This is a genomic window from Nocardioides pymetrozini (assembly GCF_046058985.1).
Classification (GTDB): Bacteria; Actinomycetota; Actinomycetes; order Propionibacteriales; family Nocardioidaceae; genus Nocardioides.
In genome coordinates this window covers 2,908,475-3,019,224 of the sequence record NZ_CP175556.1, presented here as the reverse complement: position 1 = coordinate 3,019,224, position 110,750 = coordinate 2,908,475, and the positions used below count along the sequence as shown (strand labels likewise).

Annotated in this window: 110 protein-coding genes and 1 pseudogene (2 of these 111 running past the window's edge); 78 read left to right on the top strand and 33 right to left on the bottom strand. The window is 72.8% G+C overall.

Going from position 1 to position 110,750, the window contains the following annotated elements:
* A protein-coding gene (locus ACJ5H2_RS14825) for a hypothetical protein (protein ID WP_408896179.1) crosses the window boundary here: on the bottom strand, positions 1-367 show its 5' portion. 101 nt of this gene lie to the left of the window's left edge; 367 of the gene's 468 nt are visible here — the first part of the coding sequence; its start codon is at positions 365-367; the stop codon falls past the left edge of the window.
* Between the two features lie 91 nt (positions 368-458).
* Here ACJ5H2_RS14825 and ACJ5H2_RS14820 point away from each other — a divergent pair, with 91 nt between their 5' ends.
* The gene (locus ACJ5H2_RS14820) at positions 459-1,955 is read left to right on the top strand and encodes a DNA-3-methyladenine glycosylase 2 family protein (protein WP_408896178.1); all 1,497 of its coding nucleotides are present in this window, start codon (positions 459-461) and stop codon (positions 1,953-1,955) included.
* Between the two features lie 7 nt (positions 1,956-1,962).
* A complete protein-coding gene (locus ACJ5H2_RS14815; RefSeq protein WP_408896177.1) occupies positions 1,963-2,442 on the top strand; it encodes a methylated-DNA--[protein]-cysteine S-methyltransferase in 480 nt (159 codons plus the stop codon).
* Positions 2,443-2,579: 137 nt separating this feature from the next.
* Here ACJ5H2_RS14815 and ACJ5H2_RS14810 read toward each other — a convergent pair whose 3' ends face one another.
* Positions 2,580-3,302, bottom strand: a complete 723-nt coding sequence (locus ACJ5H2_RS14810; RefSeq protein ID WP_139622247.1) for an IclR family transcriptional regulator — start codon at positions 3,300-3,302, stop codon at positions 2,580-2,582.
* Positions 3,303-3,404: 102 nt separating this feature from the next.
* Here ACJ5H2_RS14810 and leuC point away from each other — a divergent pair, with 102 nt between their 5' ends.
* From leuC to ACJ5H2_RS14795, 3 genes are all read left to right on the top strand, one after another.
* Positions 3,405-4,817 (top strand): 3-isopropylmalate dehydratase large subunit, encoded by a 1,413-nt coding sequence (leuC, locus tag ACJ5H2_RS14805; protein ID WP_408896176.1) that lies wholly within the window; start codon positions 3,405-3,407, stop codon positions 4,815-4,817.
* Between the two features lie 15 nt (positions 4,818-4,832).
* The gene (leuD, locus tag ACJ5H2_RS14800; RefSeq protein ID WP_408896175.1) at positions 4,833-5,426 is read left to right on the top strand and encodes a 3-isopropylmalate dehydratase small subunit; all 594 of its coding nucleotides are present in this window, start codon (positions 4,833-4,835) and stop codon (positions 5,424-5,426) included.
* A 277-nt stretch (positions 5,427-5,703) separates the two neighbouring features.
* On the top strand, positions 5,704-6,336 hold the full coding sequence (locus ACJ5H2_RS14795) for an HU family DNA-binding protein (RefSeq protein WP_408896174.1): 633 nt from the start codon (positions 5,704-5,706) through the stop codon (positions 6,334-6,336).
* Positions 6,337-6,391: 55 nt separating this feature from the next.
* On the opposite strand, the gene cofC is transcribed toward ACJ5H2_RS14795, so the two are convergent.
* On the bottom strand, positions 6,392-7,036 hold the full coding sequence (cofC, locus tag ACJ5H2_RS14790; RefSeq protein WP_408896173.1) for a 2-phospho-L-lactate guanylyltransferase: 645 nt from the start codon (positions 7,034-7,036) through the stop codon (positions 6,392-6,394).
* Positions 7,037-7,118: 82 nt separating this feature from the next.
* On the opposite strand from cofC, the gene ACJ5H2_RS14785 reads away from it, so the two are divergent.
* Both ACJ5H2_RS14785 and ACJ5H2_RS14780 read left to right on the top strand, forming a co-directional pair.
* Complete coding sequence (locus tag ACJ5H2_RS14785) at positions 7,119-7,865, top strand: lysophospholipid acyltransferase family protein (RefSeq protein WP_408896172.1); 747 nt, start codon at positions 7,119-7,121, stop codon at positions 7,863-7,865.
* Positions 7,865-8,869, top strand: coding sequence for an NAD(P)H-dependent glycerol-3-phosphate dehydrogenase (locus ACJ5H2_RS14780; RefSeq protein ID WP_408896171.1), 1,005 nt, complete (start codon positions 7,865-7,867; stop codon positions 8,867-8,869). The genes ACJ5H2_RS14785 and ACJ5H2_RS14780 overlap by 1 nt, the downstream gene beginning before the upstream one ends.
* An 18-nt stretch (positions 8,870-8,887) precedes the next feature.
* On the opposite strand, the gene ACJ5H2_RS14775 is transcribed toward ACJ5H2_RS14780, so the two are convergent.
* A complete protein-coding gene (locus ACJ5H2_RS14775; protein WP_408896170.1) occupies positions 8,888-9,994 on the bottom strand; it encodes a trans-sulfuration enzyme family protein in 1,107 nt (368 codons plus the stop codon).
* 24 nt (positions 9,995-10,018) lie between these two features.
* Between ACJ5H2_RS14775 and ACJ5H2_RS14770 the strand changes: the two genes are divergently transcribed.
* Positions 10,019-11,143, top strand: a complete 1,125-nt coding sequence (locus ACJ5H2_RS14770; RefSeq protein WP_408896169.1) for a D-alanine--D-alanine ligase family protein — start codon at positions 10,019-10,021, stop codon at positions 11,141-11,143.
* A gap of 63 nt (positions 11,144-11,206) precedes the next feature.
* Here ACJ5H2_RS14770 and ACJ5H2_RS14765 read toward each other — a convergent pair whose 3' ends face one another.
* Both ACJ5H2_RS14765 and ACJ5H2_RS14760 read right to left on the bottom strand, forming a co-directional pair.
* On the bottom strand, positions 11,207-11,701 hold the full coding sequence (locus ACJ5H2_RS14765; RefSeq protein ID WP_408896168.1) for a DUF3515 family protein: 495 nt from the start codon (positions 11,699-11,701) through the stop codon (positions 11,207-11,209).
* Between the two features lie 2 nt (positions 11,702-11,703).
* Positions 11,704-11,937, bottom strand: coding sequence for an Lrp/AsnC family transcriptional regulator (locus ACJ5H2_RS14760; protein ID WP_205013941.1), 234 nt, complete (start codon positions 11,935-11,937; stop codon positions 11,704-11,706).
* 118 nt (positions 11,938-12,055) lie between these two features.
* On the opposite strand from ACJ5H2_RS14760, the gene ACJ5H2_RS14755 reads away from it, so the two are divergent.
* The gene (locus ACJ5H2_RS14755) at positions 12,056-13,027 is read left to right on the top strand and encodes a thiamine-phosphate kinase (protein ID WP_408896167.1); all 972 of its coding nucleotides are present in this window, start codon (positions 12,056-12,058) and stop codon (positions 13,025-13,027) included.
* Between the two features lie 182 nt (positions 13,028-13,209).
* Here the strand turns inward: ACJ5H2_RS14755 and rpmB are convergent, their stop codons facing one another.
* On the bottom strand, positions 13,210-13,395 hold the full coding sequence (rpmB, locus tag ACJ5H2_RS14750; RefSeq protein WP_179724818.1) for a 50S ribosomal protein L28: 186 nt from the start codon (positions 13,393-13,395) through the stop codon (positions 13,210-13,212).
* Between the two features lie 208 nt (positions 13,396-13,603).
* Here rpmB and ACJ5H2_RS14745 point away from each other — a divergent pair, with 208 nt between their 5' ends.
* From ACJ5H2_RS14745 to mutM, 8 genes are all read left to right on the top strand, one after another.
* Entirely contained in the window at positions 13,604-15,328 is a 1,725-nt protein-coding gene (locus ACJ5H2_RS14745; RefSeq protein WP_408896166.1) for a DAK2 domain-containing protein, read from the top strand.
* Positions 15,329-15,338: 10 nt separating this feature from the next.
* Positions 15,339-17,612, top strand: a complete 2,274-nt coding sequence (locus tag ACJ5H2_RS14740) for an ATP-dependent DNA helicase RecG (RefSeq protein WP_408896165.1) — start codon at positions 15,339-15,341, stop codon at positions 17,610-17,612.
* An 11-nt stretch (positions 17,613-17,623) separates the two neighbouring features.
* Positions 17,624-18,217, top strand: a complete 594-nt coding sequence (rsmD, locus tag ACJ5H2_RS14735) for a 16S rRNA (guanine(966)-N(2))-methyltransferase RsmD (RefSeq protein WP_408896164.1) — start codon at positions 17,624-17,626, stop codon at positions 18,215-18,217.
* Positions 18,214-18,699 carry a pantetheine-phosphate adenylyltransferase gene (coaD, locus tag ACJ5H2_RS14730; RefSeq protein WP_408896163.1) on the top strand — a complete coding sequence of 162 codons (486 nt, stop codon included), beginning with the start codon at positions 18,214-18,216 and terminating at the stop codon, positions 18,697-18,699. Before rsmD ends, coaD begins: the two co-directional genes overlap by 4 nt.
* A gap of 158 nt (positions 18,700-18,857) precedes the next feature.
* The gene (locus ACJ5H2_RS14725; RefSeq protein WP_408896162.1) at positions 18,858-19,322 is read left to right on the top strand and encodes a YceD family protein; all 465 of its coding nucleotides are present in this window, start codon (positions 18,858-18,860) and stop codon (positions 19,320-19,322) included.
* A gap of 41 nt (positions 19,323-19,363) precedes the next feature.
* Positions 19,364-19,549, top strand: a complete 186-nt coding sequence (gene rpmF, locus ACJ5H2_RS14720) for a 50S ribosomal protein L32 (RefSeq protein ID WP_408896161.1) — start codon at positions 19,364-19,366, stop codon at positions 19,547-19,549.
* Positions 19,504-20,316 (top strand): ribonuclease III, encoded by an 813-nt coding sequence (gene rnc, locus ACJ5H2_RS14715; RefSeq protein WP_408896160.1) that lies wholly within the window; start codon positions 19,504-19,506, stop codon positions 20,314-20,316. Before rpmF ends, rnc begins: the two co-directional genes overlap by 46 nt.
* 16 nt (positions 20,317-20,332) lie before the next feature.
* A complete protein-coding gene (gene mutM, locus ACJ5H2_RS14710) occupies positions 20,333-21,232 on the top strand; it encodes a bifunctional DNA-formamidopyrimidine glycosylase/DNA-(apurinic or apyrimidinic site) lyase (protein WP_408896159.1) in 900 nt (299 codons plus the stop codon).
* On the opposite strand, the gene ACJ5H2_RS14705 is transcribed toward mutM, so the two are convergent.
* The gene (locus ACJ5H2_RS14705; RefSeq protein WP_408896158.1) at positions 21,162-22,460 is read right to left on the bottom strand and encodes a hypothetical protein; all 1,299 of its coding nucleotides are present in this window, start codon (positions 22,458-22,460) and stop codon (positions 21,162-21,164) included. The genes mutM and ACJ5H2_RS14705 overlap by 71 nt on opposite strands.
* Before the next feature lies 1 nt (position 22,461).
* The gene (locus tag ACJ5H2_RS14700; protein WP_408896157.1) at positions 22,462-23,103 is read right to left on the bottom strand and encodes an RNA polymerase sigma factor; all 642 of its coding nucleotides are present in this window, start codon (positions 23,101-23,103) and stop codon (positions 22,462-22,464) included.
* Positions 23,104-23,277: 174 nt separating this feature from the next.
* Between ACJ5H2_RS14700 and ACJ5H2_RS14695 the strand changes: the two genes are divergently transcribed.
* The 10 genes from ACJ5H2_RS14695 (at position 23,278) to ACJ5H2_RS14650 (ending at position 36,178) form a co-directional block, all read left to right on the top strand.
* A complete protein-coding gene (locus ACJ5H2_RS14695) occupies positions 23,278-24,204 on the top strand; it encodes a calcium-binding protein (RefSeq protein WP_408896156.1) in 927 nt (308 codons plus the stop codon).
* Between the two features lie 260 nt (positions 24,205-24,464).
* On the top strand, positions 24,465-24,659 hold the full coding sequence (locus tag ACJ5H2_RS14690; protein ID WP_141006760.1) for a hypothetical protein: 195 nt from the start codon (positions 24,465-24,467) through the stop codon (positions 24,657-24,659).
* 217 nt (positions 24,660-24,876) lie between these two features.
* Positions 24,877-28,434 (top strand): chromosome segregation protein SMC, encoded by a 3,558-nt coding sequence (gene smc, locus ACJ5H2_RS14685; protein WP_408896155.1) that lies wholly within the window; start codon positions 24,877-24,879, stop codon positions 28,432-28,434.
* A gap of 28 nt (positions 28,435-28,462) precedes the next feature.
* A complete protein-coding gene (locus ACJ5H2_RS14680) occupies positions 28,463-28,942 on the top strand; it encodes an acyl-CoA thioesterase (protein ID WP_408896154.1) in 480 nt (159 codons plus the stop codon).
* A gap of 136 nt (positions 28,943-29,078) precedes the next feature.
* Positions 29,079-29,267 (top strand): hypothetical protein, encoded by a 189-nt coding sequence (locus ACJ5H2_RS14675; protein ID WP_408896152.1) that lies wholly within the window; start codon positions 29,079-29,081, stop codon positions 29,265-29,267.
* A gap of 57 nt (positions 29,268-29,324) precedes the next feature.
* Positions 29,325-30,500 carry a signal recognition particle-docking protein FtsY gene (gene ftsY / locus ACJ5H2_RS14670; protein ID WP_408896151.1) on the top strand — a complete coding sequence of 392 codons (1,176 nt, stop codon included), beginning with the start codon at positions 29,325-29,327 and terminating at the stop codon, positions 30,498-30,500.
* A gap of 180 nt (positions 30,501-30,680) precedes the next feature.
* The gene (locus ACJ5H2_RS14665) at positions 30,681-32,021 is read left to right on the top strand and encodes an ammonium transporter (protein ID WP_408896150.1); all 1,341 of its coding nucleotides are present in this window, start codon (positions 30,681-30,683) and stop codon (positions 32,019-32,021) included.
* Positions 32,018-32,356 carry a P-II family nitrogen regulator gene (locus ACJ5H2_RS14660; RefSeq protein WP_408896149.1) on the top strand — a complete coding sequence of 113 codons (339 nt, stop codon included), beginning with the start codon at positions 32,018-32,020 and terminating at the stop codon, positions 32,354-32,356. The genes ACJ5H2_RS14665 and ACJ5H2_RS14660 overlap by 4 nt, the downstream gene beginning before the upstream one ends.
* Before the next feature lie 283 nt (positions 32,357-32,639).
* Positions 32,640-33,956, top strand: a complete 1,317-nt coding sequence (locus ACJ5H2_RS14655; RefSeq protein WP_408896148.1) for an ammonium transporter — start codon at positions 32,640-32,642, stop codon at positions 33,954-33,956.
* Positions 33,953-36,178 carry a [protein-PII] uridylyltransferase gene (locus ACJ5H2_RS14650; RefSeq protein ID WP_408896147.1) on the top strand — a complete coding sequence of 742 codons (2,226 nt, stop codon included), beginning with the start codon at positions 33,953-33,955 and terminating at the stop codon, positions 36,176-36,178. Before ACJ5H2_RS14655 ends, ACJ5H2_RS14650 begins: the two co-directional genes overlap by 4 nt.
* Here ACJ5H2_RS14650 and ACJ5H2_RS14645 read toward each other — a convergent pair whose 3' ends face one another.
* From ACJ5H2_RS14645 to ACJ5H2_RS14635, 3 genes are all read right to left on the bottom strand, one after another.
* A complete protein-coding gene (locus ACJ5H2_RS14645; protein WP_408896146.1) occupies positions 36,179-36,973 on the bottom strand; it encodes a histidine phosphatase family protein in 795 nt (264 codons plus the stop codon).
* Positions 36,974-37,228: 255 nt separating this feature from the next.
* Positions 37,229-37,444 carry a YbdD/YjiX family protein gene (locus tag ACJ5H2_RS14640; RefSeq protein ID WP_408896145.1) on the bottom strand — a complete coding sequence of 72 codons (216 nt, stop codon included), beginning with the start codon at positions 37,442-37,444 and terminating at the stop codon, positions 37,229-37,231.
* Positions 37,441-39,624 carry a carbon starvation CstA family protein gene (locus tag ACJ5H2_RS14635; protein WP_408896144.1) on the bottom strand — a complete coding sequence of 728 codons (2,184 nt, stop codon included), beginning with the start codon at positions 39,622-39,624 and terminating at the stop codon, positions 37,441-37,443. Before ACJ5H2_RS14635 ends, ACJ5H2_RS14640 begins: the two co-directional genes overlap by 4 nt.
* A gap of 186 nt (positions 39,625-39,810) precedes the next feature.
* Between ACJ5H2_RS14635 and ffh the strand changes: the two genes are divergently transcribed.
* From ffh to ACJ5H2_RS14580, 11 genes and pseudogenes are all read left to right on the top strand, one after another.
* The gene (gene ffh / locus ACJ5H2_RS14630) at positions 39,811-41,388 is read left to right on the top strand and encodes a signal recognition particle protein (protein ID WP_408896143.1); all 1,578 of its coding nucleotides are present in this window, start codon (positions 39,811-39,813) and stop codon (positions 41,386-41,388) included.
* 84 nt (positions 41,389-41,472) lie between these two features.
* Positions 41,473-41,841: an NYN domain-containing protein gene (locus tag ACJ5H2_RS14625; RefSeq protein ID WP_408896142.1), complete on the top strand. Its 369-nt coding sequence runs from the start codon at positions 41,473-41,475 to the stop codon at positions 41,839-41,841.
* Positions 41,842-41,914: 73 nt separating this feature from the next.
* Positions 41,915-42,988, top strand: a complete 1,074-nt coding sequence (locus ACJ5H2_RS14620) for an amidohydrolase family protein (protein WP_408896141.1) — start codon at positions 41,915-41,917, stop codon at positions 42,986-42,988.
* A 176-nt stretch (positions 42,989-43,164) separates the two neighbouring features.
* Positions 43,165-43,674, top strand: coding sequence for a 30S ribosomal protein S16 (gene rpsP / locus ACJ5H2_RS14615; protein ID WP_408896140.1), 510 nt, complete (start codon positions 43,165-43,167; stop codon positions 43,672-43,674).
* A 4-nt stretch (positions 43,675-43,678) separates the two neighbouring features.
* Positions 43,679-44,012: pseudogene (locus ACJ5H2_RS14610) on the top strand (RNA-binding protein).
* Between the two features lie 10 nt (positions 44,013-44,022).
* Complete coding sequence (gene rimM / locus ACJ5H2_RS14605) at positions 44,023-44,616, top strand: ribosome maturation factor RimM (RefSeq protein WP_408896139.1); 594 nt, start codon at positions 44,023-44,025, stop codon at positions 44,614-44,616.
* Positions 44,613-45,809: a tRNA (guanosine(37)-N1)-methyltransferase TrmD gene (gene trmD, locus ACJ5H2_RS14600; protein ID WP_408896138.1), complete on the top strand. Its 1,197-nt coding sequence runs from the start codon at positions 44,613-44,615 to the stop codon at positions 45,807-45,809. The genes rimM and trmD overlap by 4 nt, the downstream gene beginning before the upstream one ends.
* Before the next feature lie 141 nt (positions 45,810-45,950).
* Positions 45,951-46,313: a 50S ribosomal protein L19 gene (rplS, locus tag ACJ5H2_RS14595; protein ID WP_408896137.1), complete on the top strand. Its 363-nt coding sequence runs from the start codon at positions 45,951-45,953 to the stop codon at positions 46,311-46,313.
* Between the two features lie 86 nt (positions 46,314-46,399).
* Positions 46,400-47,272 (top strand): signal peptidase I, encoded by an 873-nt coding sequence (lepB, locus tag ACJ5H2_RS14590; protein WP_408896136.1) that lies wholly within the window; start codon positions 46,400-46,402, stop codon positions 47,270-47,272.
* A gap of 19 nt (positions 47,273-47,291) precedes the next feature.
* The gene (locus tag ACJ5H2_RS14585) at positions 47,292-47,966 is read left to right on the top strand and encodes a ribonuclease HII (RefSeq protein WP_408896135.1); all 675 of its coding nucleotides are present in this window, start codon (positions 47,292-47,294) and stop codon (positions 47,964-47,966) included.
* A 22-nt stretch (positions 47,967-47,988) separates the two neighbouring features.
* Complete coding sequence (locus ACJ5H2_RS14580; protein ID WP_408896134.1) at positions 47,989-48,297, top strand: DUF2469 domain-containing protein; 309 nt, start codon at positions 47,989-47,991, stop codon at positions 48,295-48,297.
* A 10-nt stretch (positions 48,298-48,307) separates the two neighbouring features.
* Here ACJ5H2_RS14580 and ACJ5H2_RS14575 read toward each other — a convergent pair whose 3' ends face one another.
* Complete coding sequence (locus tag ACJ5H2_RS14575; RefSeq protein WP_408896133.1) at positions 48,308-49,570, bottom strand: pilus assembly protein TadG-related protein; 1,263 nt, start codon at positions 49,568-49,570, stop codon at positions 48,308-48,310.
* Positions 49,558-50,067, bottom strand: a complete 510-nt coding sequence (locus tag ACJ5H2_RS14570) for a TadE/TadG family type IV pilus assembly protein (protein WP_408896132.1) — start codon at positions 50,065-50,067, stop codon at positions 49,558-49,560. Before ACJ5H2_RS14570 ends, ACJ5H2_RS14575 begins: the two co-directional genes overlap by 13 nt.
* A 331-nt stretch (positions 50,068-50,398) precedes the next feature.
* Here ACJ5H2_RS14570 and ACJ5H2_RS14565 point away from each other — a divergent pair, with 331 nt between their 5' ends.
* The 6 genes from ACJ5H2_RS14565 to ACJ5H2_RS14540 all read left to right on the top strand — a co-directional run bounded on the left by ACJ5H2_RS14565 (position 50,399) and on the right by ACJ5H2_RS14540 (position 56,834).
* Complete coding sequence (locus ACJ5H2_RS14565; protein ID WP_408896131.1) at positions 50,399-50,830, top strand: TadE/TadG family type IV pilus assembly protein; 432 nt, start codon at positions 50,399-50,401, stop codon at positions 50,828-50,830.
* A gap of 1 nt (position 50,831) precedes the next feature.
* Positions 50,832-52,646: a hypothetical protein gene (locus ACJ5H2_RS14560; RefSeq protein ID WP_408896130.1), complete on the top strand. Its 1,815-nt coding sequence runs from the start codon at positions 50,832-50,834 to the stop codon at positions 52,644-52,646.
* 129 nt (positions 52,647-52,775) lie between these two features.
* The gene (locus ACJ5H2_RS14555; RefSeq protein WP_408896129.1) at positions 52,776-53,144 is read left to right on the top strand and encodes a YraN family protein; all 369 of its coding nucleotides are present in this window, start codon (positions 52,776-52,778) and stop codon (positions 53,142-53,144) included.
* Entirely contained in the window at positions 53,144-54,760 is a 1,617-nt protein-coding gene (locus ACJ5H2_RS14550) for a YifB family Mg chelatase-like AAA ATPase (RefSeq protein WP_408896128.1), read from the top strand. Before ACJ5H2_RS14555 ends, ACJ5H2_RS14550 begins: the two co-directional genes overlap by 1 nt.
* Positions 54,757-55,902, top strand: a complete 1,146-nt coding sequence (dprA, locus tag ACJ5H2_RS14545; RefSeq protein ID WP_408896127.1) for a DNA-processing protein DprA — start codon at positions 54,757-54,759, stop codon at positions 55,900-55,902. Before ACJ5H2_RS14550 ends, dprA begins: the two co-directional genes overlap by 4 nt.
* Positions 55,899-56,834, top strand: coding sequence for a tyrosine recombinase XerC (locus ACJ5H2_RS14540; RefSeq protein WP_408896126.1), 936 nt, complete (start codon positions 55,899-55,901; stop codon positions 56,832-56,834). Before dprA ends, ACJ5H2_RS14540 begins: the two co-directional genes overlap by 4 nt.
* On the opposite strand, the gene ACJ5H2_RS14535 is transcribed toward ACJ5H2_RS14540, so the two are convergent.
* The gene (locus ACJ5H2_RS14535; protein ID WP_408896125.1) at positions 56,782-57,426 is read right to left on the bottom strand and encodes a peptidoglycan DD-metalloendopeptidase family protein; all 645 of its coding nucleotides are present in this window, start codon (positions 57,424-57,426) and stop codon (positions 56,782-56,784) included. The genes ACJ5H2_RS14540 and ACJ5H2_RS14535 overlap by 53 nt on opposite strands.
* Before the next feature lie 313 nt (positions 57,427-57,739).
* On the opposite strand from ACJ5H2_RS14535, the gene rpsB reads away from it, so the two are divergent.
* From rpsB to ACJ5H2_RS14495, 8 genes are all read left to right on the top strand, one after another.
* A complete protein-coding gene (gene rpsB, locus ACJ5H2_RS14530; RefSeq protein WP_408896124.1) occupies positions 57,740-58,645 on the top strand; it encodes a 30S ribosomal protein S2 in 906 nt (301 codons plus the stop codon).
* Between the two features lie 42 nt (positions 58,646-58,687).
* The gene (tsf, locus tag ACJ5H2_RS14525; protein WP_408896123.1) at positions 58,688-59,497 is read left to right on the top strand and encodes a translation elongation factor Ts; all 810 of its coding nucleotides are present in this window, start codon (positions 58,688-58,690) and stop codon (positions 59,495-59,497) included.
* Positions 59,498-59,690: 193 nt separating this feature from the next.
* Positions 59,691-60,893 carry an SHOCT domain-containing protein gene (locus ACJ5H2_RS14520; RefSeq protein WP_408896122.1) on the top strand — a complete coding sequence of 401 codons (1,203 nt, stop codon included), beginning with the start codon at positions 59,691-59,693 and terminating at the stop codon, positions 60,891-60,893.
* A gap of 1 nt (position 60,894) precedes the next feature.
* Positions 60,895-62,151, top strand: coding sequence for a TFIIB-type zinc ribbon-containing protein (locus tag ACJ5H2_RS14515; RefSeq protein WP_408896121.1), 1,257 nt, complete (start codon positions 60,895-60,897; stop codon positions 62,149-62,151).
* Complete coding sequence (locus ACJ5H2_RS14510) at positions 62,148-62,441, top strand: hypothetical protein (protein WP_408896120.1); 294 nt, start codon at positions 62,148-62,150, stop codon at positions 62,439-62,441. The genes ACJ5H2_RS14515 and ACJ5H2_RS14510 overlap by 4 nt, the downstream gene beginning before the upstream one ends.
* A 57-nt stretch (positions 62,442-62,498) precedes the next feature.
* Positions 62,499-63,212 carry a UMP kinase gene (gene pyrH / locus ACJ5H2_RS14505; protein WP_408896118.1) on the top strand — a complete coding sequence of 238 codons (714 nt, stop codon included), beginning with the start codon at positions 62,499-62,501 and terminating at the stop codon, positions 63,210-63,212.
* Positions 63,213-63,288: 76 nt separating this feature from the next.
* The gene (gene frr / locus ACJ5H2_RS14500; protein WP_408899639.1) at positions 63,289-63,843 is read left to right on the top strand and encodes a ribosome recycling factor; all 555 of its coding nucleotides are present in this window, start codon (positions 63,289-63,291) and stop codon (positions 63,841-63,843) included.
* A 22-nt stretch (positions 63,844-63,865) separates the two neighbouring features.
* Positions 63,866-64,744 carry a phosphatidate cytidylyltransferase gene (locus ACJ5H2_RS14495; RefSeq protein ID WP_408896117.1) on the top strand — a complete coding sequence of 293 codons (879 nt, stop codon included), beginning with the start codon at positions 63,866-63,868 and terminating at the stop codon, positions 64,742-64,744.
* Here the strand turns inward: ACJ5H2_RS14495 and ACJ5H2_RS14490 are convergent.
* Both ACJ5H2_RS14490 and ACJ5H2_RS14485 read right to left on the bottom strand, forming a co-directional pair.
* On the bottom strand, positions 64,737-65,897 hold the full coding sequence (locus ACJ5H2_RS14490) for a hypothetical protein (RefSeq protein ID WP_408896116.1): 1,161 nt from the start codon (positions 65,895-65,897) through the stop codon (positions 64,737-64,739). The genes ACJ5H2_RS14495 and ACJ5H2_RS14490 overlap by 8 nt on opposite strands.
* A 7-nt stretch (positions 65,898-65,904) precedes the next feature.
* A complete protein-coding gene (locus ACJ5H2_RS14485; RefSeq protein WP_408896115.1) occupies positions 65,905-66,744 on the bottom strand; it encodes a tryptophan 2,3-dioxygenase in 840 nt (279 codons plus the stop codon).
* A 132-nt stretch (positions 66,745-66,876) separates the two neighbouring features.
* Between ACJ5H2_RS14485 and ACJ5H2_RS14480 the strand changes: the two genes are divergently transcribed.
* Both ACJ5H2_RS14480 and rlmN read left to right on the top strand, forming a co-directional pair.
* Complete coding sequence (locus ACJ5H2_RS14480; RefSeq protein ID WP_408896114.1) at positions 66,877-67,245, top strand: hypothetical protein; 369 nt, start codon at positions 66,877-66,879, stop codon at positions 67,243-67,245.
* 67 nt (positions 67,246-67,312) lie between these two features.
* Positions 67,313-68,461: a 23S rRNA (adenine(2503)-C(2))-methyltransferase RlmN gene (rlmN, locus tag ACJ5H2_RS14475; RefSeq protein WP_408896113.1), complete on the top strand. Its 1,149-nt coding sequence runs from the start codon at positions 67,313-67,315 to the stop codon at positions 68,459-68,461.
* Between the two features lie 35 nt (positions 68,462-68,496).
* On the opposite strand, the gene ACJ5H2_RS14470 is transcribed toward rlmN, so the two are convergent.
* A complete protein-coding gene (locus ACJ5H2_RS14470; protein WP_408896112.1) occupies positions 68,497-70,224 on the bottom strand; it encodes a TIGR03767 family metallophosphoesterase in 1,728 nt (575 codons plus the stop codon).
* Positions 70,225-70,355: 131 nt separating this feature from the next.
* Between ACJ5H2_RS14470 and ACJ5H2_RS14465 the strand changes: the two genes are divergently transcribed.
* Positions 70,356-71,486, top strand: coding sequence for a glycosyltransferase family 4 protein (locus ACJ5H2_RS14465; protein ID WP_408896111.1), 1,131 nt, complete (start codon positions 70,356-70,358; stop codon positions 71,484-71,486).
* On the opposite strand, the gene ACJ5H2_RS14460 is transcribed toward ACJ5H2_RS14465, so the two are convergent.
* Positions 71,467-72,417: an LOG family protein gene (locus ACJ5H2_RS14460; protein ID WP_408896110.1), complete on the bottom strand. Its 951-nt coding sequence runs from the start codon at positions 72,415-72,417 to the stop codon at positions 71,467-71,469. The genes ACJ5H2_RS14465 and ACJ5H2_RS14460 overlap by 20 nt on opposite strands.
* Before the next feature lie 104 nt (positions 72,418-72,521).
* On the opposite strand from ACJ5H2_RS14460, the gene ACJ5H2_RS14455 reads away from it, so the two are divergent.
* On the top strand, positions 72,522-73,808 hold the full coding sequence (locus ACJ5H2_RS14455) for an O-acetylhomoserine aminocarboxypropyltransferase/cysteine synthase family protein (protein ID WP_408896109.1): 1,287 nt from the start codon (positions 72,522-72,524) through the stop codon (positions 73,806-73,808).
* Positions 73,805-74,920 (top strand): homoserine O-acetyltransferase, encoded by a 1,116-nt coding sequence (locus ACJ5H2_RS14450; RefSeq protein ID WP_408896108.1) that lies wholly within the window; start codon positions 73,805-73,807, stop codon positions 74,918-74,920. The genes ACJ5H2_RS14455 and ACJ5H2_RS14450 overlap by 4 nt, the downstream gene beginning before the upstream one ends.
* Before the next feature lie 16 nt (positions 74,921-74,936).
* Here the strand turns inward: ACJ5H2_RS14450 and ACJ5H2_RS14445 are convergent, their stop codons facing one another.
* Entirely contained in the window at positions 74,937-75,818 is an 882-nt protein-coding gene (locus tag ACJ5H2_RS14445) for a serine protein kinase RIO (RefSeq protein ID WP_408896107.1), read from the bottom strand.
* A 167-nt stretch (positions 75,819-75,985) separates the two neighbouring features.
* On the opposite strand from ACJ5H2_RS14445, the gene ACJ5H2_RS14440 reads away from it, so the two are divergent.
* From ACJ5H2_RS14440 to ACJ5H2_RS14415, 6 genes are all read left to right on the top strand, one after another.
* Positions 75,986-77,422: a M1 family metallopeptidase gene (locus tag ACJ5H2_RS14440; RefSeq protein WP_408896106.1), complete on the top strand. Its 1,437-nt coding sequence runs from the start codon at positions 75,986-75,988 to the stop codon at positions 77,420-77,422.
* A 100-nt stretch (positions 77,423-77,522) separates the two neighbouring features.
* Positions 77,523-77,693 (top strand): hypothetical protein, encoded by a 171-nt coding sequence (locus tag ACJ5H2_RS14435; protein WP_408896105.1) that lies wholly within the window; start codon positions 77,523-77,525, stop codon positions 77,691-77,693.
* A gap of 22 nt (positions 77,694-77,715) precedes the next feature.
* Positions 77,716-78,252 carry a PH domain-containing protein gene (locus ACJ5H2_RS14430; RefSeq protein ID WP_408896104.1) on the top strand — a complete coding sequence of 179 codons (537 nt, stop codon included), beginning with the start codon at positions 77,716-77,718 and terminating at the stop codon, positions 78,250-78,252.
* Between the two features lie 34 nt (positions 78,253-78,286).
* On the top strand, positions 78,287-79,258 hold the full coding sequence (locus ACJ5H2_RS14425; RefSeq protein ID WP_408896103.1) for a co-chaperone YbbN: 972 nt from the start codon (positions 78,287-78,289) through the stop codon (positions 79,256-79,258).
* A 26-nt stretch (positions 79,259-79,284) separates the two neighbouring features.
* Positions 79,285-80,016 (top strand): EI24 domain-containing protein, encoded by a 732-nt coding sequence (locus ACJ5H2_RS14420; RefSeq protein WP_408896102.1) that lies wholly within the window; start codon positions 79,285-79,287, stop codon positions 80,014-80,016.
* Between the two features lie 125 nt (positions 80,017-80,141).
* Entirely contained in the window at positions 80,142-80,903 is a 762-nt protein-coding gene (locus tag ACJ5H2_RS14415; protein WP_408896101.1) for an SDR family NAD(P)-dependent oxidoreductase, read from the top strand.
* A gap of 18 nt (positions 80,904-80,921) precedes the next feature.
* On the opposite strand, the gene ACJ5H2_RS14410 is transcribed toward ACJ5H2_RS14415, so the two are convergent.
* Positions 80,922-81,809, bottom strand: a complete 888-nt coding sequence (locus ACJ5H2_RS14410) for a LysR family transcriptional regulator (protein WP_408896100.1) — start codon at positions 81,807-81,809, stop codon at positions 80,922-80,924.
* Between ACJ5H2_RS14410 and ACJ5H2_RS14405 the strand changes: the two genes are divergently transcribed.
* Positions 81,808-82,824 (top strand): EamA family transporter, encoded by a 1,017-nt coding sequence (locus ACJ5H2_RS14405; protein ID WP_408896099.1) that lies wholly within the window; start codon positions 81,808-81,810, stop codon positions 82,822-82,824. The two genes, ACJ5H2_RS14410 and ACJ5H2_RS14405, sit on opposite strands and share 2 nt — an antisense overlap.
* On the opposite strand, the gene ACJ5H2_RS14400 is transcribed toward ACJ5H2_RS14405, so the two are convergent.
* Both ACJ5H2_RS14400 and glgB read right to left on the bottom strand, forming a co-directional pair.
* Entirely contained in the window at positions 82,748-83,521 is a 774-nt protein-coding gene (locus tag ACJ5H2_RS14400) for an NUDIX domain-containing protein (protein ID WP_408896098.1), read from the bottom strand. The two genes, ACJ5H2_RS14405 and ACJ5H2_RS14400, sit on opposite strands and share 77 nt — an antisense overlap.
* 9 nt (positions 83,522-83,530) lie before the next feature.
* Entirely contained in the window at positions 83,531-85,489 is a 1,959-nt protein-coding gene (gene glgB, locus ACJ5H2_RS14395) for a 1,4-alpha-glucan branching protein GlgB (RefSeq protein ID WP_408896097.1), read from the bottom strand.
* A 35-nt stretch (positions 85,490-85,524) separates the two neighbouring features.
* Between glgB and ACJ5H2_RS14390 the strand changes: the two genes are divergently transcribed.
* On the top strand, positions 85,525-86,772 hold the full coding sequence (locus tag ACJ5H2_RS14390; protein WP_408896096.1) for a multidrug effflux MFS transporter: 1,248 nt from the start codon (positions 85,525-85,527) through the stop codon (positions 86,770-86,772).
* Positions 86,773-86,797: 25 nt separating this feature from the next.
* On the opposite strand, the gene ACJ5H2_RS14385 is transcribed toward ACJ5H2_RS14390, so the two are convergent.
* From ACJ5H2_RS14385 to glp, 8 genes are all read right to left on the bottom strand, one after another.
* Positions 86,798-87,310, bottom strand: a complete 513-nt coding sequence (locus ACJ5H2_RS14385; RefSeq protein WP_408896095.1) for a pyridoxamine 5'-phosphate oxidase family protein — start codon at positions 87,308-87,310, stop codon at positions 86,798-86,800.
* Positions 87,311-87,375: 65 nt separating this feature from the next.
* Complete coding sequence (locus ACJ5H2_RS14380) at positions 87,376-88,461, bottom strand: hypothetical protein (protein ID WP_408896094.1); 1,086 nt, start codon at positions 88,459-88,461, stop codon at positions 87,376-87,378.
* On the bottom strand, positions 88,458-89,015 hold the full coding sequence (locus ACJ5H2_RS14375) for a SigE family RNA polymerase sigma factor (protein ID WP_408896093.1): 558 nt from the start codon (positions 89,013-89,015) through the stop codon (positions 88,458-88,460). Before ACJ5H2_RS14375 ends, ACJ5H2_RS14380 begins: the two co-directional genes overlap by 4 nt.
* A gap of 65 nt (positions 89,016-89,080) precedes the next feature.
* A complete protein-coding gene (locus ACJ5H2_RS14370) occupies positions 89,081-89,443 on the bottom strand; it encodes a hypothetical protein (RefSeq protein ID WP_408896092.1) in 363 nt (120 codons plus the stop codon).
* 77 nt (positions 89,444-89,520) lie between these two features.
* Complete coding sequence (locus ACJ5H2_RS14365; protein WP_408896091.1) at positions 89,521-90,855, bottom strand: maltokinase N-terminal cap-like domain-containing protein; 1,335 nt, start codon at positions 90,853-90,855, stop codon at positions 89,521-89,523.
* A complete protein-coding gene (gene treS, locus ACJ5H2_RS14360) occupies positions 90,852-92,612 on the bottom strand; it encodes a maltose alpha-D-glucosyltransferase (RefSeq protein WP_408896090.1) in 1,761 nt (586 codons plus the stop codon). Before treS ends, ACJ5H2_RS14365 begins: the two co-directional genes overlap by 4 nt.
* Positions 92,609-94,645, bottom strand: coding sequence for an alpha-1,4-glucan--maltose-1-phosphate maltosyltransferase (locus tag ACJ5H2_RS14355; protein ID WP_408896089.1), 2,037 nt, complete (start codon positions 94,643-94,645; stop codon positions 92,609-92,611). Before ACJ5H2_RS14355 ends, treS begins: the two co-directional genes overlap by 4 nt.
* Before the next feature lie 20 nt (positions 94,646-94,665).
* A complete protein-coding gene (glp, locus tag ACJ5H2_RS14350) occupies positions 94,666-95,904 on the bottom strand; it encodes a gephyrin-like molybdotransferase Glp (protein WP_408896088.1) in 1,239 nt (412 codons plus the stop codon).
* Positions 95,905-96,093: 189 nt separating this feature from the next.
* On the opposite strand from glp, the gene glgP reads away from it, so the two are divergent.
* A complete protein-coding gene (glgP, locus tag ACJ5H2_RS14345) occupies positions 96,094-98,679 on the top strand; it encodes an alpha-glucan family phosphorylase (RefSeq protein ID WP_408896087.1) in 2,586 nt (861 codons plus the stop codon).
* A 228-nt stretch (positions 98,680-98,907) separates the two neighbouring features.
* On the opposite strand, the gene glgX is transcribed toward glgP, so the two are convergent.
* Positions 98,908-101,007 carry a glycogen debranching protein GlgX gene (gene glgX / locus ACJ5H2_RS14340; protein ID WP_408896086.1) on the bottom strand — a complete coding sequence of 700 codons (2,100 nt, stop codon included), beginning with the start codon at positions 101,005-101,007 and terminating at the stop codon, positions 98,908-98,910.
* 151 nt (positions 101,008-101,158) lie between these two features.
* On the opposite strand from glgX, the gene ACJ5H2_RS14335 reads away from it, so the two are divergent.
* From ACJ5H2_RS14335 to ACJ5H2_RS14320, 4 genes are all read left to right on the top strand, one after another.
* Positions 101,159-101,944: an enoyl-CoA hydratase/isomerase family protein gene (locus tag ACJ5H2_RS14335; RefSeq protein WP_408896085.1), complete on the top strand. Its 786-nt coding sequence runs from the start codon at positions 101,159-101,161 to the stop codon at positions 101,942-101,944.
* A 2-nt stretch (positions 101,945-101,946) separates the two neighbouring features.
* Positions 101,947-102,366, top strand: a complete 420-nt coding sequence (locus ACJ5H2_RS14330) for a hypothetical protein (RefSeq protein ID WP_408896083.1) — start codon at positions 101,947-101,949, stop codon at positions 102,364-102,366.
* 77 nt (positions 102,367-102,443) lie between these two features.
* A complete protein-coding gene (locus ACJ5H2_RS14325; protein ID WP_408899638.1) occupies positions 102,444-103,172 on the top strand; it encodes an electron transfer flavoprotein subunit beta/FixA family protein in 729 nt (242 codons plus the stop codon).
* A gap of 13 nt (positions 103,173-103,185) precedes the next feature.
* A complete protein-coding gene (locus ACJ5H2_RS14320) occupies positions 103,186-104,148 on the top strand; it encodes an electron transfer flavoprotein subunit alpha/FixB family protein (protein WP_408896082.1) in 963 nt (320 codons plus the stop codon).
* 105 nt (positions 104,149-104,253) lie between these two features.
* On the opposite strand, the gene ACJ5H2_RS14315 is transcribed toward ACJ5H2_RS14320, so the two are convergent.
* Positions 104,254-104,850 carry a TetR/AcrR family transcriptional regulator gene (locus tag ACJ5H2_RS14315; RefSeq protein WP_408896081.1) on the bottom strand — a complete coding sequence of 199 codons (597 nt, stop codon included), beginning with the start codon at positions 104,848-104,850 and terminating at the stop codon, positions 104,254-104,256.
* 57 nt (positions 104,851-104,907) lie between these two features.
* On the opposite strand from ACJ5H2_RS14315, the gene ACJ5H2_RS14310 reads away from it, so the two are divergent.
* The 8 genes from ACJ5H2_RS14310 to rsfS form a co-directional block, all read left to right on the top strand.
* A complete protein-coding gene (locus ACJ5H2_RS14310) occupies positions 104,908-105,360 on the top strand; it encodes a PaaI family thioesterase (RefSeq protein ID WP_408896080.1) in 453 nt (150 codons plus the stop codon).
* Between the two features lie 24 nt (positions 105,361-105,384).
* Positions 105,385-106,332: a hypothetical protein gene (locus tag ACJ5H2_RS14305; protein WP_408896079.1), complete on the top strand. Its 948-nt coding sequence runs from the start codon at positions 105,385-105,387 to the stop codon at positions 106,330-106,332.
* Positions 106,333-106,358: 26 nt separating this feature from the next.
* Positions 106,359-107,609 carry a glutamate-5-semialdehyde dehydrogenase gene (locus ACJ5H2_RS14300; protein ID WP_408896078.1) on the top strand — a complete coding sequence of 417 codons (1,251 nt, stop codon included), beginning with the start codon at positions 106,359-106,361 and terminating at the stop codon, positions 107,607-107,609.
* Between the two features lie 870 nt (positions 107,610-108,479).
* Positions 108,480-109,142 carry a CDP-alcohol phosphatidyltransferase family protein gene (locus ACJ5H2_RS14295; RefSeq protein WP_408896077.1) on the top strand — a complete coding sequence of 221 codons (663 nt, stop codon included), beginning with the start codon at positions 108,480-108,482 and terminating at the stop codon, positions 109,140-109,142.
* Positions 109,139-109,600 (top strand): hypothetical protein, encoded by a 462-nt coding sequence (locus tag ACJ5H2_RS14290; RefSeq protein WP_408896076.1) that lies wholly within the window; start codon positions 109,139-109,141, stop codon positions 109,598-109,600. Before ACJ5H2_RS14295 ends, ACJ5H2_RS14290 begins: the two co-directional genes overlap by 4 nt.
* Before the next feature lie 85 nt (positions 109,601-109,685).
* Positions 109,686-109,850, top strand: a complete 165-nt coding sequence (locus ACJ5H2_RS14285; protein WP_408896075.1) for a hypothetical protein — start codon at positions 109,686-109,688, stop codon at positions 109,848-109,850.
* A 24-nt stretch (positions 109,851-109,874) separates the two neighbouring features.
* A complete protein-coding gene (gene nadD / locus ACJ5H2_RS14280; RefSeq protein ID WP_408896074.1) occupies positions 109,875-110,522 on the top strand; it encodes a nicotinate-nucleotide adenylyltransferase in 648 nt (215 codons plus the stop codon).
* A protein-coding gene (gene rsfS / locus ACJ5H2_RS14275; protein ID WP_408896073.1) for a ribosome silencing factor crosses the window boundary here: on the top strand, positions 110,519-110,750 show its 5' portion. 155 nt of this gene lie beyond the right edge of the window; the window shows 232 of its 387 coding nt (coding positions 1-232); it begins with the start codon at positions 110,519-110,521; its stop codon lies off the right edge, out of view. Before nadD ends, rsfS begins: the two co-directional genes overlap by 4 nt.

Below are 110,750 nucleotides of genomic sequence, written 5' to 3'. Positions count from 1 at the left end.
ACACCGGAGCGGTCACCCTCTCCAGGGCCGCCACGGCGTCGGCATGACGCTCGGCGAGGGTCGCGACGACGGCGGCCAGCTCGGCCTGCGCCTCCGCGAGCGTGTGGACCGTGTCGGCGAGCTCGCGCTGGCGCACGATGAAGTCCTGGAGCGGCTGGGCCGTCGCGCCGGCGAGGCCGGAGACCGCCCCCGCCATGCCCGCCACCGCGCCGGCGAGCTCGCCCACCTGCTTGGCGAGCTCCTCGGGCTGGGTGACCCCGGCGACCGCCGTGTCCCGTACGCCGCGCAGGACGTCCGTCGTGAGCTTGAGCGCGACCTGCTGGGACCGGGCGAGCAGGTCGAGGGGGTTGATCGGTGCGTCGGCCATGGGCACAGCGTCGCAGAAGCCCGCCCGAGCGGGGCACCGTGATGTCCGTTTTCCGCGAGAGACTGTCGGTGGCGCGAGGCAGGATGGGGACATGGACAGCACGGTGACGACGACCGCGGCGGCGGGGCAGCTCGACTTCGAGCACTGCTACACAGCCGTCCAGTCGCGCGACCGCCGCTTCGACGGCGTCTTCTACACGGCCGTCCGCTCGACCGGCATCTACTGCCGCCCGTCCTGCCCGGCCCGGACCCCCGCCTCGCGCAACGTCTCCTTCCACCGCACGGCCGCGGCCGCCCAGGCGGCGGGCTACCGCGCCTGCAAGCGCTGCCTGCCCGACGCGACGCCCGGCAGCCCGGACTGGAACGTCGCCGCGACCGTGGCCGGCCGCGCGATGCGGCTGATCGCCGACGGCGTCGTCGACCGGGAAGGCGTGGAGGGTCTGGCGGCGCGGCTCGGCTACACCTCGCGCCATCTCTCGCGGCTGCTGACCAGCGAGCTCGGTGCCGGACCGCTCGCGCTCGCCCGCACCCAGCGCGCCCAGACCGCCCGCGCCCTCGTCGAGAGCACGACGCTGTCGCTGGCCGACGTGGCGTTCGCCTCGGGCTTCTCGAGCGTGCGGCAGTTCAACGACACGATGCTGGAGGTGTACGACGCGACGCCGAGCCAGCTGCGCGGGCGCAGGGCGCGACCCGGCGGCCAGGTCGCGGGCGCGATCGACCTGCGGATCGCCGTACGCACGCCCTTCCGTGGCTCCTCGCTCCTGCGCTTCCTCGCGGACCGGGCGGTGCCCGGCATCGAGGTGGCCGAGGTCCGCCCCGACGGCAGCGGGACCTACGCCCGCACCCTCGACCTTCCGCACGGGCCTGGCGTCGCGCGGGTCGAGCTCGCCGACGTCGACGGCGTCGGATCGTCCTTCGTCCCGCTGCGGCTGGCGCTCGACGACCTCCGCGACACCACGGCGGCCCTGGCGCGGATGCGCGCGCTGCTCGACGCCGACGCCGACCCGGTCGCCGTCGACGGCCACCTGGCGGCCGACCCGGCGCTCGCGCCGCTGGTCGGGGCGCGGCCGGGGCTGCGGGTGCCGGGACACGTCGACGGCGCGGAGGTCGCAGTCCGCGCGGTCCTCGGCCAGCAGGTCACCGTCGTCGCCGCCCGCACCGCCGCCGCCCGGCTCGTGGCCGCGCACGGCCGTCCGGTGCGCACCTCGTTCGACGGTCTGACCCACCTGTTCCCGGATGCGGCGACGGTGGCGGCACTCGACCCCGAGGAGTTCCGGATGCCCCGCGCGCGCGGCCGTGCGCTCGTCGGGCTGTGCGCCGCGATCGCGTCGGGCGAGATCGTCCTGGACCGCGGCCCCGACCGCTCCGAGCTGCGGCGAGCGCTGCTGGCTCTCCCGGGCATCGGGCCGTGGACCGCCGACTACATCGCGCTCCGCGCGCTCGGCCACCCCGACATCTGGCTCCCCACCGACGTCGGCGTCCGCAACGCCCTGGCGCCGCGCGGCGCCGTCGACCCCGAGCGCTGGGCGCCGTGGCGCTCCTACGCCCTGCTGCACCTGTGGACCTCGCTGTCCGAACCGGAAGGATGAACAGACCATGTGGACCGTCATCGAGTCGCCCGTCGGGCCGCTGCGGATCATCGAGCAGGGCGGCGCGATCACCGCGATCGAGTTCTCGCCGTTCCGTGACGACACCGGCCGCCCCCGCGGCGACCGGGCCGACGACGCGCCCCTCCTGGTGGAGGCCGCGCGCCAGCTCCGCGAGTACTTCGACCGCGGGCGCACCACCTTCGACCTCCCGCTCGCGCCCGCCGGCAGCGCCTGGCAGCGCTCCGTGTGGGCACAGCTGGTCGCGATCGGGTACGGCGAGACCGCGTCGTACGGCCAGATCGCGCTGCGCCTGGGCAAGACCAACGCCGCCTCGCGCGCCGTCGGGCTGGCCAACGGCGCGAACCCGATCCCGATCGTGATCCCGTGTCATCGGGTGATCGGCGCCAACGGCACGCTCACCGGGTACGCCGGCGGGCTGGACCGCAAGCAGCTGCTGCTGTCGCTGGAGCAGCCGGCGCTGTTCTGAGGGTGCCGGGGTCGGATTCACCACGGGATGTAGGCGAGTCCGCGCTTCTGTAGTGGAACTCCGCTACAGAACTGCCTGTTCGCCTACATCCCGTGGTGAATCCGCCCCCCGCGGAGAGTGCGAGAGGGAGCCCCCGCCTACTCCGCCGCCGCCCGGCGCAGCGACTCCGAGAGCCGCTCGGCGGCCGCGAGGACGGCCGGCGCGTGCATGCGGCCGGGCTGGCGGGAGAGGCGCTCGAGGGGACCGGAGACCGAGACCGCGGCGATGACCTTGCCGCCGGGGGAGCGGACGGGGGCCGACACCGAGGCGACGCCCTGCTCGCGCTCGCCGACCGACTGGGCCCAGCCCCGGCGGCGGATGGCAGAGAGCTCGGCCGCGGAGAACGCGGAGTTCTGCAGTCCGCGGTGGATCCGCTCGGGGTCGTCCCAGGCCAGCAGCACCTGGGCGGCCGAGCCGGCGCGCATGGTGAGCTGCGAGCCGATCGGGATGGTGTCGCGCAGCCCGGAGGGGCGCTCGGCAGCGGCGACGCACACGCGGTGGTCGCCCTGGCGGCGCCACAGCTGGGCGGACTCGCCGGTGATGTCGCGCAGTCGCGCGAGGACGGGGCCGGCGGTCGCGAGGAGGCGGTCCTCGCCGGCCGCGGCGGAGAGCTCCGCCAACCGGGGGCCGAGGACGAACCTGCCCTGCATGTCGCGGGCGACGAGGCGGTGGTGCTCCAGGGCGACCGCCAACCGGTGCGCCGTCGGCCGGGCCAGGCCGGTGCCGGCCACCAGGCCGGCCAGGGTGGCCGGTCCGGACTCCAGTGCCGTCAGCACCAGGGCCGCCTTGTCGAGAACTCCGACGCCGCTCGAGTTGTCCATATGGCAATACTGCCGTCTCGGATCCTGGGATGCAAGAGTAGGCTCCATCACGGTCGACGGCAGTGGGTGCCGCCGACGACGACGAACGAGGAGGAGCCAGTCATGGGCAAGACCCTGGCGGAGAAGGTGTGGGACGAGCACGTCGTCCGGTCGACCCCGGGGGAGCCGGACCTCCTCTACATCGACCTCCACCTCATCCACGAGGTCACCAGCCCGCAGGCCTTCGACGGCCTGCGCCTGGCCGGTCGCACGGTGCGCCGCCCCGATCTCACCCTCGCGACCGAGGACCACAACGTCCCCACGCTCGACTGGGACAAGCCGATCGCCGACCCCGTGAGCAAGACGCAGGTCGACACCCTGCGCAAGAACGCCGAGGAGTTCGGGGTCCGCCTCCACCCGCTCGGCGACGTCGAGCAGGGCATCGTCCACGTGGTCGGCCCGCAGCTCGGCCTGACCCAGCCCGGCATGACCATCGTGTGCGGCGACTCCCACACCAGCACGCACGGCGCCTTCGGCGCGATCGCCTTCGGCATCGGTACGTCGGAGGTCGAGCACGTGCTCGCCACCCAGACCCTGCCGCAGGCCAAGCCGAAGACCATGGCCGTCACCGTCAACGGCAGCCTCCCCGAGGGGGTCACCGCGAAGGATCTCGTTCTCACGCTGATCGCCCACACCGGCACCGGCGGCGGCCAGGGCTACATCGTCGAGTACCGCGGCCAGGCCATCGAGGAGCTCTCGATGGAGGGCCGGATGACCGTGTGCAACATGTCGATCGAGTGGGGCGCCAAGGCCGGCATGATCGCCCCGGACGAGACGACCTTCGCCTACATCAAGGACAAGCCCGAGGCGCCGAAGGGCGCGGAGTGGGACGCCGCGGTCGCGCACTGGCGCACCCTGGTCACCGACGCCGACGCGACCTTCGACAAGGAGATCGTGCTCGACGCCTCGGAGATGACGCCGTTCGTCACGTGGGGGACCAACCCGGGCCAGGGCGTCGCGCTCGGTGCGAACGTCCCGAGTCCCGAAGACTTCGCCGACCCGAGCGACAGGCTGGCGACGGAGAAGGCCCTGGAGTACATGGGCCTCGAGGCCGGTACGCCGATGCGCGAGATCAAGGTCGACACGGTGTTCGTCGGCTCCTGCACCAACGGCCGCATCGAGGACCTGCGCCTGGCTGCGGAGATCCTCGAGGGCCACCGCGTGGCGGAGGGCACCCGCCTGCTCGTCGTACCGGGCTCGGTGCGGGTGCGGATGCAGGCCGAGCAGGAGGGTCTCCACGAGATCTTCATCGCCGCCGGCGCGGAGTGGCGCGGCGCGGGCTGCTCGATGTGCCTCGGCATGAACCCCGACCAGCTCACGCCCGGGGAGCGCAGCGCCTCCACCTCCAACCGCAACTTCGAGGGCCGTCAGGGCAAGGGCGGCCGCACGCATCTGGTGTCCGTGCCCGTCGCGGCCGCGACCGCGGTGCGCGGCACGCTGTCCTCGCCCGCCGATCTCGTGCCCGCCACGGTCTGAAAGGGAGCACCGACCATGGAGAAGTTCACCACCCACACCGGCGTCGGCGTGCCGCTGCGACGCAGCAACGTCGACACCGACCAGATCATCCCGGCCGTCTACCTCAAGCGCGTCACGCGCACCGGCTTCGAGGACGGGCTCTTCGCCGCATGGCGCAACGACCCCGAGTTCGTCCTCAACAAGCCCGCCTACAGCGCGGGCTCGGTGCTCGTCGCCGGACCCGACTTCGGCACCGGGTCCTCGCGTGAGCACGCCGTCTGGGCCCTGCAGAACTACGGGTTCAAGGTGGTGCTGTCCGCTCGCTTCGCTGACATCTTCCGCGGCAACTCGGGCAAGGCCGGGCTCGTCGCGGGTCAGCTGGACGAGGCGGTCGTCGAGGAGATCTGGCAGTACCTCGAGGCCAACCCCGGCGCGGAGATCACGGTCGACCTCGAAGCGCGCACCGTCCGGGCAGGAGAGATCGAGGCGAGCTTCCAGATCGACGACTACACGCGCTGGCGTCTGCTCGAGGGTCTCGACGACATCGGCATCACCCTAGGTCACGAGGCCGACATCTCGGCCTTCGAGAGTGGCCGGCCGGCGTGGAAGCCGGTCACCCAGCGCGCCTGAAAACCGCTCTACAACGGGCCGATCCGCGACATTCGCGGGTCGGCCCGTTGTGTTGCACGCATTCGCCGCGAACGCGCGTGCGGTGCCGTCGAAACCGGAATCGGGCTCGAATGGGCCGAAATAGCGCCGAAATCGGGAAAAAAGACGCACCAACTTCGGCGTGGTGATTGTGAGTGTGCCCACTAGTGCCTAGCGTTCCCATGAAAGGACGGCTGGGCGAGGGCTCGGCCGCAACAGCCCAAGGGACGCCCAGCGCGGCGTTTCGGAAGGACAGGTAGTGAACAAGTCTCAGTTGATCGACGCGCTGGCTGACCGGTTCGAGGGCAGCCGTAAGGACGCGGCTCACGCTCTCGACGCGGTTCTCGACACGATCACCCGTCAGGTCGCCAAGGGCGAGAAGGTTGCCATCACCGGCTTCGGCTCGTTCGAGAAGGCGGTCCGCAACGCTCGCTGGGTCCGCAACCCGCAGACCGGCGAGCGAGTGAAGACCAAGAAGAAGGCGGTTCCGAAGTTCAGCGCCGGCGCCGACCTCAAGAACGTCGTCTCCGGCGCGAAGAAGCTCGCGCCCCTGCCGAAGCCGGCCAAGAAGGCCGCAGCTCCGGCGAAGAAGGCCGCCGCAGCTGCTGCCGCCCCGGCCAAGAAGGCCGCCACCTCTGCTGCCAAGAAGGCTGCGGCGCCGGCGAAGAAGGCCGCTGCGACCGCCAAGAAGGCGGCTCCCGCGAAGAAGGCTCCTGCGGCGAAGAAGGCGCCGGCCAAGAAGGCTCCTGCGGCGAAGAAGGCGCCCGCGAAGAAGGCTCCTGCTGCGAAGAAGGCGCCGGCCAAGAAGGCTCCTGCGGCGAAGAAGGCTCCCGCGAAGAAGGCTCCTGCCGCGAAGAAGGCGCCGGCCAAGAAGACCGCGAAGAAGGCCTGACGCCGCCTTCGACGACACCGCACGGGCCGCACTCCTCGGGAGTGCGGCCCGTTCGTCATTGCGGGACGGGACCGATCGCACGCAGGACGTCGGACGTCGCCTCCCCCATGCCGAGGGAGATCGCGTCCGCGAGACTCCGAACGTCGTCGACGTCGCGGCGCAGCGTCGGGAGGTCTCCGACGAGCGGCTGCGCTCCCGCGGCCACGTGGGCTGCCGCAGAGTCGGCGCCGAAGCGCGGCGCGAAGTCGTCGTACGGCGCTGTGTAGAGGGTGGTTCCCGTTCCGTCGCCGTCGCGCACGAAGCATGCCCCGGGGAGGGAGGCCGCTTGGCCGAGCGCCGCGGCGAGGTCGGCGGGCACGAGGGCGGGCAGGTCGGCACACAGGGCGACCGGCCGCAGGTCGGGACGGCGGTCGCGGACGTGGGCCGCCGCATGGCGTAGGGCGGCGTTGAGGCCGGCGCCCGGGTCGTCGACGGCGTGCGCACCTCGCGCCGCGAGGGTCGCCGCGAACGCCGCGTCGTCGCTGACCACCAGCACCCCGGCCACGTCCTCGGTCCGCAGACAGGCGTCGACGACGTCCGTGGCGAACGCGGCCGCGAGCCGTGCCCGCTCGGCGTCTTGCAGGCTCGAAAGGCGCGACTTGCCGGTGCCCGGGGACTTCACCGGCACCAGCACGGCGAAGGAGCCGGGGCGCGTGAACACTCCCGCATCCTCGCAGGGCATCGCCGGCCCGATCGTCGTGCCCCCGGGGTGGACGGCGGGCGAGTCGGTAGCCTGCACTCTCGTGAGCGTTCGGAAGCTGCAGGAGAAGCGGGGCTGGGCCTTCAACATCGCCGTGCCCATCATCAAGCCGACGCTCCTGGCGACCACCCGGCGGGAGTGGATCGGGGGCGAGAACATCCCCGAGCGCGGCGGCTTCCTGATCGTCCTCAACCACATCTCCCACGTCGACCCGCTGACGGCGGCCCACCTCGTCTACGACCACGGGTACAAGCCCCGCTACCTGGCGAAGTCGGGCCTGTTCGACAACAAGGCACTCGGCTTCTTCCTGCGCAGCGCGGGCCAGATCCCCGTCAAGCGCGAGACCAAGGACGCGGTCGGCGCCTACTCGGCGGCCGTCGCCGCCGTGCGTGCCGGCCAGTGCGTCGTGGTGTACCCCGAGGCCACGATCACCCGCGACCCGGACATGTGGCCGATGAAGGGCAAGTCCGGTGCCGCGCGGATCGCACTCGAGACGGGCTGCCCGGTGATCCCCGTGGGCCAGTGGGGTGCCCACGAGATCCTGCCGCCGTACACGAAGCGTCCCCATGTCGTGCCGCGCCGCAAGGTCACCATGCGGGTCGGGCCGCCGGTGGAGCTCGACGACCTGCGTGCCCAGGAGCGCACCAGCGCCGTCGTCAACGAGGCGACGGCGCGGATCATGGCGGCGATCACCCACCAGCTCGAGCTGGTGCGCGGCGAGAAGGCACCCGGCGAGCGCTACGACATGGCCGTGCACGGCGACCGGTTCAAGAAGAAGAAGGCGGGCTGATGGGCAACAGGATCGCGGTGCTCGGCGCGGGCTCGTGGGGAACCGCGTTCTCCATCGTGCTCGCCGACGCCGGCAACGACGTCTGCATCTGGGCACGCCGCGAGGAGGTGGCCGCCTCGATCAACGAGCGTCACGAGAACGTCGACTACCTCGCGGGCATCGAGCTGCCCCGCGCCATCACGGCCACCCATGACCCCGAGCGGGCACTGGCCGGGGCCGACGTCGTCGTCCTCGCCGTGCCCTCGCAGTCGCTGCGCGACAACCTCCCGACCTTCCTGCCGTACGTCGACAAGGACGCCGTCCTCGTCTCGCTGATGAAGGGCGTCGAGCTCGGCACCCTCAAGCGGATGTCGGAGGTGATCGCAGAGGTCGGTGACATCGGCGAGCACCGCATCGCCGTCGTCAGCGGCCCCAACCTCGCGCGGGAGATCGCCCGTCGCGAGCCGGCCGCGTCGGTCGTCGCGTGCGCCGACGAGTCGGTCGCCACCATGCTCCAGGAGCGCGTCCACTCGCCCGCCTTCCGGCCGTACACGAGCGTCGACGTGCTCGGCTGCGAGTACGGCGGCGCCTACAAGAACGTCGTCGCGCTGTGCGTCGGCATGGCCGTGGGCCTGGGCTTCGGCGACAACACGACCGCCTCGCTGATCACCCGCGGCCTGGCCGAGACGGCGCGGCTGGCGATGAGCCTCGGCGCCAACCCCCTCACCCTCATGGGCCTCGCCGGCCTCGGCGACCTCGTCGCCACCTGCTCCTCGCCGCTGTCGCGCAACCGCACCTTCGGCGAGAAGCTCGGCCAGGGGATGACGGTGGAGGAGATCTACGCCTCCACCCGCCAGGTCGCCGAGGGCGCCAAGTCGTGCTCCTCGCTGCGGGCCCTCGCCGCCCGCGCCGGCATCGAGGCGCCCATCGTGGACGCCGTGGACGAGGTCGTGCAGGGCCGGCTGACCACGTCGCAGCTGATGGACGCCTTCATCTCGCGCGACACCAAGGCCGAGCTGAGCTGAGCTCGGCGGGGCGCGGGCTCAGGCGTCGATCCGGTCCAGCGCCTGCTTGAGATCGTGCCAGAGGTCCTCGACGTCCTCGATGCCGACGGACAGCCGGACGAGGCCCTCGGGGATCGTGGCGGGCTCGAGCTTCCACCGCCGCCGCCGCTCGAAGGTGGACTCCACGCCGCCGAGCGAGGTGGCGTGCACCCACAGCGAGGTCGCGCGGACCAGGAAGTCAGCGGCGTCGGCGCCACCGGCGAGGACGGGCGCGACGATGGCGCCGAAGCCCGGGTAGCGGACCTCGGCGACGGCCGGGTGGTCGGCGAGGCGGCGCGCTAGCTCGGTCGCGTTGGCCGCGGCCCGCTCCAGGCGCACGTGCAGCGTCCGCAGGCCGCGCAGCGCCAGCCACGCCTCGAACGGCCCGGGTACGGCGCCCGCGAGGTCGCGGCGGCCCTTGAGGGCGCCGTACACCTCGTCGTCCTGCACGACCAGCGCGCCCATGAGGACGTCACTGTGCCCGGCGATGTACTTGGTCGCCGAGTGCACCACGATGTCGGCGCCGAGGGCGAGCGGCTGCTGGAGCAGGGGAGTGGCGAAGGTGTTGTCGACCACCACGCGGATGCCGAGCTCGTGGGCCGCGGCGGCCAGCGCCGGGATGTCCGCGAGCTCCAAGGCCGGGTTCGTCGGCGACTCCAGCCACAGCAGCGCGCAGTCCTCGTCGGCCTCGAGCGCGGTGACCACGGCGGCCGTGTCGGTCGTGTCCACCAGGCTCGCGCGCAGCCTGCCGCGCGACTCCGCATCGGCGAGCGCCGCGACCGTGCCGTTGTAGGCGTGGTGGGGCGCGACCACGCTCCCGCCGTGGCCGACCAGGTCGAGGATCGTGGTCACCGCGGCCATCCCGGAGGCGAAGGCCAGCGCCCGTCCGCCCTCCAGGGCGCCGAGGGCCTCCTCGAACGCCGACCAGGTCGGGTTGCCGAACCGGCCGTACTCCAGCTCGCCCGTGGCGACGTACGTCGAGGTCAGCGTGACCGGCACGTTGAGCGGCTGGTCGGGCTCGCGCGGCGGGCGCCCGGCGGTCACCGCGAGGGTCGCGGGACGCAGCGCCGGGGCGCGCGAGGACGGGTCGTGCGCAGGAGCGGACATGTCCCAAAGGTAGGGTCATCGCCGATGAGCTCTCCCACCGGCCGCCGTATCCGCGTCGCTGTCGTCTTCGGCGGCCGCTCCAGCGAGCACGCCATCTCGTGCGTGACCGCGGGGAGCGTGCTGCAGGCCATCGACCGCGACAAGTACGAGGTCATCCCCATCGGCATCGCGACCGACGGCCGCTGGGTCCTGGAGGCCGACGACCCGCAGCGGCACCGCATCACCGGCCCCGGGCAGCTGCCCTCGGTCGACGGGGAGCGGGCCGCGGTCAGCCTGGCCCGCACGACCGGCGGCGCCGACCTCGTCGTCAGCGAGCCGGCCGCGACCCCCCGGGCGCTGGGCGAGGTCGACGTCGTCTTCCCGCTGCTGCACGGCCCCTGGGGGGAGGACGGCACGATCCAGGGCCTGTTCGAGATGTCGGACGTGCGCTACGTCGGCTCCGGGGTGCTCGCCTCCGCGGTCAGCATGGACAAGGCGTTCATGAAGGTCGTCCTCAAGGACGCCGGGCTGCCGGTGATGCCGAGCGAGACCGTCACCGCTCGGCAGTGGGAGGTCGACCCCCAGGGGGTCAGGGAGCGGGTCGGCGCGCTCGGCTACCCGCTGTTCGTCAAGCCCGCCCGCGGCGGCTCCAGCATCGGGATCGCCAAGGCGCACACACCGGACGAGATCGACGAGGCGATCGAGGGTGCGCTCGCGCACGACCCGAAGATCCTCGTGGAGGTCTCCGCCGAGGGCGCGCGCGAGGTCGAGTGCGGCGTCCTCGAGACGCTCGACGGGGGTGCCGAGACCAGCCTGCCCGCGGAGATCCGGATCACCGGCGAGCACGAGTTCTACGACTTCGAGGCCAAGTACCTCCCCGAGGAGCACACCGAGCTCGACGTCCCCGCCGTGCTGCCCGACGGGGTCGAGGCGCGGATGCGCGAGATGGCCGCGCAGGCCTTCCTCGCCGTCGGGTGCGAGGGTCTGGCACGCGTCGACTTCTTCCTGATGCCGGACGGCTCCCTGGTGGTCAACGAGCTCAACACGATGCCCGGGTTCACGCCGCTGTCGATGTTCCCGCGGATGTGGGCCGCCACCGGCATGGACTACGGCGCCCTGGTCGACCGGCTGCTGACCCTGGCGCTGCGGCGGGGGACCGGGCTGCGCTGACGCCGCGCTCCCGGGGAGCAGGACGGGGGCCAGGACGGGGGCCTGAGCGGGGGCCTGAGCGGGTCAGGCGCAGTCGTCGACGAGCGTCAGGTGCCGCTTGACGAGCGGGGCGAGCGCCGCCATCGCGGCGGGACCGGCGTTGGGCCGGTAGCGCGCCGGGATGCTGACCTCCACCCGCGGACGGTACCCGGCGGCAGTCAGCGTGAGGTCGAGCCCCTGGTCGTCGTACTGCTCGTCGGGGATGTAGTAGCCGACGCCGTCCGCGGACTCGCAGGCCGCCGTCAGGTCGAAGCCCTCCGGCCTCGCGACGCCGCAGCGGACCACGATCGCGGGATCGCCGTACGCCGCCGCGGGGGCGTCGGCCGGCTCGATGTCGACGCGCTCCTCGTCGGCGAGGGTGTCCGGCAGGTCGGCCGCGAAGGCGGCACAGGCCGCCCGGTCGGCGTCCGGGAGCTCGGGCACGTCCACCTCGACCGGGCCGGTGCAGCCCGCCAGCGCCAGCGGCAGGGCGAGGAGCGCCGCGAGCGGCCAGAGCCGCGAGCGGCCGTGACGAGGCACCGTCAGATGTGGACGACGGGGCAGGTCAGGGTGCGGGTGATGCCCTCGAGGTTCTGGACCTTCGAGACGACGAGCTTCCCGAGCTCGTCGACGTTGCGAGCCTCGGCGCGCACGATGACGTCGTAGGGACCGGTGACGTCCTCCGCCAGCGTGACGCCGGCGATCGCGCCCACCTCGCGGGCGACCTCGGCCGCCTTGCCGACGTCGGTCTGGATGAGGATGTAGGCCTGCACCACCATGGTCACGCTCCCGTCGGACGGTTTGTGGAACGCCTCAACCTACCGCGCCGTCGGCCCGCAGCAGAACTCGTGAGCCGCTCGCCCTACTCACGGGTACGTCTGGTGGGATGGGCCCATGGCTGACGCGATCGACCGGGACACGACGGTGGCGGACCTCGGCGAGTTCGGGCTGATCGGGAGGATCGCCGAGGTGGTCGCCACGACGGCGCCCGGTCAGGACGTCCTGGTCGGCCCGGGTGACGACGCCGCCGTGCTGCGGGTCCGCAAGGGGCACGTGGTCGTGTCGACCGACGTGATGGTCGAGGGCCGGCACTTCCGGCGCGACTGGGCCGAGGCGGTCGACGTCGGCCACCGCGCCGCCGCGCAGAACCTCTCCGACGTCAACGCCATGGGCGGACGCGCGCAGTGGCTCACCGTCGGTCTCGCCGCGCCGGCCGACCTGCCGGCCGAGTGGGCCCTCGACTTCACCCGCGGCTTCGCCGAGGAGTGCGCGGCCGTCGGCGCGGGCCTGGTCGGGGGCGACGTGACCCGGGCCGACCAGGTGGTCGTCTCCGTCACGGTGATCGGCGCCTGCACGGTCGCGCCCGTGCTCCGCTCCGGGGCGGCGCCGGGCGACGTGCTCGCCCTGTGCGGCCGCCAGGGCTGGGCCGCGGGCGGTCTCGCCGTCCTCGGCCGGGGCTTCCGGTCGCCCCGGGTGCTCGTCGAGGCCTACCGGCGCCCGGCCCCGCCCTACGACGCCGGGCCCGCGGCCGCCGAGGCCGGCGCGAGCGCGATGGTCGACGTCTCCGACGGGCTGCTCGCCGAGGCGCGGCACCTCGCCGAGGACTCGGGTGTGAGCATCGACGTGGAGACGAGCGCGTTCGAGGTCCCCGAGCCCCTGCTCGCCGTGGGCCAGGCCACCGGCGCCGACCCGCTGCAGTTCATCCTCGGCGGGGGAGACGACCACGCGCTCCTGGCGACCTTCCCGCCCGGCGTCGCCCTGCCGCAGGGATGGACCCGGATCGGCACGGTCGGCCCCGCCGGCGAGCTGTCCGTCACCGTCGACGGCGGCGCCTACGACGGCCCCACCGGCTGGACCCATTTCTGACGACCCGGCAGAAACAGGCTCCCGGGTGACGCCGACCCGGCAGGAAATGACACCGGGCGCTCGCTCCTGGCTGCATCTGGTGCCGGGTCGGTATCGATCTCGGGCCATCCTCTGCCGGGTCGGCCGAAAACGACACCGGCCCGCCGCGTCCGAGGACGGGCGGGCCGGTGGGAGAGCTCAGGTCAGCGGGAGACCTTGCCGGCCTTCAGGCAGCCGGTGCACACGTTCATGCGCTTCGGGGTGCCGTTGACGACCGCGCGGACGCGCTGGATGTTGGGGTTGAAGCGGCGCTTGGTGATCTTGCGCGACCACGGCCGGTTGTTGCCGAAGGTCGGCTTCTTGTCGCAGATGTCGCAGACGGCGGCCATGGTTGTCACTCCTGGGAGATTGCTCGGTTCTGAATCAGCACTACTAAGTTCGACACGCCCGCGCGCAGACGGCGGTTCGGGCAACCGGAAGAGAATAGCCGAACCCGCTGCGGACACCGAAATCGCCGGACGCCACGGCCCCTGCAATAGGGTGAGGCCGATGGACGAGCGGACGGCGCCCGGGGAGGGGCGGAGCAGCGTATCGCTGGTGTCCATCGTCCGGTTCGTCGACATCGCGGTCGACGCCCTGGCGGGAGCCCGCGAGGAGGTCGACGCGCTCAACGTCTACCCCGTGCCCGACGGCGACACCGGCACGAACATGTACCTCACCGTCGTCGCCGCCCGGGACGCGGTCCGCGCCGCCCTCGGCGAGCATGCCGACGCGCCCGAGCAGGTCGCGGACATCGACCTGCCCCTCGCGGCGATGGCGCGCGGCGCCCTCCTCGGCGCCCGGGGCAACTCCGGCGTGATCCTCAGCGAGATGCTCGGCGCGGTCGCCCGCCGGATCGCCGCCGCGAGCCCCGAGGAGCGCAACGCGGTCGTGATGGCCGAGGCGCTGCAGCAGGCGTCAGCGGCCAGCTACGCGGCTGTCGGGGAGCCGGTCGAGGGCACGATGCTGACCGTGATGCGTGCCGCCGCGGAGGCCGGCACCGCGGCCGCGACCCCCGCGGACGCGCGCAGCAGCGACGTCCTCACCGCCGCGGCCGCGGCCGCCCGCGAGGCGCTCGGACACACCCCCGAGCAGCTCGACGTGCTCGCCCAGGCCGGCGTCGTCGACGCCGGGGGGCGCGGGCTGTCGGTCATCCTCGACGCCGCGGAGACGGTGCTGACGGGACGCCGGCCGATCCCCGTCACCGCACCGCTGGGCAGCCACGTCATCCCGGTCCCGCACCTCGAGCCGCATGCGGACGAGCTGAGCGCCGAGGGGCCGGCGTACGAGGTGATGTACCTCCTGCGCACCGACACCGACACCGACGACGACACCGACGCCGGCGGCGTCGCCGCCGCCCTGCGCGAACGCCTCGGCCGGATCGGCGACTCCGTGGTCGTGGTCGGCCGGGACGGACTGTGGAACGTCCACGTCCACACCGACGACGTCGGCGCGGCGATCGAAGCCGGGCTGGAGGCCGGACGACCGCACCGGATCCGGGTCACCCACTTCGCCGAGCAGATCGCGGCGAAGGCCGCCCAGGCGCCCGAGCCGGGCGTCACGACCGCCGCCTCCGCTTCGCTGCCGCCGACCCAGCCCCCGCTGCCGGCCGCCGGCCGCCGGGTGGTCGCCGTGGCCGCGGGGCCCGGCCTGGCCGCGCTCTTCGAGGAGGCGGGCGCCGAGGTGGTCCTCGGCGGCCCGGGCCGCCGTCCGTCGACCGGCGAGCTGCTCGAGGCGATCACGGCCTGCGGTGCGCGTGAGGTCGTCGTGCTGCCCAACGACGAGCCGACGATCCGCGCGGCCCTGGCCGCCGCCAGCACCGCCGAGGCCGACCACGCCGGCCACGGGCTGCGGGTGGCGGTCATCCCGACCCACACCCAGGTCCAGGGCCTGGCCGCGGTCGCCGTCCACGAGCCCGGGCGGGCCTTCGACCAGGACGTGACCGAGATGACCGCGACCGCGCGGCACGTGCGCCACGGCGCGGTCACGATCGCCGCGCGCCAGGCGATGACGATGGCCGGACCCTGCGAGCCGGGGGACGCGCTGGGCGTGATCGCCGGCGACTTCGCGGTCGTCGGCGACGACCTCGGCGACGTCGCGCTCGTCGTACTCGACCGGTTGCTCGCGGCCGGCGGCGAGCTCGTCACGATCGTGAGCGGCGCGGACAGCGAGGGCCTCGCCGAGCGGGCGACCGCGTGGGTCGAGGAGGTCCACCCCCATGTCGACGTGGTGGTGTACGACGGGGGCCAGGAGCGCTACCCGCTGCTGATGTCCGTCGAATGAGAGCGAACCCGTGGCCATCACCCTCGACTCCCCGCTGACCGCCGTCCTCGGTGCCGCCCCGCCGGCCAAGCGCAAGCGGTTCACCGACGGCCTGGGCCTGCACACCGTCGGCGACCTGCTGCGCCATCTCCCGCGCCGCTATCTCGAGACGGGCTCGCTCAGCCGGGTCGACAACCTGCGCATCGGCCAGATGCTCTGCGTGGTCGGCGAGATCGCCGAGTGCGAGATCAAGTCCTACAAGGACCGGCGCACCCACCGGCCCGCCTACCGCGTCGAGGCGATCCTGCGCACGGGCGGCCCGCGGCTGAAGATGACCTTCTTCGCCAAGAACCAGGGCACTGCCGGGTGGCACGCCCGCCGGGTCGCGGTGGGCAACCGGGGCGTCTTCCTCGGCAGGGCGGACCGCTTCCGCGACCAGTGGCAGCTGGTGAACCCCGCGATGACGATCTTCGGCCTGGGCGACGCTGGCGACGACGGCGACGCGGGCGACGCGGGCGACGACGGCGTCCAGGACGTCCTCGACTTCGGCCCGCTGTACCCGATCTACCCGCTCACCAAGGGCGTCGAGACCTGGGATGTCGCACGAGCGGTGAAGTTCGCCCTCGAGGTGGTGGAGGAGATCCCCGAGCGGCTGCCCGACCGCGTCCGCCAGGAGTACGACGTCGTCGGGATCCGTCAGGCCTACGACGACGTGCATCGCCCGGAGACCCGGGACCAGGTGGCCGCCGCCCACCACCGCTTCCGCTTCGAGGAGGCGCTGGTCACCCAGCTCGTGCTCGGCCGGCGCCGACGGGCGGTCCGCGCACTCGGCGCGACCGTGCGCGACGGGGGAGCGGGTGCCCTGCTCCGCGCGTTCGACGCCCGCCTGCCGTTCGAGCTGACCGCCGGCCAGGTCGAGGTCGGCGGACAGATCGAGCAGGACCTGGCCCGGCCACATCCCATGAACCGCCTCCTGCAGGGCGAGGTCGGCTCCGGCAAGACCCTCGTCGCCCTGCGGGCGATGCTCCGGGTGGTCGACTCCGGCGGCCAGGCGGCCCTGCTGGCGCCGACCGAGGTGCTCGCCCAGCAGCACTACCGCTCCATCGTGACGATGCTCGGCGACCTCGCCCTGGGCGGCACGATCTTCGGCGCCGGCGAGGGCACCCGGGTCGAGCTGCTGACCGGGTCGATGAACAAGACCCAGCGCACCGGTCCGCTCTCGCGGATCGCGAGCGGCGAGGCCGGCATCGTCATCGGCACCCACGCCCTCCTGCAGGACCAGGTCCTCTTCGCCGACCTCGGGCTCGTCGTGGTCGACGAGCAGCATCGCTTCGGCGTCGAGCAGCGGGCCGCCCTCACCGACAAGGCCGCGGCACCACCCCATCTGCTCGTGATGACGGCGACGCCGATCCCGCGCACGGTCGCGATGACCGTCTTCGGCGACCTCGAGACCTCGACGCTGAGCGAGCTGCCCGCCGGCCGCGCGCCGATCCAGACGAACGTCGTCCCCCTCGCCGAGCAGCCGGGATGGATCGGACGCGTCTGGGAGCGGGTGCGCGAGGAGGTCGGCAAGGGCCATCAGGTGTACGTCGTGTGCCCCCGGATCTCCGGCGACGAGGCCGAGGCCGGACAGGTCGACGCCGTGGACCTGCCCGACGAGGACGAGCCGCTCGAGGTGGCCCGACCCCGCCCGCCCGCCGCGGCCGTGGAGGAGGTCGTGGGCCGCCTCGCCGAGGGACCGCTGGCCGGCCTGCGGATCGGCCGCCTGCACGGTCGCCTGCCCGCCGACGAGAAGGACGCGACCATGCGGGCCTTCGCCGACGGCGCGCTCGACGTCCTGGTGTCCACCACCGTCATCGAGGTCGGCGTCGACGTCCGCAACGCGACCGCCATGGTGATCCTCGATGCCGACCACTTCGGCGTCTCCCAGCTCCACCAGCTCCGCGGCCGGGTCGGCCGCGGAGGGCTGCCCGGCCTGTGTCTCCTGGTGAGCCACGCCGAGGCCGACACGCCCTCCCGCGAGCGGCTCGAGGCCGTCGCCTCGACCACCGACGGCTTCGTGCTGAGCAGGGTCGACCTGGAGATGCGCCGCGAGGGCGACGTCCTCGGCGCCTCGCAGGCCGGGGGCCGGTCCAGCCTGGAGAACCTGCGCGTGCTGCGCGACGAGGACACCATCGTCGCCGCCCGCGAGGCCGCCGAGAGCCTGCTGGAGGAGCGCGCCGACCTGGCGCACGCGCCCGGCCTGGCCGCCGCGGTCACGGAGCTCGAGCGGTCCCAGCAGGCCGAGTTCGTGGACAAGTCGTAGAGGATGCAGCGGTGACGAGGATCATCGCGGGCGTCGCCGGTGGCCGCCGCCTGCAGACCCCCAAGGGCGACCTGACCCGGCCCACGAGCGACCGGGTGCGGGAGGCGCTGTTCTCGGCGATCGAGGCGTGGGCGGGCTCGCTGCACGACCTGCGCTTCCTCGACCTCTACGCCGGCTCGGGCGCGATCGGGCTGGAGGCGTGGTCGCGGGGTGCGGCCGCGGTGACCCTGGTGGAGTCCGACCGCCGCACGGCCGACCTGGTCCGCGCGAACGCCCGAGCCGTCGGCTGCGAGGTCGCCGAGGTCGTCGCCCGCTCCGTCGCCGGCGTGCTCGCGGAGCCGGCCCGGGCGTCGTACGACGTGGTGTTCTCCGACCCGCCCTATCCCCTCGAGGAGGCCGGCCTGGCCGGCGACCTCGCGGCGCTGGTCGCCGGCGGGTGGCTGGCCGCGGGGGCGCTGGTGGTCGTGGAGCGCTCGCGGCGCAGCCCGGAGCCGACGTGGCCCGGCGGCCTGGAGCCGCTCGCCGGCAAGCGCCGCCTCAAGAAGTACGGCGAGACCAACCTGTGGTTCGCCGAGGCCACCGGGCCCGCTAGCCTCGCCCCATGACCCGCGCGGTGTGTCCCGGCTCCTTCGACCCGGTCACCAACGGCCACGTGGACATCTTCCGGCGGGCCTCGGCCCTCTTCGACGAGCTCGTGGTCGCCACCGGCACCAACATCTCCAAGTCGCGCCTGTTCGACCCCGAGGAGCGCCTGGAGATGCTCCGCGAGGCGTGCGCAGAGCTGCCGAACGTCACGGTGATGGGGTTCACGGGCCTGATCGTGGACTTCTGCCGGGAGATCGGCGCGGCGGCCATCGTCAAGGGCCTGCGTGGCGGCAACGACTACGAGTACGAGCTGCCGATGGCGCAGATGAACGCCCATCTCACCGGGGTGGAGACGGTGTTCGTCCCCACGACCGCGAGCCTCGGCTATGTCTCCTCCAGCCTGGTCAAGGAGGTGGCCTCCCTCGGGGGAGACGTCTCCGCGCTGGTGCCGCCGGCGGTGCAGGCGAGGCTGACCGCCAAGCTCGCCGGGCGGCAGGGCTGATTTGGTCGCCCTCCCCGCTCCCACTACGCTTGCTCTGATCTGTTGTGCCCGGACCTGGAAGTGAACCCCTGAACACCCTGGACCCGAGAGCGCCGCTCGTGCTCGACACTCGCGAGCTCGGACGCCGCCCGGGGTCCCAGCGTCAGGTGTCGCGGACAGTGCCGGCGCCAGCGGATCTGGGCATCGAAGTCCTCTCCGTCCCCGAGGGCGCGCCGGTCGAGCTCGACCTGCGCCTGGAGGCGGTCATGGAAGGCGTGCTCGTCACCGGGTCGGCCTCGGCCGACCTGGAGGGTGAGTGCGCGCGGTGCCTGGAGCCGATCCACGACACGTTCGAGGTGACGTTCCAGGAGCTGTTCGTCTACGACGACATCCGCGACGCCGAGGGAGCCGAGGAGGACGACGAGGTCAGCATGCTGCAGGACGACCTGGTCGACCTGGAGCCCCTGCTGCGGGATGCGGTGGTGCTCGCACTGCCGTTCCAGCCGCTGTGCCAGGACCACTGTCCCGGACTGTGCCCCGAGTGCGGGGTCCGGCTCGCGGACGAGCCCGACCACCGGCACGACGCAGCGATCGACCCGCGCTGGGCGGCGCTGACCGAGCTCAAGCAAGAACCCACGGACTGAAGAGGCGCCCACCCGGGCGCACCCGAACCAAGGAGAAGACAGTGGCTGTTCCGAAGCGGAAGATGTCGCGCAGCAACACGCGGCACCGTCGCTCGCAGTGGAAGGCTGTCGCCCCGGTGCTGGTCACCTGCGCCAACCCGGCGTGCGGTGCCAAGCACCTCCCGCACCGCGCGTGCGGCACGTGCGGCCAGTACGGCGCCCGCGCCGAGCGTCGCCAGGTTCTCTGAGCCGTCCGGTCGACCCCGGCCCGTCGAGTCAGGCCACCGGCATCACCAACTACGTCGAGCTGCGTCGAGCGCTCGGGGATCCCACGCTGGACCCCGAGCTGCTCGAGCGCGCGCTGACGCACCGCTCGTTCGCCTACGAGAACGGCGGGCTCCCGACCAACGAGCGGCTGGAGTTCCTCGGTGACTCCGTGCTCGGCGTGGTCGTGACCGAGACCCTCTACCTGGCCCACCCGGACCTCTCCGAGGGCCGGCTCGCCAAGCTGCGCGCCGCGGTGGTCAACGCCCGCGCGCTGGCCGGCGTCGCCCGCGCCATCGGTCTCGGCACCCACATCAAGCTGGGACGGGGCGAGGAGGCCACCGGTGGCCGGGACAAGGCGTCGATCCTGTCCGACACCGTCGAGGCGGTGATCGGCGCGATCCACCTCAGCGGTGGCATCGAGGTCTCCTCCGCCGTCGTCCACCGTCTCTTCGACCCGCTGATCGAGGCGGCGTCGGCGCTCGGGGCCGGCCTGGACTGGAAGACCTCGCTCCAGGAGCTGGCGGCCGACCAGTCGCTCGGCGTGCCGGAGTACGTCATCGAGGACGACGGTCCGGACCACATGAAGACCTTCACCGCCCAGGTCCGCGTCGGCGAGAAGCTCTACGGCAACGGCACCGGCCGCTCCAAGAAGGAGGCCGAGCAGGGCGCCGCCGAGACGGCGTACGGCGAGATCGCGAGCGCGCTCGGCCTCGACGGCGAGGGTCGCTCGTCCGTCGCCGGCGGCTGAGCGGTCCCGACGCCCGATGCCCGAGCTCCCCGAGGTCGAGGTCGTCCGTGCCGGCCTCGAGCGCCACGTCGCCGGCGCCACCATCGCCGCCGTCGAGGTGCTGCACGAGCGCCCCGTGCGCCGGCACCCGACCGGCGCCGCGGGCTTCGCGGCAGCACTGCTCGGCCGGCGGATCGAGGGCGCCCGCCGCCGCGGCAAGTACCTCTGGCTCCCACTCGACGACGGCAACGCGCTCCTCGGTCACCTCGGCATGAGCGGCCAGATGCTCGTGCAGACGCGGGACGCGCCCGCCGAGCGGCACCTGCGCGTGCGGTTCGCGCTCACCGGCACTCCGGATGGTCGAGGAGGTCGCGAAGCGACCGTCTCGAGACCCCGGGAGCTGCGCTTCGTCGACCAGCGCATGTTCGGTGGGCTCTCGGTGTCCGTCGGCGGTGCGGACCTGCCCACCGAGATCGCGCACATCGCGCGCGACCCGCTCGACCCCGAGTTCGACGACGCGGCGTTCGTGGCTCGCCTGCGCAGCCGTACCTCCGGCGTCAAGCGGCTGCTGCTCGACCAGGGCCTGATCTCGGGCGTGGGCAACATCTACGCCGACGAGGCGCTCTGGCGGAGCCGGCTGCACGGCGAGCGCCCGGGCAACCGGCTGACCCGCGCGCAGGCCGTCGAGCTCCTCGGACACGCGCGCGACGTCATGAACGAGGCGCTCGCCCAGGGCGGCACGTCCTTCGACGCGCTCTACGTCAACGTCAACGGCGAGTCGGGCTACTTCGACCGCTCGCTGCACGCCTACGGTCGCGCGGACGAGCCCTGCGACCGGTGCGGTACGCCGATCCGGCGGGTCGCGTTCATGAACCGGTCGTCGTACTACTGCCCGCGCTGCCAGACGGCTCCCCGCTCGGCGAGGTCGAGGGCGTAGGTGCCGGCGGGGGACTGGGGTCGCGGGGCACCCGGACGGTGATCCACCGCTTCACCGCGACGTGCGTCGCCGTCCGCAGGACCCGGACGAGGACCCGCACCCGGCCGGAGTACGACGACAGGTCGTGGCTCGCATGGCCCTCGGCGTCGAGCTGGCGGATCCCGATCCGCACCAGGCGTCCGTCCGCGGCCCTGCGACTGATCGTGACGGCGTCACCCGGCTCGGCGCCCACGACGCGGGCGGACACCACCGGTCCGGTCGAGCTCAGGGTCAGCACCGGCTGGACGCCGATGCGGCGGGGCCGCGACCGCAGGACGGAGCCGGCGACGTCCTCGCCGGCGGTCTCCGTGTCCTCGACGTCGACACGCACGCGGAACCAGGCGTTCTCCTCGAGTGGGCCGGTGGCGAAGGTGGCGGTGCCCTCGGCGTCGGTCGTCGCGGACGCGACCCGGCTCCAGCGCTCGCCGGCGTGCCGCCGGAGCAGCCAGACCTCCTGGCCGGGCACCGGCTCGCCGTCGCTCAGCACGACCCCGGTGACGCTGGCCTGACCGCCGCTCGTGACGCGCCGTGCCGAGGCGGTCACGGTCGCGCTCGTCGGCCGGGCCGCGGGATCTCCCGGCACGCCGCCGCTCGGGCCGCCGCCGGCACCGGGCGTAGCGGGAGCCGTCGCGCTCGGCGACGCCGCATCCGTCGCGCCCGTGGCGGCGCTCGGGGCGCCCGTCGGGAGGTCCGAGGGCGGCACGGGTCCGCTCGGGCTGGGCGTCGTGCCGGCCGGGGCGCCGCCGGCCGAGCTGCGCGCGGAGTCCGAGGCGGTCGCGTCCGAGGTGGGCGAGTCTCCGGTCGCCCGGGCGGACGCGCTCGCGTCGGGCTCGTCCCGACCCTCCGGGGCGGTCGCCGGCGGGGGAGCCGGCCGCGCGGGCGGGACCCCGACGCCGCCGAAGGCGTCGTGCGCGATGGACTGCACCGGGTGCGGCAGACGCTGCGTGTACGCCGCGGCGGCCATCCCGCCGGTCAGGGTGACGCCCGCCAGCAGCGCGACGCCGCCGACGCCGACGCGGCCGGCGATGCGCCCGGCCACGCGGCCGTGTCCGCGGGCCGACGCCGAGCGTCGGTACGCCGCGACGAAGGACGCCTCCGCGGCGAGCTCCTCCGGAGTCCCGGGGGCGCGCAGGGCGCGCACCAGCGCCGAGTCCTCGAACTCCTCCAGTCCGTCGTGCTCCATGCTCACCTCACCCCCTCGCCGCTCGTGCCCGGTGTGTCCGGGCCAGCTTCTTCAGCGCCCGGTGGACGTTGACCGCCACGGTCCCGGGCTTCTTGTCCACGATGGCGGCGACCTCGGCCACTGACAGGCCGGCCACCACCCGCAGCATGACCATCTCGGCCTGGGGTGGGGGCAGGCTGGCGACCAGGCGGACGGCGGCCTCGGTGTCCACCCGCTCGAGGGCCGCGGCCTCGGCGCTGGGCGCCGTACCGATGTCGATGACCTCGGCGGTGGGCGTGCTGGGGCGGGCCGCGCGGGCGCGTCCGGCGTCGATCGCGCGGTGCCGGCCGAGGGTGAACAGCCAGGCGCGGAACTCCGAGGGGCCGCCGGAGAAGCGGGGCAGGTCGCGGATGACGTGCAGCCAGGTCTCGGCGGCGATGTCCTCGGCCGTGTCGCGGTCGCGCACGCGGAGATAGCGCAGCAGCGGGGGGTGGAGGAGGCGCCAGACCTCGGCGAACGCGCCCTCGTCGCCCTCGAGTGCCCGTGCCAGCGGCTCGCCGAGCGGATCGGCGGTGCGGTCGGGCTCCCGCGACGTCAGGACGACTCCTCGCTCGATGGTCAGGGCACGCACGGCAGGCGGCTCCGGCACGGGGCCGCTCAGCTCGCCCACCGCGATCGATCCTGACACACCACGGTGAGCGCGCCGGGAGGCCGATCCATTACACGCCGCGAGACGCCGTCGGCGTCTGCGGACCTCCTTCCCGGGTAGGGAGCGTGTAATCCCCCGCCCTCCCCATCCGCTGTGGTGGGTGTCATGTTCGACGACAGCCAAGGAGTACGAACCATGAACCCTCAGCTTCGGCGTACGGCGGGCGCACTCGCCCTCGTGACGGGCGGTGCCCTGTGGGCCACGACCGTCGTTCCCGGGACGGCCTACGCCGCCGACCCGCCGCTGTGCAACGGCAAGGCGGCGACCATCGTCGGCACCGACGCCGACGACAAGCTCGCCGGCACGAACGGTGACGACGTCGTCTTCCTCGCGAAGGGCAACGACACCTTCGACGGCGGCAAGGGCAACGACACCATCTGCGCCGGCGACGGCAACGACACCGTCGACGGCGGCGAGGGCGACGACTGGGTGGACGCCGGCGTCGGTGACGACAAGGTGAGCGTGCTCGACGGCGTGGACACGGTCCTCGGCGGGGACGGCGACGACACCATCACCAGCAGCGTGCCCGTCGCGAACATCCGCGGGGGCGCGGGCGACGACATCGCCTACGTCAGCTTCCTGACCAGCACCCTGCGGATGAACGCGGGCGACGACACCGTCGTCTTCGACCGCACCTCCGGCGAGCTCAAGGGTGGCAAGGGCGAGGACGGCTTCGTCACCGCGGCCGCGCAGCCCGGCAACGGCCCCCAGCAGGGGCTGAACACGGCGACCACCTCGCTGGTCCGGGGCGGCTCGAGCGTCGACGCGATCAGCTTCAAGCCGCTCACCACCGCCGTGCGTCTCGACGTGTCGGCCGGTCTCGCCAGCTGGGAGGGCGGCAACACCGTCCGGCTCAAGGGCCTGCAGGCCTACTCCGGCAGCAGCGCCAACGACACCCTGCTGGGCAGCGGGAGCGCGGAGACCATCCGCGGCAAGAGCGGCGACGACGTGATCCGCGGTCGCGGCGGCAACGACACGCTGCGCGGCGGTCCCGGCACCGACGTCGTCTACGGCGGCACCGGACGGGACAACTGCACCGGCGAGGTGCAGCACTCCTGCTGACCCCGCTGGCCTGCGCACCCTGCTGACCGGGTGCGCACCCCCCGAGCGTGTCGGGAGGGCCCGGTCCGCCGGGCCTTCCCCGTTGCGGCGACCGCGGCCTTCCCGACACTCAGCTCCCGCCTCACTACCCGCCTCCCCACCCGGCGCTCTCGCCCCGCTCCGTCTCCGGCGTCGTAGGTTTGACCCCGCCGCCCCGAAGTGGGACTCTTGGAGACGGCCCCCTCGGGCCGACACCCAGTCGAACCGGAAGGCTCAACTTCATGGCCAAGGCGCTGATCGGTCACCTGAACAGCGACCTCCGCGACCCCCGTCTCGCCGTCGAGAACGCTCGGCTGCGCAACCGGGTCGCTGAGCTGGAGTCCCTCGTCCTCCGCCTCTCCGAGGAGAACGACAAGCTGATGTCGGCCCGCGCGGCCGAGATCCTGACCGGCGACGCGGAGATGCAGCCGGCCTGACGCACGACTCCGACGACGGGCTCCGTCGTCGCCCCCCAGGTGCACCACGTTCGGACCACCTCGCCGTACGGCGTCGTGGTCCGTCGTCCTTTTTCGCCCCACGCGAGCAACCGCGGCGACGCCCGGCTGCCGGGATCCGTCGCCGGGGCGGGGTAGCCTGAGGCCTGCCGAGCTTCCCCCGCGTCGGACCCACTGCCCGACCCCGAAGGGAGACTGCGTGTATCTGAAGAGCCTGACCCTGAAAGGGTTCAAGTCCTTCGCGTCCGCGACCACCCTGCAGCTCGAGCCGGGCATCACCTGCATCGTCGGTCCGAACGGCTCCGGCAAGTCCAATGTCGTCGACGCCCTCGCCTGGGTGATGGGCGAGGCCAGCGCGAAGAGCCTGCGCGGCGGCAAGATGGACGACGTCATCTTCGCCGGCACCTCCGGCCGTCCCCCGCTGGGGCGGGCCGAGGTCGTGCTGACGATCGACAACTCCGACGGCGCGCTGCCGATCGAGTACTCCGAGGTCACCATCAGCCGGACCATGTTCCGCACCGGTGGCTCGGAGTACGCCATCAACGGCACCACGTGCCGGCTGCTCGACGTCCAGGAGCTGCTCAGCGACTCCGGGATCGGCCGCGAGATGCACGTGATCGTCGGGCAGGGCCAGCTCGACCAGATCCTGCACGCGACCCCCGAGGACCGCCGCGGCTTCATCGAGGAGGCCGCCGGCGTCCTCAAGCACCGCAAGCGCAAGGAGAAGGCGCTGCGCAAGCTCGACTCCACCGAGGGCAACCTCAACCGGCTCAACGACCTGCTCAGCGAGATCCGTCGCCAGCTCAAGCCGCTCGGGCGCCAGGCCGAGGTGGCCCGGCGGGCCGCGACCGTCCAGGCCGACGTCCGCGACGCCCGGGCGCGGCTCCTCGCCGACGACCTCGTGACCGCGCGGACGGCGCTCGAGCAGGAGCTCGCGGACGAGAGCGTGCTGCTCGCCCGGCGTGCCGAGGTGGAGCGCGCGATCGCTGCCGCGCGCGAGCAGGAGGCGACGCTGGAGGCAGCCCTGCGCGAGGACCTCCCGGCGCTGTCCGCCGCGCAGGAGACCCTGTCCTCGCTGACCGCCCTGCGCGAGCGCTTCCGGGGCACCCAGAGCCTGGCCGCCGAGCGGGTCCGCAACGCCGCGGGCGTCGCCGAGACCGAGGTCGAGCAGGGCCGTGACCCCGAGGAGATCGAGGCGGAGGCGGAGCGTCTGGCCGCCCACGAGGCGCAGATCGCCGGGCAGGTCGCGCAGCAGCAGACGGCGCTCGAGGAGGCCGTCGCCGCGCGTCGTGCCGCGGAGGACGCCGCGGCCGCCGAGGAGCGCCGCGTCGCCGGGCTGCTCCGCGCGGCGGCCGACCGCCGCGAGGGCCTGGCCCGGCTGCACGGCCAGGTCAACACCCTGCGCTCGCGGGCGCACGCCGCCGAGGAGGAGATCGGCCGGCTCGAGTCCGCGCGCGCCGACGCGCTGACCCGGGCCGAGCGCGCCCAGCGGGACTTCACCGCGCTCGAGACCAAGGTCGCCGGCCTCGACGCCGGCGAGGAGGGTCTCGACGCGGAGCACGAGGCCGCGGTCGCGGCCTTCGACGACATCGAGGAGCGCCTCGCCAAGGTCCGCGCGGAGGCCCAGCAGGCCGACCGCGACAAGGCGGGGCTCAGCGCGCGCAAGGAGGCCCTCGAGCTCGGCCTGGCCCGCAAGGACGGTGCCGGGGCGCTGCTCGCCGCCTCCGACGCCATCTCCGGCCTGCTCGGCTCCGTCGCTGCCCTGGTCACGGTGCGCAGCGGCTACGAGGGCGCCGTCGCGGCCGCCCTCGGCGCCGCGGCCGACGCGGTGGCCGTCACCGACGCCGACACCGCGGTCGCCGCGATCGACCATCTCAAGGCCGACGACCTCGGCCGCGCCGGGCTGCTGCTCGGCGGGGGAGAGGCCGAGTCCGCCGCCTCCTGGCCGGCGCTGCCGCCCGGCGCGGCGTACGCCGTCGACGTCGTGGAGTGCCCGGCGCAGGTCCGCCCCGCGCTCAACCGGCTGCTGCGCAAGACCGCGGTCGTCGACGACCTCGTCGCCGCGCGGTCGCTGGTCGCCGAGCTGGCCGACGTCGTCGCGGTCACCCGCGACGGCGACCTGCTCGGCGCCCACTTCGCCTCCGGCGGCTCGCACGCCACGCAGAGCCTGCTGGAGATCCAGGCCGCCGTCGACGAGGCCACCGAGGCCCTGGCCGAGGCCGTCGCCGCCGCCGAGCGGCTCGGCTTCGACCTGGCGCGGCTCGAGACCGAGCGCGCCGAGGCCAAGCAGCGCGTCGACGTGGCCCTGGCGCGGCTGCACGAGTCCGACGCCACGCTCGCGGCGGTCGCCGAGGAGCTGGGCCAGTACGGCTCGCTCGCGCGCGCGGCGCGCGCCGAGGCGGACCGGATGACCGAGGCCATCGCGCAGGCCGAGACCTCCCGCGAGCAGGCGCTCGTAGGCCTGGCCGAGCTCGAGCAGCGCCTCGCCGCCGCCGAGGAGGACACCGAGGAGGAGCCGGACACCACCGAGCAGGAGCGCCTCGTCGAGGCGACCCGAGCGGCCCGGCAGAGCGAGATGGAGGCGCGCCTCGCGCTGCGCACCTCCGAGGAGCGCGCCCGCGCCCTCCACGGGCGTGTCGACCAGATGCGCAAGGCCGCCGCCGCCGAGCGCCAGTCCCGCGCCCGTGCCGCCGAGCGTCGCGCGCGGCTGCTCGCCGAGGGCCGTGCCGGGCAGGCGGTCGCCAGCGCGGTGACCGTCGTCCTGGCTCGCCTGGAGAGCTCGATCCAGGAGGCCGCGCAGCGGCGGCAGTCCGTCGAGGACTCCCGCCGCGGTCGCGAGCAGGAGCTGATGGCCGTGCGCCAGTCGCTGCGCGAGCTCGACCGGGAGCACCACGAGCTGGTGAGCTCGGTGCACCGCGACGAGATGGCCCGCGCCCAGCAGCGGATGCGGATCGAGCAGATCGAGACCAAGGCGCTCGAGGAGCTCGGTCTGGAGCCCGACGCGCTGGTGGCCGAGTACGGCCCGGACCAGCCGATCCCCGTGCTGGAGCCGGACGGCGGGGAGGCCGCGGCCGACGGGGACGCGCAGGGTGGAGACGGCGAGCCGCCCGCCCCCCGCACCGTGCCCTTCGTCCGCGAGGAGCAGGTCAAGCGGCTCAGGAGCGCCGAGAAGGCGCTCGGCATGCTCGGCCGGGTGAACCCGCTCGCGCTGGAGGAGTTCACCGCGATGGAGGAGCGCCACCAGTTCCTCTCCGAGCAGCTGGAGGACCTCCGGGCCACCCGCAAGGACCTCCTCGACATCGTCAAGGACGTCGACGCCAAGGTCGAGCAGGTCTTCACCGAGGCGTACGCCGACGTGACCCGCGCCTTCGACCAGACCTTCGCGCGACTCTTCCCCGGCGGCGAGGGCCGGCTGGTCCTCACCGACCCCTCCGACATGCTCACCACCGGCATCGAGGTCGAGGCCCGCCCGCCCGGCAAGAAGGTCAAGCGGCTCTCGCTGCTCTCGGGCGGCGAGCGGTCGCTGGTCGCGGTCGCCTTCCTCGTCGCGCTGTTCAAGGCCCGCCCCTCGCCCTTCTACATCCTCGACGAGGTCGAGGCGCGCTCGACGACACCAACCTGGGGCGCCTCCTGGAGATCTACGAGGAGCTGCGCGAGAACTCCCAGCTGCTCGTCATCACCCACCAGAAGCGGACCATGGAGGTCGGCGACGCGCTCTACGGCGTCACCATGCGGGGCGACGGCGTCTCCGCGGTGATCAGCCAGCGGCTGCGCGAGGAGCCCGCATGACCCAGCCCGCGAGCGGCCCCGACCGCGCCCGGCCCGACCGGTCGTCGTACCGCGCGTGGCGGAGCGCGACGACCCGCTGGTCCGACGACGACGTCTACGGTCACCTCAACAACGCGCGCTACTTCGACCTCATCGACACCGCCGTCAACGCGCACCTGCACGAGGCGACGGGCACCGACATCCGCCGTCTCCCGGCGATCGGCGTGGTCGCGGAGGTCTCCTGCCGGTACTTCGCCGAGATGGGCTACCCGCGGCCGATCGACCTCGGCCTCGTCGTCGAGCGGCTCGGCCGCTCGTCCGTGATCTACCGGGTCGGCCTCTTCCAGGGCGACCCCGAGGGGGAGGGCGGGCTCGCCCGCGCGGAGGGCCGCTTCGTCCACGTGTACGTCGACAACACCGACCCCGCACGACCCTCGACCCCCATCCCGGACCTCATCCGCACCGCGCTCGCCCCGCTCTGTCCCCCCGAGGTGTGAGCTGTGGGGGCGCGAGGTGTGCGCTGTGGGGCCCCGCAGCTCACACCTCGCGCACCCACGGCGGCGGCGATGCCGGGTCTCTTGGAGCTGCGGTGCAAGATAGGCGCAGAGCGATCCCTACTCGGAGGAGTCGAACGTGCTTGTCGTGGCGCTGGCGGTGCTGCTGAGCCTCGTCGTCTCGGCCGTCGTGGCCCTCTATGTCGCCTACCCGCACCGCGGGGAGGAGATGCCGGTGGTCCCGTGGCTCGGCGAGGCGATGACCCGGGCGGTCGAGGCCGCTCCCGTGCTCGACGACGACGAGCGCGACCTGCAGCGCCTGCGCTGAGCACCCCGGAGCCGGATCGAGCCTCCGCTTTCGACCGGGCCGGGCCGACATGATGGGATGAGCCCCATGCAGGAGTGGCTCTACCTCGTCATCGGGATCGCGGTCGTCGGCATCCTCGCGATCGTCGGCTTCGTCGGCACCCGGGTCCGCCGTACCGGCACGCTGCCGAAGGGCTCCGCGACCGACGTCATCACCGCGCCGGTCGATACCGAGGTCCCGCCCACCGAGGAGCTCCCGGTCGAGGCGCCGGTCGAGGCGCCGGTCGAGGCGCCGGTCGAGGCGCCGGCCGAGCCGGCCGCTCCGACCCTGGACAGGCCGGAGAAGCCGGCCTCGCGTCTGGTCCGCCTGCGGCAGCGGCTCGCCGGCTCCAACGCGCTCGGCCGCGGCCTGCTCGGCCTGCTCAGTCGCGACCAGCTGGACGAGGACACCTGGGAGGCGATCGAAGACCTGCTCCTCGGCGCCGACATCGGCGTCGCGCCCACCCAGGAGCTGGTGGAGCGGCTGCGCACCCGGCTGCGGGTCGAGGGAGGCCAGGCGCCCGACGTGCGCGCCGTGCTCCGCGAGGAGCTGGTCGAGCTCGTCGACCCGACGATGGACCGCGCACTCCACGTCAGCGGGGAGGGCGACGACCCGGGTGTGGTGCTGGTCGTCGGCGTCAACGGCACCGGCAAGACCACCACCGTCGGCAAGCTCGCGCGGATCCTGGTCGCCGAGGAGCGTACGACGCTGCTCGCCGCCGCCGACACCTTCCGCGCCGCTGCCACCGAACAGCTCGCCACCTGGGGTGAGCGGGTCGGCGTCGAGGTCGTCCGCGGCCCCGAGGGGGGCGACCCGGCGAGCGTCGCGTTCGACGCCGTGAAGCAGGGCGTCGAGCGGGGTGTCGACACCGTCGTGGTCGACACGGCCGGCCGGCTGCAGAACAAGCAGGGCCTGATGGACGAGCTCGGCAAGGTCAAGCGGGTCATCGAGAAGCAGGCGCCGGTCACCGAGGTGCTGCTCGTCCTCGACGCCACCACCGGCCAGAACGGCCTGATCCAGGCCAAGGTGTTCTCCGAGGTCGTCGACGTCACCGGCATCGTGCTCACCAAGCTCGACGGCTCCGCCAAGGGCGGCATCGTGGTCGCCGTCCAGCGCCAGCTCGGGGTCCCGGTGAAGCTGGTCGGCCTCGGCGAGGGGCCCGACGACCTCGCGCCCTTCGACGCCGCGGCCTTCGTCGACGCCCTGCTCGGCTGAGCCTCGCCGTCGCCCGCCCCCGGCCTGCGTGCCGGGAAGGAGGCCGGCATTTCCGGCGGGTGTGGCGCACCTCTCGTCCCCGCGGGGGTTCACCGGCACGTAACCGCCGTGAGGCACCCGTTACGAGCCGGAAACATCGCGTCGCGTGAGGCGAAACCTGCGCGCCCGAATGTTCGGGGCATGGAAAACGGCTACTACACCTGGATGCTGGTGTCGGCCTCGCTCGTCCTGTTGATGACCGCCCCTGGCCTGGCGCTCTTCTACGGCGGCATGAGCCGGACCAAGTCAGTGCTCAACATGATGATGATGTCCTTCAGCGCCCTGGGCGTGGTCGGCATCGTGTATGCCCTGTGGGGGTGGTCGATGTCGTACAGCACGACCTTCGCCACCGCCGACGGCGCGACGGGCAAGGAGATCGGCAAGCTCTTCTCCAACCCGTTCACGCAGTTCGGGCTGGAGAGCACGGATCCCGCGAACTACGTCTTCGTCGCCTTCCAGCTGACCTTCGCGGTGATCACCGCCGCGCTGATCAGCGGTGCGGTGGCGGACCGGATGAAGTTCTCCGCGTGGCTGGTGTTCCTGCCGATCTGGGTGACGCTGTCGTACTTCCCGCTGGCGCACATGGTGTGGGGCGGCGGGTTCCTCAGCGGCGTGGAGAACGGGCTCGCGGACCTGCTCTTCTCGGGTGACGGCGCGGCCGAGGTGGCGCCGATCGACTACGCCGGCGGCACGGTGGTCCACATCAACGCCGGTGTCGCGGGCCTGGTGCTGGCGCTCCTGCTCGGCAAGCGGCTCGGGTTCGGCAAGGAGCCGATGAAGCCGCACAACCTGACCCTGACCATGATCGGCGCGGGCCTGCTCTGGTTCGGCTGGTTCGGCTTCAACGTCGGCTCGATCGTCAACCTCGACGCCTACACGACCGAGACCGGCCTGGTGTGGCTCAACACCACGCTCGCCACCTGCGCGGCGATGATGGGCTGGCTGCTCGTCGAGAAGATCCGCGACGGCCACGCGACCTCCCTCGGCGCGGCGTCCGGCGTCGTCGCCGGCCTGGTCGCCATCACGCCGGCCTGCGGCAACCTGGTGCCCTGGAGCTCGATCGTGCTGGGCCTCGTCGCCGGTGGCGTCTGCGCCCTGGCGGTCGGCCTCAAGTACCGCTTCGGGTACGACGACTCGCTGGACGTCGTGGGCGTCCACCTGGTCGGCGGCCTGGTCGGCACGGTCGGCGTCGGATTCCTGGCCTCCAACGAGGGGGGCCTGCTCACCGGCGGCGGCGCCAAGCAGCTGGTCGTCCAGGTCGCGGTCGCACTCTTCGCGATGATCTGGTCCGGCATCGCCACCCTGGTCGTCGCGCTGGCGGTCAAGGCGACCCTGGGCCTGCGGATCGTGGAGGAGGACGAGGTCGACGGGATCGACTTCGCCGAGCACGGCGAGGCGGCCTACGATCTCACCACCGGCGGCGGTGCCGCTCGTCGTACCTCGGTCCTGAGCCCGTCCACTCCTTCGGAGGTAAGCGCATGAAGCTGGTCACCGCGGTCATCAAGCCGCACAAGTGGGAGGACGTCCGGGAGGCGCTCGAGGCCTTCGGCGTCACCGGGATGACGGTCAGCGAGGTCAGCGGCTACGGCCGGCAGAAGGGCCACACCGAGGTCTACCGGGGAGCGGAGTACGACATCGCGCTCGTGCCCAAGATCCGGATCGAGATCGTGGTCGACGACGCCGACACCGCCGACATCGTCGGGATCATCACCAAGACGGCCCACACCGGCCGGATCGGCGACGGCAAGGTCTGGGTGAGCCCGGTCGAGTCGGTGGTGCGGGTCCGCACCGGCGACACGGACGCCGCCGCGCTCTAGGTCTCACCAGCCCCGCCCGGAGGTTTCGAGGCTCGCAAGCTCGCACCTCAACCACCGGGCAGCCCCGCCCGGAGGTTTCGAGGCTCGCAAGCTCGCACCTCAACCACCGAGCAGCCCCGCCCGGAGGTTTCGAGGCTCGCAAGCTCGCACCTCAACCACCGGGCAGCCCCGCCCGGAGGTTTCGAGGCTCGCACCTCGACCACCGGGCGGGGCTTCACCCGCGTGTAACCGCTGTCAGGAGACGTGTTACACGCGCGAAACAAAACCCCCGCACAGTGTGCGGATGCCCGATCTGCTGCTCGTCACCGCGGCCCCCGCGACGGCCGCCGGCGACACCGCCTGGCTCCTCGCCGCGGCCGCCCTGGTCCTGCTGATGGCGCCGGGTCTCGCCTTCTTCTACGGCGGCATGGTGCGCTCCAAGAGCGTCCTCAACATGATGATGATGGTCTTCGGCGCTCTCGCCGTCGTCATGGTCGTGTGGGTGCTCGTCGGCTACTCGCTGGCCTTCGGCGACGACCTCGGCGGCGGCCTCGTCGGCGACCCGAGCCAGTACGCCGGGTTCCGGGGGATGCTCGAGCCCGACCCGGAGGCGTCGTACCCGATCCCGCTCTTCGCCGCCTTCCAGGGCCTCTTCGCGGTGATCACGGTCGGCCTGGTCGCCGGCGCGATCGCGGACCGCACCCGGTTCGGGACCTGGCTGCTGTTCGCCGCGCTGTGGACCGTGCTCGTCTACGCCCCGGTCGCGCACTGGATCTTCGACTTCAGCTCCGGGGACCACGTGGGCGGCTGGATGGCCAACGAGCTCGGCGCGCTCGACTTCGCCGGCGGGACGGCCGTCGAGATCAACTCCGGCGCCGCCGGGCTCGCCGCGGCCCTCGTGCTCGGCCGCCGGGTGGGCTTCGGCCGGGAGCCGATGAAGCCGCACAACCTGACCCTGGTGATGGTGGGGGCCGGCCTGCTGTGGTTCGGCTGGTTCGGCTTCAACGCCGGCTCCGCCCTCGCGGCCGACCACACCGCCGCCATCGTCTTCGTCAACACCCTGCTCGCCGGCTGCACCGGTCTGCTGGCGTGGCTCGCGGTGGAGCGCTTCCGCGACGGCCACGCCACCTCCTTCGGCGCCGCGTCCGGCGTCGTGGCCGGCCTGGTGGCGATCACGCCGTCGTGCGGAGCGGTCACCCCGATCGGGGCGATGCTCGTCGGCCTCGCGGCGGGCTCGGTGTGCGCGCTGGCGGTCGGCCTCAAGCACACCCTCAGGTACGACGACTCCCTCGACGTCGTGGGCGTCCACCTCGTCGGCGGCCTGGTGGGGACGATCCTCATCGGTCTCCTCGCCTCCTCCTCCGTCGGCGCCGTCGACGGCCTCCTCTACGGCGGCGGAGTCGACCAGCTCGGCAAGCAGCTGGTTGCGGCGGGCGCGACCCTCGTGTACTCGTTCACCATGACCGCCGTGCTGGCCTGGGTCCTGGACCGCACCGTCGGCTTCCGCGTCGACCCCGAGCACGAGGTCGCGGGCGTCGACCTGGTCATCCACGCCGAGACCGCCTACGACCTGCACTCCGCCACGGGCGGCGCCCGTCCCCACGTCGCCGGTCAGGGATGACCGCAGCCGAGCGGGCGGCGCGCACGGACGCCGCCGACGCCCTCTGCCTCAGCGCGTACGACGCGGCGGCGGGCCCGGAGTCGGGGGTGGCCCTGGTGGCGGTCGGGGGCTACGGCCGGGGCGAGCTCGCGCCGTACTCGGACCTCGACGTGGTGCTGGTCGCCGACGAGGGGGTGGACGAGCGCCGCTGGACCGAGCTGGCGAGCCAGGTCTGGTATCCGCTGTGGGACTCCGGTGCGAAGCTCGACCATGCGGTGCGCACGCTGCCGGAGATGCTGACGGCGGCGGAGAACGACGTCCGCGTGGCGTCGGGCCTGCTCGACGTGCGCCATGTCGCGGGTGACCACAGCGTCGCCCTGCGGCTGCGCACGACCACGCTCACGCACTGGCGCCGCCAGGCCCGGGAGCGCCTCCCCGAGCTGCGCGAGCTGGTCCGCAGCCGGCACCGGCTGGTCGGGGAGCTGGCCCACCTCTCCCTGCCCGACGTGAAGGAGGCCGAGGGCGGCCTGCGCGACGCGACCGTGCTCAAGAGCCTCACCGCCACGTGGCTGGTCGACGTCCCCGCCGCCGACCTCGAGCGCTGCCGGCAGCAGCTCCTCGACGTGCGCGACCTGCTGCACACAGCGGCCGGACGGGCGAGCGACCGGATCGCACCGGAGCACTGGGCGCCCATCGCGCAGGGGCTGGAGCTGCCCGACGAGGCCGCCGCACAGCGCTACGTGCGCGAGCTGGGCCGTCGGGTCACCCATCTGTCGCGGCTGGCGTGGCGTCGTACCGACGACGCCCTGCGGCGCACCTCGGCCGCCCGTCCCCGCCGCCCGGAGCTGGAGCGGGTCGCCCCCGGCATCGCGCTCTCCCGGGGCGAGGTCGTGCTCGAGCGCACTGCGCGGCCCGCGGCCGACCCGGTGCTGCTGCTCCGCGCGGCGGCGGAGGCAGCCACCCGCGACGTGGTGCTCGCGCCCCCGACCGCCGCACGGCTGGTGCGGGAGTGCCCGCCGCTGCCGGACCCGTGGCCCGACGAGGCCCGCCAGCAGCTGGTCCGCCTGCTCGCGGCCGGCCCGGGGCTGCTGCCGGTGTGGGAGACCCTCGACGAGACCGGCGCTCTCGACCGGATCCTGCCGGAGTGGGAGCGCATCCGGCTGCTGCCCCACGCCTCGCCGATCCATCGCTTCACCGTGGACCGGCACGTCGTGGAGACGTGCGTGGAGGCGTCGGCGCTGATCCGGGAGGTGTCGCGTCCGGACGTGCTCGTCGTGGCGGCCCTCCTGCACGACATCGGGAAGGGCGAGCTGGTCGAGCACAGCGTCGCGGGCGCGCCGATCGCCCGGGCGATCGCGAGCCGGATGGGCTTCTCGACCGCCGACGCCGAGCTCATCGGCCAGCTGGTCCGCTGGCATCTGCTGCTGGCCGACATCGCCACCACGCGCGACCCGGACGATCCCGCCACGATCGACGCCCTGATCGAGCACGTCGGCACCGTGGAGGCGCTGGCGCTGCTGACCGCGCTGTCCGAGGCCGACGCGAAGGCGGCCGCTCCGAAGGCGTGGTCGTCGTGGCGGGCCGGTCTCGTGCTGGACCTCTCCCGCCGCGCCCGCGCCGCGCTGCAGCAGGGCAGCGTGCCGCCGGCGTTCGGCGTCGAGGAGCTCCCGATCCCCGACGGCGTCGCCGACGGGGAGGTCTCGATGGTCGTCGAGCCGGCCGCGGACGGCTCGCGGGTGACCGTCGTCGCTCTCGACCGGGTCGGCCTGCTCGCCGACGTCGCGGCCGTGTTCGCCCTGCGGCGGATCGCCGTGCGGGCGGCTCGGCTCTGGTCGCAGGGGGAGTACGCCGTGTCCGTCTGGGACGTCGCCGAGGCGGGGCTCGACCCGGGCGCGCTGCGCGACCAGCTGGACGCGATCACCTCGCGCCGGATCGACCCGGCCCAGCGCCTCGCCGCGCGCCAGGCGACCGGCGAGCTCGACCCCGCCGTCGTCGTCCGGCCCGAGGCCAGCGACCACGCGACGGTGATCGAGGTGCGCGCCGCGGACCGGCTCGGTGTGGTGCACCTGGTGAGCGCGGCCCTCGCGGACCTCGAGATGACGGTGCGCTCGGCCCACATCTCCACCCTCGGGCCGCAGGCCGTGGACGTCTTCTACGTCCAGGAGGCCGCCGCCGGCGCCCTCTCGGAGACGCGGGCGGCCGAGGCCGCCCACGCCGTCCGGAGGACGATCGGGTCCAGCTGATCAGGAGAGCGGAGAGACCACCTGGGTGGATGCCCCCGTCACCGGGTCGATCTCGTAGTAGTAGTGCGGCGAGCCGTCCCGGTTGGGCATGCTCGCGGGGTCGGGGCTGACGCCGAACGCGGTGCAGACCAGGGTGCCGTTGGGGTTGAGGTGCGCCTCGATCATCTCGGTGTTGCCCGGGAACCGCTTGGAGAACGGCAGCTGCGGCTTGTTGACGCAGGTCTCGGGCAGCATCAGGCCGTAGATGCCGCCGTGGGCGACGACGACGCCGGTGCCCCGGTCGTTGCGGTGCTCGCGCGCGTACTGGGTCCACCACCGGTCCCAGCGCTCCTTGACGTCGTAGTAGTCCTCGGTCCCGCCGAAGTCGTTACCGCGGGTGGAGGGGTCCGTGACCCAGCTGGCCATGATCCCGCCGGCCACCCGCTCGTCCTTGGAGACCAGCTCGACCTCGCGGATGTCCTCGTCCGCCAGCACCGGGACGTCGTGGTCGGCGGCCACGCCGTCCGCGGTCTGGTAGGTGCGGACCATGATCGAGGAGTCGACCGACGTGATGTCGTCGTCGTGGAGGAAGTCGACCAGCTTGGCGGCCTGCTGGATGCCGAGCGGCGACAGCTCCTCCTCGGGCACGGGGTAGGTGCTGTTGGCGTGCCGGACGAACAGGATGTCGTAGCCGGGCTTCGCGTGCTTGGGCTTCGGGTCGGCGTCGGCCTGCAGCCCGACGACGGCGGGCGTCGTGGCGAGGACGGCGATCGACGCGGCCAGCGCGGCGAGTCGGGTACGGCGGGTGGGCGACATGTGGGCCTCCGATGGGAGTGGGCGGGAGGCCCGAGCATCGGAACGCGGCGCCCGCGGGCGGGCACGGATCCCGGTCAGTGAGACCTGGCTCACGTCCCCGTGGGCCGGACGAGCGGGGTTGAGTCGTCAGTAGTGACCCGTCGAGTCGTCAGTTCCTACCCGTTGAGCGGTCAGCGGGAACGCGCTCCCCGACGACTCGGCGGGTCACTACCGACGACTCGGCGGGTCACTACTGACGACTCAACGGTCACACAGTCAGCAGCACCGGGCGCGCGGGTCGTGCTCCTTGGCGTCGGCGCGGTGGCGCTCCCACGCCCGCCGTGACATCGGCGGGGTGCCCTCCCGGCCGCAGCGCTCGACGTACTCGTCCCAGCGCGCCTCGCCGGTCGCCTCCCGGACGTACCACCGCAGGCCGCGCCAGGCGCGGACGAGCGGGGTCAGGACCTGGCCCGTCGGACCCACGGCGCTCATCGCGGGCTCCCTGTCAGCCGCGACTCCTCCCAGGCCCGCACGGCGGCCTTCTCCTCGGCCGTGGCGAAGAAGTCCGCCGGCGCGACGATCTGCGAGGGCACCGCCGGCACCTCGGTCGTCGGCAGACCGCCGGCCCGCAGGGCCCGGACCCAGACGACGACCGCGTTGGCGACCACCACGATGACGAGGATCGCGAAGGTGAGCTGCAGGACCCCGTTGGTGGTGGAGTTCGTGACCACCTGGTCCATCTGTCCGATGTCCTTCGCCGGCGCGAGGACCTCGCCGGCGTCGCGGGCGTCGCGATAGCGGTCGGCCTGGGCGAAGTACCCGATCGCCGGGTTGTCCGAGAACACCTTCTGCCAGCTCGCCGTCATCGTGGTGACGAGGTCCCACACCAGCGGCACCAGCGGCACCCATACCCACCGGGCCAAGCCATGCTTGAGCATCAGCGTGACGCACACGCACAGTGCGATCGCGGCGAGCAGCTGGTTGGAGATGCCGAACAGCGGGAAGAGCTGGTTGATCCCGCCGAGCGGGTCGGTGACGCCGACGTAGAGCATGTACCCCCACGCCGCCACGACGAGGGCACTGGCCGACCAGGCCGCGGGCCGCCAGGAGGTGTCGGCGTACCGGGGCCAGAGGTTGCCGATCGTGTCCTGCAGCATGAACCGGCCGACGCGGGTCCCAGCGTCGACGGCGGTGAGGATGAACAGCGCCTCGAACATGATCGCGAAGTGGTACCAGAACGCCGCGAGTCCGCCGCCGAAGGCGTCGGTGAAGATCTGGGAGATGCCGACCGCCAGGGTCGGGGCACCGCCCGTCCGCGAGATCAGGGTCGGCTCCTGGACCGCCGCCGCCGCCTGGGTGAGCGTGTCAGGGGAGAGAGTGAACCCGAGGCCGCCGACGAACTCCGCCGCACTGGCGGCCGTCCCACCCGTCGCGCCGGCGGGGCTGTTCATCGCGAAGTAGAGGCCCTGGTCGATCACGCAGGCCGCGATCAGCGCGCTGATGGCCACGAACGACTCCATCAGCATGCCGCCGTAGCCGATCATCCGGACGTGGCTCTCCTTCGCGATCATCTTCGGGGTGGTGCCCGAGGAGATCAGTGCGTGGAAGCCGGACAGCGCGCCGCAGGCGATCGTGATGAACACGAACGGGAAGAGCTCGCCGGCGAACACCGGCCCGTCGCCGTCGAGGGCGAAGCTCGTCACGTCCTCGTTGGCCAGGGCGGGCCGGGCGAGCAGCAGCCCGACCGCGAGCAGCACGATGACGCCGATCTTCATGAACGTCGACAGGTAGTCGCGCGGCGTCAGCAGCATCCAGACGGGCAGCACCGAGGCGACGAAGCCGTACACGATCAGGCAGATCGTGAGGGTCTCGTGGGACAGCGTCAGCGTGTCGCCGAGGCCGGTGTCGTCGACCCAGCCGCCCACGACGATCGCCAGCAGCAGCAGGGTGACGCCGATGGCGGTCGTCTCCGAGACCCGCCCCGGCCGCAGGTAGCGCAGGTAGAAGCCCATGAACAGCGCGATGGGGATGGTCAGGCCGATCGAGAAGACGCCCCACGGCGACTCGGCGAGCGCGTTGACCACCACGAGCGCGAGCACGGCGAGGATGATGATCATGATCGCGAAGACCGCGACCAGCGCGGCGACGCCGCCCACCGGACCGATCTCCTCGCGCACCATCTGGCCGAGGCTCTTGCCGTCGCGGCGCATCGAGAAGAAGAGCACCATCATGTCCTGCACGGCGCCGGCCAGGATCACGCCGACGATGATCCAGATCGTCCCGGGCAGGTAGCCCATCTGCGCGGCGAGCACGGGTCCGACGAGTGGTCCGGCCCCCGCGATCGCCGCGAAGTGGTGGCCGAACAGCACCCGGCGGTCGGTCACGTCGAAGTCCTGGCCGTTCTCCAGCCGCTCCGCGGGCGTGGCGCGCGAGTCGTCGACGCCGAGCACCCGGTGCGCGATGAAGCGCGCGTAGAAGCGGTAGGCGATCGCGTACGACGCCAGCGCGGCGAACAGGATCCACAGCGCGGAGACCTCCTCGCCGCGGGAGAGGGCGAGGACCGTCCAGCAGACCGCACCCACGAGCGCGATCGCACTCCAGAGCGCGATGCCCGCCGGGGTCATCCGGCGGCGGGGGCCGTCGGGTCGTCGTACAGGTGTGGTGGTTGCCATCGTGGATCCTCCTCGACCCGGTGGGGTGCCCCCGGTGGCACTCCCGACCACCGCGACGGGTGGACGGCACCCGCGCAGTACCCTCGCCACGTCCACCGCAGACGTCGGCCCCCAGGGCGCCGGCGGCTACGATCGATGTTCGAAGACTCCACTTCTACCGACGAATCCGACGAGGACGCAACGCTCTTGTTCGCCACACTTTCCGACCGCCTCACCGCGACCTTCAAGAACCTGCGCGGCAAGGGACGGCTCTCCGAGGCCGACATCGACGCGACCGCCCGCGAGATCCGGATCGCCCTGCTCGAGGCGGACGTCGCCCTGCCGGTGGTCAAGGAGTTCGTCGCCGCCGTCAAGGAGCGCGCCCGCGGCGAGGAGGTCAGCCAGGCGCTGAACCCCGCGCAGCAGGTCGTCAAGATCGTCAACGACGAGCTCGTCGCGATCCTCGGCGGGGAGACCCGGCGGCTGCGCTACGCCAAGTCCGGCCCCACCGTGATCATGCTCGCCGGCCTCCAGGGCGCCGGCAAGACCACGCTCGCGGCCAAGCTCGCGCTCTGGCTCAAGGAGCAGGGCAAGACGCCGATGCTCGTGGCCTGCGACCTCCAGCGGCCCAACGCCGTCCAGCAGCTCCAGGTCAACGGCGAGAAGGTCGGCGTCCCCGTCTTCGCGCCGGAGCCGGGCAACGGCGTCGGCGACCCGGTCTCGGTCGCGCAGGCCTCGATCGAGGAGGCCAAGCGCAAGCTCCACGACGTCGTCATCGTCGACACCGCCGGACGCCTCGGCGTCGACGCCGAGATGATGGCGCAGGCCGCCGGGATCCGCGACGCCGTCCAGCCCGACGAGGTCCTCTTCGTCGTCGACGCGATGATCGGCCAGGACGCCCTCGTCACGGCCCAGGCCTTCCTCGACGGAGTCGGGTACGACGGCGTCGTCCTCACCAAGCTCGACGGCGACGCCCGCGGCGGTGCCGCCCTCTCGATCCGCCAGGTCACCGGCCGGCCGGTCATGTTCGCCTCCTCCGGCGAGAAGATGACCGACTTCGACGTCTTCCACCCCGACCGGATGGCCTCGCGCATCCTCGACATGGGCGACGTCCTCACCCTGATCGAGCAGGCCGAGAAGGCCTTCGACCAGGACGAGGCGCTCAAGGCGGCGGAGAAGCTCACCCAGGGCGACTTCACGCTCGACGACTTCCTGGCGCAGATGCAGCAGCTGAAGAAGCTCGGCTCGATGCAGAAGATCCTCGGGATGCTGCCTGGCATGGGCCAGATCCGCGAGCAGCTCGAGAACTTCGACGAGCGCGAGATCGACCGCATCGAGGCCGTCATCCGCTCGATGACGCCGGCAGAGCGGGCCAACCCCAAGCTCATCGACGGCTCGCGCCGCGCCCGGATCGCCAAGGGCTCGGGCCGCTCCGTCTCGGACGTCAACAGCCTCGTCGACCGCTTCTTCGAGGCACGCAAGATGATGATGCAGATGGCCCGCGGTGGCGGGATGCCCGGCATGCCGGGGATGCCGGGGATGCCCGGCATGGGCGGCCCGGGCGGGGGCAAGCGGGCCAGCGCCAAGCAGAAGGCGAAGCAGGCCAAGGGCAAGGGCGCGCGCCGCTCGGGCAACCCCGCCAAGGCGGCCAAGGAGGCCGCCGCCGCGAAGGCCAAGGCAGCCGAGGCGAAGCCGAACCCCTTCGGCATCGGCCAGGACATCGACTACGAGGCGGCGGCGCAGAATCTCGAGCTGCCGAAGGACTTCTCGAAGTTCCTCAAGTAGGACACTCATATTGCGGTTTGGGACCAAACCGCGGGTTTTCGGGGCCGGGACGTGCGGTTCGTGACCAATCGACGGGGGTGAGGGATGGGCTCGGTCCTCATCGTCGACGGCGCCAACGTGGTCGGCGCGCGCCCGGACGGCTGGTGGAGGGACCGGGCGGGCGCGGCGGCCCGGCTGCACGAGCAGCTTCTCGTCGCGGACGTCGAGTACGACGCCGTGGTGCTCGTGCTGGAGGGCCAGGCGAAGGGCGGCGTCCGTGCCGGCCGCGACGCCCACGTCCGGACCGTCCACGCCCCGAAGGACGGCGACGCCACGATCGTCGCCGAGGCGCGCAAGGCCGCCGAGAAGGGCGACCGGGTCGTCGTGGTGACGGCGGACCGGGCGCTCGACGCGCGGGTGCACGGGGCGGGGGCCACCACGCTGTCGCCGACCTGGCTGCTGTCCCGGCTCTGACTCCGGGCACCGGACCGGCCGTGCCTCGAAAGGGGGCACCGGCGTGGCCGGAGGCGTTGGTAGCGTCGTCCGGGTGAGTGCACTGCGGTTCTCCGGACCGGTCCTGCCCGACGGCGAGGTGCGGGACGTCTACGTCCTCGACGGCCGGGTGACCTACGACGCGCCGGCCGGCGCGGAGTCGGCAGGGGAGGGCTGGATCGTGCCCGGCCTGGTCGACGCGCACAACCATCTCGGCCTCGACGACGGGGGAGCGGTCGACGACGCCGAGATCGAGCGGACCGCGATCCTCGACCGCGACAACGGGGTGCTGCTGACCCGCGACTGCGGCTCGCCGGCCGACACCCGATGGGTCCAGCAGCGCGACGACCTGCCTCGGCTGGTCCGCTGCGGCCGGCACGTCGCGCGGACTCGTCGCTACCTGCGCGACTACGGCGTCGAGGTCGAGCCGGACGGGCTGGTCGACGCCGTGGCCGAGCAGGCCCGGGCGGGCGATGGCTGGGTGAAGCTGGTGGGCGACTGGATCGCCCGCCACCGGGGCGACCTGGCGCCGTCGTTCCCCGCCGACGCCGTCGCCGCGGCGATCGAGGTCGCCCACGCCCAGGGGGCCAAGGTGACCGCCCACTGCTTCGGCGAGGCCTCCCTCGGCCCCTTGCTCGACGCCGGCATCGACTGCATCGAGCACGGCACCGGGCTCACCACCGAGCTCATCGAGCGGATGGTCGCGCAGGGTGTCGCGCTCGTGCCGACGGTCCTGCAGACCGACAAGTTCCCCGAGTTCGTCGCCGCCGCGCGCGACAGGTTCCCGGCGTACAGCGCGACGATGGAGACCCTCCACTCCCGCCGCCGCGAGGTCCTGATGAGTGCCTACGACGCGGGGGTCCCTCTCTACGTCGGCAGCGACGGAGGCGGCTCGGCTCGGCACGGCGTGCTCCACGAGGAGATCCTCGCCATGGCCGCGATGGGCCTGCCCAACGAGTACGTGCTCGGCGCCGCCTCGTGGCGAGGCCGCGCCTGGCTCGGCTGGAACCCCGGCCTCGACGAGGGCGACCCGGCCGACTTCGTCGTCTACCCGCGCAACCCGGTCGAGGACCTCTCGGTGCTCGCCCAGCCGTCCCGCGTGGTGCTGCGGGGCAGGGTCGTCGCCTGACCTACGGGCTGATTAGGGCGGGGCGGACACCGTCTGGCAGACTTGGCGGCTGAGTTCTGCGCCTTCCGGACCCTCTCAACCGGTGGGTGCAGCGCCCATGGAGTCCGGGCCCCGGTGTTTCCCCACCTGGTCGCTCGCGCCTCACCCACCACGAATTCCAAGGAGACACCACAAACGTGGCCGTCAAGATCCGTCTGAAGCGCCTGGGCAAGGTCCGGGTCCCGCAGTACCGCATCGTCATCGTCGACTCGCGCAAGAAGCGCGACGGCGCCGTGATCGAGGAGATCGGCAAGTACCACCCCAAGGAGGACCCGTCGTACATCGACGTCGTCTCCGAGCGGGCGCAGTACTGGCTGGGCGTCGGCGCGCAGCCGTCCGAGGCCGTCGAGGCGATCCTCAAGGTGACCGGTGACTGGCAGAAGTTCAAGGGCATCGACGGCGCCGAGGGCACCCTGAAGGTCAAGGAGCCCAAGCGCGACAAGCTCGAGATCTTCAACGAGGCCCTCAAGGAGGCCGCCAACGAGCCCAAGGGCGCCGCGGTGACCGCCAAGAAGTCCGAGAAGAAGGCCGACAAGGCCGAGGAGAAGGCCGACAAGTCCGAGGAGAAGGTCGAGGAGGCGCCGGCCGAGGCCGCCGCCGAGGAGACCCCCGCCGAGGCTCCGGCCGACGCGAACGCCGAGGCCTGAGCCGATGCTCGCCGACGCGCTGGAGCACCTCGTCCGCGGAGTGGTCGACCACCCCGACGACGTGGTCGTGCGCGACAAGCAGCTGCGGCGCGGCTCCGTGCTCGAGGTCCGGGTCCACCCCGACGACCTCGGCAAGGTGATCGGACGGAGCGGTCGCACGGCGACCGCCTTCCGGACCGTGATCTCCGCGATCGCCGGCAACAGCAGCACCCGGGTCGACTTCGTCGACACCGACCGCCGCTGAGCGGCAGCGACACCAGCGACACCAGCGACACCGTCCGAACGGGCGTCTCCCCGAGGGGAGGCGCCCGTTCGTCGTTCCCGGCGCCACCCCCTAATCTCTGAGACGTGGAGAGCATCGAGGTCGTGGTCGGGCGCATCGGCAAGCCGCACGGCATCCGGGGCGAGGTGACCGTCGACGTCCGCAGCGACGAGCCGGAGCGTCGCTACGCCGACGGCGCCGTCCTGCTGGTCGAGGCGCCCCGCGGCTCGGCCTTCGCCGCCCGCACCCTCACGGTCGCCGGCACCCGCTGGCACCAGGGCGTGCTGCTGGCGCGCTTCGCGGAGCTGCCCGACCGCACGGCGGCGGAGTCCGCGCGCGGAGTCGTGCTGCGCGCCGTCGTACCCGCCGACGAGTCGCCCGAGGACCCCGACGAGTTCTACGACCACCAGCTGGTCGGGCTGGCGGCCTACGACGTCGACGGCGCCCACCTCGGCGAGGTGGTCGGCCTGCTGCACGGTGCCCAGGACCTGCTGCGGATCCGCACCCTGGACCGCCGGGAGGCGCTGGTGCCGTTCGTGAGCGCGCTCGTGCCCGAGGTCGACATCACCGGCGGCCGGGTCGTCATCGCCGACCGCCCCGGCCTGGTCACCCCGTTCCCCGACGACCAGGACGACCAGGACGATCAGGACGACCAGGACGACGAGGGCGCGGGCGCGTGAGGCTGGACTACGTCTCGATCTTCCCCGACTTCTTCGCGCCCCTCGCGCTCTCGCTGCCCGGGAAGGCCGCGGCGAGCGGGCTGCTGGACGTGCGGGTGCACGACCTGAGGACGTGGACGCACGACCGGCACCGCACCGTCGACGACAGCCCGTACGGCGGCGGCGCCGGGATGGTGATGAGGCCCGAGCCGTGGGGCGAGGCCTTCGACGCACTCCTGCCCGACCGGCCGGCCCCGCCGGGCGAGAGCCGTCCGACCGTCGTCTTCACGACGCCGTCGGGGGAGCGCTTCGACCAGCGTCTCGCCGAGGAGCTCGCCAGCCGCGACCACCTCGTCTTCGCCTGCGGTCGCTACGAGGGCATCGACCAGCGTGTGGTCGACCACGCCCGGGAGCGCGCCGAGGTCCGCGAGATCAGCCTCGGCGACTACGTCCTCAACGGCGGTGAGGTCGCCGCGCTGGCCATCACCGAGGCCGTGGTGCGGCTCTTGCCGGGCTTCATGGGCAATGCCGCGTCCCTGGTGGAGGAGTCGCATGCCGAGAGCGGGCTCCTGGAGTATCCCGTCTACACCAAGCCCCCGCAGTGGCGCGGCCACGAGGTCCCCGCCGTCCTGCGCTCCGGCGACCACGCCAAGATCGCGGCCTGGCGCCACGAGCAGGCCGTCCGCCGGACCGCCGAGCGCCGACCGGACCTGCTCACTCCCTCCGTGCTCGACGACGGCACGCCGATCGTGCGCGCCGCCCCGGGCGACGCGGGGGAGCTGCTCACGCTGCAGCGGGCGTGCTGGGTCCAGGAGGCGCTCGCCAACGACATGCTCGACATCCCCGCACTGCACGAGTCCCTGGACGACGTGCGCACCTGGCTGGGGGAGTGGGACACCTGGGTCGTACGCCGCGCGGGCCGCCTCGTCGGGGCGGTCCGCGGCCGCCGGGAGCCCGGCACGGACGGCGAGGACGGCGACCTGTGGGACATCGGCCGGATCATGGTGGCCCCCGACCTGCAGGGCAGCGGTCTCGGCCGGGCCCTGCTCGAGCACATCCAGGCGGTGGCGCCGGCGGGCGTGACGTCGTACGTCCTGTTCACGGGGGCGGCCAGCGTGCGCAACCAGCAGATGTACAAGAAGGCCGGCTTCCGGCTGCGTCGCGACCTTCCGGCGCCCCCGGGAGCCGTCGTCCTCACCAAGCGCCGCCGCTGATTTCACCACCGCCCCGGCGTGTGGGAAGATCGTGGGTCGGTGTCGCGGACGCTTCTGCCACAGGGGAACCGCCGACCGTGACGCCGCTTTCCGTGACCACCATCAACCGCGGCTGACCTGTGCGCACTCGCGAGGAGAACCATGAGCAACCCGAGCCCCGCCCTGGTGACCGACCTGGGCAACGCCGCCAAGCGCGACGACGTCCCGGACTTCCGCGCCGGCGACACCGTCAAGGTCCACGTCAAGGTCATCGAGGGCAGCCGCTCCCGTGTCCAGATCTTCCAGGGCGTCGTGATCCGCGTCCACGGCTCCGGCATCGGCCGGACCTTCACGGTCCGCAAGGTGTCCTTCGGCGTCGGTGTCGAGCGGACCTTCCCGCTCCACTCGCCGATCTTCGAGCAGATCGAGATCGTGACCCGCGGTGACGTCCGCCGGGCGAAGCTGTACTACCTGCGCAACCTGCGCGGCAAGGCCGCCAAGATCAAGGAGCGTCGCGAGGCCTGAGCCTCCCACGCCCGCCACGAAGGCCCGACCGCTCCGGTCGGGCCTTCGTGCGTCCCGGCTGGGCCGCACTCCTAGACTCCTACCTCGTGACGACCGACGACACCGCCCCGGACTCCGCCGCCGAGGTCCCCGACCCCGCGGCGAGCGATCGGGTGGACTCCCGGTCCGCGCCGCCGAAGCGCAAGCACCTGCCGGTCTGGCAGGAGAGCATCCTGCTGCTCGCCGTGGCGCTGGGACTTGCGGTCGTCATCAAGGCGGTGTTCGTCCAGGCCTTCTACATCCCCTCGGAGTCGATGGAGCCGGGGCTGGTCAAGAACGACCGGATCCTGGTGCAGAAGGTGTCCTACTGGTTCGGCCGTACGCCGCAGCGCGGGGACGTCGTGGTGTTCGAGGACCCGGGCGAGTGGCTGGGACCGGCCGACAGCCAGGGCCCCACCGGCTTCGCCGGCCTGCTCTCCAAGGTGGGTCTCTACCCGACCGGCGGCCACCTGGTGAAGCGCGTCATCGGGACCGAGGGCGACGTGGTCGAGTGCTGCGACGAGCAGGGCCGGATCAAGGTCAACGGCAAGCCGATCGACGAGTCCTCCTATCTCAACGCCGACCCGGGCAAGTGCAACGCCGAGATCAACGACTGGATCAGCGCCCGCGACTCCGCGCTGTCACGGCCGTGCAGCTGGACGATCGGCCCGATCCCGGAGGGCAAGCTGCTCGTGCTGGGCGACAACCGCGCCCACTCGGCGGACTCCCGGGCCCACCTGTGCAGCCCCGAGGAGGACCCCTGCACCGAGAGCCCGTGGGTGGACACCGACCTGGTCGTCGGCAAGGTGTTCACCCTGATCTGGCCCCGCGACCGCTGGCGCTGGGTGAGCCGCCCCGAGACGTTCGAGGGCGTCCCGGACAGCCCGCCGGCCGACCTGCTGGAGAAGGCGAAGAAGGCCGACGCCGTCCCCGGGACGTAGTCGGAGGGAGGCAAGGGGCATGTCCACGCTGCCCAGGGGAGCGACAGTCCGCCGGGACGCGGGCATCTACGGCTACGAGCGCGCACTGCGCCGGCACGGGTTCGAGCCGATCGCGGGCGTCGACGAGGCCGGCCGCGGCGCGTGCGCCGGTCCGCTCGTCGCCGGCGCCGCGATCCTGCCCGCCGGCAAGGCCGGCATCGTCCCCGGCCTCGCCGACTCCAAGCTGCTGACGCCGGCCGCCCGCGAGCGCTGCTACGAGCAGGTCGTGAAGCGCGCCCTGGCGTGGTCGGTCGTCGTCATCCCGCACGACGAGTGCGACCGTCTCGGCATGCACGTCGCCAACGTGGAGGCGCTGCGGCGCGCGGTCGCCAAGCTGTCCCTGCCCGCCTCCTACGTGCTCACCGACGGGTTCCCCGTCGACGGTCTCGGCGTGCCGGGCCTCGCGGTCTGGAAGGGCGACCGGGTCGCGGCCTGCGTCGCCGCGGCGTCGGTGCTCGCGAAGGTGACCCGCGACCGGATCATGACCGACTTCCACGAGCAGTGGCCGGCGTACGACTTCAAGACCCACAAGGGCTACATCACCGCCACGCACAGCGCCGCCCTCGACGAGCACGGCCCTTCCCCGATCCATCGGATGAGGTTCGTCAACGTACGCCGCGCGGCCGGGCTCGAGCCGTTGCCGGTCGATCCCTAGTGGGTGGGGCTAGGGTGGCTGCGTGAGTGCCGAGGAGCTCGAGAAGTACGAGACCGAGCAGGAGCTGAACCTCTACCGGGAGTACCGGGACGTCGTCGGCATCTTCAAGTACGTCGTGGAGACCGACCGTCGGTTCTACCTGTGCAACTCGGTGGACGTGAAGGCCCGCTCCGAGGGCGGGGACGTCTTCTTCGAGGTGACGATCGCCGACGCCTGGGTGTGGGACATGTACCGCCCGGCCCGCTTCGCCAAGAACGTCAAGGTGCTGACGTTCAAGGACGTCAACGTCGAGGAGCTCGCCTCCTCCGACCTGGAGCTGCCGAAGTCCTGACGCGCGGGCCTCACTGGGTGAGGTGCAGGCCGTCCGGCGGTCGCCGCCACTCGCGGTCCAGGCCGTTGGTCACCTTGAGATGGGACTGCTCGCCGTTCATGTACAGCCCGTCGACGACGATCGAGCCGCTGGTGACGCCGTTGCCGGAGTTGCCGTTCGCGTACAGCATCGAGCTGATGGCGTAGACGGTCCCCTCGATGTCGGTCTGGCCGTTGCCCTGCACGTGGATCGGGCTGGTGTTGTTGCGGTCGTAGACGATGGCCAGGTCGTGGAAGCCCGGGGCGCCGGCGGTCAGGGTCAGCTCGTTGCCGTTCTTGGCGTCGAACATGCCGCCCGGCTCGCCGCCCGCCGCGCAGGCGCGGGGCGCGGTGCGGGTGCCGCACACGGCGTACAGGGTCACCTGGCTGCCGCGGAAGACCGTGTTGTTGCCCATCTCCCAGGTGCCGGTGAGGACGTAGAGGCCGGGCGCGAGCACGCAGGTCTCGTTGTTGCCGAAGACGCGCGCGCCGTAGATCCCGGGGCCGTCGGTGCAGGGGTTGGTCTTCGGTGCGCCCGAGAGCGGCGGCAGGGCCAGCGTGCCCAGCGGGTCGCCCATCTTCTGGGAGACCGTCTCGGCCTTCGGCTCGTAGTTGCCGGTGGCGCTGTTCTCGACCGTGATCTGGTGGCCGATGGCCTCGACATGCCCGTTCGGGCCTGTCGACACGCTGCCGTTGAAGTGGACGCTGCTCGCGGTCACGGTGGCGTCACCGTTGCCGAGCGTGTGCGGCCCGTCGCCGAGCACGCACAGCGAGCAGCGGAACACGACACCCGGGTCGAGCGTCGCGGTCGCCGACGCGGCGACGTCGATCTCGGCGACGCCCGCGAGACCGGCGAAGGCCGTCTTCAGGGTGCGCGTGGGAACCCGGACCCGGATCCGGCTCGGCCGCTCCGCCTGGTCGAAGGAGATGCAGGGCGTGGAGGGCACATAGGCCAGGTGGCCGGGGTCCGTGCAGGTCGCCCACGCGGTCGTCGTGACGCCGAAGTTCTCGGTCGCGTACGACGTCGCGGCGGCCACCGCGGCTGCGACGTCCGGCTCCCCGGCGTCGTCGTACAGGACGTTCCCCGCGGCCAGGGCCGAGGCGTCGGCTGCGTTCTGCGCCTGGCCCCGCACGTCGCGGGCCAGGCCGAGGTCGATGACGAAGGACGCCGCGACGAGGAGGATCACGGCGAACATCGACGTCAGCACCGCGACGGCCCCGCGCTCGTCGCGCACGCGCGCCCTCAGCCGCACCATGACCAGCTCTGCCCGTGCGGGGCCGTCTCCACGGCACTCGTCCCGGTCGGCTTCACGGCGTCCTCCTCGATGGACATCCGCAGGCTGGCGCGGACGTAGCCGCCGTTCGGCAGCGGCAGCATGCCGAAGTCGCTGCGCGAGCGCACGAGCACGCACACCCGCAGCACGTTGCCCCGGGTCCAGCCGTCGGGCGCGGAGACGTTCACGTAGACGTCCGCCGGCGCCGCCCCGATCATCTTCTCCGCGGTGCAGGTGATCGTGGGCCAGCCCGCGGGCGTCGTGCAGCCCGTGGACTTCTTGCCGACGACCGCCATGCGCGCGGTCTCTCGGACGCCCTGGTGGGCGTTGAGCGAGTCGTTGAAGTACAGGCCGTACTGCAGGATGCCGAAGACGATCACGAGCAGGAGCGTGCCGACGAGGGCGAACTCCACCGCCGCAGCGCCGCGCTCCGCGTCGTACCCGGAGCCGCGACGCGCGCTCGGTCGCCGCACAGCCATCTCACCCTCCCTGCCCGGGCCACGCGGTCCGGGCATCCCCGCTCCGATTGTCGGCGCTGCACGGGCCGCTTCATAGGGGGACGGGGCGAGAACACCCGCTTCTCGGGACATCCCGCCCGACCGCCCGGGTGGGGGTGGTCGCGGCGCACCATCCGCCTGCCCCGATCGGGTGGCGGGGTGCGGGACATAGTCCCTGTAGTCCGAACGGGCTATGCCCCGAGGTTCGTCCGAGTGGAATGGTGCGGGATCGGTTCCACGGCCCTCCCGGCGCCACTACTGTGACGGCAACGCCGCTCGGGGGCGTCTGGGAGCGATCCGGGGAGGCCGGCCGATGAGCCGTTGGGTGCTGGGGAGAGGCGTGCCGTCGGCACGCCGTGAGCGGGGAGCGGCCGCGGTCGAGTTCGCCCTGATCCTGCCCGTGCTGATGGTGATCGTCGTGGGGATCATCAACTACGGCGACATGCTCAGCGTCCGCCAGTCGGTCAGCCAGGCCGCCGCGGAGGGCGCGCGGGCCGCGGCCGTGTCCGGCGGCGACGCCGCCACGAAGAAGTCCGCCGCCGACAAGGCCGTCGCCGCGGCCCTCGCCGCACAGGGCCAGTCCTGCACGTCCGCCTGCACCACCACCATCGACAAGTGCGTGGGGGACGAGTCCAACGACTGCGCCACCGTGACCGTCGTGATCTCCTACTCCGGCGTGATCCCGGGCTTCGGGCTGGTGCTGCCCGACCGCCTCAAGTACACGGCCGTGGCGAGGGTGAGCTGAGGTGCGGCGCCGCAGACCCGACCAGCGCGGCGCGAGCGCGGTCGTGGTCGCCGTACTGATGGCGGGCGTTCTCGTCGTGTCCGCTGCCTTCGCCGTCGACCTCGGACAGCAGCGGGTGGTCCGACGCGACATGCAGGCCGTCGCCGACCTCGTCGCCCTCGACCTCGCCCGGACCCTGCAGGCGAAGCCCGTGTCCGCCTACTCGTCGGCCGAGCAGGCCCAGATGGACCAGGCGTTCGCCAAGAGCGTGCGGCGCAACACCAGCGCGCTGGGCGGAGCGCTCGACCCGACCAAGCCGGGCGAGGTGGACTGGCAGTTCGTCGTCCGTGACGGCGCGGGGTGGAAGAAGATCGACAAGTGGACCAGCGCCGCCGTTCCCGACGGCGTACGGGTGGTCGCGCACTCGGACACCGCCGCCGCCTTCGGCGGCATCACCGGGACCGCGCGGATGGAGGCCTCGCGGCCCGCCGTCGCGACGATGGAGCCGCAGCTGTGCTTCTCCGTCGGGACCAACCTGGTCGACCTGGACACCTCCTCGAACGTCGTCGTCCAGGCGCTGAAGAAGTTCGTCGGGATCGACCTGGTCACCCTGTCGCTGAGTGCGGTCGGCCCGTCGGGCATCGCGGACCTCAAGTCGGCCACGGTGCCTCTCGTCGGCCTGGCCGCGGCCCTCAACGTGGGCTCGGTGAACGCGCTGCTCACGACGCCGACGCCGATCTCGGTCGGACAGCTGCTGACCGCGATGGTGACCGTCCTCGACGGCCAGCGCAACGAGGACGGGTCGAAGGACCTCGCGGCCGCCAACGTCGCCGTCCTGCTGCGCGAGCTCCTCAAGGTCGACAAGCTCACGACTCCGACGGTGAAGGTCGCGGACATCCTGGCCGTCGCTCCCGGCACGGCCTCCGCGCTCGACGCGTCGATCAGCGTCGCGGACTTCCTCAACGTCTTCGCCTACGTCGCGGGCAAGAACGCGCTCGGAGTCACGGCGCCGATCTCGCTGCCGGGCATCGGCAACGCGGTGGCCGACGTCAAGGTGATCGAGATCCCGAGGCCGGCGTGCGCCCGCCCCAGCGACAACCCCAAGACGGTCGCGACCTCGGCACAGGTCCAGGCCTCGGCCGTGGTGGACCTGGCCGCCACGACCCTCGTGACGGACCTGCTGACGGGTCTGAACAACCTGCTCACCTCGCTGCTCGGCGGCCTCCTGTCGACCCGCGAGGAGCGGATCAAGCCGGGCTCCATGGCCGCCAGCCTCGTCGTGAAGGCGAACTCCGCGCAGCCGACGGCGTCGCTGAAGGTCCCCGGTGGGATCCGGTGCACCGACGCGGCGAACCAGAGCGCGACGCTCGACGTCACGACCAGCCTCGCGAACGTGACGGTCGACCTGCGGCTGCAGTACCAGGTCGAGCGGCGGACGCGGGCGACCATCCTCAGCCCGTGGAGTGCGTGGACCACGATCACGACCGTCAACTCCAACCTGCTCACGCTCGGGGCCAACCTCGGCGACTCCGGCAGCGTCCCGGTCGAGCTGGTCTTCCCCCCGCCGCCGGACAAGACGCTCCCGTCCGCGACCAAGTCGACCGCGCTCAGCCTGTCCCTCGCGGTGACGGCGGGGCAGGAGACGGCCATCGGCGGCATCGTCGGCTCGCTGCTGAACCCCGTGATGAGCCATCTGGTCAACCCGCTGGTGCCCCTGCTGAACAGCGGGCTGCTGCCGGCCGTGCGGACGCTGCTCGGCGCGCTCGGCGTCGAGCTGGGGCGGACCACCGTGATGGCGACCGGCCGGCCCGTCTGCCTGCCGCGCCTCGTGGGCTGAGACCCCACCGGCCCCACGGGTCACCCGGCGCGGCCTCCGTCGTCCCCAGCCGGGGCCGGGAGCACGCCCGTCCCCAGGGCGTCGTACGGAGGGGCGGCCGGGACCGCGAGCGCGGCGACCATCGGGGACATGACGACGACAGGACAGGCCCGCCGGGCGATCGGCGCGTACGGCGAGGACGTGGCGGCCCGCCACCTGAGCGGGCTCGGGATGAGCATCCTCGAGCGCAACTGGAGGTGCTCGGAGGGGGAGGTCGACATCCTGCTGCGTGACGGCGGGACCCTGGTGGTGTGCGAGGTGAAGACGCGCACCTCGCTGGACGTCGGGACGCCCCACGAGGCGATCACCGACGCCAAGCTCGACCGGCTGCGCCGGCTCGGGGAGCGGTGGGCACTGGAGCGGGGGATCAGCCCCGACGGCATCCGTGTCGACCTGGTGGCGGTCCTGCGGCCACGTCGCGGGCCGGCCGTCGTCGACCACGTGCGAGGGCTGTGCTGATGCCGTTCGCGACCGCCGCCTGTGTCGCCTTGGACGGTGCCGTGGGCCATCTCATCGACGTGCAGGCCGACGTGTCGGCCGGCCAGCCCACGGTCGTGGTCGTCGGGCGCGCTGACGCGCTCCTCCGGGAGGGCGTCGACCGGGTGCGGATGGCCGTCGTCAACAGCGACCTCCGCTGGCCGGCGTCCAAGCGCTGCACGGTCCTGTTCTCGCCCGCCGACCTGCGCAAGTCGGGCACCCACTTCGACCTCGCCATGGCGGTCAGCCTGCTGGCCGCCGACGGCCAGCTGGAGCACCCCTGGCTGCAGGGCACGGCGTTCGTCGGCGAGCTCACCCTGGCCGGCGGGCTGCGACCGGCGCTGGGCGTGCTGCCGATGGCGCTGGCGGCGGCGGCCGCCGGCATCCGCCGGATCTACGTTCCCGAGCCGCAGGCCGGTGAGGCGGCGATGGTGCCCGGACTCGAGGTCGTCGGCGTCCGCTCGCTCGGCCAGGCCGTGGCCGCGCTCAGCGGGGAGCCCCCGCCGGCGGCGCCACCCGTGGCCGCGGCCTCGGGACTGCGGCTGGTCACCTGGCGCGGCGAGGAGCGCCTCGACGACCTCGACCTCGCGGACCTGCGCGGCATGGAGGAGGAGAAGTACGCCGTCGAGGTGGCCGCGGCCGGTGGCCACCCGGTGCAGCTCTCGGGGCCCAAGGGGTGCGGCAAGACGAGCCTGGCCGAGCGGATCCCGACGATCCTCCCCGACCTCACGGCCGAGGAGTCGCTCGAGCTGACCGCACTCCACTCCCTGGCGGGAGTGCTCGACCCCGGGGCGGGCATGGTGGTGCGCCCGCCCTTCGCGGCGCCCCACCACGACGCGAGCAAGGCGAGCGTGATCGGGGGCGGGTCGGGACGCGTGCATCCGGGCGAGCTGAGCCGGGCCCACGGGGGTGTCCTCTTCATGGACGAGTTCCCCCTGTTCCGCTCCGACGTGATCGAGGCGCTGCGCCAGCCGCTCGAGAACGGCGACATCACCATCGCGCGGCGCGAGGAGTCGGTCACGCTGCCGGCCGGCGCGATCCTGGTGCTGGCGAGCAACCCGTGCCCCTGCGGCAACTGGACGCACAGCGCCCGCGCCAACCGCTGCACCTGCGCCGAGACCGTCCGGCGCGCCTACCGAGCGCGGATGTCCGGCCCGATCGTCGACCGGATCGACATCGTGCGCCACGTCCGGCCGCCCTCGCCGGCCAGCCACGACCCGTTCCGGGCTCCCGACACGTCTGCCGTGGTCCGACTCCGTGTGGCCGCCGCTCGCCAACGGCAGCGCGAGCGGTTCGACGGCAGACCCTGGCGGCTCAACGCCCACATCCCGAGTCCGCGCCTCAAGGACACCTGGCCGCTGCCCCCGGCGGCGCAGCGGCTCATCGACGCCGAGATGCTCACCGGACGGCTGAGCGCACGAGGCGCCGTCCGGGTGCACCGGCTGGCGTGGACGGTCGCCGACCTGCGCGCGGTGCGGACCGGACGCGAGGTCGAGCCGGACGTGGCCGAGGTGCACACGGCCCTGCGGCTGCGCTCCGGGCAGGACCTGGACCTGGCGATGTTCCGCGTGGACCCCGGCGCGGAGGGCGTCGCGTGACGTCGGACGCCGAACGGCTCGCTCGCGCCACCCTCAGCCTGGTCGCGGAGCCCGGCGACCTGCGCTGCCTCGGCCTGACCCGGGAGCTGGGCGGCCTGCGCTTCCTCGAGTTCCTCCGCGAGCAGCCGGACCTGCGTCCGGAGCTCACGGCGGCGTCCGGCCGGCTCGCGGCCGTCCGACCCGAGCGGGTCCTCGAGGCGGCCGCTCGGCGAGGGATCCGGTTCGTCGTCCCGGGTGACGAGGAGTGGCCCGCCTCTCTCGACGACCTCGCCGGTGCCGGGGCGCTGCACGCGCGCGGAGAGGTCCCGGTCGGCCTGTGGGTGCGGGGCCCGCTCCGTCTCGACCAGCTCGGCAGCCCGGTCGCCGTGGTGGGCTCGCGTTCGTCGACGGCGTACGGCGACCATATCGCCTCCGCCATGGCGGCCGTCCTGGGCGCGGCCGGCAGCACCGTGGTCTCGGGTGCCGCGCACGGCGTCGACTACGCCGCGCACCGCGGGGCCGTGAGTGCCGACGCTCCCACCGTCGCCGTGCTCGCCTGCGGCGTGGACCGGGCCTATCCCGCGGCCCACCAGCAGATGCTCGACCACCTGGCCGAGCACCACGCCGTCGTCTCCGAGGCCCCGCCCGGTGCTGCTCCCTTCCGGATCCGGTTCCTCGCGCGCAACCGGATCATCGCGGCGCTGACCCGGGGCACGGTGGTGGTGGAGGCCGCCGTGCGCAGCGGCGCCCTGAACACCGCCTCGTGGGCCGACCGGCTGCACCGCACGGTGATGGGCGTTCCCGGTCCGGTGTCCAGCGCCGCCTCCGCGGGCGTGCACGAGCTGATCCGCGTCGGCGGCGCCGCCCTGGTCACCAGCGGCGAGGACGTGCTCGAGCTCCTCGGCGCCGCCGGCGAGCACCTGGTCGACGTGCCGCGCGCGCCCAGCCGCCCTCGCGACCGCCTGAGCGTGCGTGCCCGCCAGGTCCTCGACGCGGTCCCGGTGTCCGCGCCGGCTCCGACCGCCTCGGTGGCCGTGGTGGCCGGGCTCGGCGCCGACGAGGTGGAGCGCCTCCTCGATGCCCTGGCCGTCGACGGACACGTCGAGCGCCTGCCGTCCGGGTGGCGGCTCGGGGAGATGGCGCGCTCTACGATCGACCCATGACCGCCGAGGGCCCGGACGCGCTGCCCGAGCCGCTCGCACGCACGCTCGGCGACTACGAGCGCCACCTCGTCGCCGAGCGCGATCTCGCGCCGCACACCGTGCGCGCCTACCTCGGCGACATCGGCGGCCTGCTCGAGCACGCGGGCCGGCTCGGGCTGGCGGAGGTGGGCGAGCTGGACCTGCGGGCCCTGCGCAGCTGGCTCGCCAAGCAGCAGACGCTGGGCCTGTCCCGTACGACGCTCGCGCGGCGCGCCACGGCGGCCCGGGTGTTCACCGCATGGCTGGCCCGGACCGGGCGCATCACCCACGACGTCGGCTCCGCCCTCGGGTCGCCGCGCCCCCACCGCACGCTGCCGGACGTGCTCCGGGTCGACGAGGCCACCCGGCTGATCGGGGCGGCGACCGAGCGGGCCGGCGACGGCAGCCCGCTCGGACTGCGTGACGTCGCCCTGCTGGAGCTGCTCTACGCGACCGGCATGCGGGTCGGGGAGCTGTGCGGTCTCGACGTCGACGACGTCGACCGCGCCCGCAACGTGGTCCGGGTCTTCGGCAAGGGCCGCAAGGAGCGGACCGTGCCCTTCGGCCAGCCCGCGGCCGCCGCCCTCGACCACTGGCTGGCCGCGGGGCGCCCGGAGCTCGCGCGCCCCGGTTCGGGCCCCGCGTTGTTCCTGGGAGCCCGCGGGGGCCGGATCGACCAACGCGCCGTCCGCACGCTGGTCCACCGCCGGCTGGCGGAGGTCCCCGGCGCGCCGGACCTGGGACCGCACGGCCTGCGGCACAGCGCGGCCACCCACCTGCTCGAGGGCGGAGCGGATCTCCGCTCGGTCCAGGAGCTGCTCGGCCACGCCTCGCTGGCCACCACGCAGCGCTACACCCACGTCACCACCGACCGGCTGCGCCGGGCCTACCAGCAGGCACACCCCAGGGCCTGACCTGCGGCGTCGGCAGGTCGCGCCACAGCGGGAGCAGGCGCACCGGTCCTGCGCCGACGAGCCGCAGCGGGTCGAGATAGACCTGTCCGGCGAGCCAGCCCCAGTGCAGACAGGCCTGCGGGAAGCAGTGGGAGCCCGCCAGCTCCAGCGAGCCGACCGCGTCGCCCGCGGCCAGCACGGTGCCGACGGCCACCGACGCGGCGACCGGCTCGTAGGTCGTGCGGGTCGTCCCGTGGCCGACGACCACCACGCCGCGCCCCGCGATCCGGCCGGCGAACACGACCCGGCCCGACAGCGCCGTGCGCACCGCCTGGCTGGGGCGGGCGGCGAGGTCCACGCCGCGGTGGCCGGTGCCGTAGGCGGAGTCCGGAGGGTCGAAGGGATGCACCACCGCGGGTCGGGGCGTGAGCGGCCAGACCCCGACCGGATCGGTCCCGGCCCCGGCGCGGGCAGGGGTGGACGGCGCCGCCAGGGTGAGAAGGCCGGCGAGCAGCGCGAGCAGGAGGGCCGCGAGCCGCCCTGCGGACGGTGTGCGACCGGAGGCGAGGTGCGTGACGGTCGAGGCCGTGGGACGGAGCGGGGATCGGGTCATGGGACGAGCGTGCGCGGAGTGCCGCCGAGGACCGAACCGGCAGGGTGCCTGCTGTGGACGAGGCGTGTCCGGACCGCGCCTGGGGAGAGTCCACGTCACGAATTGGTACCTCGAGCGCCTCACGCCGTACGCTGGGAGGCACCGGTCCGCCCTGGACCGGAATTCGCTCGTCCGCAGACCACGACGGCGCCCGCTCTCGCACGAGGCGGCGCCGATCGCCCGTGGGCGTCGATCCCTCAGTCCGCCAGACCCCCGGGTCCGACGGTCGGATCGCGCGCAGACGACAGGACCAACTGAAACAACAGGAGAAATCATGGCTGTCGTGACCATGCGCCAGCTCCTCGAGAGCGGCGTCCACTTCGGACACCAGACCCGTCGCTGGAACCCGAAGATGAAGCGATTCATCCTCACGGACCGCAACGGCATCTACATCATCGACCTGCAGCAGTCGCTGGCCTACATCGACCGCAGCTACGCCTTCGTCAAGGAGACCGTGGCCAAGGGCGGGACGATCATGTTCGTCGGCACCAAGAAGCAGGCCCAGGAGGCGATCGCCGAGCAGGCGACCCGCGTCGGCATGCCCTACGTCAACCAGCGCTGGCTGGGCGGCATGCTCACCAACTTCTCGACCGTGCACCAGCGGATCAACCGCCTCAAGGAGCTCGACGAGATCGACTTCGACGACGTCGCCGGCTCCGGTCGCACCAAGAAGGAGCTCCTGCAGATGAAGCGGGAGCGCGACAAGCTCGACAAGACCCTCGGCGGCATCCGCGAGATGTCGCGCGTCCCCTCCGCGGTGTGGATCGTCGACACCAACAAGGAGCACCTGGCGGTCGAGGAGGCGCGCAAGCTGCGCATCCCGATCATCGCGATCCTCGACTCCAACTGCGACCCGGACGACGTCGACTTCCCGATCCCGGGCAACGACGACGCCATCCGCGCGGTCGGCCTGCTGACCCGTGTGATCGCGGACGCCGCCGCCGATGGCCTCATGTCCCGCTCCGGCGCCGGCTCGTCGTCGAGCCCGGCCGCCGAGGAGCCGCTGGCCGAGTGGGAGCGCGAGCTCCTCGAGGGCGACGCGGAGAAGGTCGCCGTCGAGGCCACCGGTGGCGAGCCGACCGAGGACGCGCCCGCGTCCGAGGCGACCGGCGCGTCCACCGAGGCCGCCGACGCTCCGGCCGAGGAGACCCCCGCGGCCGACGCTCCGGCCGAGGCCTGAGCACCTCCACGTCCACCCTTCCGAGAGAACCGAAGAGGATCCATGGCATTCACTGCTGCTGACGTCAAGAAGCTCCGCGAGCTGACCAGCGCCGGCATGATGGACTGCAAGAAGGCGCTCGACGAGACCGACGGCGACTTCGACAAGGCCGTCGAGCTGCTCCGCGTGAAGGGCGCCGCCAAGGCGGCCGCCCGCGGCGCCGAGCGCGAGACCTCGGCGGGCCTCGTGGCCAACGCCGGTGGCGCGCTCATCGAGCTGAAGTCGGAGACCGACTTCGTCGCCAAGAACGACGAGTTCATCAAGGCCGCCCAGCAGATCGCCGAGGCGGTCGACGCGGGCAAGGCCACCGACACCGAGTCGGCCAAGGCGCTGCCGCTGGGCGACAGCACGGTCGGCGAGGTCGTCGAGCGGCTGGCCATCACCATCGGCGAGAAGATCGAGCTCGGCAACGTCGCGTACTTCGACGGCCCCGTCGCGGTCTACCTGCACAAGCGTGCGGCCGACCTCCCGCCGGCCGTCGGCGTCATCGTCGAGTACGAGGGCGACGAGGCCGCCGCGCGCGGCGCCGCCATGCAGGTGGCCGCTCTCAAGGCGCAGTACCTCACCCGGGACGAGGTCCCCGCGGACGTCGTTGCCGCGGAGAAGGACGTGCTGACCAAGAAGACGATCGAGGAGGGCAAGCCGGAGGCTGCCGTCGCCAAGATCGTCGAGGGTCGCCTGGGCGGCTTCTTCAAGGAGCTGGTGCTCCTGGAGCAGGAGTCGGTCTCGGAGTCGAAGAAGACGGTCAAGGCCGTCCTCGACGCCGCGGGCACGACCGTCAAGCGCTTCGCGCGCTTCGAGGTCGGCGCCTGATCGCCTGAGCGCAACCGCCGACGGCCGGTGGTCACCGCGAGGTGGCCACCGGCCGTCGGCTTTTCCCCTGTGCCCTGAGGCCGCAGCGGGTAGGTTGGTCGCGCCCGGCCGTCGTCCGATGCGTCGGGCCTGCGCCCTCGACCGCGGGAGCGCGATCTCGATGTCAGAAGCGGTGTCAGAAGGGGAGCGTCACGTGGGACTCATCCAGGCGGCCATCGGTGCGATCGGCGGCACACTCGCCGACCAGTGGGTCGACTTCTACGGCGTCCCGGACGGCGTGGGCTCGACCGTGGCGGTGTTCCCCGCCGTGGCCAAGGGGCAGAACGCCGGCCGCGGCAGCAACACCGACGGCTCCGACGGCGTCATCACCAACGGCTCGAAGATCGTCGTGCCCGAGGGCTACGGCCTGGTCCTCCTCGAGGACGGCGCCTTCACCGGATTCGCCGCCGAGCCGGGCGCGTACATCTGGAACTCCGACGAGCCGGCCTCGCAGTCGGTGTTCACCGGCGGCGGCCTGGTCGACTCGGTCATCAAGCAGAGCTGGGAGCGGTTCAAGCTCGGCGGCCGTCCGTCGGCGCAGCAGAACGCCGTGTTCGTCACGCTCAAGGAGCTCCCGAACAACAAGTTCGGCACCCAGTCGGAGATCTACTGGGACGATGCCTTCCTCAACACCCAGGTCGGGGCCATCACGCGCGGCACCTACACGCTCAAGATCACTGACCCGTTGACCTTCATCCGCAACTTCGTGCCCGCCGAGGTGATCAGCGGCCGCAGGGCCTTCGACTTCACCGACATCGACAACCCGGCGGGCGAGCAGCTGTTCAACGAGGTCGTGGGCTCCCTCGCGCCCGCGTTCTCGATGTACACCAACGACCCGGCCAAGGGGAACCGGATCGCCAAGCTCCAGCAGGACTCGGTCGGCTTCGCGCAGTCCCTCTCGGCCGCGGTCGAGCAGAACTACCACTGGCGCACGGACCGCGGCCTGGAGATCGTGAAGACGGCGATCATCTCCATCGAGTACGACGCCGCGACCCGCGAGCTGCTCAAGAACGTCCAGCGCGCCGACGCCCTGTCCGGATCGCGCGGCAACTCCAACCTGCAGGCGTCGGTCGCGGCGGGGATCGAGGCCGCGGGGGAGAACGCCGGCCCGGGAGGCCTGGTCGGGATGGGCATGGCCACCGGCGGGATGGGCCTGGGCGGCCTGCAGCAGCCCGCCACGCCCGCACAGCCCGCCACGCCCGCGCAGCCCGCCGCCCCCGCCGCCCCGGCGGAGTCCGCCGCCCCGGCGGCCGAGGACCCCGTGGCGGTGCTCAAGCGCGCCAAGGAGATGCTCGACGCCGGGCTCATCACGCAGGAGGACTACGACGCCGCGAAGGCCAAGGCGCTCGGGCTCTGACATGACGCAGGACCCCCCGGAGCCGCAGCAGCCCCCCTTCGACGGGCCGCCCCTGTCGCTGGAGGAGGAGCTGGCCGCGGCCAAGGCCGAGCCGGAGCCGGGCCCGAGCATCGAGACCGTCAACGAGTCGCTCCGGGACGGCCTCAACCGCTGCCCGAAGTGCGGGTCCACGGACGTCCGGCTGCGCGCCTCGACCGGCATGCTGGTGTGCCTGTTCTGCCGCAACGAGTGGCACGAGGCCCGGGTCGAGGAGGAGTTCGGCCTCGGCGAGGGCATCGACCAGCTCGAGGGCACCGTGGTCGCCAGCGGCGCCGCGGACATCCAGGCCGACGCCGCCGAGGTGCTCACCTTCAAGTGCGAGGCCTGTGGTGCGGAGGTCGTCGTCGACACGGCCCACGCCCTCAACGCCCGGTGCCACTGGTGCCGCCACACGCTCAACGTCAACCGGCAGATCCCCAATGGTGCCGTGCCCGACGCGGTGCTGCCCTTCCGGCTGCGGAAGGAGGAGGCGATCGAGAGCATCCGGGCCTTCGCGTCGAAGCGCCGGCTCTTCGCCCACAAGAGGTTCAAGAAGGAGTTCGTGCCCGAGAACGTCCTCGGCGTGTACCTGCCCTACCTGGTGATCGACGCCCGCGCCGACTCCCAGTACTGGGGTCACGGGGAGGTCGAGACCCGGCGCTGGACCGAGAAGCAGGGCGACAACCGGGTGACCTACTACGCCGCCGACGTCTACCAGGTGGCGCGCCAGGTCAGCTTCACCGTCGACGACCTGACCGTCGAGGGCTCCTCCGAGCGGGCCGCCTTCGGCAGCGAGAACACCAACAACATCGTCAACTCGATCCTGCCGTTCGACACCAAGAACGCCGTGCGGTGGAACGCCAGCTACCTGGTCGGGTTCACCAGCGAGAAGCGGGACCTCAACGTCGAGGCGATGAAGCCGGTCCTCGAGGACCAGCTGCTCTCCATCGGGCGGGCCCAGGTGCGCGGGTCGTTGGGCCGGTTCGACCGCGGCGTGCGCTGGGAGCAGGAGAAGGTCGACGTCGGCGGTTCCCGCTGGGTGTCGATGTACCTCCCGGTGTGGCTGTACTCCTACCGGCAGGAGAGCAACGGGATGCTCCACTACATCGCCGTCAACGCGCGCACGGGCGAGACGATGGGCAGCATCCCGGTGTCGCAGCCGAAGCTGCTGCTGGCTGCGTTCACCGTGGGCACCTTCCTCGAGGGCATCGCGGGCGCGATCCTGGTGGCGATGGCATGACCGCGGGCATGGTGATCCAGCTGGCCTCGGTGCTCGCCCAGGCGAGTGACGACGGTGCGATCTGGCTCCTCGCGGCCGGCCCCGCGGGCGGCATCGCGACGTACTGGGCGGTCTTCCGCTACTACCGCAACACCGACAAGTCCCACCACTTCGAGCGGGACACGATCATCGAGGCACAGCCGGTCCAGGGCGGCGAGGAGCGGGTCCACCACATCGACCGGACCCGCAGTTCCGGGATCGACGGCGCCAACGGCGACGACTTCCGCGTCCGCGTGCAGCGGGTTCGGTGAGGGGGAGCGGACGCGGTACCCTCGGTCCGCCCCATACGAACGACTGGAAGGACCCCGGTGGCCGGCTACAAGCGCGTCCTCCTGAAGCTCTCGGGTGAGGTGTTCGGCGGTGGCAAGGTCGGGGTCGACCCCGATGTCGTCCAGGCGCTCGCGCGGGAGGTGAAGGCCGTCGCCGACGCCGGCGTGCAGATCGCGGTCGTCACCGGCGGGGGCAACTTCTTCCGCGGCGCCGAGCTCCAGCAGCGCGGCATGGACCGGGTGCGTGCCGACTACATGGGCATGCTGGGCATCGTCATGAACTGCCTGGCCCTCCAGGACTTCCTCGAGAAGCAGGGCGTCGAGACGCGCGTCCAGACCGCCATCACGATGGGCCAGGTCGCCGAGCCCTACATCCCGCGCCGCGCCATCCGGCACATGGAGAAGGGCCGCGTGGTCATCTTCGGCGCCGGCATGGGCCTGCCCTACTTCTCCACCGACACCGTCGCGGTCCAGCGCGCGCTGGAGAGCAAGTGCGACGTCGTGCTGGTCGCCAAGAACGGCGTCGACGGCGTCTACAGCGCCGACCCCAACCTCGACCCGCACGCGACGAAGTACGACGAGCTCACCTACGACGAGGCGATCGCCCAGGGCCTGCGGATCATGGACCAGACCGCGTTCGCGCTGTGCGGGGAGAACAAGCTCCCGATGATCGTCTTCGGCATGGAGCCCGAGGGCAACATCCTGCGCGTCGTGCAGGGTGAGAGGATCGGCACGCGGGTCAGCGCGGGCTGAGGTCTCGCCAGATCGGCACAGGCCCGACCAACGGCACGAACGGCTCGACCAGCATCAGACGAAGGAGAACCCGGTGATCAACGACATCCTCGACGAGGCCGACCAGAAGATGGGCAAGTCGGTCGACGCGACCCGCGAGGAGTTCGCGGCGATCCGTGCCGGCCGGGCCCACCCCAGCATGTTCAGCAAGATCCTCGTGGACTACTACGGCACGCCCACCCCGCTGCAGCAGCTGGCGTCGTTCACGGCTCCCGAGGCGCGCATCATCATCGTGTCGCCGTACGACGTGGGCGCGCTCAACAACGTCGAGAAGGCGATCCGCGACTCCGACCTGGGCGTCAACCCGTCCAGCGACGGCAAGCAGCTGCGCTGCGTCTTCCCCGAGCTGACCGAGGAGCGCCGCAAGGAGTTCATCAAGCTCGCCAAGGAGAAGGCGGAGGGCGGCAAGGTCGCCGTGCGCCAGGTGCGCCAGAAGGCCAAGCAGGGACTCGAGCGGCTCGAGAAGGACGGCGAGGTCGGCAAGGACGACGTCACGGGTGCCGAGAAGCGCCTCGACGGGCTGACCAAGAAGCACACCGACGCGATCGACGAGCTGCTCAAGAACAAGGAAGCCGAGCTGCTCGAGGTCTGACCTCGACCCGCTCCCGCACCCGATGTCCTCGACCACTCCGTCGAACCCTGCCCCGAAGAAGGACCACGGCCGCGCCGGCCGCGACCTGAAGGCGGCGGTCGGCTCCGCGGTCGTGCTGCTCAGCGCGATCGCCGCCTCCCTGCTGTTCTGGAAGCCGGCCTTCATGGTGATCGTCGCGATCGCCGTCGTCGTCGCGGTCTGGGAGCTGCGCAAGGGGCTGCTCGCCAAGGACATCGACCTGCCGGAGCAGCCGCTCATGATCGGCGGCGTCGTGATGGTCGTCGTCGCCTACCTGTGGGGCTCCGCCGCGCTGGTCACAGCGACGGCCGTGAGCGCGCTCGTCATCATGCTGTGGCTGCTGCGCCGCGGCGTGGACGGCTACGTCAAGAACGCCACCGCGTCGGTCTTCGCGCTGGTCTACGTGCCCTTCCTCGGCTCGTTCGTGGCGCTCATGCTCGCCGAGGGCGGACGCGGCGGCGGCGGCCTCGACGACCCCGGCGTGAAGGGCATCGTCACCTTCATCCTGGTCACCATCGCCTCCGACATCGGCGGGTACGTCGCCGGGGTGCTCTTCGGCAAGCATCCGATGGCCCCGGTCATCTCGCCCAAGAAGTCCTGGGAGGGCTTCGCCGGCTCGACCCTGGCCACCGTCGGCGCGGGCGTCGCGCTGGTCGTCTACCTGCTCGACGGTGACTGGTGGATCGGGGTCGCACTCGGCCTGATCGCGGTCGTGATGGCCACCCTGGGCGACCTGTGCGAGTCGGTGATGAAGCGCGATCTCGGGATCAAGGACATGAGCCAGGTCATCCCCGGCCACGGCGGCCTGATGGACCGGCTCGACTCCCTGCTCGCCACGATCGCACCGATCTGGCTGCTGCTGCACTACGGCATCTTCACCTGAGCCGACGGCTTCGGCGGCCGGCCGCCACGGCCTCTCCCAGCAGTCCGACGGCCGCGGTGAGCTGCGCGTCGCTCAGGTACGGCGCGGGGCCGAGCCGCAGCCAGGAGCCCCTGCTGTCGGCGTGCACACCACGCTCGGCCAGCGCGGCACGCAGGTGTGCGGCGTACGGCGTGGAGAGGGCCAGGAACCCGCCGAAGCCCTCCGGCGGCGTCTCCCGGTCGCGGGTGACGACGTCCTCGGGCAGGTCGAGGTCGTCGAAGGCGGCCGCGAGCAGCCCGCGCTGGTGCAGCGAGATGGCGCGCAGTCGCGGGGGAGCCAGCCCCTGCTCGGCGAAGAAGTCCATCACCCGCGCGCCGCGGTAGTGGCTGGTGGGATCGTAGGTGGCCCCCGCGAAGGGGTCGCTCTCGTCGGCGAACCAGCCGGTCACGACCGGGCGCAGCGAGGTGGCGTGGGGAGGAAGGCGCAGGAAGCAGTTGCCCTCGCCGAGCTGGAGGTACTTGTAGCCGCCGCCGACGACCCAGGCGTCGTCGAGGCCCTCGGCCCGCAGCGACAGCGGGACGACGCCGAGCTGGTGGTAGGCGTCGACGAGGAGCTCGGCGCCGGACCGCGCGCAGGCCGCGGCGACGGTGTCCAGCCCGGGCACCCGCTGGGCGGTCTCGAACAGCACCGACGACACGATGACGGCCGCGGTGCGGTCGTCCACGGCCGCGGCCAGCCGCGCCCCGAGACTGGTGACCGGCCGCGCCGGGACGTCGACGACCTCGAGACCGGCCTGAGCGAGCCGGTCCAGCTGGCGCCGGGCCGAGTGGAACTCGCCGTCGGTGGTGACGATCCGCGGCCGGGTCCGCAGGTCGAGCGCGGACAGGAAGCGGACGAGCAGCTCGTGGGCGCTGGCGCCCAGGGTGAGCGCGCCGCCGGGGTCGTCCAGGAGCGCGCGGAAGCCGTCGCGGACGCGGTCCGCGCGGACCTGCGCGCGCGCCCACTTCGCGTCCACGGCGAGAGCCGCGTCGTCGTACGCGTCGAGGACGGCGTCGCGGGCGACGTCCGGCCACGCCTGGTGGGCGTGGCCGGTCAGCAGCAGCCGCTCGGAGACCCGGAACCGGGCGTAGTGCTCCGCCAGGCCGACCGGCGGCTCGACACTGTCGGCGCTCACCTCTCGCTCACATCTCGCTGCGGATCGCCCACAGGTCGGGGAAGAGCGCGCGGGTGACGGTGCTCCACAGGTAGCTGGCGCCCGAGGAGCCTCCCGTCCCGGGCTTCGCGCCGATGGTGCGCTCGACCATCTTCACGTGGCGGTAGCGCCACTCCTGCAGGCCCTCGTCGAGGTCCACGAGCCGCTCGGCGACCTGGGCCGCGCCGCCGTCGTCGGCGTACGCCGCCAGGAGCAGCCGCTGCACGTCGGGCGACGGCTCCCAGGGGGTCGTGAGGTCACGCTCGAGCGCGGCGGAGGGGACGTCGTAGCCCTGGGTGGCGAGATAGCGCAGGAAGGAGTCGAACACGGACGGACGCGCCATGGCGGCGGAGATCCGCTCGCGGTCCGGGCTGCCCGCGGGGTAGTGCTCGAAGACCCGCGGGTCGCGCCGGCCCAGGGTCGCCTCGAGCTCGCGGAACTGGGCGGACTGGAAGCCGCTCGACGCGTCGAGCCGCCCGCGGAAGCTGCCGAACTGGCGTGGCGTCATCGTCTCCAGCACGTCGACCTGCGCCACCGCCACCTTGAGGATGGCGAGCACCCGGCCGAGGGTGTGCAGGGCCCGCGGGGTGTCGCCCGCCTCGAGGCGCTGCTGCAGGCCCGCCATCTCATGAAGCATCTGCTTGAACCAGAGCTCGTAGACCTGGTGGATGACGATGAAGAGGAGCTCGTCGTGCTCGTCCGAGCGGGGGTGCTGCGCGGCGAGGACGTCGTCGAGGGCCAGATAGCTGCTGTAGGTCAAGGCGGGGTGCTGCCCGGGGGTCTGCGCGGGGGTCTGCGCGGGGGTCTGCTCGGGGGTCTGCTCGGTCACCGGCCTACTGTCACAGGTCCGCCCGCCCGGGTGCCAGTACGCGGGGCCCCCTCGCCGCGGTCGCCGCCCGCACGGCGCGGTCACCGCGCTGATAGCGGGTCCTCCGGGTCCGGCCGCTACGATCGCCCGGACATGAGTGAGGCAGACGACCGCGTGCGCGGCGACCTGGACGCGCCGGACGACAGGTCCCGGCGCCCCGACTGGTTCCACCGCGGGCACCCGGTGTTCTTCCCGCTCGCCGGCTTCTTCACCGGCATGGTGTCGGTCATCGTGATCCCCGGCCTGTACGCCGCGATCATCAAGTGGGTCGCCGGCTACCAGCGGGTGGAGGAGCTCTTCCCGTTCGTGCTCCTCATGTTCGTGGTCCCGCTCGGTCTCCTGGTGCCGCAGCACACCCGCCGGTTCGGCCGCTACATGCTGCTCGGCATGGTGACCACGGTGGTCGTGGTCGTGGGGGTCGGCGTCGCCGTGGTCTGGTTCCTGCTCAGCAAGGACACCTGACCGTCCGGCCGGGACGGTTCCGACGCGGGATTGGGTCCCGGCGCTCCCGGATGGGAGAATCGTGGGGATGCCCGACCAGCCCACGCAGTCCGACGCGCAGCCGCGCTCGCTTCCCCTCGTCCTCGCGGAGCCGCGAGGACGCAAGAAGCCACCCCGGCACCTCGCGGACCTGACGCCGGCCGAGCGCAAGGACCTGCTGGTCGAGATGGGCCTGCCCGGCTTCCGGGCCAAGCAGGTGGCGACCCACTACTTCTCCCGGCTGGTCGACGACCCGGAGCAGATGACCGACCTCCCGGCCGCGCAGCGCGCCGACCTGGTCGCGGCGCTGCTCCCGGACCTGATGACCCCGCTGCGCACGCTCGAGGCGGACAAGGGCACCACCCGCAAGACGCTGTGGAGGCTCTTCGACGGCGCCCTGGTCGAGTCCGTCCTGATGCGCTATCCCGGGCGCACCACGATGTGCGTCTCGAGCCAGGCCGGATGCGGCATGGCCTGCCCGTTCTGCGCCACCGGCCAGGGCGGCCTCCAGCGCAACATGTCGACCGCCGAGATCGTCGAGCAGGTTCTCGCCGGCGCTCGCGCGCTCGACCGCGACGAGGTGCCCGGCGGACGCGGTCGCGTCAACAACATCGTCTTCATGGGGATGGGCGAGCCGCTCGCCAACTACAAGGCCGTCATCGGGGCGGTACGCCGCCTCACCGAGCCGGCTCCCGACGGCTACGGGATGTCGGCGCGGGGCATCACCGTCTCCACCGTGGGCCTGGTGCCGCGGATCCGGCAGCTCGCCGACGAGGGGATCCCGGTCACCCTCGCGCTCAGCCTGCACGCCCCCGACGACGAGCTGCGCAACGAACTGGTGCCGATCAACACCCGCTTCTCCGTCGCCGAGACGGTCGACGCGGCGCACGGGTATTTCGAGAGGACCGGCCGCCGGGTGTCGATCGAGTACGCCATGATGCGCGGCATCAACGACCAGGCCTGGCGTGCCGACCTGCTCGCCGACGTCCTCAACGAGCGCGGGCACGGGTGGGTGCACGTCAACCTCATCCCGCTCAACCCCACTCCGGGCTCGAAGTGGACGGCCTCGGACCCCGCCGACGAGCGCGAGTTCGTCCGCCGGCTCGAGGCCAAGGGGGTGCCCACCACCGTGCGGGACACCCGCGGCCAGGAGATCGACGGCGCCTGCGGGCAGCTGGCGGCCGCACCCGCCGGCTGACCGTCGCCCCGCGGCTGCCGCAGCCCGGGTCCGGCTCAGGCCTGAGGGTCGGCCACCAGCAGCTCGACGTTGCGGTCGTCGAGGGTCCCGAGCCCGCCGTCGTGGTCGTGCCAGTCGTTGGCCGCGATCTCGCGCGCGAGCCCGGCGAGCCGCTCGGCGCTCTCGATGCCGGCTCCCGCCGACGCCGGGCCCGTGTGGTCGACCATCGTGGTGAAGATCGACAGGGTGCCGTCGCGGTTGTCGGCGATCTCGATGATCCGGGCCTGCTGCGGCCAGTCGATGTGGGAGGCGGTGGTGATCTCCCACAGGCCGCCGCCGCCCGGCCGGGGCCGCGGGGTGACCTTGTTGCGGTGGGTGTGGCCGTTGACCCAGGCGACGACCTGGGGGGCCGCGAGCAGCGCGTCGAGGACCTTGGCGCCGGTCACCCGGGTCTCGAGCGAGCCGCCGGTCGCGACGAGCGGGTTGCCCATCGTGTCGGAGGTGTGGTGGCTGAACACCAGGACGACCTTGTCGGTGGACTGGGCGAGCAGCGCGGTGAGCCAGGCGAACTGCGTCTTGTCGAGCGAGCCGTCGGCGTACCCGTTGGGGTTGACGGTGTCGAGCACGACGAAGCGGAACCGGCCCTGGTCGAAGTGGTAGTACGCCGTGCCCTGCTGCCGGTTGGTGCTCGTGAAGCCGTGGCCGAAGGGCGCTCCGCCGAGCGCGAAGTGCTGCTCGACGATCTGCCGTCGGGTGAGCAGGCGGCGGCCGAGGTCAGGGGTCACCGCCCGGACGCCGGCGTTGGTGACGCCGCTGAGCAGGTGCGTGAGCACGGCCGCGGGGTCGGTGGTGAGGTCCTGGAGGAGCTGGCCCGGGTCGAGGCCGAGCGGCGGGGAGACGATCTTCAGCGCGCCGAGCGCGATCAGGTTGAGCTGGAGGGTCGACGCGGGGAAGTTGCCCTGGGCGAGGCCGTCGTGGTTGCCGAACACCGAGTACCAGGGGATGGTGAGCCCCTCGGCGGTGAACGGCCGGCGCGCCGCGTCGAGCAGGCCGGGGACGACCGGGAAGCCGTACTCCGCGCGCGGGCGGTCGACGGGCTTGCCGAGGGGGTTGCCCTCCGGGTGCCAGTACGCCGGGTCGTAGGTCGCGCGGCTGCTGTCGGCCACGCCCTCCCAGGTGCCGAGGTTGCCCGAGTCGACCCGGATCGGGCCGCCGTTGAGGACGCCGATGTTCCAGCGGATCTCGTTGAGCTGGGAGTTGTCGGAGTTGTCGCCGGTCTGGATCGCGAGCGCGAACGGGGTGCCGGTCACCGGGCCGCTCCCGATCCGGTTGATGGCGCGGACCATCGAGTCGGCGACCTGTCCGGTGAGCATCTCCTGGGGCCGGTACGACGAGGTGAACAGGCCCGTCGACGGCAGCGGGCTGGGGTCGTCGAGGCGGTCGGTCCACTCCAGACGTAGGGGTGACTGGGCGTCGACGATGTGGATGTCGCTGAGCTGGACGAACGAGATCAGGCCCTGCCGACGGGTGGCGCGCCCGGCGTCGCTGAGGACGCCGAGGGCGGTGCGGGCGCGGTGCGGCTCGCCGGCGGCGGTGATCACGGGGCGGTAGCCGTGCGCTCCCGCCGGCCCCTGGACGAAGGTCTGGCCGAGGGTGGCCGGCGCGCCCGACGCGGTCTCGGCGGAGGCGGCGGAGCGCAGCACACCCGGGAGCGTGGTGGCCGCGGCGGCGAGCCCGCCGGCGGCGATGGCGTTGCGGATCAGGTTTCGGCGAGAGATCTCCACGAGTGGGCCAACGACGCGGGGGTGACCCGGGTCACGTCCGGACCTCCGTATGCCTGTCGTTCACGAAGGGGACGCCGGACACTTCCGCAACCGTGCCGGGCCGTTGCCGCGGGCTCCCTAGCGTCGGCACCATGAGTGAGCTCCGCGTCCTGGTGGTGGCCGAGTCCTTCCTCCCGCAGATCAACGGGGTGACCAACTCGGTCCGCCGGGTGCTCGAGCATCTCGCCGTGCAGGGACACCAGGCCGAGCTGGTGGCCCCGACCGGCCCCGACACCTACGCCGGCTTCCGCGTGCATCGTGCCCGCGGCGCCAACCTGCCGTTCTACCCGGACTTCCGGCTGGGACTGGAGACCCGGCGCCGGCTGCGCCAGCGGATGGTCCGGTTCCGACCCGACGTCGTGCACATCGCCTCACCCGCCACGCTGGGCTTCCAGGCGGCTCGTGCCGCGCAGGAGCTGGGCATCCCGACCGTGGCGATCTACCAGACCGACCTGGTCGGCTTCGCCGAGCGGTACGACGTCCCCGGGGGCGTGCGCGCGGCGGCGGGGCTGACCCGGCGCATCCACCAGCACGTGGACCGGACCCTCGCGCCGTCCACCGCCAGCATCGACCAGCTGCGCGCGCTCGGCGTGCCGGAGGTGCATCGCTGGGGGCGCGGGGTCGACCTCGTGGCCTTCCACCCGCGCCATCGGGACGAGACGCTGCGGCGACGGCTGGCTCCGGACGGACGCCTCCTCGTCGGGTACGTCGGGCGCCTCGCCGCGGAGAAGGAGCTCGACCTGCTCCAGCACGTCGCCGACGACCCCCGCTACGCGCTCGTCGTGGTCGGCGGAGGACCGGAGGAGCAGCGGCTGCGCGGCCTGCTCGGCTCCCGTGCCGCCTTCCTCGGGCTGTTGCACGGCGAGGACCTGAGCCGGGCCTATGCGTCCCTCGACGTCTTCGTCCACACCGGCCGCTACGAGACCTACTGCCAGTCGGCGCAGGAGGCGCTGGCCTCCGGTGTGCCGGTGGTCGCGCCGGCCGCGGGCGGACCGGTCGACGTCGTCGCGCACGGCGCGACCGGGCTGCTCTACCGCCCCGGCGACGGCGCGGACCTGGCGGCGGCGGTGGACCGGCTGGTGCGCGACGCCGACCTGCGTGGCCGGATGGCCGCGACCGCGCTGCGTGCGGTGCAGGAGCGGTCGTGGCACGCGACCAACGAGCAGCTCGTCGCGCACTACCGCGCCGTGCTCGGCCGGCGGGTCAGCGCGCGGGCTGCCTGACGAACAGCGCCGCGGCCTCCTCGACGGTGTCGACGAGGTGGACGTGGGCCTCCATCGCCCGGCCGCGGGCCAGTGACCGCAGGAGCGGCCACGCCGGCAGCTCCTCGGTCCAGTAGCGGCGTCCGACGAGCACCATCGGTGCGACGTCGTCCTCGGTCGCGTAGTAGTTCTCGCACGCGTCCTGGAAGATCTCCTGCACGGTGCCCCCGGCGCCCGGGAGGAACACGATCCCGGCGTCGCAGACCAGCAGCAGGATCGCCTCGCGCAGCGCGTTGCGGAAGTACTTCGCGATCGCCGTCGCGAACAGGTTCGGCGGCTCGTGGCCGTAGTGCCAGGTCGGGACGCCCAGGGACGGGCGCGGGTCCGGGACGAGGGCGCGCGCGTGGCGGGCGGCGGCTGCCCAGTCGTCGACCGACGGCCGGAAGGACGGTACGACGGCCAGCCGGCGCAGCGCCTCGGCGAGCGTCTCCGGGGGCGCGTACGCCATCCGCCCGCCGAGATTCGCCGCCTCCATCGCGCCCGGCCCACCCCCGGTCGTCACGACGTGCTCACGCCCGAGCAGGGCGCCGAGGCGCGCGGCGTCGTCGTAGGCCGGGGTGCCGCGGTCCGCGGCGTGCCCGCCCATCACGCCGACCAGGCTGCGTCCCTCGACCCAGGCGCCGAGCGCGGTGTCGACAGCCTGGTCGTGCAGGACCTCGGCCAATGCCTCGGCCGGACCCGAGGTGGCCTGGGCCCAGTGGTAGGCGCGGCTGTCGAGGGTGTCGGCGTACGCAGGGGCGTCGTAGAGCTCGTCGGGCGTGTAGAGCCGCGTGCGCGCGATGTCCAGACCGGCGACGTGGGCGCCGGCGACGAGCCCGGCCCCGGCCTCGAGGGCATGGTCGTCCTCGGTGCGGCAGCGCACGACGACGGCGCGGGTGCGGGGGCTCCTCACGGCCCGGACGCTACCGGAGTCCGGAGGGCGGACAGTCGTTCTGCAATAACTCTACTGACTCACTACAGTTATTCGGACAAGACACCCCCGACAGGAGCCCGCCGATGACCCACCGCCCCGAGACCCTGGCCGTGCACGCCGGCCAGGAGCAGGCCGACCCCGCCACGAACGCACGGGCCGTCCCGATCTACCAGACCACGTCCTATGTCTTCGACGACACCGACCACGCTGCGAAGCTGTTCGCGCTCGCCGAGCCGGGCAACATCTACACCCGGATCATGAACCCGACGCAGTCGGCGTTCGAGGAGCGCGTGGCCCAGCTCGAGGGCGGCGTGGGGGCCCTGGCGGTCGCCTCGGGCTCGGCGGCGATCACCTACGCGGTGCTCAACCTGACCTACGCCGGCGACAACATCGTGGCCATCTCGACGCTCTACGGCGGCACCTACGCCCTCTTCGCGCACACCCTGCCGCAGTACGGGATCGAGGTCCGCTTCGTCGACCCGAACCGGCCCGAGGACCTGGCCCAGCACGTCGACGAGAGGACCAAGCTGGTCTTCGCCGAGACCGTCGGCAACCCGAGGATCAACGTCGTCGACATCCGCGCGTGGGCCGACGCCGCCCACGCGGAGGGCCTGCCGCTGGTCGTCGACAACACCGTGACCACGCCGTACCTGGAGCGGGTCTTCGAGCACGGCGCCGACGTGTCGGTGCACTCCGCGACGAAGTACATCGGCGGGCACGGCACCTCGATCGGCGGCGTGATCGTCGACTCCGGCAACTTCGACTGGGCCGCGCACACCGAGCGGTTCCCGGGCCTCACCACCCCGGACGGCGCCTACCACGGCGTGGTCTGGACCGAGGCGGTCGGCAACCTGGCCTACATCATCCGGGCCCGCACGGTGCTGCTGCGCAACACCGGGGCCGCGATCGCTCCGCTCAACTCCTTCCTGTTCCTGCAGGGCCTGGAGACCCTGCACCTGCGCCTGGAGCGGCACAGCGAGAACGCGCTGGCGGTCGCGCGATATCTCCAGGGCCACGACGCGGTCGCCTGGGTGAGCTATCCGGGGCTGGAGAGCGACCCGTCGCACGCGCTGGCCAACCGGCTCTTCACCGGCAAGGGCTACGGCGGGCTGGTCTCGTTCGGGCTGAAGTCCGGGCGCGACGGCGGCCGCCGGTTCATCGAGGCCCTCGAGCTGTTCAGCCACCTGGTCAACATCGGCGACGCCAAGTCGCTGGCCGTGCACAACGCGACCACGACGCACTCGCAGCTCACGCCCGAGGAGCTCGAGGCGGCCGGCGTGCCCGAGGACCTGGTCCGGCTCTCGGTGGGCATCGAGAACGTCGACGACATCATCGCCGACCTCGAGCAGGCCCTGATCGCGGCCAAGTGAGCCTCGCCGGTCCCGCCACGGCCGGATCGGTCGGGCTCGTCCGCACCCGGCGGGCCGTGCTCACGCAGCACGGCCCGCTGGTGCTGGCCTCCGGTGCGGAGCTGTCCCACGTCGAGGTCGCCTACGAGACCTACGGCGCGCTCGCGCCCGCCCGCGACAACGCGGTGTTCGTGTGCCACGCCCTCACCGGCGACGCCCACGCCGCCGGCTGGCACCCCGGCGCGCGCCGGCCGGGGTGGTGGGACAACCTGGTCGGTCCCGGCAAGGCGGTCGACACCGACCGCTTCTTCGTGGTCTGCGCGAACCTGCTCGGCGGCTGCTCCGGCACGACCGGCCCGTCGTCGACCGACCCGCGGACCGGGCGGGCCTACGGACCGGACTTCCCGACCCTCGAGGTCGCCGACCTCGTCGCGGCCCACCGCGCCCTGCTCGACCGGCTCGGCATCGAGCGGCTGCACGCGGCCGTCGGCGGCTCGCTCGGCGGCATGCAGGTGCTGGAGTGGGCGCTCCAGGAGCCCGACCGGATCGACCGCGCCGTCGTCGTCGCCGCGAGCTCGCGGCTCACGACCGAGAACATCGCGTTCTCCGCGGTGGCCCGCGCCGCGATCCTCGAGGACCCCGACTTCCACGGCGGCCGGTACGCCGAGCACGGCGTCACGCCCCGCCACGGGCTCAAGGTCGCCCGGATGATGGCCCACATCACCTATGTCTCGGGGACGTCGCTCGACGCGAAGTTCGGGCACGTCCGGGACACGACCGGCACCGACAAGCGGCTGGAGGCCGACTTCGCGGTCGAGCACTACCTCCAGCACCAGGGCGAGAGCTTCCTCCAGCGCTTCGACGCGCTGTCCTATCTCCACCTGACCCGGCCGATGGACTACTTCGACCCGTTCGGCGCCCACCCGGACGTCGTACCGTCCACCCGCTTCGGGCTGGTGTCCTTCGACTCCGACTGGCGCTTCCCCACGGCCCACTCGCTGCGGATCCGCGACCACCTGCGCGCCCGCGGCGCGCAGGTGGACCACGTCGAGCTCGCGTCCCCGTGGGGACACGACTCCTTCCTGCTCGAGCCGCCCGGCTACCACGACCGGGTGCGCGCGCTCCTCGGGTGAGCGGCGCGGCCCGCCCTCAGAACGCCTGGGCCATCAGCTCCCCGAACAGGTCCTGCGGATCGACCTCCAGTCCGCGCCGCGCGAACCACGTGCACACGTTGGTGCAGTCGCGCAGCAGGAAGTCGAACCCCTGGACGTTGCCGACAAGGTCGACCAGCTGGGGCAGGTCGATGACGACCAGCCGCTCGCCGGCCGCCAGGATGTTGTACGGCGACAGGTCGCCGTGCACCAGCCCGGAACGCACGAGCGTCCCCATGGCCTCGCGCAGCTGGTCGTAGTAGGACGCGAGCAGCGCGGGCTCGGGCCGGGTCTGCGCCAGCCGGGGAGCGGTCTGCGGCCCGTCCGGACCGTCGACGGTGATCCACTCCATGAGGATCTCCGTGCCGTCGATCTGGACCGGATAGGGGACCGGCAGCCCGAGCGACCAGCAGCGGTTGAGCGCCGTCCACTCCGAGGCCGCCCACTCGCCGGCGGCGACCTCGCGGCCGAAGGTGCTCTTGCGCTTGATCGCCCGCTCGTCGCGGGAGCGCTTCATGCTGCGCCCCTCGGTGTAGGCGGCGGAGCGGTGGAAGGTGCGGTGCTCGGGGGAGCGGTAGCGCTTCGCGGCCATCACGACGCTCTGCTCGGGGTCGTGCGGGTCGGTGCGGTCGAGCAGGAAGACGTCGGCCTCCTTGCCGGTCTTCAGGATGCCGAGCTCGGTGTCGACCGCCCCCTGGGACGTGACGACCCAGTCGGGGCGCGGCTCGGGGCCGCGGGACAGTGGCTCGACGTCGAGCCAGGTGGACCAGCGCTGGCCGTCGTCGAGGTCGTCGTAGGCGGTGTACTCGAAGACGAAGCGGGGGTCGAGGTCGGTGGTGCTGTCGCTGAGGTCAGCGGTGGAGAGGTTCTCCTGGGACACGGTGGTTCCTCGGGGTCGAGAGGGTGCGGACTGAGGGCAGGCCGACGACAACGATCGACATGTCACGCTCCTCTCGACGGGCCCGCGGGCGCGCGGACGGGACGGGTCCAGCCTGCCGGGCGACGAAGCGGCTCCGCAACGCATTTACGGCGGCGTACATTGACCCGGTGCGCCGTCTCGTGGTCCTCCTCGCCCTGCTCCTGTGCCTGCCCGTGCTCGCGACGACCTCAGGGCTGCCCGCCGCGCGCGCCGACCGGTCCGACGCGGGCTCCGCGCTGGGGCCGGACCCGTACTGGCCCAAGGACGGCAACGGGGGCACGGACGCCCTGCACTACCGGATCAAGGTGCGCTACGACTTCGCCTCCGGACGGCTCACCGGCCGCACCGCCGTCACGATGGCCGCGAGCTCCGACCTGACCAGCTTCTCCCTCGACCTGTTGCTGCCCGCGACCTCGGTGCGGGTCGACGGGCGCCGAGCGAGGTTCCGCAAGGCGGGCCGTCACGAGCTGCGCGTGCGCCCGAAGGCCCCGATCGCCGCGGGGACGCGGTTCACCGTGGTCGTCAGGTACGCCGGCCGCCCCGCGTCCTACGGCTACGCCGGCGAGCGCAACTGGCTGGCGAGCCGCTCCGAGGTCGTCGCCATGAACCAGCCCCACATGGCGCCGTGGTGGTTCCCGTCCAACGACCACCCCAGCGACAAGGCGACCTTCGACGTCCGGGTCACCGTGCCCAAGGACCGGAAGGCGGTGAGCAACGGGGTCCGGGTCGGGCGCACCGTCAAGCGCGGCCTCGCCACCACCCACTGGCGGATGAGCGACCCGATGGCGACCTACCTGGCCTTCTTCGCCGCGGGCCGCTACGCCGTCGACACCGGCACCAGCGCGGCGGGCATCCCGTTCTACAACGCGGTCTCGAAGGGCATCGAGCCCCGGCAGCGTCGGCAGGTGCGCGCGATGCTGGCGCGCTCCGGCGCGATCACCGACTGGCTCCAGGGCCGGCTGGGTCCCTACCCCTTCGCCACGACCGGGGGACTCGTCACCGGCCTCGACGTGGGCTTCGCGCTGGAGAACCAGTCGCGGCCGACGTACGGACGGTGGATCTATCCCGGCGTGATGGTCCACGAGCTCGCCCACCAGTGGTTCGGCGACAGCGTCGCGGTCCGGCGTTGGCGCGACATCTGGCTCAACGAGGGCTTCGCGACCTACATGGAGGCCGACTACGCCGCGGCGCACGGTGGGGAGAGCGTGGACGCCTTCCTCGCGCGGATGTGGGCGCGCAACTGCCGCACGCCCAGCTCTGCGTTCTGGCGGCTCGACCTCTCGAACCCCGGTCGCGACAGCATCTTCGACGGCGCGGTCTACGACCGCGGAGCCATGGTGCTCGCCGCGCTGCGCAAGCGCATCGGCCCGGTCGACTTCGACGCCCTCCTGCGGCGGTGGGTCGCCGACCACCACGACGGCAACGCCACCGTGGAGCAGTTCGAGGCGCTCGCCGCGACCGTGTCGGGGGAGAGCCTCGGCGGGTTCTTCGGCGCCTGGCTGCGCGGGGGGACGATGCCGGCGGCCACGCAGGACAACGGGCTCGACGGGGTCACCTGTCCCTGAGCCGGGCGCGCCTCCCCGGCGACCCCCGGTGGCTTTGGTACCAATGTGGGGATCTGTGCCTCGAGGGGCACGCGCCGCACACGGATGGAGACGCCCGCACATGGACACCAAGAAGCTGGTCGCGCTCGTGGTGGTCGTGTTCCTCGGGTTCTGGATGTTCACCGACCCGGCCGGCCTCGCCGACACCTCCAAGTCGGCGGCGACCAACGGGTGGGACCTGACGACCCAGGCGTTCGACGGGGTCATCGACTTCGTCGGCGCGATGGACTGACCCGCGGACGCTGCCGGTCGCCATGTCCTTCGTCTCCGGCGTCGTCACCCGGCTCGGTGACCCGAGGATCGGCAAGCACCTCCTTCGCGAGGAGGGCGAGGTGGTCGTCGACGAGGTGACCCACCACTGGTTCGCCTACGTCCGCCCCGCGCTGGAGACCACGCTCGCGCTGGTCCTCCTGGTAGCAAGCTGGGTCGTCTCGGTGCACGTCGCCTGGCTGCTCATCGTGGTCGCCGTCGTCCTCTTGGTGCGGTCGGCCTGGATGGCGCTCGGGGTCCTCCGGGACCGCTTCGTCATCACGAACATGCGCGTCTTCCGCGTGCACGGAGTGCTCTCGCAGAGCCTGGCGACCATGCCCCTGAGCCGGATCCTCGACATCTCCGTGAAGAAGCCGCTGCACGGCCGGCTGCTCGGCTTCGGGCACTTCTGCTTCGAGTCGGCCGCCCAGGAACAGGGTCTGCGCGACATCCGCTACGTGGGGCGGCCCGACGAGCGAGACCTCGCCATCCAGCGCGTCGTCCAGCGGTCCGGCCTGCGCGGTCCCCGCGTCCCCAACTGAGCCTCGCGGGCCGCGGCTTCGTAGGATTGCGTCCATGACGCAGCAGCCGTTCTCCCGTCCCGGTGCGATCGACCTGTCCGCGCTGAAGCGCACGCCCCCGCCCGCCGCTGGCGGTGGCGCGTCGGGGTCCGCGGGGGGCGGCTCCGGCACCGGCGGTGGCTCGACCTCGGCGTACTCCGTCGCCGTGGACGAGGCGAACTTCCAGGCCGTGCTCGAGGCGTCGATGACCGCACCGGTGGTGCTGGTCTTCGCGTCGCCTTCGCAGTCCCCGGAGAGCGCCCAGCTCGCCCGCGACGTCGCGACGGTCGCCGACGAGTACGACGGCCGCTTCCTCGCCGCGACGATCGACGTGGACGCCGTCCCGCAGATCGCGCAGGCGATGCAGATCCCGCAGGTGCCGCTCATGCTGGTGCTCCTCGACGGGCGCCCGGCCACCCAGCCGATCCCCGGCGCCGCGCCGATCGACGACATCCGCGCACTGTTCAACCAGCTCGCCCAGCAGCTGACCGCGCAGGGCATCACGGGCCGGCACCAGCCCAACTCCTTCGGCGCCGCCGGCGGGGCCGAGGTCGCGGAGGGCGAGGAGCCCGAGGTCGACCCCCGCTATGCGCCGGCCCAGGACGCGCTCGCCGCGGGCGACATCGACCGGGCGGTCGCCGAGTACCAGAAGCTGGTCGACGGCAACCCCGCCGACCACGAGGCCGCCGCCGGCCTCGCGATGGCCAAGGTCCTCCAGCGCACCCAGGGCGTCGACCTCAACGCGGCGCGCGCCGCGGCCGCCGCGAACCCGGACGACGTGGACGCGCAGACCATGGTCGCCGACCTCGACATGCTCGGCGGCCACGTCGAGGACGCCTTCGCGCGCCTGGTCGAGCTGGTCCGTCGTACCTCGGGCAAGGAGCGGGACCGCGCGCGGGAGCACCTCATCGGCCTGTTCGGCGCCGTCGGCAACGACGACCCTCGGGTACTCAAGGGCCGGCAGGCCCTGGCGTCGGCGCTCTTCTGAGCGCGGGTCCGACTCCGGTGGTCGGCATGGGCTTCGGGCGCGGTGCCGGCTTCCTGCTCCGCGGCCTGCGGCTGTGGCGGGACCGGCCGCGGCTGATGCTCCTCGGCATCCTGCCCGCGCTCCTCGTCGCCGTCGCGGTCGCAGCGCTGCTCGTCGCCCTCCTGCTGTACGCCGACGACCTGATCGGCTGGGCGACGCCGTTCGCGGACGACTGGAACGACGCCGTGCGCGGACTGCTCCGCGGGGCGCTCTACCTCCTGGTGCTCGTGGGCGGCGCCATGCTCGCGGTCGTCACCTTCACCGGGCTGACGCTCGCCGTCGGCGACCCCTTCTACGAGAAGATCTGGAAGGAGGTCGAGCTCTCCCTCGGCGGGGACGTCCCCGACCACGGCGTCGGCTGGCTGCGCGGCGCGCTGGACGGCATCGTGCTGGTGCTGTTCGGCATGCTCACCGCGCTCGGCGTGTTCGCCGTCGGCCTGCTGCCCGTGGTCGGCTCCGTCGTGGGCGCGGTCCTCGGTCTGGTCGTCGCCGGCCGGCTGCTGGCCGGTGAGCTGGTCTCCCGCCCGCTCGAGGCCCGCGGGATGGACCGCGCGGCCCGTGCCGCCCTGATGCGCCGCCACCGCGGTGCCATGCTCGGCTTCGGCGTGTGCGTCCAGGCCTGCTTCCTGGTCCCCCTCGGCGGGATCCTGGTGATGCCCGCCGCCGTGGCCGGGGCGACGTACCTGGCTCGCGAGGCGCTGGAGTCCGCACCCCGCTGACTGCGGGACCGGGACCGTCTGGCGCGCCTCGTGTACCGCTGAGCAGGAGCTGGGCCGCCCTGCGCACGCGAGACCAGCACGATGGCGGCCGAGCCGCAGGGTGCGGCCGGGTGGAGGAGGCCGCGATGGGAACGCTGGACGGACGGGTGGCGCTGGTGACGGGCGCTGGGCAGGGCGTCGGGCAGGGCATCGCCCTGGCCCTGGCCGCCGAGGGGGCCGACATCGCGGTGGTCGGCCGGACGGCTGCGACCCTGGAGTCGACCTGCGCCCTCGTCCGGGAGCGCGGCGTCCGTGCCGAGGCGTTCGTCTGCGACATCGTCGAGACCGCCGCCATCCCCGGGACGGTGGCCGCCGTCGTCGACGCCCTGGGCGGGGTCGACATCCTGGTGAACAACGCGTACACGGGCGCCTTCGGTCCGCTGCTGACGCTCGACGACGACGCCGTGGCCCAGAGCTTCGCGTCCGGCCCGCTCGCGACGCTGGCCTTCATGAGGTCCTGTCATCCCCACCTGGCGGCGCGGGGGGACGGCCACATCGTCAACCTCGTCACCTCCGCGATGGTCCGCTGGGACCCTGCGACGTACGGCGTCTACGCGGCGGCCAAGCAGGCGGTCCGGGCGCTCACCCGGACCGCTGCCGTCGAGTGGGCACGCGACGGCATCCGCGCCAACAGCATCGCGCCGCACGCCCTGTCGCCCGGCCTGAGGCGCTGGACGGAGCGCCATCCCGAGGAGGCGGCGGAGTTCGTCGCCACCATCCCGATGGGCCGCATCGGCGACTGCGAGCTCGACATCGGTCGCGCGGTGGTCGCCCTGGTCGGCAGCGACCTGGGCTATCTCACCGGCGCCACCATCCCCCTCGACGGCGGCCAGGCGTTCTTCGGCTGACCCACGAGTCACACCTCGTCAGGAGTGGAAGGCGTCGAGGACGGCGCGGACGGCGGGGGAGTCGGCCATGGTCCGGCGGTGGAGGGCGTCGACGAGGCGGACCGGCTCCGGCTCCGCCACCGGTACGGCGACCAGGTCGGCGCCCAGCGCCGCCCGCCCCATCCGCGGGACCAGGGCGACCCCGAGCCCGGCGCGGACCAGCGCCAGGTGGGACTCGAACTCCCCGGAGACGTGGGCGATGCGCGGGGGACGGCCGGTGCCGTCGTACATCCGGGAGAGCCACTGGCGGCAGATCGTGCCCTCGGGAGTGGCGATCCAGTCGACGTCGACCAGGTCGTGCGGCGTGACCCGGCCGCGGCCGGCGAGCGGGTCGTCGCGGTGCACGATCAGGTCGGCCACGTCGCCTGGCAGGGCGGTCGCCGCCACGTGGTCGGGTACGGCGAGCGGCACGCCGCCCCAGCGGTGCACGATGCCGAGCTCGACCTGCCCGGTCGCGACGAGCTCGACGACGTCCCAGGGCTCCGCCTCGCGCAGCGTCAGCTCCAGCTGGGGATGCGCGTCCCTCAGGGTGCGGGCGATCGGGGCGACCAGGCCGCGCATGGCGGTGGAGAAGGCCGCCAGCCGGATCCGGCCGGCGACCACGCCGGCGCGCTGCTGCAAGCTGGCCTCGAGCTGCTCGAGGTCGGCGAGGACCTGCTCGCCGGAGTCCACGAGGTGCTGTCCGTGGCTGGTCAGCATGACGCCGCGACCCACCCGCTCGAGCAGGGGGACACCGGTCTGCCTCTCCAGGCGCTTGACCTGCTGGGAGATGGCGCTCGGGGTGTAGCCGGTCGCCGCGGCCGCGCCCACCACCGAGCCATGGGTGGCGACCGCACGCAGCCCGGCGAGGGCGTCGAGATCGATCATGCAGCAACGCTACATCCTTCAATGCAGTTCTATTCGCTGGTGCTTCACGGTCGTCGCGACGATGCTGGGGAGTGTGACCCGCCGCGACCAGTCCCTCGCTGCCCTGGTGGCCGTGATCTGGGGCTTCAACTTCGTCGTCATCGACTGGGGGATGGGCGAGGTGCCGCCGCTGCTCTTCCTCGCCGCCCGCTTCCTCGCGGTCGTCGTCCCCGCGGTCTTCCTGATCGCACCGCCACCCGTGCCGTGGCGCACGGTCGCGGCCGTGGGCACGTTCATGTCGCTGGGGCAGTTCGCCTTCCTCTACGTCTCCCTGGGCGCCGGCATGCCGCCGGGCCTGGCCGGCCTGGTCCTCCAGGCGCAGGTGGTGCTGACGATCCTCATCGCCGCCGGGGTGCTCCGCGAGCGCCCGACCCGGTACCAGCTGGCCGGCGTGGTGCTGGGTGTCGTCGGGCTCGCCGTCGTCGGCCTGGGCCGCGGCGGCCACGTGCCGGCCCTGGCGCTCGGACTGTGCCTGATGGCCGCGCTGATGTGGGCGATCGGCAATGTCGTCTCTCGGGCCTCGGGCGCCACCGGCGGCCTGTCGCTGACGGTCTGGTCGGCCCTCGTCGTCCCGGTCCCGCTGGTGCTGCTCTCGCTGCTCCTCGACGGGCCGGCCGCGATGGGAGACGGCATCGCGGCGTTCGGCTGGAAGGCCGCCCTCTCCACGCTCTACACCGCCGGGCTCGCCTCGCTGGTCGGCTACGGGATCTTCAACGGGCTGCTGTCCCGCAACCCCTCGGCCGCCGTCGTGCCGTGGATCCTGCTCGTGCCGCCCGTCGCGATCGGCTCCGCGTGGGCGCTGCTCGGCGAGACCCCGTCCGCAGGCGAGCTGGCGGGCGGCGCCGTGCTGGTCTCCGGCGTGCTCGTCGCCCAGCGGCGGGCGAGGGCGCGGGGGTCGCTCAGCGACCCGACTCCGTGTACGACGGCCCCGTCCCGGCCAGGCTCGCCAGCGCCGCACGTACCCGCCGGGCGGTGAAGTCGGCCGCGCGGTCGTCGACCTCGGCCAGGGTCAGGAACTCGGCGGTCTTGATCTCCCGGGCCTGCGGCACGATGCGCTGCAGGATCGAGGCGGGATGGACGCCGCCGTCGAAGACCAGGCACAGCGCGTCGTCCCAGCCGCCCCACGGTGGCAGCCAGTCGGTGAGCAGCAGGGGGCCCGCCTCGATGGTGAGGTCGAGCTCCTCCTCGACCTCGCGCGTGACGGCGACCCGCGGCGACTCGCCGACCTCGACCACGCCGCCGGGCAGGTCCCAGTCGGCCTTGTAGGTCAGGTTGCACATGAGGACCCGCGGCTCGGGACCGTCCGCGTCGCGCACCAGCATCTGGCCGATCCCGCGCTTGCGCGGCAGGAACGAGTTGAGCAGGGCGCGGAACCCTCCCGGCTCGTGCACCGGGGTGTCGTCCACGAGGCGGGCGTAGACGACCACGTCGCCCGTCCGCCCACGCTGCACGCCCTCGCGGCGCAGTCCCGACCAGGTGGCGATCCGCTGGGCCTCGGCGTCGTCGACGGCGACCTTGACCTCGACGCGGTCGTGGTCGGTCAGCGCGGCGGCGACCTGGCGCCGGACGACGTCGACGGCCGCCTGCCAGCCGCGGTCGGTCAGGTCCGAGGTCCAGGTCAGCCGCGCGATCCCGTCGTCGACCGTCGCGTGGCTGATCTCGGGCTCGGGCACGCCCTCACCCTAGCCGCCGGGGGCCGGGTCTCCGGCCGGTGCCCGGAGCCAGACGGTGGCCAGCGGCGGCACGACGAGGTCGGCGTACGCGGGGCTCCCGCCGGGAGCGCCGGACTCGAGCGGCCCGGCCTCGCGGGCACGGACCACGCCGAGGTTGCCGACGCCGCTGCCGCCGTACGCCGTGGCGTCGGTGTTGAGCAGCTCGACCCACTCGCCGGCGGCCGGCAGGCCGAGGCGGTAGTCGTGCGGGACCGCGGCGAAGTTCGTGACGCACACCAGGTCCGGCGTGCCGGGGTCGCCGGAGCGGCGGACGAAGGAGAACACGTTGTGCCCGGCGTCCTGGGCGTCGATCCAGGCGAAGCCCGCCGGGTCGTTGTCGAGCCGCCACAGTGCCGGCTCCTCGCGGTAGCGCGCGTTGAGGTCGCGCACGAACACGTGCATCCCGGCGTGGTCGGGCTTCTGCAGCAGCCACCAGTCGAGCTCGCGGGCCTCGGCCCACTCGGTCTCCTGGGCCAGCTCGATGCCCATCATGACCAGCTGCTTGCCGGGGTGGGCCCACATGTAGGCGAGATAGGCGCGCAGGGTCGCGAGCTGCTGCCAGCGGTCTCCGGGCATCTTGCGCAGCAGGGAGCCCTTGCCGTGCACCACCTCGTCGTGGCTGAGGGGGAGCACGTAGTTCTCGGAGAAGGCGTAGACGAGGGAGAAGGCCATCTCCCCGTGGTGGTAGGAGCGGTGCACGGGGTCGTGCGCGAGGTAGCGCAGGGTGTCGTGCATCCAGCCCATGTTCCACTTGAAGCCGAAGCCGAGCCCCCCGCCGGATGTGGCCCCGGTGACGCCCGGCCAGGCGGTCGACTCCTCGGCGATGGTCACGATCCCCGGGACCCGCTTGTACGCCGTGGCGTTGAGCTCCTGGAGGAACTGCACGGCCTCCAGGTGCTCGTGGCCCCCGTGCCGGTTGGGGCTCCACTCGCCGTCCTTGCGGCCGTAGTCGAGGTAGAGCATCGAGGCGACGCCGTCGACGCGCAGGCCGTCGACATGGAACTCCTCGAGCCAGTAGAGCGCGTTGGCGACCAGGAAGTTGCGGACCTCGGGGCGGCCGAAGTCGAAGATGTGGGAGCCCCACTCCGGGTGCCACCCGCGCCGCGGGTCGGGGTGCTCGTAGAGCGGAGTGCCGTCGAAGCGCACCAGCGCCCAGTCGTCGGTGGCGAAGTGGCCCGGCACCCAGTCCAGGATGACCGCGATGCCGGCCGCGTGGAGCGCGTCGACGAGCCGGCGGAAGCCGTCGGGGTCTCCGTAGCGCGCGTCGGGGGCGAAGTACGACGTCACGTGGTAGCCCCACGAGCCGCCGAAGGGGTGCTGCATGACCGGCATCAGCTCGACATGGGTGAAGCCGAGGTCGGCGAGATAGGCGGGCAGGTCCGCGGCCAGCTCGTCGTAGGACCAGAACGAGCCGTCGGGGTGCCGCTTCCACGAGCCGAGATGGAGCTCGTAGGTGGCCATCGGCTCGTTGACCGGCTGGCGTCCGGCGCGGGCGGCCATCCAGGCGTCGTCCTGCCACTCGTGGCTGCTGGCGAAGACGCGGGACGCGGTGGCGGGCGGTGCCTCGGCGTAGAACGCCATCGGGTCGGCCTTATGGCGCCACAGGCCGTCGGCCCCCTCCACGACGTACTTGTACGACGCACCCGAGCCGACGCCCGGCACGAACACCTCCCACAGGCCAGAGCCCACGGCGACCATCCGGTGGGCGTTGCCGTCCCAGCCGTTGAAGTCGCCGACGACGCTGACATTGCGGGCGTTGGGAGCCCAGACCACGAAGCTGGTGCCTGGCTCCGGATCCTCGTGGACGTGGGCACCGAGGACGTGCCACAGGAGCTCGTGTCGACCCTCCGCGATCAGGTGGAGGTCGATCTCCCCGAGGGTGGACGGGGTGGGACCGGGACGGGACGTGCTGCGCTCAGCGTGCGGCATCCATCCGAGTCTAACGCGTGGTGGATGATGCGCACGTGAGCGAACGCATCGGGTGGCGCTACGCCGTCCTCGTCCCGGCCGTCCTGGCGGCGCTGTCGATGATCGGTCCGTTCAGCATCGACACGCCGTTCCCGGCGTTCCCGGAGATGGGCCGCGACCTCGACGTCGACACCGGCGCGCTGCAGCTGGTGGTCACCGTCTACCTCGCCGCGTTCGCGCTGATGAGCGTCTTCCACGGCCCGATCTCCGACGCGGTGGGTCGCCGTCCGGTGATGGTGGCGGGGATCGCCGTCTACGTCCTCGCCTCTCTCGGCTGCGCCGTCGCCGACAGCCTGCCGCTGCTGCTCGGCTTCCGCGCCCTGCAGGGCCTCAGCGCGGGTGGCGCGACGATCGTCAGCCGCACCGTGATCCGTGACCTCTTCGAGGGCGCACAGGCGCAGCGGCTGATGAGCCGGGTCGCCATCATCTTCGGGATCGCGCCCGCGATCGGGCCCCTCCTCGGCGGCGCGCTGCTCCAGGTGGGGCCGTGGCCCCTGATCTTCGGCTTCCAGGCCGGGCTGGGCGTGCTGCTCGTGCTCGCCGTGGTGCTCCTGCTGCCCGAGACCCATCCGCGCGAGCGGCGGGTGCCGCTGCGCGTCGGCGCCGTGCTCGGCGGCCTGCTCGCGGTGGGCCGCGTCGGCGCCTTCCACCGGTTGGGCTGGGCGACCGCGCTCATCTTCGGCGCCCAGTTCCTCTACATCGGAGGCGCCGCGGTGTTCGTGGTCGACGTCCTCGGCCAGGGCGAGCTCGACTTCTGGAAGCTGTTCGTCCCGATGATCGGCTCGATGATGCTCGGCTCCTGGCTGTGCGGACGTGCCGCCGGGCGGATGTCAGCGCGGCGCCTCGTCTCGCTGGGCTGCACCACGTCCTTCGCGGGAGGCGTGCTCGGCGTGGTGGTCGCCGCCCTCGGCGCCGGCGACGAGATGCCGTGGGCCGTCCTCGGGGTCTCGCTCGTCGCCCTCGGCAACGGCGTTACCTACCCGACCCTCCAGCTGATGCTGCTCGACCGCTTCCCGACCCGCCGCGGCGCAGTCGTCTCCCTCGCCTCGTTCCTCGCGCTCGTGCTCAACGCGGTCACCGCGGTCGCCGTCGTCCCCCTTCTCGGGTCGGCCCTCGGCTTCGCGGTCGCCGCGCTGATCGGGGTGGGCGCCGGGCAGCTGTGCTGGGCCTGGCACTGCGCGCTCGAGGACCGGGACTGCGCCGTGGCCGGCGTCGGGGAGCGGGAGCCGGTGGAGCTGCTGTAGGACGACGGGGCGCCCGGACCCCGGGTCAGGCCCGCCAGGTCTGCCGCGGCGCGAAGCCGCTACGACGCAGCCAGTGCTCCGTGTAGACGATCCGGTCCGGCGTGATGACGGTCAGCGGGTCGGTCGGGGGAGCCGCGAGGGAGCGTCCGCGCTCGACGTGGTCCGCCTGCCAGCGCACCGCCTCCCAGTAGGCGTCCGCGTCGGCGTGGTCGCGCTCGACGGTCCGAGCGGTGCCGAAGAGCTGGGCACCGCGACTGCGGGCTTGGCCGACCAGCGGCGCCACGATCCCGACGGAGACGCGAGGGTCTCGGGCGAGGTTCCGCGACTTCGGGGAGGCGTTCCAGCTCGTGTAGAAGACCTCCATCCCGAGGCTGAAGTACCGCACCGGCGTCGCCGCGGGCGACCCGTCGGGGTTCACCGTCGCGATCACCGCGACGTTCTGGGTAGAGAGCAGGTGGAGGATGCGCTCCTCGAGCTGTTCGCGAGGCAGGGTGTTGTGGGGCGCCGGGCCCGCGAGCCATGGGTTCGTGAGAGGCATGCGCGATCGTCTCAGACGGCACTCCGCCCGCGACGGAGAGGGCCGCGGCCGAGCGGCGCGCCGCGCTACATGTCGACGCCGATGAACATCGGGTCGCCGCCCTCGCCGGACAGCCGGCCCAGCTCGATGCAGCTGCCGGGCAGCAGCTCGCAGTCGTAGACGGTGCGGTCGGCGGTCGCGACGAGGATGGAGCCGTCGGTGTCCACGGCGTACCAGCCGACACCGGACTCCATGGTGCGGGGACCGACGGCGAGCACGACCGGCTCGTCCTCGGGGTGTGTCGGGCGCAGGGTGCTGCTCCAGTAGAGGACGTAGCGCCCGTCCAGGGTGAGCTGGGCGTCGATGGCGCCCTTGACGAGCGTGCGGTCACCGGGGTGGGCGGGAGCGGGGCCGGTGTGCAGCACCACGCCGTTGCGGACGTCGGCCACACGGGTCCTCGGCCCGGCGAAATCCCGCCACGCGTCGCTCTCCCACGACCAGGTGCGGGTCCCGGACGCGTCGCGCACGAACACCGCGCCCTGGTCGATCCCGTCGACGACCAGGTCGTCGCACCCGCCACAGGAGAGCGTCGTCGAGCCGGCGTCCTCGCCCGTCACCAGGTCGCGCACCGTGAGCGTCGCGACGCCGTCGCGCAGCGTCGCCCACGCCACGAGCCGGCCGTCGCGGTCGACCTTCGCGGTGGGGTGGAAGCCCTCGGGGCCGTCGAGGGGGCCGTCCACCAAGCGGGAGACGTCGCCGCGGGCGTCGAGCAGCATGGGGCGGCCCGCGTCGAAGAAGACGATGCCCTGCGGCGTCGCGACGGCGTCGGTGTCGAGATAGGTCAGGTCGCCGTAGTCGAAGGTCCGCCCGCCGAGATGGATCTCCACCCCCGGATCGGCGAACGCCCGGGCACCCGCACTGAAGTCCAGCGGCCCGACGGAGGCGTAGGCCGGGTCGCGCGCCGGCTCCCCGCCGTCCCCGCCGCGCACGACCGAGAGCGTGGCGCTGAGTCCGACCGCGGCCGCGACGACCGCGCACGCGCCGCCCAAGGCCGCCGTACGTCGCCGCCGACGCAGCCGACGTCCCGCCGCTCGGGCGGCCTCGAGGTCGGGCGGCGGCACCGGAAGGTCGTCCAGCCGCTCGGTGAGAAGGTCGCTCAGGTCGTTGCTCATGCGTCGTCTCCCGGGGTGAAGGCGCCACTGCGGCGCAGGCTGGCGAGGGCGGCCGAGGCCTGGGACTTGACCGTGCCGCGGGAGCACCCGAGCGCCTCGGCGATCTGCTGCTCGCTGAGGTCCTCGTAGTAGCGCAGCACGATCACGGCCCGCTGGCGCGGAGGCAGCGCGCGCACGGCGGCCCAGGTGCGGTCCCGCTCGGTCACCACCTCCTCGTGGTCGGCCACGACGATCCGGGTGTCCACCGACTCCTGGGGTCGCTCGCGCCGTGACCACGCCTTGCGGCGCAGGCCCAGGACCTCGTTGAGGACCATCCGCCGCAGGTACGCCTCGAGACGGTCGGCACGCCGGACCCGGCCCCACGACGCGTAGGCCCGCGCGAACGCCGCCTGCACGGCGTCCTCGGCGGTCGCGTCGTCGTCGGCGACGGCGCGCGCCACCCGGTACAGCCGTGGCCACTGCGCCGCGAACAGGTCGGCGTAGTCCTTCTCGTCGTCCACCAGCACCTCCTGGACGAAGGATGCCGGAGGCGGTGCGCTCCCGAGGGTCTCCATGACCCCTTGATGCGACTCGCGGCCCGATCGGTTGTGCGGCGGAGCGAGATGTCTCGACCCGAGCGCTACCTGACGGCGGTGGAGCGCTGGAAGGCCCACGCCGCGACCGCGAACAGGGCGGCGAAGCCGCCGCTCAGCCAGAGGACGTCCAGGGTCTGCCCGTCCTCGGCGAGGCCGGACGCGACGGCGACCGCGCCGGCGAGCAGGACCGCGGCGGCCGTCGCACCGAGCGCGACGGCCATGCCGTGCGCCCGCAGCCGGGCAAGGGCGGCACCGGCCGCGCCGACCAGCAGGGCGCCGACGTAGAGCAGGTCCGGCGGGCCGCCGTCGCCCACGATGCCGAGGGCGGCGATGCCGAAGGCGATGACGAGCGTGGTGCCGAGCGCGAGCGCCGCGCCGGCGGCGTACCAGGTCTTCGAGGGGCTCATGCCCCGCACGCTAGGCGCCCGGCGGGGCAGGAGGTGCACGGGAGATGTGCAGATCCCGTGCAGACGACAGCGAGCGGTCAGCCGGCGGTCAGTCGCGCCACGCCCGCCAGCGGGATCGGCAGCCAGGTCGGCCGGTTGCGCGCCTCGTAGACGCACTCGTAGACCGCCTTGTCGACCACGTATGCCGTCAGCAGGGCCCGGTCGGCGTCGCCGAGTCCGCCCTCACCGCAGTACGACGCCAGGAACGCCTTGCGGTTGCGACGGGCCCACTCGTCGGCCCGCACGCCGCGCTGGTGCAGGACGTCCGGATCCTCCTCGGGCATCGACTCAGCGACCGCGTGGGGCGCGTAGTCGAAGGAGCGCAACATGCCCGCCACGTCGCGCCACGGCGAGTCGGGCAGCAGCCGCTCGGTGAGGGGCTTGGCGGGCTCGCCCTCGAAGTCGACGAGCTTCCAGCCGAGCACGGTGCGCAGGGTCTGGCCCAGGTGCAGGTCGCCGTGGATCCGCTGGACGGGCACCTCCTCCAGCCGCGCCACGCCCGCGAAGACCGCGCGGGCCGCGTCGGCATACGCCGTCAGCGCCGGGACGACGTCGAGCGCGGCCGCGAGCCGGTCGCTCATCGCCGCGGCGAGCTCGTCGCCGGCGACGGTGGAGGTGGGGAAGGAGGCGCGCAGCTGGGCGTGCACGTCGCCGAGCGCCGTCCCCAGCCGGGCCGCCTCGCTGGCGAAGTCGCCGCCGACCTCCTCGGCATGCAGGTCGGCCTCCGCGAAGAGGTCGCGGACGCTGGCCAGGGCCAGGTCCCAGCCGTCGCTGGCCGTGCGCAGGAACTGCTGCAGCATGCCGAGCTGCAGCTCGTCGATCTCGATCCAGCCGTACAGCTGGGCGATGTGCGGGGAGCCGGCCTCGGTGAGCACCCGGTGCGTGGTGATGTCGGGGTTCTCGCCGGGGGTGACCCGGCGGAACAGCTTGAGCACCGAGTCCTCGCCGAAGAGCACCGAGGAGTTCGACTGCTCACCGCTGAACAGGCTCCCGACCGCGTCGACATCGAGGTCGTGGCCGGGCAGGCGGACGAACCCGGGGTGCTCGCCGAACGCGCGAAGGAACAGCGACATCGCGGTCCGGTCGTGCGCCGCGTCATAGGCGAGGCGGCCGGCCTCGTCGGGCCACCGGCCCACCTCGGCGTGGTCGAGGCGCTCCTGCGGCTCGTCGTACAGCGCGAGCGGGACCTGGTAGAGCTCGTGCTCGCCCGTGTCGTCGTAGGTCACCTCGACCAGGAGCAGCACCACCTCCGGCCCGGTCGGTCCCGGCGCCAGGCGGTCGAGCTCGCGGGTCCCGGTGACCGCGAACGCGCGGCCCTTGCCGCCGAACCAGCGGCTCCGCTCGAGGAAGGGGGCGAGGAGGGACGTCGTCACAGCACGGGCCTCCCTGTCGTCTCCGGATCCGTGAGCCGGAACCAGTAGAAGCCGTGCCCGCTGAGCGTCAGGAGATACGGGAGCTCCCCGATCCGGGGGAAGGGGACCCCGCCCAGCAGCTCCACCGGGACCCGCCCCTCGAACCTGCGCAGGTCGAGCTCGACGGGCTGGGGGAACCGGGAGAGGTTGTTCACGCACAGGATGACGTCCTCCTCGGCAGCCGCGTCCGCGGCGGTGGCGCCCGTGCCCGGCAGCTCGCGGACGTACGACAGCACGGTCGGGTTGGAGCCGCCCAGGTCGGTGAACGTGCCGAGCCCGAAGGCGTCGTGCTGGCGGCGGATGTGGATCATGCGGCGGGTCCAGTGCAGCAGCGAGGAGGGGTTCTCCAGCTGTGCCTCCACGTTGACGCTCTGGTAGCCGTAGACCGGGTCCTGGATGGCCGGCAGGTGCAGCTTGCCGGGCGTGGCCGAGGAGAACCCGGCGTTGCGGTCGGGCGTCCACTGCATGGGGGTGCGCACGCCGTCGCGGTCACCGAGCCAGATGTTGTCGCCCATGCCGATCTCGTCGCCGTAGTACAGCACCGGCGAGCCGGGCAGCGAGAGGAGCAGCGCGGTGAACAGCTCGATCTGGTTGGTGTCGTTGTCGAGAAGCGGAGCCAGCCGCCGCCGGATGCCGATGTTGGCCTTCATCCGGGGGTCCTTGGCGTACTCGCCCCACATGTAGTCGCGGTCCTCGTCGGTGACCATCTCCAGGGTGAGCTCGTCGTGGTTGCGCAGGAAGATGCCCCACTGGCAGCCGGCCGGGATGTCCGGCGTCTGCGCCATGATCTCCGAGATGGGGAAGCGCGACTCGCGTCGCACCGCCATGAAGATGCGCGGCATGACCGGGAAGTGGAAGGCCATGTGGCACTCGTCGCCCACCTCGGGGTCGCCGAAGTACTCCACCACGTCGGTCGGCCACTGGTTGGCCTCGCAGAGCAGGACCCGGCCCGGGTAGTTGTCGTCGACGAAGCGCCGGACCTTCTTGAGGAACTGATGGGTCTCGGGAAGGTTCTCCCCGTTGGTGCCGGGACGCTCGTAGAGGTAGGGCACCGCGTCGAGGCGGAAGCCGTCGAGGCCCATGTCGAGCCAGAACGCCATGGCCTCCAGCATCGCGTCGTGGACCTCGGGGTTGTCGAAGTTGAGGTCCGGCTGGTGGTGGAAGAAGCGGTGCCAGTAGTACTGCCCGCGGACCGGGTCCCAGGTCCAGTTGGACGGCTCGGTGTCGACGAAGATGATCCGCGCGTCCTCGTAGAGCTCGTCGGTGTCGGACCACACGTAGAAGTCGCCGTAGGGCCCGTCCGGGTCGCTGCGCGAGGCCTGGAACCACGGGTGCGCGTCGCTGGTGTGGTTCATGACGAAGTCGATGATCACCCGGATCCCGCGCTCGTGGGCGGCGTCGAGGAAGGCGTGGAAGTCGTCCACGGTGCCGCACTCGGGGAGGATGCCGGTGTAGTCGCTGACGTCGTAGCCGCCGTCGCGCAGGGGCGAGGTGAAGAACGGCGGCACCCACAGGCAGTCGACGCCGAGCCACTGCAGGTAGTCGAGCTTCTCGGTCAGCCCGCGGAAGTCGCCGGTGCCGTCGGCGTTGGAGTCGCGGAACGACCGGACGAGGACCTCGTAGAAGACCGCGGTGCGGAACCACTCCGGCTCGTCGTTGAGGACGACGCTCCTGCTGGTGGAGCCGGTCGGGGCTCCGGTCTCCCTGGGGTGGCTCATGCGGTTCCCTTCACGGTCAGGATGTGCGCCGGCTGTGCCGGATCGAGCCGGACGTAGTTGTGCTCGCCCCAGGTCCACTCGCTCCCGGTGAGCTCGTCGTGGACGGTGAACGACGTGCCCGGCTCGAGGCCGAGGGCGGCCAGGTCGAGGTGGACCATCGACTCGCGGGCCTGGTGCGGGTCGAGGCTGAGCACGACGACGACCCGGTCGTGCCCGGCCCCCGCGGCCGCGGTCTTGGACCAGCAGATCACGTGGTCGTCGTCGGCGGTGTGCAGCCGCAGGTTGCGCAGCAGCTGGAGCGCCGGGTGCGCCCGTCGGATCTCGTTGAGCCGGGTGATGTACGACGTCAGCCCGCTGCCGTTCGCAGTGCTGGCGGCGGCATCCCAGTCCCGCACCCGGATCTGGTACTTCTCCGAGTCGAGGTACTCCTCGCTGCCGGGCCGCACCGCGACGTGCTCGCCGAGCTCGTAGCCGGCGTACATGCCCCAGGTCGGGGAGGACATCGCGGCGAGCACGGCCCGGATCCGGAACGCGCCCGGACCGCCGTACTGCAGGAACTCGTGGAGGATGTCCGGGGTGTTGACGAAGAAGTTCGGCCGGATCCGGTGCGCGGACTCCTGCGAGACCTCGCGCAGGTAGTCCTCCACGTCGACCTTCTCGGTCCGCCAGGTGAAGTAGGTGTAGGACTGGTGGAAGCCGACCGCGCCGAGGGTCTGCAGCATCGGCGGCTTGGTGAACGCCTCGGCGAGGAAGAGCACGTCGGGATCGGTGCGCCGGACCTCGGCCAGCAGCCACTGCCAGAACGCGACCGGCTTGGTGTGCGGGTTGTCGACGCGGAAGATCCGCACCCCGTGGTCCATCCAGTGGCGCACGACGCGCAGCACCTCAGCCGAGATGCCGGCGGGGTCGTTGTCGAAGTTGACGGGATAGATGTCCTGGTACTTCTTCGGGGGGTTCTCCGCGTAGGCGATCGAGCCGTCGGCGCGCGTCGTGAACCACTCGGGGTGGGCCTCGACCCAGGGGTGGTCCGGGGCGCACTGCAGGGCCAGGTCGAGCGCCACCTCGAGGTCGAGCGCCTTGGCGGCCGCGACGAAGGCGTCGAAGTCCTTGATCGTGCCGAGGTCGGGGTGCACGGCGTCGTGGCCGCCGTCCTTGCTGCCGATCGCCCAGGGCGAGCCCTTCCAGTCCGGGGGAGTGGGCTCGCCCTCGGGAAGGACCGTGTTGTTGGGGCCCTTGCGGTTGACCTCGCCGATGGGGTGGATCGGCGGCAGGTAGACGACGTCGAAACCCATCGCCGCGACGGCGGGCAGCCGCTCGGCCGCGGTGCGGAAGGTGCCGCTGACCACCTCGCCCGTCTCGGGGTCGAAGCTCGCGCCCTCCGAGCGGGGGAACAGCTCGTACCAGCTGCCGAAGAGCGCTCGGGGCCGGTCGACGAACACGGGATAGGGACCGTCGACGGTGAGCAGGTCGCGCAGCGGGTGCGCCTCGAGCACCGCCTGCAGCTCGGGCGACTCGAGCTGGGCGAGTCGCGCCTCGGCCGGTCGCGCGGTGTCGCGGGCGGCGGCGAGCGCCGCCCGCACCGTGGTCTGCTCCGCCGCTGTGAGCCCGCCGCCCGCGAGCACGCGGTCCAGCAGCAGGGCGCCCTCGGCGAACATCAGCTCCACGTCGATGCCCGCGCGGACCTTGATGCCGGCGGCGTGCGCCCAGGTCGCGAGCGGGTCGGACCAGGCCTGCACCTCGAAGGTCCACGGGCCCTCCGCGTCCGCGCTGACCCAGGCCTCGTGGCGGTCCACGGTGAACCGGTCGAGGGGTGGGAGGGGGCGCATCCGCACCGGTGGTCGTCGGACGCCGTCCGGGCCGACCAGCACCACCTCGGCGCCGAGCCGGTCGTGGCCCTCGCGGAACACGGTGGCGCTCACGGGGAAGGGCTCGCCGAGGCTCGCCTTGACGGGGAGGCGCCCCTGGGGTGCCGAACCACTGGCACCGTCCGGGAGAACCGGATGGACGTCGATGACGGGGATGCGTCCGACCATGCATCGAACCTAGCGAGTCCCTAGTCAGACGTCAGGTCCCACACCTCCACGGTGTCGCCCACGGCGAGCGGATCGCCGTCCGCGGGAAGGTCGATCAGGGCGTCGGCGCCGGCGAACCAGCCGAGGAAGCCCGATCCCGGCGGACCCCACGGAGTGACGGTGCCCGTGGTGCGGTCCAGCCGGGCCCGGCGCAGCTGGCGCTTGCCGCGCAGCGGCTCGAGCGGCTCGGTGAGCGCGGCGCGGTGGACCGCGCGCTCGGCGCGCGGGTGGCCGACGACGCGCCGCAGTGCCGGCCGCACGAACACCTCCCACGAGGTGAGCGCACTCACCGGATTGCCTGGCAGGCAGATGACGGGGACGCCGCCGACGAGGCCCGACCCCTGCGGCATGCCCGGCTGCAGCGCGACCTTCACGAACGCCACGCCGCGCGGCCCCAGGCCGTCCTTGACGACCTCGTACGCGCCCGCGCTCACGCCTCCGGAGGTGAGCACCAGGTCGACCTCGCCGGCGGCGAGCTCGTCGTCGAGGAGAGTCAGGAAGGTCGCGACGTCGTCCTCGACCCACAGCTTGCGCACGGCCACGCCGCCGGCCTCCTCGACCGCCGCCGCGAGCAGGGCGCCGTTGGCGTCGCGGATCTGGCCGGAGCCCGGCACCGGGTCCTCGGCGAGCTCCGAGCCCGTCGACAGCACGAGCACCCGCGGCCGGCGGCGTACGACGACCTCCCGGACGCCGAGGGCCGCGAGGACGCCGACCTGCGCCGGCCCGAGCACGGAGCCCTCGGCCAGCACCTCCGCGCCGGCCGCGACGTCGGAGCCGGCGCGGCGCACGAAGCTGCCCGCGGCGCGGGCCGCGCGGATCTCCACGACCTCGGTCCCGCCGTCGGTCGCCTCCACCTCGACGACCGCGTCGGCACCCGCCGGCACGGCCGCGCCGGTCATGATCCGGCGGACGGTGCCGGGGGCGAGCTCGCCGACCGGCGCGCCGGCCGGGATGTCCTCGCCGACCGGCAGCCGCACCGGGCTGTCCGGCGTGGCGGCCGCGATCTCGGCGGCGCGCACGGCGTAGCCGTCCATGCCGGAGTTGTCGAACGAGGGCAGCGGCTCGGGCGCGGTGACGGTGGCAGCCAGCACCCGGCCGCGGGCGTGCTCGAGCGGGACGCGCTCGCTCGGCCAGGGGCGGTCCGGGCCGTAGCCGGTGGCGAGGAGGGCGGCGACATGGCGCTGGTGCTCGGCCACCGGCCGGAGGTCTGGCGTGCTCATCGCGGTCAGCCTAGGACGTACGACGGGCGAGGCGGCCCCCATGACTCCACCCCGCCCGTCTGCACCGGCACAACGGCGCCGGGACGCCCGGCGTTACGCGGGAACCGGCGTCGGCTTCCGTGCCGGCCTCGGTGCGGCGGCCCGCGACGCGCATTGGAACGTTCAAGTCGGATTGGCTACCGTCGTTCCATGCGTGCCATCCGGAGGTTCACGGTCCGCCCCGTCCTGCCCGACGCCCTCGCCTCGCTGGGTGAGCTCGCGGCCAACCTGCGCTGGTCCTGGCATCCGCCGACCCAGGCGCTCTTCGCCGACATCGACCCCGAGCTGTGGCAGGCCATCGGTCACGACCCGGTGCGCATGCTCGGCGAGGTGAGCGCGCAGCGCTGGAGCGAGCTGGTGGCCGACGAGGACTACGTGCGGCGGGTGGCCGAGGTGCGGGCCGACCTCACGGCGTACCTGACCCAGGACCGCTGGTACCAGCGCGCTCGGGCGGCCGAGCCCGAGCAGACCTGGCCGTCGTCCATCGCCTACTTCTCGCCCGAGTACGGCATCACGGCGGTGCTGCCGCAGTACTCCGGCGGTCTCGGCATCCTCGCCGGCGACCACCTCAAGGCCGCCAGCGACCTCGGCGTGCCCATCGTGGGCGTCGGGCTGCTCTATCGGCACGGCTACTTCAAGCAGGCGCTGTCGCGCGATGGCTGGCAGCAGGAGAGCTACCCGGTGCTCGACCCCGACGGCCTGCCGCTGTCGCTGCTGCACGAGCAGGACGGCTCGCGCGCCACCGTGGCGATCCGGATGCCCGACGGCCCCGACCTGCTGGCCCGGATCTTCGTCGCGTCGGTCGGCCGGGTGCCGCTGCTGCTGCTCGACACCGACGTCGAGGAGAACCCCGAGCCCTACCGCCTCGTCACCGACCGCCTCTACGGCGGCAACACCGAGCACCGGCTGCGCCAGGAGCTCCTCCTCGGCGTCGGCGGCGTCCGGGCGCTGCGCGCCTTCTCCCGGATCACCGGCGCACCCGAGCCCGAGGTTTTCCACACCAACGAGGGCCACGCCGGGTTCCTCGGCGTGGAGCGGATCCGCGAGCTCACGGCGAGCGGTGACGTCGACTTCGCGACCGCGCTCGAGATCGGGCGCACCTCGACGGTCTTCACCACCCACACGCCCGTGCCGGCGGGCATCGACCGCTTCCCCCGGACCTTGGTGGAGCAGTACCTCGGCGAGCACGGTGCCACCCCCGGCGTGCCGGTCGAGCAGGTGCTCGCGCTCGGCGCCGAGGACTACGAGGGTGGCGACGCCGGCGTGTTCAACATGGCGGTGATGGGCTTCCGGCTCGCCCAGCGCGCCAACGGGGTCTCCCAGCTCCACGGGCACGTCAGCCGGGGCATGTTCAACGGCCTGTGGCCCGCGTTCGACGAGGCCGAGGTGCCGATCACCTCGATCACCAACGGCGTGCACGCGCCGACCTGGGTCGCGCCCGAGGTCGCGGCGCTCGCCGAGGCGCAGGGCGCCGACTACGACGGCGACGACGCCGCCGCCTTCTGGGCCGCCTTCGACAAGGTGCCCGGGCCCGACGTGTGGCGCACCAAGCGGCTGCTGCGCGAGCGGCTGGTCGACGACGCCCGCCGTCGGCTGCGCAGGTCCTGGGAGAAGCGCGGCGCGGCCCCGGCCGAGCTGGGCTGGATCGACGAGGCGCTCGACCCCGACGTGCTGACGATCGGCTTCGCGCGGCGGGTGCCGTCGTACAAGCGGCTCACGCTGATGCTGCGCGACCCCGCGCGGCTCAAGGCGCTGCTCCTCCACCCCGAGCGCCCGGTGCAGCTGGTCGTCGCGGGAAAGGCGCACCCCGCCGACGACGGGGGCAAGCGGCTCATCCAGGAGCTCGTGCGCTTCGCGGACGCCGAGGACGTGCGCCATCGGATCGTCTTCCTGCCCAACTACGACATCGCGCTCGCGCAGCCGCTCTACCCGGGCTGTGACGTGTGGCTGAACAACCCGCTGCGTCCCTACGAGGCCTGCGGCACCTCCGGCATGAAGGCCGCGCTCAACGGCGGGCTGAACCTGTCGATCCTCGACGGCTGGTGGGACGAGTGGTACGAGCCGGAGTTCGGCTGGCCGATCCCGTCGGCCGACGGTCTGGAGGACTACTCCGACCGGCGCGACGACCTCGAGGCGGCGGCGCTCTACGACCTGATCGAGAACGAGGTCGCGCCGCGCTTCTACGACCACGACCACGAGGGCGTGCCGGCCGGCTGGATCGAGATGCTGCGCCACACCTGGGCCAACCTCGGCCCGAAGGTCCTCGCGACCCGGATGGTCCGCGACTACGTCGCGCAGCTCTACGCCCCGGCCGCTCGCAACGCCCGCGCCCTCGGCGCCGTCGAGAACGGCGCCCGCGAGCTCGCCGCCTGGAAGACCCACGTGCGCGGTGCCTGGCCCGGCGTGCGGGTCGAGCACGTCGAGGCGGAGGGCATCGGCGACGTCGCCGAGGTCGGCGCGGTCCTGCACGTGCGCTCCTATGTCGCGCTCGGCGAGCTCGCGCCGCAGGACGTCGAGGTTCAGCTCGTGCACGGCCGGGTCGACGCCGAGGACGAGATCGTCGCGGCCGGCGTCGTACCGCTCACCCTCGTGGAGTCGTACGACGGCGGGCGGCACCGCTTCGACGGCGACGTCGAGCTCGGCCGGTCGGGACCCTTCGGCTACACGGTGCGGGTCGTGCCCGCCCACCCGCTGCTCGTCGCGCCGGCGGAGCTGGGGGTCGTGGCGCTGGCGTGAGGTCGGGCTCCGGGGTTTGCGGATTCACCACGGGGTGTAGGTGAGTCCGCCATCGGCGGGGGTTGCGGATTCACCACGGGATGTAGGCGAACGCGCACTTCTGTAGTGGAACTCCGCGCGGGAGGCTCGGATTCGGCTACATCCCGTGGTGAATCCGACCCCGGCCCGCGCCCATTCACCTACATCCCGTGGTGAATCCGCCCCAGGCGCGCCCACCCCACCACCCGCCTACAACGCCTCCTGCATCACCACCACGCTCCGCCCACCGATCCGGACGACGGCCCCCGCGCCGAGCCCGGTGCCGACGGGCAGGTCCGGGTCGGTGGAGAGCACGACCGAGCCGGCGTGGACCCAGTCGTTGTCGGGCAGGTGCACCTCGACCGTCTCCGGCCCGGCGTGGAACCAGATCAGGAACGACGTGTCGATCTGCTGCTCGCCGCGAGGCCCGGGCTCGCGCAGCGGCTTGCCGGAGACGAACATCCCGATCGTGTGCAGCGACGCGTCGTGCCAGTCCTCGTCGGTCATCTCGCGTCCCGACGGGTGCAGCCAGGCGAGGTCCTTCGGCCCGCCGACGATCGCCGGCCGGCCCTCGAACCAGTGGCGCTGGCGCAGCGCGTGGTGCTCGCGGCGCAGCCGCAGGGCGGTCCGCGTGACCTCGTAGACGTCCAGCCACGCACCGGGCTCGCCGTCGGCGCGCCAGTCGACCCAGGAGATCTCGTTGTCCTGGCAGTACGCGTTGTTGTTGCCGCGCTGGGTCCGTCCCCGCTCGTCCCCGGCGGTGAGCATCGGCACTCCGTTGGACAGGCACAGCGTCGCCATCAGGTTCGCCGCCTGGCGGCGGCGGAGGGCGACGATCGCGGGGTCGTCCGTCTCGCCCTCGACCCCGTGGTTCCACGACCGGTTGTTGTCGGTCCCGTCGCGGTTGTCCTCGCCATTGGCCTCGTTGTGCTTGTGGTCGTAGGACACCAGGTCCCGCACGGTGAAGCCGTCGTGCGCGGTCACGAAGTTGACCGAGTTGTACGCCGAGCGGCCGTCGTCGGCGTACAGGTCGGAGGATCCCGCGAGCCGGGTGGCGACGGCGTGCGTGCCGTGGGCGTGCCCGCGCCAGAAGTCGCGGATCGTGTCGCGGTACTGGTCGTTCCACTCCACCCACGGCGGCGGCATCCCGCCGACGAGATAGCCGTCCATGGACACGTCCCACGGCTCGGCGATGAGCTTGACGTGCCGCAGGACCGGGTCCTGACCGATCGCGATGAGCAGCTTGCAGGCCATGTCGACGGGGATGCCGTCGGGCCCCGCCGTACGGGTGAGCGCCGACATCAGGTCGAAGCGGAATCCGTCGACGTGCATCTCGGTCACCCAGTAGCGCAGCGAGTCGAGGATCAGGCGCAGGGCGAACGGGTCGTCGGAGTTCACGGTGTTCCCGCAGCCGGTGACGTCCCAGTAGGTGTCGTCGTACCCGTCCGACGTGGGGACCCGCCGGTAGAACCCGCGGTCGTCGAGCCCTCGGAAGGAGTACGTCGGCCCGTCGGGACCGCCCTCGGCGGTGTGGTTGTAGACCACGTCGAGGATCACCTCGAGTCCGGCGGCGTGCAGCGAGCGCACCATCTGCTTGAACTCGGCGACCTGTCCGCCGCGGTCGCCCGTGGAGGAGTACGACGCGTCGGGGGCGAAGTAGCTGATCGGGTTGTAGCCCCAGTAGTTGACCGCACCCCGCTCCAGCAGGGCCGGCTCGGAGAAGAACTGCTGCACGGGGAGCAGCTCGACCGCGCTCACCCCGAGATCGCGCAGGTACTCGGTCACCACCGGGTGCCCGAGGCCCGCGTAGGTGCCGCGCAGGTGCTCGGGGATCCGGTCGTGGAGCTTCGTGAACCCCTTGACGTGCAGCTCGTAGAGCACCGTGTCGCGCCAGCGGCGTCGGATCGGGGCGTCGTCGCCCCAGTCGAAGGCGGGGTCGACGATGACGCTCTGGGCGGCCCCCTCGGTGCCGCTGACCGCCAGGCCGTAGGGGTCGAGCAGGAGCACCTCGCGGTCGAAGCGCAGCCCCTGCTCGGGATCCCAGGGTCCGTCGACACGGAAGCCGTAGCGGGTGCCGGGGGAGACGTCCGGGACCGCGCCGTGCCAGGTGCCCAGGGACTGCTCGGTGAGCGGCAGCCGGCGCTCGGCCTCGTCCGGCCCGTCGTACAGGCACAGCCAGACGGCGGTCGCGGCAGGGGCGAAGACCGCGAAGTTCGTCGACTCGGGCGACCAGGTCGCGCCGAGCGGCCAGTTGCGGCCCGGCCAGACCGGGGCTCGCTCTCCGAGGGTGCGCCAGAGGCCGGGGGTCACCCGGCCATTGTGCCCGGGCTGCCGGAAGCCGCCGCGACACGCCCGCCGGCGCGCCCAAAGGGCGGGTTCGGATGACCGCGCCGGTGCGGGCGCGGCAGAATGCGGGACGGGACCCAGGTCCTGGGGCCGGAGCCGAGACGAGAGGGAGCAGATGACTGCGGAGTTCGTACGCCTGGAGGTGGCCGACGGGGTCGGGACCATCCGGCTCGACCGGGCCAAGGCGATGAACGCGATCAGCATCCAGGTCCAGGACGAGCTGAGCCTCGCCGCCGCGGAGGCGACCGACCGCGGCGACGTCCGGGCCGTCGTCGTCTGGGGCGGGGAGAAGGTCTTCGCCGCGGGCAACGACGTCAAGGAGATGGCCGCCATGTCCTACACGGACATGGTCGACCGCGTCGAGAAGCTCCAGCACGCCGTCAACGCGGTCGCCCGGATCCCCAAGCCCGTCGTCGCGGCGGTCAACGGCTACGCCCTCGGCGGAGGATGCGAGCTCGCCCTCGCCGCCGACGTCCGCATCGCGGCCGACAACGCCGTCCTCGGCCAGCCCGAGGTCCTCCTCGGCATCATCCCCGGCGCCGGCGGCACGCAGCGGCTGCCCCGCCTCGTCGGGCCCAGCAGGGCCAAGGACCTGCTCTACACCGGGCGCTTCGTGAAGGCGGAGGAGGCGCTCGCGATCGGCCTGGTCGACCGGGTCGTCCCGGCGGGCGACGTGTACGCCGAGGCGGTGGCGTGGGCGGCGCGCTTCGCCACCGCCGCGCCGTACGCCCTGCGCGCGATCAAGGAGTCCGTCGACCGGGGCCTGGAGACCGACCTGGAGACCGGCCTGCAGATCGAGCGGCACAGCTTCGCGGCGATCTTCGCCACCGAGGACAGCCGCTCGGGCATGCGGTCCTTCATCGAGAACGGGCCTGGCAAGGCCACCTTCGAGGGGCGGTAGCAGTGAGCGACGACAGGTCCACCGACAGGTCCACCGACCGGGCCACCGACCGGGCCACCGACCGGGGGAGGGACGCCGACGGGGGTGCCCGCGGGGCGTCGCCGTCGACGCGGGCGCTGACCATCGCGCGCGTGCGGGACAACATCGCCCGCGTGGTGTGGATGGTGTGCATGGCTCTGGCCCTGGTCCTGGCCATCGCGGCGTTCACCTATGCGCTCGAGGCCAACGAGGACAACGGCCTGGTGACCCTGGCGCGCGACCTCGCCGACGCCTTCGACCTCGGCTTCTTCGACCTCGACAACCCGGTGAAGGCCTTCGAGGGCAAGAACGCCGAGGTGAAGACCGCGCTGTTCAACTACGGCCTCGCCTCGGTCGTCTACCTGGTGATCGGGCGCGTCCTCGAGCGGATCGTTCGCCCGTGACGGCCGGCCGGCTCCCCGGCGCGTCGTGACGGACGCCACGTGGACCGGCTCCCCGTCCGTAGTGACCGGGCGGTAGCCTGCGAGACGCTGTCCTCAGCGGACCAGAGCTGTTCCCTGCCCGGCCACGCGGCAGGGCTCACGTTGCACAGGAAGGGGCCGGTCCGGCCACCGCGGACGAGGAGATCACCGTCACCGCGCTCACCGTCGGCCCGGCCGAGGCCGAGGCCGCCGTCCGCAAGGCGCTGCAGATGGGCGCCGACAAGGCGGTCCACGTGCAGGACGACGCGATCGCCGGCTCCGACGCCGTCGCGACCTCGCTGGTCCTCGCCAAGGCGATCGAGAAGATCGGCGTCCCCGAGCTCATCGTGGGCGGTCTCGCGTCGACCGACGGCGGCATGAGCGTCGTCCCGGCGATGCTCGCCGAGCGCCTCGGCCTGCCGCAGGTCACCCTCGCTGCCGTCGTCGAGACCCAGGGCGACCAGGTCCGCATCAAGCGCGACGGCGACACCGCGACCGAGGTCATCGGCGGCACCCTGCCGCTCGTCCTCTCGGTCACCGACCAGTCCGGCGAGGCGCGCTACCCCTCCTTCAAGGGCATCATGGCCGCGAAGAAGAAGCCGCTCGAGGCGCTGACCCTCGCCGACATCGGCGTGGACGCCTCCGAGGTCGGCCTCGAGGCCGCCTGGACCAAGGTCGAGGCGACCTCGGCCCGCCCGCCGCGCACCGCCGGCGAGATCGTCAAGGACGAGGACGGCTCGGGCGCCACGGCGCTGGTCGACTTCCTCGCGTCCAAGAAGTTCATCTGAGGAGCGTTGATCCATGTCTGAAGTTCTCGTTCTGGTCGACCACGTCGACGGCGCGGTCCGCAAGCCCACCTACGAGCTCCTCGCGATCGCGAAGCGGATCGGCTCCCCGTCGGCCGTCTTCATCGGCGGCGCCGACAAGGCCGACGCCGCCGCGGAGGCCGTGAAGGGCTACGGCGCCGACAAGGTCTACGTCGTCGACGACGCGGAGATCAAGGGCTACCTGGTGGCCCCGAAGGCGGAGGTGCTGCAGCAGCTCGCCGAGAAGGCCGCGCCCGCCGCGATCCTGATCCCGGCCTCGGCCGAGGGCAAGGAGATCGCCGGGCGCCTCGCGATCAAGCTCTCCTCGGGCCTGATCACCGACGCCGTCGACGTGCAGGTGAACGGCGACGACATCGTCACCACCCAGTCGGTCTTCGCCGGCAACTTCACCGTCGACGCCAAGGTCGTCAAGGGCACCCCGATCATCGCGGTGAAGCCCAACGCGGCCGCTCCCGAGGAGGGTGCGGGCGCCGGAGAGGTGGAGCAGTTCGCGGCCACCATCTCCGACGCCGCCAAGACCGCGCAGATCGTCGCCGCGCAGCCGCGCCAGGCCACCGGTCGCCCCGAGCTGACGGAGGCCGCCATCGTCGTCTCGGGCGGTCGCGGCACCGGCGGTGACTTCACCGCGGTCGAGGCCCTCGCCGACGCGCTCGGCGCGGCGGTCGGCGCCTCGCGCGCCGCGGTCGACTCCGGCTGGAAGCCGCACACCTTCCAGGTCGGCCAGACCGGCAAGGTGGTCTCCCCGCAGCTGTACGTCGCCAACGGCATCTCCGGCGCCATCCAGCACCGCGCCGGCATGCAGACCTCGAAGACGATCGTGGCCGTCAACAAGGACGAGGAGGCCCCGATCTTCGAGCTCGTCGACTTCGGCGTGGTGGGCGACCTGCACGCCGTCCTCCCGAAGGTCACCGAGGAGATCGTCAAGCGCAAGGGCTGAGCCGAGGCCGAGCGTGTCGATGTCGCGTGACACGCAGCGGCCCGGTCCCGAGGCGCCCGCTCCCGCAAGGGGGCGGGCGCCTAGTGCTTTCCGTGACCGCGGGCGTCAGCCCGCGGACGGCTCCGCCGGCGTCGTGAGGATCCGCGCGGCGAGCCGCCGGACCAGGTCGGCCTCCCGGGGCCCGGGGGCCTGACCGGCCTGGAGCGGGCGTCGTACGACGGCGATCGGCAGCTCCGCCATCGCGAAGACGATCTCCTCCGGGCTGGCCGCGGTCTGGGCCGCCAGCCGGCGGACGCTGGCGCGCAGCTCGCGTCCGATCTGCTCGTCGGTCGTCGCCGCGGCGCGGGCCTCGGCCGGCCACTCGTCCGGACCGAAGGCGCGCATGCCCGCCAGCAGCACCTGAGCCTCGGCGAGGTTCTCCCGGCACCACTCCACGACCCAGACGGCGGTCGCGATGACGCTCTCGACCGTGGGATCGCCGAGCCGGACGCGGTAGGCGCCCGCGAAGCGCCGCGACGTCCGCAGCCACACGGCGGCCAGCAGGCTCGGCCGGTCGGCGAAGCGGTGGTACACCGAGCCGTTCGCGGCTCCCAGTGCGTCGGCGACGGCGCCGAGGGTGACCGCCCGCACGCCGCTCCGGGCGAACAGCGCGACCGCGGCGTCGACGAAGTCGTCGGTGGTGTGCTTGGCCGGCCTCCCCATGGAAGTGGAGTGTATGCTCCACTAATTATGGAGGAGTTGCTCCACAAAGGAGGCGCCATGTCCGGAACGCTCACGCCCGAGCGGCCGACCCTCGCGATGGCGGCCGGCGTGCTCGCCGCGCAGCCGTTCAACGACCTCGTCGGCGCCCGGATCACGCGCTTCGAGGAGGGCGAGGCGGTGCTGGAGCTCACGATCGAGGACCGGCACCGTCAGCAGCACGGGCTGGTCCACGGGGGCGTGCTCGCCTATCTCGTGGACAACGCCCTCACCTTCGCGTGTGGGACCGTCCTGGGGTCCCAGCTGGTCACCGGTGGACTGACGGTCACCTACCTCGCCGGCGCCCGCGCCGGGCTGCTGCGCGCGACGGCGCGGTGTGAACGCCCTCGCGGCCCGCCATGCGGTGGCGACGGTGACCGTGGACGAGGTCGCGCCCGACGGCTCCGCCCGCGCGTGCGCGGTCGGCCAGGGCACGGCGCGGGTCGTCGGTGCCGCTCCGGTTTAGTGAAGTAAGAACAGTGGTCTAGTGTTCTTTGCGTGAAGCGCGTCGCCACTGCCGTCCTCCTGCTGGCCGCCCTGCTCGTGGGTCCCGCCCCGAGCGCCTCGGCGGACGACACCTGGGTGCCCACCGCCGGCGCCGTCTTCAACGACCCGACGCGGGGCGTCAAGGCGCGCACCCGCGTCATCCGGGCCCGGTCGGTCCTGATCAGCAGCTCGAGCAACCTCGGCTACGGCGCCGCCGCAGGCCAGTGGAACGACGCGCTCACCCTGTACGGCGACGACGCGCTCTTCGGCGCCTGGGTCACCGTCTTCGACCAGCTCCGCCGCGACCGGCCCGTGCGTCCGCGCCACCTGGAGTACCGGGGCGGGGTCGTCGGCGTCGACTTCCAGCGCCCCGACGGCGACCCCGCCCGGCGGGTGGTCCTGCGGCGCGCCACCGGGGACCCCCAGCTCCAGCGGCTGCGGCGGGTCGAGTGCGCCGCGCCGGCCGGCTTCGGTGACGGCCAGGGGCACACGGTCGTCCGGGTCAACATGTACGCCTGGTACGCCGGACGCGGCGAGGCCCTCGCGCGCGAGCTGGCCTCGATGCGCGCCGAGGGCTGCGACATCGCGGTGGTCGGGTCGGTCGTCAGCGGCCCGGTCGTGCGGATCCTGCAGCGCGCCGGCATCCCCGTCCGGATCGCCGACTGGGACTGGGGCGAGAAGCTGTCGACGGCGGGCGACGAGATGGTCTTCGGTGCGCGGTGCTACGCCCACCTCAAGTACGTCACCGTCAACGGCACCTTCCGCGGGGCGGCCACCCGCGTGGTGTGGACCGGCTCGGAGAACTGGTCACCCCCGGGCCTGAGCAGCGACGAGGTCACCCTCGAGGTGCAGGACCCCACGGTGGTCGCCGCGTACGACGCGCAGTGGCAGCTGATGTACGGCAACCCTCGGATCAACCACCGGCCGGGCGTCCAGCCCAGGAGCCGTCCCTGCGCGTGACCCCGCCCGGTCCCTATCCTGGGACCATGACTGCCGAGGTCGAGGTCCGCGAGGTCGCCCAGCGCGCCCGGGTCGCCAGCCGCGCGCTGGCGCTCGCCACCCGCGCCCAGAAGGACGCCACCCTCCACGCGATGGCCGAGGCGCTCCTCGCCCGGGCGGACGAGATCCTCGCCGGCAACGCCGAGGACGTCGCCCGCGCCGAGACCGACGGCACGCCGCCCAACATCATCGACCGGCTCCGGCTCACGACCGAGCGCCTCGAGGCCATGGCCCAGGGCCTGCGCGACGTCGCGGGCCTGCCCGACCCCGTGGGCGAGGTGGTGCGCGGCAGCGTGCTCGCCAACGGCCTCGAGCTGCGGCAGGTCCGGGTCCCGTTCGGCGTCGTGGGCATGATCTACGAGGCGCGGCCCAATGTGACCGCCGACGCCGCCGGCATCTGCCTGAAGTCCGGCAACGCCGTCCTCCTGCGGGGCAGCTCGTCGGCGCGGTCGAGCAACGCCGCCATCGTCGGCGTCCTGCGCGACGCGGTCGCCGCCTCCGGCCTGGACGCCGACGTCGTGCAGCTCGTGCCGGGCGACACCCATGACAGCGTGAAGGCGCTGATGCGGGCCCGCGGTCACGTCGACGTCCTGATCCCGCGCGGGGGAGCGGGCCTGATCCAGTCGGTGGTCACCGAGTCCACGGTCCCCGTGATAGAGACCGGCGTGGGGAACTGCCACGTCTACGTCGACCGGGCCGCCGACCTCGACAAGGCGCTCGCGATCGTCCTCAACGCCAAGACCCACCGCACCAGCGTCTGCAACGCAGCGGAGTCGCTGCTGGTCCACGCCGACCTCGCCGAGGAGTTCCTGCCCCGCGTGGTCGCCGCGCTCCAGGGCGAAGGGGTCACGATCCACGGCGACGACGCCTTCGGCGCGCACCCGGGCGTCGTACCGGCCACGGAGGAGGACTGGGCCGCGGAGTACCTCTCCCTCGACCTCGCCGCGCGTGTCGTGCCCGACATCGACGCGGCGCTGGAGCACATCCGGGCCTGGTCGAGCGGTCACTCCGACGCGATCGTGACCGAGGACCAGGGCGCGGCGCGCCGCTTCGTCGCCGAGGTCGACTCAGCGGCCGTCCTCGTGAACGCCTCCACCCGGTTCACCGACGGCGGCGAGTTCGGCTTCGGGGCCGAGATCGGCATCAGCACCCAGAAGCTGCACGCCCGCGGGCCGATGGGACTGCCGGAGATGACCTCGACCAAGTACGTCGTCATCGGCGACGGCCACGTGCGCTGACGTCTCGGTCCCGCCGGACTCCAGGCGGGCAAGCCGCCACAGGCCCCACGCCATCGCGGCGAGCGCCGCTGCCGACGCCGCGGCCGACCCGACGGAGTGCTCGGCGACCTCGCCGAGCACCAGGTGGGCGAAGCCGAGCGCCAGCAGGCAGTTCACGACGTTGAGGACCGGCATCGAGGCGGACAGCCGGGCCGCCCGGTAGGCCAGCTGGTTGACCGCGACGCCGCCGACCCCGCACGCCACGAGCAGGCCGGGGAGCCGCCCGGCCTCGACGAGGACGGACATCAGCCCGAACAGGACGCCGGCAGCGCCGCCGAGCAGGAACGCGCGGCGGGTCGGCCGGGGATCGACCCCCGCGACGGCGAGGAGCAGGACCGCGACCAGGCCGCAGCCGGCCACTCCGGCCAGCAGGGCGCCGGGGTCGGGGCTGTGCCGGCTCTCGGTGGCCCGGGTCGCGAGGAGCAGGACCGCGATCGCTCCCGCGGTGACTGCGACCGCGACCAGCTCCGCACGTCCCGGGCGTGCGCGGGACAGCGCCGCGCGCAGCGGCACCGCGAGGACGATGCCGAGGATCGCGATCGGCTGGACCAGGCCGATCGGGCCGTGGTCGAGCGCGAGCACGTGGAAGGCGAAGCCCACCGGGCCCAGCGCCGCCGCCAGCAGGAGGGCGACCAGGGGTGCCCGGCGGGCCGCGAGATGCTGGGTCGAGGTCGACACCGCAGTCGTCGCCGCGCTCGCGAGCGCGAACACCACGGCCAGCCCGATCACGGTGGCGACGCTAGGAGCGGGAGATGGACGGCGGGTGAATCCCTGCGATGGGCAGGGGGTCGGGCATCGGTCCGGTTCCGGCGGGACGGTAGGTTTCGCGCCATGGCAGGCACCCCGGACCGCATCTACGCCGACCCGTCGGCCGAGCGGCTCTTCACGGGGGCGACGGTCATCACCTTCGTGCGCACGGTCATCACGCTGGTCATCGCGGTCTGGGCGGCGTACGAGGGCAGCCTCACCCTGATCGTCGTCGGGCTCGTCACCTACTGGGTCGGGGACAGCATCGACGGGGAGTGGGCGCGCTGGCGCGACTGCGAGACCCGGATGGGCGCGGTCGTCGACATGATGTGCGACCGGCTCAGCTGCGGCGTCCTGTACGTCGGGCTGATCTGGCTGCAGCCCGGAGGCTGGATCAGCGACGAGCCGATGACCTGGATCGGGATCCCCATCGCGATCTACCTCTTCGAGTTCATGGTCATCGACATGTACCTGTCGCTGGCCTTCCTCGCCTGGCCGATCCGCAGCCCCAACTACTTCCACGTCGTCGACCGCCGGATCTACCTGTGGAACTGGTCCCGGGTCGGCAAGGCCGCCAACTCCGGGGCCTTCGCGGTGATCCTGCTGGTCAGCGGCTGGGTCTGGCTCGGGACCCTCATCGCCGTCGGGCTGCTCGTGCTCAAGTGCGTCTCGCTGCGGTGGCTGCTCCAGCTGGGGCTCCCGGTGCCGACCCGCGGGGACGAGGTCGACGGAGCGCAGGCCGCATGATCCTGTGGCTGACGACGTTCGCCTTCAGCATCGCGTCCGCCCTCCTGCCGTTCCTGCCGATCGAGGTCTACATCGTGGGCGCCGGCACCGCCGAGCACGGCACGGCCGCTGCCGTGTCCCTCGGAGTGGCCGCCGGCGCGGGCGCCACGATCGGCAAGATCGTCTGGTACGAGGTGGCGCGCCGCGGGGCCGACTCCGCCTGGGCGCAGCGCAAGCTGTCCAAGCCGAAGATCAAGGCGTCCTACGAGAAGTGGGTCGCCCGGATGCAGGGCCGGCCCTGGTACGCCGCGGGGATCATGTTCGTCGCCGCCTCCGCCGGGATCCCCCCGCTGCTGGCGATGGCGGCGGTCGGTGGCCTGCTGAAGATGCCGATGTGGACGTTCATCCCCACCGTCTTCCTGGGCAGGACGCTGCGCTTCACGCTGCTCTTCCTCGGCGTCGACTTCGCGATCCACTGACCTGAGCGCGGCCGAGCTCGCCCCTGCGCGCCTCTCGGGCACGGCCGAGGCGGGGTTGGCGGCGCGGGTTGGATACGATGCCGCCATGCTCAGCCAGATCAGCCAGACCGCCCTCGCCGTCGTCCTCGCCGCCGAGGAGAGCGGCGAGCCCGCCGTGAACCCGTGGTTCATCGGCGGCGGCGTGCTGGCCTTCCTCCTCCTGCTGCTGCTCGGACTCGTCTGGTTCGGCGGCGGCCGCGAGCACAGCTGAGCCGGCCGTGTCGACGGTGAGCCGGTGACGGACGCGCCCCGCCGTACCCGGCTGGGGGTGATGGGCGGCACCTTCGACCCGATCCACCACGGCCACCTGGTGGCCGCCTCGGAGGTGCAGGGCTGGTTCGACCTGGACGAGGTCGTCTTCGTCCCCACCGGCCAGCCGTGGCAGAAGGCCGACCGGCAGGTCGCGCCCGCCGAGCACCGCTATCTCATGACCGTCATCGCGACGGCCGCCAACCCCCGGTTCACGGTCAGTCGGGTCGACATCGACCGCGGCGGGCCGACGTACACGACGGACACGCTGCGCGACCTGCGGGCGCAGCGGCCCGACGCCGACCTGTACTTCATCACCGGCGCGGACGCGCTGACCGACATCTTCAGCTGGCGCGACGTGGACGAGCTCTTCGAGCTCGCGCACTTCGTCGGCTGCACCCGCCCCGGCTCCGAGATGGACCCGGCCACGCTGGCCCGGATCCCGCACGACCGGGTCACCATGGTCGAGATCCCCGCGCTCTCGATCTCCTCCACCGACTGCCGGGAGCGGCAGCGGGCCGGCCAGCCGGTCTGGTATCTCGTCCCCGACGGCGTCGTCCAGTACATCACCAAGCACGGCCTCTACCCGGCCGCTCCCGCCCCGCGGGCCACCTCTCGAACGGAAGCTCCATGACCGCCACCGACCACGCCGTCCAGCTCGTGCACGCCGCCGCCCTGGCCGCAGCCGACAAGCTCGCGACCGACCAGCTGGCCTTCGACGTCAGCGAGCAGCTCGCCATCACCGACGCCTTCCTCCTGGCCAGCGGCGCCAACGACCGTCAGGTCCGCGCCATCGTCGAGGAGATCGAGGACAAGCTGCGCGAGCTCGACGCGAAGCCGATCCGCCGTGAGGGACACCGCG

Bases quoted from the DNA above. Each gene is read 5' to 3' on its own strand.
- glp (WP_408896088.1), bottom strand. From the start codon at position 95,904: ATGAGCACGCCAGACCTCCGGCCGGTGGCCGAGCACCAGCGCCATGTC.
- ACJ5H2_RS14550 (WP_408896128.1), top strand. From the start codon at position 53,144: ATGCCGTTCGCGACCGCCGCCTGTGTCGCCTTGGACGGTGCCGTGGGC.
- ACJ5H2_RS14810 (WP_139622247.1), bottom strand. From the start codon at position 3,302: ATGGACAACTCGAGCGGCGTCGGAGTTCTCGACAAGGCGGCCCTGGTG.
- ACJ5H2_RS14655 (WP_408896148.1), top strand. From the start codon at position 32,640: ATGCCCGATCTGCTGCTCGTCACCGCGGCCCCCGCGACGGCCGCCGGC.
- treS (WP_408896090.1), bottom strand. From the start codon at position 92,612: ATGAGCCACCCCAGGGAGACCGGAGCCCCGACCGGCTCCACCAGCAGG.
- ACJ5H2_RS14775 (WP_408896170.1), bottom strand. From the start codon at position 9,994: ATGTCCGCTCCTGCGCACGACCCGTCCTCGCGCGCCCCGGCGCTGCGT.
- ACJ5H2_RS14695 (WP_408896156.1), top strand. From the start codon at position 23,278: ATGAACCCTCAGCTTCGGCGTACGGCGGGCGCACTCGCCCTCGTGACG.
- ACJ5H2_RS14660 (WP_408896149.1), top strand. From the start codon at position 32,018: ATGAAGCTGGTCACCGCGGTCATCAAGCCGCACAAGTGGGAGGACGTC.
- ACJ5H2_RS14430 (WP_408896104.1), top strand. From the start codon at position 77,716: ATGTCCTTCGTCTCCGGCGTCGTCACCCGGCTCGGTGACCCGAGGATC.
- ACJ5H2_RS14315 (WP_408896081.1), bottom strand. From the start codon at position 104,850: ATGGGGAGGCCGGCCAAGCACACCACCGACGACTTCGTCGACGCCGCG.
- ACJ5H2_RS14555 (WP_408896129.1), top strand. From the start codon at position 52,776: ATGACGACGACAGGACAGGCCCGCCGGGCGATCGGCGCGTACGGCGAG.
- ACJ5H2_RS14585 (WP_408896135.1), top strand. From the start codon at position 47,292: ATGTCCACGCTGCCCAGGGGAGCGACAGTCCGCCGGGACGCGGGCATC.
- rlmN (WP_408896113.1), top strand. From the start codon at position 67,313: ATGCCCGACCAGCCCACGCAGTCCGACGCGCAGCCGCGCTCGCTTCCC.
- ACJ5H2_RS14625 (WP_408896142.1), top strand. From the start codon at position 41,473: ATGGGCTCGGTCCTCATCGTCGACGGCGCCAACGTGGTCGGCGCGCGC.
- ACJ5H2_RS14665 (WP_408896150.1), top strand. From the start codon at position 30,681: ATGGAAAACGGCTACTACACCTGGATGCTGGTGTCGGCCTCGCTCGTC.
- leuC (WP_408896176.1), top strand. From the start codon at position 3,405: ATGGGCAAGACCCTGGCGGAGAAGGTGTGGGACGAGCACGTCGTCCGG.
- mutM (WP_408896159.1), top strand. From the start codon at position 20,333: ATGCCCGAGCTCCCCGAGGTCGAGGTCGTCCGTGCCGGCCTCGAGCGC.
- ACJ5H2_RS14310 (WP_408896080.1), top strand. From the start codon at position 104,908: ATGTCCGGAACGCTCACGCCCGAGCGGCCGACCCTCGCGATGGCGGCC.
- ACJ5H2_RS14380 (WP_408896094.1), bottom strand. From the start codon at position 88,461: ATGAGCAACGACCTGAGCGACCTTCTCACCGAGCGGCTGGACGACCTT.
- ACJ5H2_RS14415 (WP_408896101.1), top strand. From the start codon at position 80,142: ATGGGAACGCTGGACGGACGGGTGGCGCTGGTGACGGGCGCTGGGCAG.
- ACJ5H2_RS14640 (WP_408896145.1), bottom strand. From the start codon at position 37,444: ATGAGCGCCGTGGGTCCGACGGGCCAGGTCCTGACCCCGCTCGTCCGC.
- ACJ5H2_RS14385 (WP_408896095.1), bottom strand. From the start codon at position 87,310: ATGCCTCTCACGAACCCATGGCTCGCGGGCCCGGCGCCCCACAACACC.
- ACJ5H2_RS14565 (WP_408896131.1), top strand. From the start codon at position 50,399: ATGAGCCGTTGGGTGCTGGGGAGAGGCGTGCCGTCGGCACGCCGTGAG.
- ACJ5H2_RS14540 (WP_408896126.1), top strand. From the start codon at position 55,899: ATGACCGCCGAGGGCCCGGACGCGCTGCCCGAGCCGCTCGCACGCACG.
- ACJ5H2_RS14820 (WP_408896178.1), top strand. From the start codon at position 459: ATGGACAGCACGGTGACGACGACCGCGGCGGCGGGGCAGCTCGACTTC.
- ACJ5H2_RS14410 (WP_408896100.1), bottom strand. From the start codon at position 81,809: ATGATCGATCTCGACGCCCTCGCCGGGCTGCGTGCGGTCGCCACCCAT.
- ACJ5H2_RS14680 (WP_408896154.1), top strand. From the start codon at position 28,463: ATGACCCAGCCCGCGAGCGGCCCCGACCGCGCCCGGCCCGACCGGTCG.
- ACJ5H2_RS14300 (WP_408896078.1), top strand. From the start codon at position 106,359: ATGACTGCCGAGGTCGAGGTCCGCGAGGTCGCCCAGCGCGCCCGGGTC.
- ACJ5H2_RS14405 (WP_408896099.1), top strand. From the start codon at position 81,808: ATGCAGCAACGCTACATCCTTCAATGCAGTTCTATTCGCTGGTGCTTC.
- ACJ5H2_RS14815 (WP_408896177.1), top strand. From the start codon at position 1,963: ATGTGGACCGTCATCGAGTCGCCCGTCGGGCCGCTGCGGATCATCGAG.
- ACJ5H2_RS14320 (WP_408896082.1), top strand. From the start codon at position 103,186: ATGTCTGAAGTTCTCGTTCTGGTCGACCACGTCGACGGCGCGGTCCGC.
- ACJ5H2_RS14375 (WP_408896093.1), bottom strand. From the start codon at position 89,015: ATGGAGACCCTCGGGAGCGCACCGCCTCCGGCATCCTTCGTCCAGGAG.
- ACJ5H2_RS14755 (WP_408896167.1), top strand. From the start codon at position 12,056: ATGGCTGACGCGATCGACCGGGACACGACGGTGGCGGACCTCGGCGAG.
- ACJ5H2_RS14455 (WP_408896109.1), top strand. From the start codon at position 72,522: ATGACCCACCGCCCCGAGACCCTGGCCGTGCACGCCGGCCAGGAGCAG.
- ACJ5H2_RS14495 (WP_408896117.1), top strand. From the start codon at position 63,866: ATGTCCTCGACCACTCCGTCGAACCCTGCCCCGAAGAAGGACCACGGC.
- ACJ5H2_RS14570 (WP_408896132.1), bottom strand. From the start codon at position 50,067: ATGGCTGTGCGGCGACCGAGCGCGCGTCGCGGCTCCGGGTACGACGCG.
- coaD (WP_408896163.1), top strand. From the start codon at position 18,214: ATGACCCGCGCGGTGTGTCCCGGCTCCTTCGACCCGGTCACCAACGGC.
- glgP (WP_408896087.1), top strand. From the start codon at position 96,094: ATGCGTGCCATCCGGAGGTTCACGGTCCGCCCCGTCCTGCCCGACGCC.
- ACJ5H2_RS14690 (WP_141006760.1), top strand. From the start codon at position 24,465: ATGGCCAAGGCGCTGATCGGTCACCTGAACAGCGACCTCCGCGACCCC.
- ACJ5H2_RS14285 (WP_408896075.1), top strand. From the start codon at position 109,686: ATGCTCAGCCAGATCAGCCAGACCGCCCTCGCCGTCGTCCTCGCCGCC.
- ftsY (WP_408896151.1), top strand. From the start codon at position 29,325: ATGAGCCCCATGCAGGAGTGGCTCTACCTCGTCATCGGGATCGCGGTC.
- leuD (WP_408896175.1), top strand. From the start codon at position 4,833: ATGGAGAAGTTCACCACCCACACCGGCGTCGGCGTGCCGCTGCGACGC.
- ACJ5H2_RS14435 (WP_408896105.1), top strand. From the start codon at position 77,523: ATGGACACCAAGAAGCTGGTCGCGCTCGTGGTGGTCGTGTTCCTCGGG.
- ACJ5H2_RS14780 (WP_408896171.1), top strand. From the start codon at position 7,865: ATGGGCAACAGGATCGCGGTGCTCGGCGCGGGCTCGTGGGGAACCGCG.
- rplS (WP_408896137.1), top strand. From the start codon at position 45,951: ATGAGCAACCCGAGCCCCGCCCTGGTGACCGACCTGGGCAACGCCGCC.
- ACJ5H2_RS14645 (WP_408896146.1), bottom strand. From the start codon at position 36,973: ATGTCGCCCACCCGCCGTACCCGACTCGCCGCGCTGGCCGCGTCGATC.
- ACJ5H2_RS14465 (WP_408896111.1), top strand. From the start codon at position 70,356: ATGAGTGAGCTCCGCGTCCTGGTGGTGGCCGAGTCCTTCCTCCCGCAG.
- ACJ5H2_RS14480 (WP_408896114.1), top strand. From the start codon at position 66,877: ATGAGTGAGGCAGACGACCGCGTGCGCGGCGACCTGGACGCGCCGGAC.
- glgB (WP_408896097.1), bottom strand. From the start codon at position 85,489: ATGCCGCACGCTGAGCGCAGCACGTCCCGTCCCGGTCCCACCCCGTCC.
- ACJ5H2_RS14575 (WP_408896133.1), bottom strand. From the start codon at position 49,570: ATGGTGCGGCTGAGGGCGCGCGTGCGCGACGAGCGCGGGGCCGTCGCG.
- ACJ5H2_RS14335 (WP_408896085.1), top strand. From the start codon at position 101,159: ATGACTGCGGAGTTCGTACGCCTGGAGGTGGCCGACGGGGTCGGGACC.
- rpmB (WP_179724818.1), bottom strand. From the start codon at position 13,395: ATGGCCGCCGTCTGCGACATCTGCGACAAGAAGCCGACCTTCGGCAAC.
- ACJ5H2_RS14770 (WP_408896169.1), top strand. From the start codon at position 10,019: ATGAGCTCTCCCACCGGCCGCCGTATCCGCGTCGCTGTCGTCTTCGGC.
- ACJ5H2_RS14635 (WP_408896144.1), bottom strand. From the start codon at position 39,624: ATGGCAACCACCACACCTGTACGACGACCCGACGGCCCCCGCCGCCGG.
- ACJ5H2_RS14535 (WP_408896125.1), bottom strand. From the start codon at position 57,426: ATGACCCGATCCCCGCTCCGTCCCACGGCCTCGACCGTCACGCACCTC.
- ACJ5H2_RS14355 (WP_408896089.1), bottom strand. From the start codon at position 94,645: ATGGTCGGACGCATCCCCGTCATCGACGTCCATCCGGTTCTCCCGGAC.
- ACJ5H2_RS14420 (WP_408896102.1), top strand. From the start codon at position 79,285: ATGGGCTTCGGGCGCGGTGCCGGCTTCCTGCTCCGCGGCCTGCGGCTG.
- tsf (WP_408896123.1), top strand. From the start codon at position 58,688: ATGGCATTCACTGCTGCTGACGTCAAGAAGCTCCGCGAGCTGACCAGC.
- ACJ5H2_RS14295 (WP_408896077.1), top strand. From the start codon at position 108,480: ATGGCAGGCACCCCGGACCGCATCTACGCCGACCCGTCGGCCGAGCGG.
- ACJ5H2_RS14425 (WP_408896103.1), top strand. From the start codon at position 78,287: ATGACGCAGCAGCCGTTCTCCCGTCCCGGTGCGATCGACCTGTCCGCG.
- ACJ5H2_RS14515 (WP_408896121.1), top strand. From the start codon at position 60,895: ATGACGCAGGACCCCCCGGAGCCGCAGCAGCCCCCCTTCGACGGGCCG.
- ACJ5H2_RS14510 (WP_408896120.1), top strand. From the start codon at position 62,148: ATGACCGCGGGCATGGTGATCCAGCTGGCCTCGGTGCTCGCCCAGGCG.
- ACJ5H2_RS14650 (WP_408896147.1), top strand. From the start codon at position 33,953: ATGACCGCAGCCGAGCGGGCGGCGCGCACGGACGCCGCCGACGCCCTC.
- rpsB (WP_408896124.1), top strand. From the start codon at position 57,740: ATGGCTGTCGTGACCATGCGCCAGCTCCTCGAGAGCGGCGTCCACTTC.
- ACJ5H2_RS14290 (WP_408896076.1), top strand. From the start codon at position 109,139: ATGATCCTGTGGCTGACGACGTTCGCCTTCAGCATCGCGTCCGCCCTC.
- ACJ5H2_RS14370 (WP_408896092.1), bottom strand. From the start codon at position 89,443: ATGAGCCCCTCGAAGACCTGGTACGCCGCCGGCGCGGCGCTCGCGCTC.